The organism is Paraburkholderia sp. PREW-6R (assembly GCF_039621805.1).
GTDB lineage: Bacteria > Pseudomonadota > Gammaproteobacteria > Burkholderiales > Burkholderiaceae > Paraburkholderia.
Map to the genome: position 1 here is coordinate 2,299,273 of NZ_CP155073.1, position 114,710 is coordinate 2,413,982.

102 protein-coding genes, 6 tRNA genes and 2 pseudogenes (2 of these 110 only partly in view) are annotated in these 114,710 nt (G+C 62.7%); 39 read left to right on the forward strand and 71 right to left on the reverse strand.

Annotated features, from left to right (window positions below):
- The 4 genes and pseudogenes from iolC to iolB form a co-directional block, all read left to right on the forward strand.
- On the forward strand, positions 1-1,369 hold the 3' portion of the coding sequence (gene iolC / locus AAGS40_RS09895) for a 5-dehydro-2-deoxygluconokinase (RefSeq protein WP_345811090.1). 686 nt of this gene lie to the left of the window's left edge; 1,369 of the gene's 2,055 nt are visible here — the last part of the coding sequence; the start codon falls outside the window, past its left edge; the stop codon is at positions 1,367-1,369.
- Positions 1,366-3,450: a 3D-(3,5/4)-trihydroxycyclohexane-1,2-dione acylhydrolase (decyclizing) gene (iolD, locus tag AAGS40_RS09900; protein WP_345811091.1), complete on the forward strand. Its 2,085-nt coding sequence runs from the start codon at positions 1,366-1,368 to the stop codon at positions 3,448-3,450. The genes iolC and iolD overlap by 4 nt, the downstream gene beginning before the upstream one ends.
- Before the next feature lie 10 nt (positions 3,451-3,460).
- Positions 3,461-4,348, forward strand: a pseudogene (gene iolE, locus AAGS40_RS09905) (myo-inosose-2 dehydratase); the annotation flags it as partial.
- A gap of 122 nt (positions 4,349-4,470) precedes the next feature.
- Complete coding sequence (gene iolB, locus AAGS40_RS09910; protein ID WP_345811092.1) at positions 4,471-5,271, forward strand: 5-deoxy-glucuronate isomerase; 801 nt, start codon at positions 4,471-4,473, stop codon at positions 5,269-5,271.
- A gap of 224 nt (positions 5,272-5,495) precedes the next feature.
- Here the strand turns inward: iolB and AAGS40_RS09915 are convergent, their stop codons facing one another.
- The 8 genes and pseudogenes from AAGS40_RS09915 to AAGS40_RS09950 all read right to left on the reverse strand — a co-directional run bounded on the left by AAGS40_RS09915 (position 5,496) and on the right by AAGS40_RS09950 (position 12,919).
- The gene (locus AAGS40_RS09915) at positions 5,496-6,209 is read right to left on the reverse strand and encodes an ABC transporter ATP-binding protein (protein WP_345811093.1); all 714 of its coding nucleotides are present in this window, start codon (positions 6,207-6,209) and stop codon (positions 5,496-5,498) included.
- Positions 6,210-6,388: 179 nt separating this feature from the next.
- Positions 6,389-7,126 (reverse strand): annotated as a pseudogene (locus AAGS40_RS09920) (ABC transporter ATP-binding protein); the annotation flags it as partial.
- Complete coding sequence (locus AAGS40_RS09925) at positions 7,123-8,421, reverse strand: branched-chain amino acid ABC transporter permease (protein ID WP_345811094.1); 1,299 nt, start codon at positions 8,419-8,421, stop codon at positions 7,123-7,125. The gene AAGS40_RS09925 and the pseudogene AAGS40_RS09920, both read right to left, overlap by 4 nt.
- Positions 8,414-9,352, reverse strand: coding sequence for a branched-chain amino acid ABC transporter permease (locus tag AAGS40_RS09930; RefSeq protein ID WP_345811095.1), 939 nt, complete (start codon positions 9,350-9,352; stop codon positions 8,414-8,416). Before AAGS40_RS09930 ends, AAGS40_RS09925 begins: the two co-directional genes overlap by 8 nt.
- A gap of 12 nt (positions 9,353-9,364) precedes the next feature.
- Positions 9,365-9,814, reverse strand: coding sequence for a thioesterase family protein (locus AAGS40_RS09935; RefSeq protein ID WP_345811096.1), 450 nt, complete (start codon positions 9,812-9,814; stop codon positions 9,365-9,367).
- A 70-nt stretch (positions 9,815-9,884) separates the two neighbouring features.
- Positions 9,885-10,415, reverse strand: a complete 531-nt coding sequence (locus tag AAGS40_RS09940) for an NUDIX domain-containing protein (RefSeq protein WP_345811097.1) — start codon at positions 10,413-10,415, stop codon at positions 9,885-9,887.
- Between the two features lie 94 nt (positions 10,416-10,509).
- Positions 10,510-11,541, reverse strand: a complete 1,032-nt coding sequence (locus AAGS40_RS09945) for a low specificity L-threonine aldolase (RefSeq protein ID WP_345811098.1) — start codon at positions 11,539-11,541, stop codon at positions 10,510-10,512.
- Between the two features lie 91 nt (positions 11,542-11,632).
- Positions 11,633-12,919 carry a YbfB/YjiJ family MFS transporter gene (locus tag AAGS40_RS09950; protein ID WP_345811099.1) on the reverse strand — a complete coding sequence of 429 codons (1,287 nt, stop codon included), beginning with the start codon at positions 12,917-12,919 and terminating at the stop codon, positions 11,633-11,635.
- A 135-nt stretch (positions 12,920-13,054) separates the two neighbouring features.
- Here AAGS40_RS09950 and AAGS40_RS09955 point away from each other — a divergent pair, with 135 nt between their 5' ends.
- Positions 13,055-13,984 (forward strand): LysR substrate-binding domain-containing protein, encoded by a 930-nt coding sequence (locus AAGS40_RS09955; protein ID WP_345811100.1) that lies wholly within the window; start codon positions 13,055-13,057, stop codon positions 13,982-13,984.
- A 112-nt stretch (positions 13,985-14,096) separates the two neighbouring features.
- Here the strand turns inward: AAGS40_RS09955 and alaS are convergent, their stop codons facing one another.
- Positions 14,097-16,733 carry an alanine--tRNA ligase gene (alaS, locus tag AAGS40_RS09960; RefSeq protein WP_345811101.1) on the reverse strand — a complete coding sequence of 879 codons (2,637 nt, stop codon included), beginning with the start codon at positions 16,731-16,733 and terminating at the stop codon, positions 14,097-14,099.
- Positions 16,734-17,018: 285 nt separating this feature from the next.
- Here alaS and AAGS40_RS09965 point away from each other — a divergent pair, with 285 nt between their 5' ends.
- Complete coding sequence (locus AAGS40_RS09965) at positions 17,019-18,239, forward strand: CaiB/BaiF CoA-transferase family protein (RefSeq protein WP_345811102.1); 1,221 nt, start codon at positions 17,019-17,021, stop codon at positions 18,237-18,239.
- Positions 18,240-18,330: 91 nt separating this feature from the next.
- Here AAGS40_RS09965 and AAGS40_RS09970 read toward each other — a convergent pair whose 3' ends face one another.
- Together AAGS40_RS09970 and ggt are read right to left on the reverse strand one after the other, a co-directional pair.
- A complete protein-coding gene (locus tag AAGS40_RS09970) occupies positions 18,331-18,897 on the reverse strand; it encodes an alpha/beta hydrolase (RefSeq protein WP_345811103.1) in 567 nt (188 codons plus the stop codon).
- Between the two features lie 117 nt (positions 18,898-19,014).
- Complete coding sequence (gene ggt, locus AAGS40_RS09975; protein WP_345811104.1) at positions 19,015-20,766, reverse strand: gamma-glutamyltransferase; 1,752 nt, start codon at positions 20,764-20,766, stop codon at positions 19,015-19,017.
- Positions 20,767-21,203: 437 nt separating this feature from the next.
- Between ggt and AAGS40_RS09980 the strand changes: the two genes are divergently transcribed.
- Positions 21,204-22,913: a glutamine--tRNA ligase/YqeY domain fusion protein gene (locus AAGS40_RS09980; protein WP_345811105.1), complete on the forward strand. Its 1,710-nt coding sequence runs from the start codon at positions 21,204-21,206 to the stop codon at positions 22,911-22,913.
- 150 nt (positions 22,914-23,063) lie between these two features.
- The gene (locus tag AAGS40_RS09985) at positions 23,064-24,095 is read left to right on the forward strand and encodes a transporter substrate-binding domain-containing protein (protein ID WP_345811106.1); all 1,032 of its coding nucleotides are present in this window, start codon (positions 23,064-23,066) and stop codon (positions 24,093-24,095) included.
- A 93-nt stretch (positions 24,096-24,188) separates the two neighbouring features.
- Here AAGS40_RS09985 and AAGS40_RS09990 read toward each other — a convergent pair whose 3' ends face one another.
- Positions 24,189-24,638 (reverse strand): NUDIX domain-containing protein, encoded by a 450-nt coding sequence (locus AAGS40_RS09990; RefSeq protein WP_345811107.1) that lies wholly within the window; start codon positions 24,636-24,638, stop codon positions 24,189-24,191.
- A gap of 109 nt (positions 24,639-24,747) precedes the next feature.
- Positions 24,748-25,137: an RT0821/Lpp0805 family surface protein gene (locus AAGS40_RS09995; protein ID WP_345811108.1), complete on the reverse strand. Its 390-nt coding sequence runs from the start codon at positions 25,135-25,137 to the stop codon at positions 24,748-24,750.
- A gap of 266 nt (positions 25,138-25,403) precedes the next feature.
- On the opposite strand from AAGS40_RS09995, the gene AAGS40_RS10000 reads away from it, so the two are divergent.
- The gene (locus tag AAGS40_RS10000; protein WP_345811109.1) at positions 25,404-25,643 is read left to right on the forward strand and encodes a hypothetical protein; all 240 of its coding nucleotides are present in this window, start codon (positions 25,404-25,406) and stop codon (positions 25,641-25,643) included.
- 84 nt (positions 25,644-25,727) lie between these two features.
- Here the strand turns inward: AAGS40_RS10000 and AAGS40_RS10005 are convergent, their stop codons facing one another.
- Positions 25,728-27,080: a cytochrome c peroxidase gene (locus tag AAGS40_RS10005; RefSeq protein WP_345814354.1), complete on the reverse strand. Its 1,353-nt coding sequence runs from the start codon at positions 27,078-27,080 to the stop codon at positions 25,728-25,730.
- 312 nt (positions 27,081-27,392) lie between these two features.
- Between AAGS40_RS10005 and AAGS40_RS10010 the strand changes: the two genes are divergently transcribed.
- Together AAGS40_RS10010 and AAGS40_RS10015 are read left to right on the forward strand one after the other, a co-directional pair.
- Positions 27,393-28,973, forward strand: coding sequence for an acid phosphatase (locus AAGS40_RS10010; protein ID WP_345811110.1), 1,581 nt, complete (start codon positions 27,393-27,395; stop codon positions 28,971-28,973).
- A gap of 223 nt (positions 28,974-29,196) precedes the next feature.
- Complete coding sequence (locus AAGS40_RS10015; RefSeq protein WP_345811111.1) at positions 29,197-29,580, forward strand: DUF427 domain-containing protein; 384 nt, start codon at positions 29,197-29,199, stop codon at positions 29,578-29,580.
- An 84-nt stretch (positions 29,581-29,664) separates the two neighbouring features.
- Here AAGS40_RS10015 and AAGS40_RS10020 read toward each other — a convergent pair.
- Positions 29,665-29,738 (reverse strand) — tRNA-Arg (locus AAGS40_RS10020).
- A gap of 232 nt (positions 29,739-29,970) precedes the next feature.
- The gene (locus tag AAGS40_RS10025) at positions 29,971-30,801 is read right to left on the reverse strand and encodes an undecaprenyl-diphosphate phosphatase (RefSeq protein ID WP_345811112.1); all 831 of its coding nucleotides are present in this window, start codon (positions 30,799-30,801) and stop codon (positions 29,971-29,973) included.
- 613 nt (positions 30,802-31,414) lie between these two features.
- On the opposite strand from AAGS40_RS10025, the gene AAGS40_RS10030 reads away from it, so the two are divergent.
- The 3 genes from AAGS40_RS10030 (at position 31,415) to AAGS40_RS10040 (ending at position 33,684) form a co-directional block, all read left to right on the forward strand.
- Positions 31,415-32,323, forward strand: coding sequence for an aldose epimerase (locus AAGS40_RS10030; RefSeq protein WP_345811113.1), 909 nt, complete (start codon positions 31,415-31,417; stop codon positions 32,321-32,323).
- A gap of 184 nt (positions 32,324-32,507) precedes the next feature.
- Positions 32,508-33,215 (forward strand): peptidoglycan DD-metalloendopeptidase family protein, encoded by a 708-nt coding sequence (locus AAGS40_RS10035; RefSeq protein WP_345811114.1) that lies wholly within the window; start codon positions 32,508-32,510, stop codon positions 33,213-33,215.
- Between the two features lie 142 nt (positions 33,216-33,357).
- Positions 33,358-33,684 carry a hypothetical protein gene (locus AAGS40_RS10040; protein ID WP_345811115.1) on the forward strand — a complete coding sequence of 109 codons (327 nt, stop codon included), beginning with the start codon at positions 33,358-33,360 and terminating at the stop codon, positions 33,682-33,684.
- A gap of 873 nt (positions 33,685-34,557) precedes the next feature.
- On the opposite strand, the gene AAGS40_RS10045 is transcribed toward AAGS40_RS10040, so the two are convergent.
- Positions 34,558-35,310 (reverse strand): pentapeptide repeat-containing protein, encoded by a 753-nt coding sequence (locus AAGS40_RS10045; RefSeq protein WP_345811116.1) that lies wholly within the window; start codon positions 35,308-35,310, stop codon positions 34,558-34,560.
- Positions 35,311-35,416: 106 nt separating this feature from the next.
- On the opposite strand from AAGS40_RS10045, the gene AAGS40_RS10050 reads away from it, so the two are divergent.
- Positions 35,417-35,725: a DUF2288 domain-containing protein gene (locus AAGS40_RS10050; protein WP_345811117.1), complete on the forward strand. Its 309-nt coding sequence runs from the start codon at positions 35,417-35,419 to the stop codon at positions 35,723-35,725.
- Positions 35,722-37,092, forward strand: coding sequence for an MATE family efflux transporter (locus tag AAGS40_RS10055; protein WP_345811118.1), 1,371 nt, complete (start codon positions 35,722-35,724; stop codon positions 37,090-37,092). The genes AAGS40_RS10050 and AAGS40_RS10055 overlap by 4 nt, the downstream gene beginning before the upstream one ends.
- 185 nt (positions 37,093-37,277) lie before the next feature.
- On the opposite strand, the gene AAGS40_RS10060 is transcribed toward AAGS40_RS10055, so the two are convergent.
- Positions 37,278-37,448: a hypothetical protein gene (locus tag AAGS40_RS10060; protein WP_345811119.1), complete on the reverse strand. Its 171-nt coding sequence runs from the start codon at positions 37,446-37,448 to the stop codon at positions 37,278-37,280.
- Positions 37,449-37,667: 219 nt separating this feature from the next.
- Between AAGS40_RS10060 and AAGS40_RS10065 the strand changes: the two genes are divergently transcribed.
- The 5 genes from AAGS40_RS10065 (at position 37,668) to AAGS40_RS10085 (ending at position 40,193) form a co-directional block, all read left to right on the forward strand.
- Positions 37,668-37,847 (forward strand): hypothetical protein, encoded by a 180-nt coding sequence (locus tag AAGS40_RS10065; RefSeq protein WP_345811120.1) that lies wholly within the window; start codon positions 37,668-37,670, stop codon positions 37,845-37,847.
- Positions 37,848-38,213: 366 nt separating this feature from the next.
- On the forward strand, positions 38,214-38,372 hold the full coding sequence (locus AAGS40_RS10070; protein ID WP_345811121.1) for a DUF3309 family protein: 159 nt from the start codon (positions 38,214-38,216) through the stop codon (positions 38,370-38,372).
- Positions 38,373-38,457: 85 nt separating this feature from the next.
- A tRNA-Pro gene (locus tag AAGS40_RS10075) sits at positions 38,458-38,534 on the forward strand.
- A gap of 147 nt (positions 38,535-38,681) precedes the next feature.
- Positions 38,682-39,140, forward strand: a complete 459-nt coding sequence (locus tag AAGS40_RS10080) for a histidine phosphatase family protein (RefSeq protein ID WP_345811122.1) — start codon at positions 38,682-38,684, stop codon at positions 39,138-39,140.
- Between the two features lie 240 nt (positions 39,141-39,380).
- On the forward strand, positions 39,381-40,193 hold the full coding sequence (locus AAGS40_RS10085) for a GNAT family N-acyltransferase (protein WP_345811123.1): 813 nt from the start codon (positions 39,381-39,383) through the stop codon (positions 40,191-40,193).
- Between the two features lie 109 nt (positions 40,194-40,302).
- Here the strand turns inward: AAGS40_RS10085 and ppx are convergent, their stop codons facing one another.
- Positions 40,303-41,937 (reverse strand): exopolyphosphatase, encoded by a 1,635-nt coding sequence (gene ppx, locus AAGS40_RS10090; RefSeq protein ID WP_345811124.1) that lies wholly within the window; start codon positions 41,935-41,937, stop codon positions 40,303-40,305.
- A 197-nt stretch (positions 41,938-42,134) separates the two neighbouring features.
- Here ppx and ppk1 point away from each other — a divergent pair, with 197 nt between their 5' ends.
- Positions 42,135-44,198, forward strand: coding sequence for a polyphosphate kinase 1 (gene ppk1, locus AAGS40_RS10095; RefSeq protein ID WP_345811125.1), 2,064 nt, complete (start codon positions 42,135-42,137; stop codon positions 44,196-44,198).
- A 113-nt stretch (positions 44,199-44,311) separates the two neighbouring features.
- Here ppk1 and phoR read toward each other — a convergent pair whose 3' ends face one another.
- The 11 genes from phoR to AAGS40_RS10150 form a co-directional block, all read right to left on the reverse strand.
- Entirely contained in the window at positions 44,312-45,625 is a 1,314-nt protein-coding gene (phoR, locus tag AAGS40_RS10100) for a phosphate regulon sensor histidine kinase PhoR (RefSeq protein ID WP_345811126.1), read from the reverse strand.
- Positions 45,626-45,766: 141 nt separating this feature from the next.
- Positions 45,767-46,468, reverse strand: a complete 702-nt coding sequence (gene phoB, locus AAGS40_RS10105; protein WP_345811127.1) for a phosphate regulon transcriptional regulator PhoB — start codon at positions 46,466-46,468, stop codon at positions 45,767-45,769.
- 28 nt (positions 46,469-46,496) lie between these two features.
- Entirely contained in the window at positions 46,497-47,201 is a 705-nt protein-coding gene (gene phoU, locus AAGS40_RS10110) for a phosphate signaling complex protein PhoU (protein ID WP_345811128.1), read from the reverse strand.
- Positions 47,202-47,228: 27 nt separating this feature from the next.
- Positions 47,229-48,077, reverse strand: a complete 849-nt coding sequence (gene pstB / locus AAGS40_RS10115) for a phosphate ABC transporter ATP-binding protein PstB (RefSeq protein WP_345811129.1) — start codon at positions 48,075-48,077, stop codon at positions 47,229-47,231.
- A 17-nt stretch (positions 48,078-48,094) separates the two neighbouring features.
- Positions 48,095-48,991, reverse strand: coding sequence for a phosphate ABC transporter permease PstA (gene pstA / locus AAGS40_RS10120; RefSeq protein WP_345811130.1), 897 nt, complete (start codon positions 48,989-48,991; stop codon positions 48,095-48,097).
- On the reverse strand, positions 48,988-49,992 hold the full coding sequence (gene pstC, locus AAGS40_RS10125) for a phosphate ABC transporter permease PstC (protein WP_345811131.1): 1,005 nt from the start codon (positions 49,990-49,992) through the stop codon (positions 48,988-48,990). The genes pstA and pstC overlap by 4 nt, the downstream gene beginning before the upstream one ends.
- Before the next feature lie 243 nt (positions 49,993-50,235).
- A complete protein-coding gene (gene pstS, locus AAGS40_RS10130) occupies positions 50,236-51,267 on the reverse strand; it encodes a phosphate ABC transporter substrate-binding protein PstS (RefSeq protein WP_345811132.1) in 1,032 nt (343 codons plus the stop codon).
- Positions 51,268-51,741: 474 nt separating this feature from the next.
- Positions 51,742-53,100, reverse strand: a complete 1,359-nt coding sequence (gene glmM, locus AAGS40_RS10135; protein WP_345811133.1) for a phosphoglucosamine mutase — start codon at positions 53,098-53,100, stop codon at positions 51,742-51,744.
- Between the two features lie 28 nt (positions 53,101-53,128).
- A complete protein-coding gene (gene folP, locus AAGS40_RS10140; protein ID WP_345811134.1) occupies positions 53,129-54,028 on the reverse strand; it encodes a dihydropteroate synthase in 900 nt (299 codons plus the stop codon).
- Positions 54,029-54,110: 82 nt separating this feature from the next.
- A complete protein-coding gene (gene ftsH / locus AAGS40_RS10145; protein ID WP_345811135.1) occupies positions 54,111-56,000 on the reverse strand; it encodes an ATP-dependent zinc metalloprotease FtsH in 1,890 nt (629 codons plus the stop codon).
- A gap of 187 nt (positions 56,001-56,187) precedes the next feature.
- On the reverse strand, positions 56,188-56,850 hold the full coding sequence (locus tag AAGS40_RS10150) for an RlmE family RNA methyltransferase (RefSeq protein WP_345811136.1): 663 nt from the start codon (positions 56,848-56,850) through the stop codon (positions 56,188-56,190).
- Between the two features lie 190 nt (positions 56,851-57,040).
- Between AAGS40_RS10150 and AAGS40_RS10155 the strand changes: the two genes are divergently transcribed.
- The gene (locus AAGS40_RS10155) at positions 57,041-57,568 is read left to right on the forward strand and encodes a YhbY family RNA-binding protein (RefSeq protein ID WP_345811137.1); all 528 of its coding nucleotides are present in this window, start codon (positions 57,041-57,043) and stop codon (positions 57,566-57,568) included.
- Positions 57,569-57,758: 190 nt separating this feature from the next.
- Here AAGS40_RS10155 and AAGS40_RS10160 read toward each other — a convergent pair whose 3' ends face one another.
- The 7 genes from AAGS40_RS10160 to gloB all read right to left on the reverse strand — a co-directional run bounded on the left by AAGS40_RS10160 (position 57,759) and on the right by gloB (position 68,185).
- Positions 57,759-58,274 (reverse strand): DUF4149 domain-containing protein, encoded by a 516-nt coding sequence (locus AAGS40_RS10160; RefSeq protein ID WP_345811138.1) that lies wholly within the window; start codon positions 58,272-58,274, stop codon positions 57,759-57,761.
- 20 nt (positions 58,275-58,294) lie between these two features.
- On the reverse strand, positions 58,295-58,771 hold the full coding sequence (greA, locus tag AAGS40_RS10165; protein ID WP_345811139.1) for a transcription elongation factor GreA: 477 nt from the start codon (positions 58,769-58,771) through the stop codon (positions 58,295-58,297).
- A 230-nt stretch (positions 58,772-59,001) separates the two neighbouring features.
- A complete protein-coding gene (gene carB, locus AAGS40_RS10170) occupies positions 59,002-62,256 on the reverse strand; it encodes a carbamoyl-phosphate synthase large subunit (protein ID WP_345811140.1) in 3,255 nt (1,084 codons plus the stop codon).
- A gap of 205 nt (positions 62,257-62,461) precedes the next feature.
- Positions 62,462-63,616, reverse strand: a complete 1,155-nt coding sequence (gene carA, locus AAGS40_RS10175) for a glutamine-hydrolyzing carbamoyl-phosphate synthase small subunit (RefSeq protein ID WP_345811141.1) — start codon at positions 63,614-63,616, stop codon at positions 62,462-62,464.
- Between the two features lie 450 nt (positions 63,617-64,066).
- Positions 64,067-65,308, reverse strand: a complete 1,242-nt coding sequence (locus tag AAGS40_RS10180) for an MFS transporter (RefSeq protein ID WP_345811142.1) — start codon at positions 65,306-65,308, stop codon at positions 64,067-64,069.
- A 233-nt stretch (positions 65,309-65,541) separates the two neighbouring features.
- Positions 65,542-67,236 (reverse strand): transglycosylase SLT domain-containing protein, encoded by a 1,695-nt coding sequence (locus AAGS40_RS10185; RefSeq protein WP_345811143.1) that lies wholly within the window; start codon positions 67,234-67,236, stop codon positions 65,542-65,544.
- A gap of 160 nt (positions 67,237-67,396) precedes the next feature.
- Positions 67,397-68,185, reverse strand: a complete 789-nt coding sequence (gene gloB, locus AAGS40_RS10190) for a hydroxyacylglutathione hydrolase (protein WP_345811144.1) — start codon at positions 68,183-68,185, stop codon at positions 67,397-67,399.
- 19 nt (positions 68,186-68,204) lie between these two features.
- On the opposite strand from gloB, the gene AAGS40_RS10195 reads away from it, so the two are divergent.
- From AAGS40_RS10195 to AAGS40_RS10215, 5 genes are all read left to right on the forward strand, one after another.
- Positions 68,205-69,227, forward strand: a complete 1,023-nt coding sequence (locus AAGS40_RS10195; RefSeq protein WP_345811145.1) for a class I SAM-dependent methyltransferase — start codon at positions 68,205-68,207, stop codon at positions 69,225-69,227.
- The gene (rnhA, locus tag AAGS40_RS10200; protein ID WP_345811146.1) at positions 69,224-69,670 is read left to right on the forward strand and encodes a ribonuclease HI; all 447 of its coding nucleotides are present in this window, start codon (positions 69,224-69,226) and stop codon (positions 69,668-69,670) included. The genes AAGS40_RS10195 and rnhA overlap by 4 nt, the downstream gene beginning before the upstream one ends.
- 107 nt (positions 69,671-69,777) lie before the next feature.
- Positions 69,778-70,512 carry a DNA polymerase III subunit epsilon gene (gene dnaQ, locus AAGS40_RS10205; protein ID WP_345811147.1) on the forward strand — a complete coding sequence of 245 codons (735 nt, stop codon included), beginning with the start codon at positions 69,778-69,780 and terminating at the stop codon, positions 70,510-70,512.
- Between the two features lie 48 nt (positions 70,513-70,560).
- Positions 70,561-70,635: transfer RNA gene (locus AAGS40_RS10210), tRNA-Val, on the forward strand.
- A gap of 520 nt (positions 70,636-71,155) precedes the next feature.
- Positions 71,156-73,036 (forward strand): ABC transporter ATP-binding protein, encoded by a 1,881-nt coding sequence (locus AAGS40_RS10215; RefSeq protein ID WP_345811148.1) that lies wholly within the window; start codon positions 71,156-71,158, stop codon positions 73,034-73,036.
- A 74-nt stretch (positions 73,037-73,110) separates the two neighbouring features.
- Here AAGS40_RS10215 and AAGS40_RS10220 read toward each other — a convergent pair whose 3' ends face one another.
- The 3 genes from AAGS40_RS10220 to AAGS40_RS10230 all read right to left on the reverse strand — a co-directional run bounded on the left by AAGS40_RS10220 (position 73,111) and on the right by AAGS40_RS10230 (position 75,857).
- Positions 73,111-73,575 carry a DUF2214 family protein gene (locus AAGS40_RS10220; RefSeq protein ID WP_345811149.1) on the reverse strand — a complete coding sequence of 155 codons (465 nt, stop codon included), beginning with the start codon at positions 73,573-73,575 and terminating at the stop codon, positions 73,111-73,113.
- A 148-nt stretch (positions 73,576-73,723) separates the two neighbouring features.
- Positions 73,724-74,578 carry a hypothetical protein gene (locus AAGS40_RS10225; RefSeq protein ID WP_345811150.1) on the reverse strand — a complete coding sequence of 285 codons (855 nt, stop codon included), beginning with the start codon at positions 74,576-74,578 and terminating at the stop codon, positions 73,724-73,726.
- Positions 74,579-74,792: 214 nt separating this feature from the next.
- A complete protein-coding gene (locus AAGS40_RS10230; protein ID WP_345811151.1) occupies positions 74,793-75,857 on the reverse strand; it encodes a glycosyltransferase family 4 protein in 1,065 nt (354 codons plus the stop codon).
- 700 nt (positions 75,858-76,557) lie between these two features.
- Between AAGS40_RS10230 and AAGS40_RS10235 the strand changes: the two genes are divergently transcribed.
- Positions 76,558-78,393: an ABC transporter ATP-binding protein gene (locus AAGS40_RS10235; RefSeq protein WP_345811152.1), complete on the forward strand. Its 1,836-nt coding sequence runs from the start codon at positions 76,558-76,560 to the stop codon at positions 78,391-78,393.
- Between the two features lie 161 nt (positions 78,394-78,554).
- Here AAGS40_RS10235 and otsA read toward each other — a convergent pair whose 3' ends face one another.
- Positions 78,555-80,012 (reverse strand): alpha,alpha-trehalose-phosphate synthase (UDP-forming), encoded by a 1,458-nt coding sequence (gene otsA / locus AAGS40_RS10240; RefSeq protein ID WP_345811153.1) that lies wholly within the window; start codon positions 80,010-80,012, stop codon positions 78,555-78,557.
- 64 nt (positions 80,013-80,076) lie between these two features.
- The gene (otsB, locus tag AAGS40_RS10245; RefSeq protein WP_345811154.1) at positions 80,077-80,826 is read right to left on the reverse strand and encodes a trehalose-phosphatase; all 750 of its coding nucleotides are present in this window, start codon (positions 80,824-80,826) and stop codon (positions 80,077-80,079) included.
- Positions 80,827-81,315: 489 nt separating this feature from the next.
- Between otsB and AAGS40_RS10250 the strand changes: the two genes are divergently transcribed.
- Genes AAGS40_RS10250 through AAGS40_RS10260 form a run of 3 tightly spaced genes read left to right on the forward strand, consistent with a single transcriptional unit; the run spans position 81,316 to position 83,329 of the window.
- Positions 81,316-81,885, forward strand: a complete 570-nt coding sequence (locus tag AAGS40_RS10250; protein ID WP_345814355.1) for an SCO family protein — start codon at positions 81,316-81,318, stop codon at positions 81,883-81,885.
- 37 nt (positions 81,886-81,922) lie between these two features.
- Entirely contained in the window at positions 81,923-82,384 is a 462-nt protein-coding gene (locus AAGS40_RS10255; RefSeq protein ID WP_345814356.1) for a copper chaperone PCu(A)C, read from the forward strand.
- Between the two features lie 30 nt (positions 82,385-82,414).
- Positions 82,415-83,329, forward strand: a complete 915-nt coding sequence (locus AAGS40_RS10260; protein ID WP_345811155.1) for a cytochrome c oxidase assembly protein — start codon at positions 82,415-82,417, stop codon at positions 83,327-83,329.
- Here the strand turns inward: AAGS40_RS10260 and AAGS40_RS10265 are convergent.
- The 5 genes from AAGS40_RS10265 to AAGS40_RS10285 all read right to left on the reverse strand — a co-directional run bounded on the left by AAGS40_RS10265 (position 83,326) and on the right by AAGS40_RS10285 (position 86,832).
- The gene (locus tag AAGS40_RS10265; protein ID WP_345811156.1) at positions 83,326-83,820 is read right to left on the reverse strand and encodes a GNAT family N-acetyltransferase; all 495 of its coding nucleotides are present in this window, start codon (positions 83,818-83,820) and stop codon (positions 83,326-83,328) included. The genes AAGS40_RS10260 and AAGS40_RS10265 overlap by 4 nt on opposite strands.
- A complete protein-coding gene (locus AAGS40_RS10270; RefSeq protein ID WP_345811157.1) occupies positions 83,813-84,805 on the reverse strand; it encodes a sensor domain-containing diguanylate cyclase in 993 nt (330 codons plus the stop codon). The genes AAGS40_RS10265 and AAGS40_RS10270 overlap by 8 nt, the downstream gene beginning before the upstream one ends.
- A 130-nt stretch (positions 84,806-84,935) precedes the next feature.
- Entirely contained in the window at positions 84,936-85,712 is a 777-nt protein-coding gene (locus AAGS40_RS10275) for a TraB/GumN family protein (RefSeq protein WP_345811158.1), read from the reverse strand.
- 47 nt (positions 85,713-85,759) lie between these two features.
- Positions 85,760-86,164: a hypothetical protein gene (locus AAGS40_RS10280; protein ID WP_345811159.1), complete on the reverse strand. Its 405-nt coding sequence runs from the start codon at positions 86,162-86,164 to the stop codon at positions 85,760-85,762.
- 104 nt (positions 86,165-86,268) lie between these two features.
- Entirely contained in the window at positions 86,269-86,832 is a 564-nt protein-coding gene (locus tag AAGS40_RS10285) for a hypothetical protein (protein ID WP_345811160.1), read from the reverse strand.
- Between the two features lie 388 nt (positions 86,833-87,220).
- Here AAGS40_RS10285 and AAGS40_RS10290 point away from each other — a divergent pair, with 388 nt between their 5' ends.
- Positions 87,221-87,478, forward strand: a complete 258-nt coding sequence (locus AAGS40_RS10290; protein WP_345811161.1) for a hypothetical protein — start codon at positions 87,221-87,223, stop codon at positions 87,476-87,478.
- 15 nt (positions 87,479-87,493) lie between these two features.
- Positions 87,494-88,267 (forward strand): hypothetical protein, encoded by a 774-nt coding sequence (locus AAGS40_RS10295; RefSeq protein WP_345811162.1) that lies wholly within the window; start codon positions 87,494-87,496, stop codon positions 88,265-88,267.
- A 52-nt stretch (positions 88,268-88,319) separates the two neighbouring features.
- Here AAGS40_RS10295 and AAGS40_RS10300 read toward each other — a convergent pair.
- The 5 genes from AAGS40_RS10300 to uvrC all read right to left on the reverse strand — a co-directional run bounded on the left by AAGS40_RS10300 (position 88,320) and on the right by uvrC (position 92,175).
- Positions 88,320-88,393: transfer RNA gene (locus AAGS40_RS10300), tRNA-Cys, on the reverse strand.
- Positions 88,394-88,510: 117 nt separating this feature from the next.
- A tRNA-Gly gene (locus AAGS40_RS10305) sits at positions 88,511-88,586 on the reverse strand.
- A gap of 61 nt (positions 88,587-88,647) precedes the next feature.
- A tRNA-Gly gene (locus AAGS40_RS10310) sits at positions 88,648-88,723 on the reverse strand.
- 210 nt (positions 88,724-88,933) lie between these two features.
- Positions 88,934-89,527 (reverse strand): CDP-diacylglycerol--glycerol-3-phosphate 3-phosphatidyltransferase, encoded by a 594-nt coding sequence (gene pgsA, locus AAGS40_RS10315; protein WP_345811163.1) that lies wholly within the window; start codon positions 89,525-89,527, stop codon positions 88,934-88,936.
- Positions 89,528-89,751: 224 nt separating this feature from the next.
- Complete coding sequence (gene uvrC / locus AAGS40_RS10320; protein WP_345811164.1) at positions 89,752-92,175, reverse strand: excinuclease ABC subunit UvrC; 2,424 nt, start codon at positions 92,173-92,175, stop codon at positions 89,752-89,754.
- 237 nt (positions 92,176-92,412) lie between these two features.
- Here uvrC and earP point away from each other — a divergent pair, with 237 nt between their 5' ends.
- The 5 genes from earP to AAGS40_RS10345 all read left to right on the forward strand — a co-directional run bounded on the left by earP (position 92,413) and on the right by AAGS40_RS10345 (position 96,823).
- Complete coding sequence (gene earP / locus AAGS40_RS10325) at positions 92,413-93,606, forward strand: elongation factor P maturation arginine rhamnosyltransferase EarP (RefSeq protein WP_345811165.1); 1,194 nt, start codon at positions 92,413-92,415, stop codon at positions 93,604-93,606.
- 321 nt (positions 93,607-93,927) lie between these two features.
- Positions 93,928-94,485 (forward strand): elongation factor P, encoded by a 558-nt coding sequence (efp, locus tag AAGS40_RS10330; RefSeq protein ID WP_345811166.1) that lies wholly within the window; start codon positions 93,928-93,930, stop codon positions 94,483-94,485.
- A gap of 287 nt (positions 94,486-94,772) precedes the next feature.
- Positions 94,773-94,979: a CsbD family protein gene (locus AAGS40_RS10335; protein WP_345811167.1), complete on the forward strand. Its 207-nt coding sequence runs from the start codon at positions 94,773-94,775 to the stop codon at positions 94,977-94,979.
- A gap of 243 nt (positions 94,980-95,222) precedes the next feature.
- Positions 95,223-95,354 carry a hypothetical protein gene (locus AAGS40_RS10340; RefSeq protein WP_345811168.1) on the forward strand — a complete coding sequence of 44 codons (132 nt, stop codon included), beginning with the start codon at positions 95,223-95,225 and terminating at the stop codon, positions 95,352-95,354.
- Positions 95,355-95,440: 86 nt separating this feature from the next.
- Positions 95,441-96,823 carry a sigma-54 dependent transcriptional regulator gene (locus AAGS40_RS10345; protein ID WP_345811169.1) on the forward strand — a complete coding sequence of 461 codons (1,383 nt, stop codon included), beginning with the start codon at positions 95,441-95,443 and terminating at the stop codon, positions 96,821-96,823.
- Positions 96,824-96,934: 111 nt separating this feature from the next.
- On the opposite strand, the gene nagZ is transcribed toward AAGS40_RS10345, so the two are convergent.
- From nagZ to AAGS40_RS10440, 19 genes are all read right to left on the reverse strand, one after another.
- Positions 96,935-97,963 carry a beta-N-acetylhexosaminidase gene (nagZ, locus tag AAGS40_RS10350; protein WP_345811170.1) on the reverse strand — a complete coding sequence of 343 codons (1,029 nt, stop codon included), beginning with the start codon at positions 97,961-97,963 and terminating at the stop codon, positions 96,935-96,937.
- Between the two features lie 68 nt (positions 97,964-98,031).
- Positions 98,032-98,487 carry a holo-ACP synthase gene (acpS, locus tag AAGS40_RS10355; RefSeq protein WP_345811171.1) on the reverse strand — a complete coding sequence of 152 codons (456 nt, stop codon included), beginning with the start codon at positions 98,485-98,487 and terminating at the stop codon, positions 98,032-98,034.
- A 14-nt stretch (positions 98,488-98,501) separates the two neighbouring features.
- Positions 98,502-99,266 (reverse strand): pyridoxine 5'-phosphate synthase, encoded by a 765-nt coding sequence (gene pdxJ, locus AAGS40_RS10360; RefSeq protein ID WP_345811172.1) that lies wholly within the window; start codon positions 99,264-99,266, stop codon positions 98,502-98,504.
- The gene (gene recO, locus AAGS40_RS10365; protein WP_345811173.1) at positions 99,263-100,165 is read right to left on the reverse strand and encodes a DNA repair protein RecO; all 903 of its coding nucleotides are present in this window, start codon (positions 100,163-100,165) and stop codon (positions 99,263-99,265) included. Before recO ends, pdxJ begins: the two co-directional genes overlap by 4 nt.
- The gene (era, locus tag AAGS40_RS10370; protein ID WP_345811174.1) at positions 100,152-101,051 is read right to left on the reverse strand and encodes a GTPase Era; all 900 of its coding nucleotides are present in this window, start codon (positions 101,049-101,051) and stop codon (positions 100,152-100,154) included. Before era ends, recO begins: the two co-directional genes overlap by 14 nt.
- A 54-nt stretch (positions 101,052-101,105) precedes the next feature.
- Positions 101,106-102,410 carry a ribonuclease III gene (gene rnc, locus AAGS40_RS10375; RefSeq protein WP_345814358.1) on the reverse strand — a complete coding sequence of 435 codons (1,305 nt, stop codon included), beginning with the start codon at positions 102,408-102,410 and terminating at the stop codon, positions 101,106-101,108.
- Between the two features lie 195 nt (positions 102,411-102,605).
- Complete coding sequence (gene lepB, locus AAGS40_RS10380) at positions 102,606-103,499, reverse strand: signal peptidase I (protein ID WP_345811175.1); 894 nt, start codon at positions 103,497-103,499, stop codon at positions 102,606-102,608.
- An 18-nt stretch (positions 103,500-103,517) separates the two neighbouring features.
- The gene (gene lepA, locus AAGS40_RS10385; RefSeq protein ID WP_345811176.1) at positions 103,518-105,311 is read right to left on the reverse strand and encodes a translation elongation factor 4; all 1,794 of its coding nucleotides are present in this window, start codon (positions 105,309-105,311) and stop codon (positions 103,518-103,520) included.
- Between the two features lie 136 nt (positions 105,312-105,447).
- Positions 105,448-105,696, reverse strand: coding sequence for a glutaredoxin family protein (locus tag AAGS40_RS10390; RefSeq protein ID WP_345811177.1), 249 nt, complete (start codon positions 105,694-105,696; stop codon positions 105,448-105,450).
- A 2-nt stretch (positions 105,697-105,698) separates the two neighbouring features.
- Complete coding sequence (locus AAGS40_RS10395; protein ID WP_345811178.1) at positions 105,699-107,219, reverse strand: DegQ family serine endoprotease; 1,521 nt, start codon at positions 107,217-107,219, stop codon at positions 105,699-105,701.
- 35 nt (positions 107,220-107,254) lie between these two features.
- The gene (locus AAGS40_RS10400) at positions 107,255-108,301 is read right to left on the reverse strand and encodes a MucB/RseB C-terminal domain-containing protein (RefSeq protein WP_345811179.1); all 1,047 of its coding nucleotides are present in this window, start codon (positions 108,299-108,301) and stop codon (positions 107,255-107,257) included.
- Between the two features lie 4 nt (positions 108,302-108,305).
- Positions 108,306-108,926: an RseA family anti-sigma factor gene (locus AAGS40_RS10405; RefSeq protein WP_345811180.1), complete on the reverse strand. Its 621-nt coding sequence runs from the start codon at positions 108,924-108,926 to the stop codon at positions 108,306-108,308.
- An 83-nt stretch (positions 108,927-109,009) separates the two neighbouring features.
- The gene (rpoE, locus tag AAGS40_RS10410; protein ID WP_006051939.1) at positions 109,010-109,609 is read right to left on the reverse strand and encodes an RNA polymerase sigma factor RpoE; all 600 of its coding nucleotides are present in this window, start codon (positions 109,607-109,609) and stop codon (positions 109,010-109,012) included.
- Positions 109,610-109,710: 101 nt separating this feature from the next.
- Complete coding sequence (locus tag AAGS40_RS10415) at positions 109,711-110,094, reverse strand: hypothetical protein (protein ID WP_345811181.1); 384 nt, start codon at positions 110,092-110,094, stop codon at positions 109,711-109,713.
- Between the two features lie 117 nt (positions 110,095-110,211).
- Positions 110,212-111,450 carry a beta-ketoacyl-ACP synthase II gene (gene fabF / locus AAGS40_RS10420; protein ID WP_345811182.1) on the reverse strand — a complete coding sequence of 413 codons (1,239 nt, stop codon included), beginning with the start codon at positions 111,448-111,450 and terminating at the stop codon, positions 110,212-110,214.
- 232 nt (positions 111,451-111,682) lie between these two features.
- On the reverse strand, positions 111,683-111,922 hold the full coding sequence (gene acpP, locus AAGS40_RS10425; protein ID WP_004197638.1) for an acyl carrier protein: 240 nt from the start codon (positions 111,920-111,922) through the stop codon (positions 111,683-111,685).
- A 152-nt stretch (positions 111,923-112,074) separates the two neighbouring features.
- Positions 112,075-112,824 (reverse strand): 3-oxoacyl-ACP reductase FabG, encoded by a 750-nt coding sequence (gene fabG / locus AAGS40_RS10430; protein WP_345811183.1) that lies wholly within the window; start codon positions 112,822-112,824, stop codon positions 112,075-112,077.
- 130 nt (positions 112,825-112,954) lie between these two features.
- Positions 112,955-113,890: an ACP S-malonyltransferase gene (gene fabD / locus AAGS40_RS10435; protein ID WP_345811184.1), complete on the reverse strand. Its 936-nt coding sequence runs from the start codon at positions 113,888-113,890 to the stop codon at positions 112,955-112,957.
- Positions 113,891-114,025: 135 nt separating this feature from the next.
- Positions 114,026-114,710, reverse strand: partial view of a beta-ketoacyl-ACP synthase III gene (locus AAGS40_RS10440; RefSeq protein WP_345811185.1) — the 3' portion only. It continues 305 nt past the right edge of the window; the window shows 685 of its 990 coding nt (coding positions 306-990); its start codon lies beyond the right edge, outside the window — the gene reads right to left on this strand; the stop codon is at positions 114,026-114,028.

Sequence of the window (114,710 nt, forward strand, 5' to 3'; positions counted from 1 at the left end):
GTTCGATCTGGTGATCGGCACCGAGGAGGAGTTCCGCATTGCCGGCGGCAAGACCGAACTGGTCGATGCACTCACGATGGTGCGCGCCGTGACGCCCGCCACGCTCGTGCTGAAACGCGGGCCCATGGGCTGCCAGATCATCGACGGCCACGTGCCCGCCTCGCTCGACGATCTGCCCGTTCATGGCGGCGTGGAAGTCGAAGTCCTGAATGTGCTCGGCGCGGGCGACGCGTTCGCATCAGGCTTTCTCTCGGGATGGTTGCGCGATCAACCGCTCGAAGAATGCGCGCGCACGGCAAACGCGAGCGGCGCGCTCGTCGTCTCCCGGCACGGCTGCGCGCCCGCCATGCCGACGCCCGCTGAACTGGACTATTTTCTGCGCGAGGCGAAAGCCGACCCGCAGCGTATGCGCCGCCCGGATCGGGATGCGACGCTCGCACGTCTGCATCGCGTCTCTCCCGCACGCAGGCAATGGGAAGAAGTGCTCGGCTTCGCGTTCGACCACCGCAACCAGTTCTTCGAGCTGGCGCAGCAAACCGGCGCGGACGACGCACGCATTGCGTACCTGAAGGGTCTGTTCGTCACGGCCGTCGCGCAGACGGAAACAGCACTGGGTCTACAAGGCCGCATCGGCGTGCTGATCGACGACCGTTATGGTCAGGACGCGTTGAACGCGGCGACGGGCCGTGGCTGGTGGATCGGCCGGCCGGTCGAGTTGCCGGGTTCGCTGCCGCTCGTGTTCGACCACGGGCGCTCGATCGGCACGTCACTGATTGCGTGGCCGCAGAAGCATGTGGTGAAGTGCCTCGTGCAGTTTCATCCTGACGAGCCCGTCGAGCAGCGCCTCGAACAGGAAGCGCAACTGCGTGCGCTGTACGACGCGACGCAGGCAAGCGGCCATGAACTGTTGCTCGAAGTGATTCCGCCGAAGAACGCGACGCTGCCGCAAGCGCCCGACACCGTGTACCGCGCGTTAAAGCGGCTGTACAACATCGGCATCTATCCCGAGTGGTGGAAGCTCGAACCGATGAACGCCGCGCAATGGCAAGCGGTCGACGCGCTGATCGCCGAGCGCGATCCGTATTGCCGCGGCGTGGTGCTGCTCGGCTTGTCAGCGGCAGTCGAGCAGTTGAGTGACGGCTTTCGCGCGGCGGCCCAATCGGCTACGTGCCGCGGCTTTACCGTGGGCCGCACGATCTTTCACGAGCCCAGCCAAGCGTGGCTCGCCGGCGAGATTGGCGACGACGAACTGATCGCCCGCGTGCGCCGTACTTTCGAAACGCTGATCGCATCATGGCGCGCGACGCGCGGCACGCAAGCCACGCACGGGCACGCACCGGATCAGGTTCATCAGGAGCAGGCAGCATGAACCAGCGCGCTTTGCATCATCCTCACGATCCAGCAGCGGGCGCGGGCGCCCCGCATGCGGTGACCGGCAACACCATCCGGCTGACGACGGCTCAGGCGCTCGTGCGCTATCTCGCCGCCCAGCGCGTGTCGAGTCGCGACGGCGACGGCGGCGGCCCCGGCGCCGAGCCGCTCTTCGGCGGCGTGTTCGCGATCTTCGGGCATGGCAACGTGGCGGGCATGGGTGAAGCGTTGCATCAGCATCGCGACGAATTGCCCACGCTGCGCGCGCATAACGAACAGGCGATGGCACATAGCGCAATCGCGTATGCAAAGGCGCATTTCCGTCGCCGCATGATGGCAGTCACCACGTCGATCGGTCCCGGCGCCACGAACCTCGTGACCGCCGCTGCGCTTGCGCACGTGAACCGCTTGCCGGTGCTGCTGCTGCCCGGCGATATCTTCGTTTCGCGCGCGCCGGATCCCGTGCTGCAGCAGGTCGAGGATTTCCACGACGGCGGCGTGTCGGCCAACGATGCGCTCAGGCCCGTGTCGCGCTACTTCGACCGCATCATGCATCCCGCGCAACTGCTCAGCGCGCTGCCACGCGCACTGCGCGTGTTGACCGACGCCGCATTGTGCGGCCCTGTCACGCTCGCGTTGCCGCAAGACGTCCAGGCGCAGGCATGGGATTTCCCCGCGGACTTTTTTGCGCCGCGCGTCGTCACGTTTCATGCGCCCGCCCCGCACGCCGACGAGATCGACGCCGCAGTCGCGCGCTTGCGGAACGCGCAACGTCCGCTGATCGTGGCAGGCGGCGGCGTGCTCTATAGCGGCGCGACGCAGACGTTGCAGCGCTTTGCGACCGCGCACGGCATTCCCGTTGCCGAGACGCAGGCCGGCAAGGGTTCGCTCGCGTGGAACGATCCGCTGAACGCGGGCGCGCTGGGCGTGACCGGTTCACCGGCCGCCAACGCGCTCGCGAGCGACGCCGATTGCGTGCTCGCGATTGGCACGCGCTTGCAGGATTTCACGACGGGCTCAAATACGCTCTTCACGCAAGCCGCCGTGATCGCAATCAACGCCAATGCGTTCGACGGCCTCAAGCACCGCGCGCAAGTGATCGAAGCGGACGCGCGTCTTGCCCTCGACGCGCTCGCCGAACCGCTGCAGGACTGGCACGCCGACCGCGCATGGACCGCGCGGGCGCACCACCTCGCGGCGAGCTGGCGTGACACCGTCAGCACGCTCACGCATGCGCCTGAACGCGACGCCATGCTGCCTTATGAAGGCGACGTGATCGGCGCGGTGCAGCGCTCCAGCGCGCATTCGCCCACGGACGATATCGTCGTGTGCGCGGCCGGCACGCTGCCCGCCGAGTTGCACAAATTGTGGCGCGCGGGCAAGCCCGGCGCGTACCACGTCGAGTACGGCTATTCGTGCATGGGCTATGAAATCGCCGGCGGTCTGGGCGTGAAACTGGCGCAACCGTCGCGTGAAGTGATCGTGATGCTCGGCGACGGCAGCTATCTGATGATGAACAGCGAGATCGCGACCTCCGTGATGATCGGCGCGAAGCTGATCATCGTGGTGCTCGACAATCGCGGTTACGGCTGCATCAATCGGCTGCAGCAGGCATGCGGCGGTGCGCCGTTCAACAACCTGCTGCAGGACTGCCGGCAAGGGCCGCTCGGCGCGCCGCAGATCGATTTCGCGGCGCACGCGCGTGCGCTCGGCGCGCAGGCCGAACACGTCGCCAACGTCGCTGAACTCGAAACCGCGATGCAACGCGCACGCGCCGCCGATCGCACTTACGTAATCACGATCGACACCGATCCCGCCCGCACCACCGACGACGGCGGCTGGTGGTGGGAAGTGGCCGTGCCCGAAGTCTCGTCGCGCGAAACGGTGCGTGCCGCGCGTGCGCAATACGACGCGCAACTTGTGGCTCGCGCTGGTTCCATCCCTTTCCGCGAGAGCGGTTCCGCTGGTTCTACCGGTGCTGCCGCTTCAAGCGATTCAGGCGCTTCAGGCGCTTCAGGCGCTTCAGGCGATTTACGCGATTCCGCGAACGCCACAGGCCCCACCGCGAACAACGAATGAGGACGTCCGCATGACTGCTTTCGACGTACGTATCGGCATCAATCCGCTATCGTGGATGAACGACGATCTGCCCTCGCTAGGCGGCGAGACGCCGCTTGCCGTTGCGCTGACGGAGGGCCGCGAAATCGGCTATCAGGGCTTCGAGCTCGGCAACAAGTTTCCACGCGAGCCGCAGGCGCTAAGGACGCTCCTCGCTCAATACGATCTTGCGCTCGTTTCCGGCTGGTATTCGGGCCGTCTCGCGCGGCGCAGCGTGCAGGAAGAAATCGCGGAAGTCGGTCCGCATCTCGACTTGCTCGCGCAGAACCGCGCGACGGTGATGGTCTACGGAGAGGTCGCCGACTCGATTCAGGGCACGCCTGAACCGCTCTACCAGCGTCCGCGTTTTTTCAACGACGCGCAGTGGGCCGCCTATGCGGAGCGCGTCGACGAATTCGCGCGCTACACATTAAGCCGCGGCGTGCGGCTGGCTTACCATCACCATATGGGCGCATATGTCGAAACGGCGGCGGACGTCGATCAGCTGATGGCGCGCACCGGCGACGCGGTCGGCCTGCTGTTCGACGCTGGACACATCACATTCGCCGGCGGCGATCCGCTCGCGATGCTCGACAAACATATCGGCAGGGTGTGTCATGTGCATTGCAAGGACGTGCGCCCAGCCGTGGCGAAGCTCGCACGCAATCGCAACTGGAGTTTTCTCGATGCCGTCATGGCGGGCGCGTTCACCGTGCCAGGCGACGGCGCGGTCGATTTTCCGGCGATCATCGAGCGTCTGAAGCGGCACGGTTATCAGGGCTGGCTCGTGGTCGAAGCCGAGCAGGACCCGACCGTGGCGCCCTCGTTCGACTACGCCAGAAAGGGATTCGACACGTTGCGTGCGCTGGTCGACGCACCGTTCGGTGCTAGTGACGCAGCGACCCAGCGTACAGGTTCTGAAGCAAATTCAAGCGCAAAAGCAGACGTCATAGCGGACGCAATAGCGAACGCCAACACCGACGCAGATTCGCAGGAGGCAGCATGAGCTTACTGGTCAAGGCACAGCGCGAAGGCCAGACAATCGCGCGCGTCACGCCGGCGTCGGCCTGCTGGCGCTACGTGGGATTTGCCGCCTATCGCCTGGGCGAAAAGGAAGTGGTGCACGTGTTCGAAGCATCACGCGAAGTGTGTATCGTGGTGCTCACGGGCGCGGTGGACATTGAAACGGCGGACAATACGTGGAGTTCGCTGGGTTCGCGCGACAGCGTCTTCGAAGACGCCGCGCCGTATGCGCTGTATCTGCCACCCGGCGTGCGCGCCACGGTGCGTGCCCGGCGCAATGCCGAAATTGGCGTCGCGAGCGCGCCGGCCAAAGGCGAGTTCCCCGCGCGTCTGATCGAACCGGGTTCGATGAAGCGCTCGACGCGCGGCAAAGGGCTGAACACGCGCTACGTATGCGACATTCTTCCGCAGACCGAAGCGGCCGAGTCGCTACTGGTCGTCGAGGTGCGCACGCCCGGCGGTCATGCGTCGAGCTACCCGCCGCACAAGCACGATACCGATAACGTGCCGCACGAGAGCTCGCTCGAAGAGACGTACTACCATCGTCTCGACCCGCCGCAAGGATTTGCGTTCCAACGGGTGTACACGGATCTGCGCGACATCGACGAATCGCTCGCCGTCGAGAATCACGACGTGGTCATGGTGCCGCGCGGCTATCACCCGGTCGTGGTGCCGTATGGCTACGACTCGTACTATCTGAACGTGATGGCCGGCTCGCAGCGGGTCTGGCATTTCCGCAACGACCCCGCACACGAATGGATCATCAACAAGGACGCCTGAGTGTCGCCTGGCCATGCGTTGTCTGACTCGCATGGCCGTGGGAGAATTCACGTGCGCTCACTTGCGCGCAGCAAGGTCCACGCTCAGCGCGCCGTCCGGAGTGTGGGGCTAGCGGATTCAAACGCCAACGCGTGCGCTATCTCATGTCGAGCGGTCAACGCGATGGCCATGCAAGCCGGGGCGCCGCGCCTTATCGCAATCAGCTGCGCGGCCAACGCGTTGGCTCAACCTACGCCGAGCCATTCGCGCATCACGTCGGTACGCTGCGCGAAAACCGCGAGGTCGCCTTCGAATACGATCTCGCCGTGCCCCATGACCGCGACGCGGTTCGCGATGTCGCGCGCCATCACGAGGCGCTGTTCGATCAGCAGCATCGCAAGTCCTCGATCGCGCAGCGTGCGCAACGCTTGCGCGACCTGCATCATCACCATGCTTGCGAGGCCTTCGCCGGGTTCATCGATCACCAGCAGGTCAGGGTCGCCCAGCAATGCACGAGCGAGCGTCAGCATCTGCTGCTCGCCGCCCGATAACGCGCCTGCGCGCGTGCGCTTGCGTTCGTGCAGCACTGGAAAAAGCGTGTACGCGTCGTCGAAGGTGAAGCGCGGTGCACGGCCGCGAGCTTGCGGCGCGATGCCGAGCTGCAGATTTTCGTGGACGTTCAGCGTCGGAAAAACGTCGCGATGCTCCGGTACATAGCCTACGCCGAGGCGCGCGATTTCAAACGTGCGCAGGCCCGCAAGCGCTTGCCCGGCGAATCGCAGTTCGCCCTCGCTGCGCACGAGGCCCATGATCGCGCGCGCCAGAGTAGAACGACCCGAGCCGTTGCGGCCAACCAGCGCGAGCACTTCGCCGGACCGGATTTGCAATGTCACGCCGTGCAGCGCGTGGCTCGCGCCATACCACGCGTTCAGGCCGCGGATGTCGAGTAGCGTCGTCATGCGCCGAAGCCGTTGTTGGCGCTGTTGCTGGAGCTGTTGTTGGAGCTGTTGTTGGCGCTGTTGTGGGAGCCGTTGTGGGAGCCGTTGTTGAAGCCGTTTTTGAAGCCGTTTTGAGAGCCTTTGTTGAAGCCGTTTTGAGAGCCGTCGCCGCCCTTATCGCCATACTTATCGCCGAACTCGTCTCCGAGGTACACGGCGCGCACCGCGGCATCCGCGCGTATCGCCGCCGGCGTGCCTGACGCGATCACGCGCCCTTGCACCAGTACCGAGATGCGATCGGCAATCGCGAATACCGCGTCCATATCATGCTCGACCATCAGCAGCGTGCGGCCCGCCGTCGCTTCGCGAATCAGCTCGACCGCGCGCGCGGCCTCCGCGCGGTTCATGCCGGCGGTCGGTTCGTCGAGCAGCAAAGTATGTGCGCCGCTCGCGAGCGCGAGGCCCAGATCGAGCGCACGTTGCTCCGCATAGCTCAGCGTGCCGGCGGCCATATCGGCGCGCGCCGCGAGACCGACGGCTTCGAGCACCTCGGCGGCGCGCGCGTCGACGGTACGCGAACCGCTGAAGCGCTGCCACCAGCGCAGGCGGTCGCGCTCGGCGAGCAGCGCGGCACAGCGCAGGTTGTCGAACACGCTCAGCCGCGCGAATACGCTCGTGGTCTGGAAACTTCGCGCGAGACCTCGACGCGCGATCGCCGCAGGCGCAAGGCGCGTGATCTCGGTGCCGAACAGATCGATGCGCCCGGCGTGCGGCCGTGCGCCGCCCGCAATCAGATTGAACAGGGTGGACTTGCCCGCGCCGTTCGGGCCGATCAATGCGTGACGCTCGCCGGGTTCGACCGCGAGATCGACACCGCGCAAGATGCGGGTGGACCCGAAGCGTTTTTCAACGCCGTACAGCGCGAGCGCGGGGATCATGAACCCTCTCCCGCCGGTGCGCCGCTGTGCGCCACGCGTTTTTCGACGGGAGCCCGGGCGCGCGCCGCGCGGTGCGCCGTGAACGCGCCGAGCGCAGCGAGCATGCACACCGCGAAGCCCCGCCACCATGCCGACGATGCGCTGCCGCTGCCCCACAGCGCTCCGATTGCGCTGAACGCCGCACCGTCGTCTACGCCGAATTGCGCGGCGTATGCCCATTGCACGGCGAGCACGACGGCGAGCGTCCATGCCAGTACGGCGACGCCGCTCCACAGATACCGTGCCCGACACTGGCGCCAGCCGTGCAACACGACACGCGCAGCGTGACGCTGCATGAAGCCGGCGACGCCATCTGGCGACACGATCACGATCGTGATGAATAGCAGCCCGAGATAAAACAGCCACGCCCGCGTGACACTCGCGACCGCCACACTGAAGAGCGTCAGCACGATAGCGCCCAGCACCGGCCCAAAGAACGCGCCCGTGCCGCCGATGACCGTCGCGAGCAGCACCTCTCCCGAGCGGGCCATGCCGACGCTTTCAGTCGAAACCAGTTCGACGTTGATCAAGCCGAGCGTCCCGGCGATACCCGCGAAAAACGCCGAGCCGATCGCCACGCCGTAGCGGACGCGGCGCGGATAGCAGCCGATCGCGGCGGCCCGCGCCGGATTGTCGCGCACTGCATTGGCAAGCCGCATGAACGGCGTGCGCGATAACGCGAAAAGCGCGGCGCTCGCAATCAGGCACCACAGCGCGATCAGCGCGTACGCTTCGCGAGCCGGCCCGAAGCTCCAGCCCGCGACGAGCGGCCCGCTCGCACGGTCGATCGCGACACCCGCTTCGCCGCCGAACCAGTCGGGCAACGTCCAGGCCGCCGCCGCGACGAGCTCGCCGATTCCAAGCGTGATCATCGCGTAGGCCGTTCCGGCGCGACGCGTGGACACGAACCCGAGCAGCGCGCCGCACAGCGAACCGCCGATTCCGCCAACCAGCGGCAGCAGCACCAGTGGCACACCGACATGATTGAACACGTGCGCCGCGATCAATGCGCCGAGTCCGTAATACGCGGCATGCCCGAACGACAGCAGTCCTGTTTCGCCGAGCAGCAGGTTGTACGACAGCGCGAATACGATCAGCGTGGCGGTCTGCGCGAGATAGGCGAGCAGCCAGCTTTGCGTGCAGATAAATGGGGGCGCCGCGAGGAACCCCACCAGGGCAAGCCACGGCGCGGCGGTGCGCCACCTGCTTCGTCGCGCCGCGCTGGGCAACGTGGAGGATCGCGCACGCTCACGCATGGTCGTCGCGTCGTCCGAAAAGGCCTTGTGGGCGCAACACGAGCATCGCAATCAGCAGCACGTACGGAAGCAGCGGCGCGAGTTGCGCGAGCGTCAGGCTGTCCCACCGCGCCGGTAACGACGCCCCCAGTGGGGCCAGCACGTCGCCGAGTGCGACATTGCTCGCCACCGCCAGCGTCTGGGTGCAGCCAATCAGCAATGACGCCGCCAACGCACCGCTCAACGACCCCAGCCCGCCAATCACCACGACGACGAACACGATCGATCCCAACGACTGCGCCATGCCCGGTTCGATCACCGAAAGCGGCGCGCCGATGACGCCGGCGAGCGCGGCGAGCGCCGTGCCGGCGGCAAATACGCCGGTAAAGACGCGCGGCACGTTGTGGCCGAGCGCCTCGACGGCGCTGGCATGCGAAAGCGCCGCGCGCACGATCAGGCCAGCTTTCGACACGCGCAGCACCGCATACAGCAAGGCCAGCATCACCAGCGACACCGCCATCATGAACGCGCGATAACGTGTGAACACCGCGCCGTAAAGTGTGAAAAGCGGACCGTCGAGGACGACGGGCACGCTCGCGGCGAGCGGGTTCAACCCCCAGCCGAGCTTGACCAGTTCGCCGATCAGGTAGGCTGCGCCGAAGGTCAGTAGCAGTTCGGCGAGGTGGCCGTGCGGACGCACGCGGCGCAATAACCAACGCTCGACGAACGCGCCGATCATTCCAACGATCACGGGCGCGATCACGAGCGCGCTCCAGAACCCCGCGCGCGCCGCGACCGAAAAACCGACGTAAGCGCCCAGCATGTAAAAGCTGGCGTGCGCGAAATTGAGCACGCCGAGCATGCTGAAAATCAGTGTCAGTCCGGCCGACAGCATGAACAGCAGCAGGCCGTAACTGACGCCGTTCAGCAGATTGATGACGAACGACTGCACGGCGGGGCCCGCTTATTCCGACTGCATTTCGACGGCCAACGGCTCGAGCGCCGCCCGCAGATCGGCAGGCAGGTTCACCGGACGACGCGTGACGCGATCCACGTACACATGCACGAAGTGCCCTTGCGCAGCTGGCTGGTCTTCGCCTTCCCGGAAAAGTCCGACTTCATAGCGCACGCTCGACGTGCCCAGCCGCACCACGCGCAAGCCGGCCTCGATCCGCTCGGGGAACACCAGCGGCGCAAAGTAGTTGCAGTGCGTTTCGACCACGAGGCCGATCGTCGCGCCCTGCCCGATATCGAGCACGCCGGCGCGAATCAGATACTCGTTCACGACAGTGTCGAAGTAGCTGTAGTAGACGACGTTATTCACGTGGCCATAGACGTCGTTGTCCATCCAGCGGGTGGTAATCGGCAGGAAGTGCGGATACGAGGCGCGCGCGGCGGGAGCGGGTTTGTTCATCGTGGCGTGAAGGTATGTTTTCTGGGGTCGTGATCAGTGTGCGCGAACGTGGGAGACAAACTGCTGTACGTCACTGCCCGGGTCTTTCGACGAACTCGAACGGCAAGCCGCGCCGGCGCATCCAGTCGCCGAGCGCCTGGCCGGTGCCCGCACGCCACGGCCGCAATTTCGCGGGCTCGACGAGCCGGTATTCGAGCAGTTCCGGCGACAACGCTATCGTGCCATGCGCTTTGACGTGATACGCAATGATCAGCTCGTTTTTGCGGATGAACTCGTACACACCGACCAGCTCGACCGAGTCCGCCTGTAACGAGGTCTCCTCCAGCACTTCTCGCGCAATGCCCTCTTCCGGCGTCTCGCCGTTTTCGAGGAAGCCCGTGATCAGCGCGAACATGCCTTCCGGCCACGCGGCGTTGCGCGCCAGCAGAATCTTGCCCTCGTATTCGACGATCGCCGCGACCACCGGCAGCGGATTGTTCCAGTGGACGTAGCCACACTCCGTGTCAGGACAGGTGCGGCGAACGCGACCACCTTCGTGCAGCGCGTCGGCGCGTTCTGTCAATGGCGCCGCGCAGCGCGGACAGTATTGGTATTCGGTCATGGCGTGACGAATCTCTTTATCTTGTGTGTTCGCGGGGTGTTCGCAGGGTGTTCGCGGGCTGTTCGTAGCGTGTTGGTGATGGGTTGGCGCGCCTTCACGCCGCGCACAGCTCGCGCACTTCCGCCGCGAAACGTTCGACCGTTTCCGGCTGCGTGTCCCACGCGCACATCAGGCGGCAGCCGCCCGCGCCGATGAACTCATAGAACTTCCAGCCACGCGCCCGCATCGCCTTCGCTGCCTGGGTGGGCAACTGCGCGAAGACAGCGTTCGATTCGCTCGGAAACATGATGCTGACGCCAGGAATATCCTGCAACCGCGATTGCAGCAATTGCGCCATCGCGTTGGCGTGACGCGCATTGCGCAGCCACACGTCGTTGTCGAGCAAGCCGAGCCACGGCGCGGAGATGAAGCGCATCTTCGACGCGAGCTGGCCGGCCTGCTTCAGGCGATAAGCGAAATCGTCGGCCAGCGCGCGGTCGAAGAACACCACCGCTTCGCCGACCGGCAAGCCGTTTTTCGTACCGCCGAAACAGAGCACGTCGACGCCCGCACGCCACGTGATCTCCGACGGATGCACGTTGAGCGCGGCCACTGCATTCGCGAAACGCGCGCCGTCCATATGCACTTTCAGATGACGCCGTTTTGCGATCGCGGCGATCGCGCGCACTTCCTCGACGCTGTAGACGGTGCCGACTTCCGTCGACTGGGTGAGCGTGACGACTTTCGGCTTCGGGTAATGAATGTCGGCGCGGCGCGTGACGACTGCTTCGATCGCGTCCGGCGTGAGCTTGCCGCCGACGCCCGGCGCGGTCAGCAGCTTCGAGCCGCCCGAGAAGAACTCGGGGCCGCCGCACTCGTCCGTTTCGATGTGCGCGAGTTCGTGGCAGATCACCGAGTGATACGACTGGCAAAGCGACGCGAGCGCGAGCGAATTGGCGGCCGTGCCGTTGAAGACGAAGAACACTTCGCAGTCGGTCTGAAACAGGTCGCGCAGACGGTCGCAGACCTGGTGGGTCCATGAGTCGTCGCCGTAGGCCGGTTCATGACCGCTATTGTTGGCGGCAATCAGCGCGGCGAGCGCTTCGGGACAGATGCCGGCGTAGTTGTCGGACGCGAAATGTTGCATGGCTGGCGGCGCGCCCGGCAACAGGCGCGCTGGAAATGACGGAAAGCGGTCATTTTAGTGCGCCAATGCGTTGTGTGTTTCCGCGTGTGGTTCAACTGCAGCCGCAATCGGGCATGCGTGAACGCGCGCGCGGCTTGCGCGCCACGACGACGAGACCCGCCGCACCGAGCAGCAGCGCGCCCGCCGCAAGCCACAGCGCCGGAGAAAACGACCCGGTGCGCGCGGCGATCGGCGCGGCGACCAGCGGGCCGACAATCTGACCGATGCCGTAAGCCGCCGTCGCATAGCCCATCAAGCCGGCCGCGTGGTCGCCCCGCAGACGCCGCGCCTCACGCATGGCGAACAGCGTGATCGCAGTGAACGGCAAGCCGATCAGCATGCTGCCCAGCGAAAAACCGCCCGCCGTCGGCCAGATGATGCCGAGTGCGATCCCGGCCGCCTGCAGCACATAGGAACCGGCGAGCAACGTGCGGTTGTCCCAGTGCAGCGGCAGGCGCGCCGCCAGCAGCGCGCCGACGATCAGCGCCGCGCCGAACATCGGCCAGAACAGATCGGGCCACGGCGATCCCGGCAATGCGTGCCGCGCAATGACCGGCAAAAAGGTGGCCGTAATGATGTAGCCGAAGCCGGGGACGCCATACAGGAGCACGAGCCAGAATGCGTCGCCCTGCCTGCTTCTTTCGCTGGCGGCCCCGCTCGCAGCGGCGTGGCTGCGGCTTGCCTGTTGCGTCGCTGCGCTCAGGCCAATAGTTTGTCCAATCGGACGGTCCTCGCGCCGCCCGAATACCGGCCAGACAAGCGCGGCCAGCACCGCGCCGATCACGCCGAAGCCGATCCAGCCAGCCGTCGCGCCGTAGCCGCCCGCCGCGCTTACCAGCAGCCCGGTGCCGACGATGCCGACGCCCGGTCCGGTGTAGATTACGCCACTCCAGCCGTGCGCGCCGAGTTCGGCAAGCCGCCTCAGGCCCCACTGCGACGCGAACACGAAGGTCCACGCACTGACCGCGCCCGCGACGAGGCGCACCAGCGCCCAGACCCAGAACGCGTTGGTGACGCCCATCGCGAGCGTCAGCAGCGCCGTGCCGATCAGGCCGAGCCGCACCATCCGGCCGGGTTCGACACGCACCGCCGCGCAGCCCACCGCGCCGAGGAAATAGCCCGCATAGTTGAACGACGCGAGCCAGCCGCCGTGCTGGATGTCGATCTGCGGCTGGCCGAGCGCGGCGCCGTGAAGCATCAGCGGCAACAGCGGCGTGAACGCAAACCGGCCGATGCCGAGCGCGACTGCGAGCGTCACCATGCAGGCGAGGGCGGCCCGACGGGCAGCGTGGCGGTCGTTGGCGACCAGTTGGGCAGGCGAGGAAGCAAAATCGTTCATGGTCGTGATAGAGATCGATCCAAGGGCGGCAGGCGTTGGGCGGAAGTGTTTCCCATTCGACCATTGCATCTTAGCTTGACGTTTCAATCATGGAAAATGAATAATCTTGATGTTACCCATCGCCAGGAGAGATCAATGGATCTGGCCGCCCTGACCATTTTTCGCGCGGTCGTCCGTGAAAACGGTGTGACGCGCGCCGCTGCCAAGCTCAATCGCGTGCAGTCGAACGTGACGACGCGCATCAAGCAACTCGAAGAGCAGCTTGGCACCGACCTGTTTATCCGCGACGGCCGCCGGCTCGTGCTGACGCCCGCGGGTGAAACGCTGCTGCCGTATGCCGAGCGCCTGTTAGCGCTCGCAGACGAGGCGCGCCACGCGGTCCGCGAAGATCGTCCAAGCGGACGATTGCGCCTGGGCACCATGGAGAGCGTCGCGGCCACACGTTTACCCGGGCTGCTTGCCCGCTATCACCAGCAATGGCCGGACGTCGCGCTCGAACTGGAAACCGGCACGACCGGCAAGCTGATCGAGCGCGTGCGGGAGTTCGAAGTGGACGCTGCGCTGGTCGCCACACCGCTCGATTCCTCTGCGCTGGGCGAACTGTTCGAATCGGTGCCCGTGTTCACTGAGGAACTGGTCATGTTGACGCCGCGCGGGCATCGGCCGATTCGTGAGGTGCGGGATATCGCGTTATCGACGCTGGTAGCGTTCGAGCGCGGCTGTGCATACCGCAGCTATATCGAAAAGTGGTATCTGGAGCATGGCGTGCGGCCGGCGCGCGTGCTGGAGCTCGGCTCATATCACGCGATCGTCGCATGTGTTGCCGCCGGCGCGGGTGTGGCCGTCGCGCCGCGATCGGTGCTCGAACTGCAGGCCGACGCGAGCAATATCGCGGTTCATGAATTGCCCGAGATCGGCTCAATCGAAACCCTGCTGGTCTGGCGGCGTGGACACTTCTCGTCAGCGCTCAACGCGCTGCGGCGCACGCTCGTGTCAGCGGACGATGCGGGCGATTTGCCGGGCAACGTGGAAGCACTCGTCGCCGGGAATGTGGACGCCGTCTGAAAAGGCGGCGTGCGCGGTGAAGAGAAAATGACCGGTTGGTTTGCAACCGGTATTCGATGGGACAGGAAACGATGCGGGACACGCTCGACTCAAGCCCCACCCCGACTCAATCTTAAAGCTGCGTTTCGACCCAGCCTTTGACCCCTGCCAGCGCGCCGGGCAGGTTCGCAGGCTCGGTGCCGCCCGCTTGTGCCATGTCCGGGCGGCCACCGCCCTTGCCGCCCACCTGCTGCGCGACGAAGTTGACCAGCTCGCCGGCCTTGACCTTCTTGCTTGCGTCAGCGGTGACACCCGCGATCAGGCTTACCTTGCCGCCGTCGACCGAAGCCAGCACGATTGCCGCACTCTTGAGCTTGTCTTTCAGCTTGTCGACCGTTTCGCGCAACGTCTTGACGTCCGCGCCTTCGAGCGTGGCCGCCAGCACGTGCACGCCTGCGACTTCGATAGCCTGGCCCGCGAGTTCGTCGCCCTGGCTCGACGCCATCTTCGACTTCAGCGCGCTCAACTCTTTCTCGAGCGACCTGACCTGATCCTGAACCTGCACAATGCGCTGCGTGAGTTCCGACGGCTGTGCCTTCAGCACGGCAGCCGCCGCGTTGATGCGCGCGTCGAGATCCTGCACGAAACGCACCGCGTTGTCGCCCGTGATCGCTTCCACGCGACGAATACCCGCCGCTACGCCACCTTCCATCACGATCTTGAAGAGGCCGATGTCGCCGGTGCGCTGCACGTGTGTACCGCCGCACAGCTCACGCGAAAAACCGAGGTCGAGCACGCGCACTTCGTCGCCGTATTTTTCGCCGAAGAGGGCCATTGCGCCGCCCTTCACCGCTTCGTCGAACGACATCACGCGCACCACACCCGGCGCGTTGGCCAGCACTTGCGCGTTGACGATTTCTTCGACGCGACGGATCTGCTCGTCGGTCATGGGCGCGTTGTGCGCGAAGTCGAAACGGGTCTTCTCCGCGTCGACGAGCGAGCCCTTTTGCTGAACGTGCGAACCGAGCACTTCGCGCAGCGCCTTATGCATCAAATGCGTGGCCGAGTGATTGCGTGCTGTGCGGGCGCGGCGCACCGTGTCGATTTCCGCCTTGACGACGTCGCCCACCTTCAGCGTGCCCTGCTCCAGCGTGCCGTGGTGGCCGACCACGTCTGCCTGAACCTTCAGCGTGTCCGCCACCGCGAAACGGATGCTTGCGTTGGCCAGCACGCCCTGGTCGCCGACCTGACCGCCCGATTCCGCATAGAACGGCGTGTGATCCAGCACGACGACCGCCTGCTGGCCGTCCTTCACTTCCTGTACCGACGCGCCGTCCACATAGAGCGCGATCACCTTGGCGTCGTCGAAAACGATGTCGTTGTAGCCGTGGAACGTGGTCTTGGCGCCCGAGTATTCGAGACCCTGCGCCATCTTGAATTTGCCGGCTGCACGCGCCTGCTCGCGCTGACGCGCCATGGCTTCGTCGAAAGCGGCTTCGTCGACCGTGACTCCACGTTCGCGACACACGTCGGCGGTCAGATCCAGCGGGAAGCCATAGGTGTCGTGCAGTTTGAATGCAAGTTCGCCGTCGAGCGTCTTGACGCCGGTTTTGGCGCTTGCGGCTTCGAGGGCGGCCAGCGCGCTCTCCAGGATCGACATGCCGTGCTCGATCGTCTCGAAGAAGCGCTCTTCTTCCTGCCGCAGCACGTCCGTCACGCGTTGTTCGGCGTCCTTCAGTTCCGGATAAGCGCCGCCCATCTGCTCGACGAGGTCGGGCACCATGCGATGGAAGAACGAACCTTTCTTGCCCAGCTTGTAGCCGTGACGGATCGCGCGGCGCACGATCCGGCGCAGCACGTAGCCGCGGCCTTCGTTGCCGGGAATGACGCCGTCGACAATCAGGAACGAGCAGGCACGAATGTGGTCCGCAATCACCTTCAGCGAATTGTTGGTCAGATCGCTGACGCCGGTTTCACGCGCAGCCGCCTTGATGAGCGCCTGAAACAGGTCGATCTCGTAGTTGCTATGAACGTGTTGCAGTACCGCCGCGATTCGCTCGAGACCCATGCCGGTGTCGACGCACTGCTTGGGCAGCGGCGTCATGTTGCCTTGCGCGTCACGGTTGAACTGCATGAACACGAGATTCCAGATCTCGATGTAGCGGTCGCCGTCTTCTTCCGGCGATCCCGGAGGGCCGCCCCACACGTCCGGACCGTGGTCGTAGAAAATCTCCGAGCACGGACCGCACGGGCCGGTGTCGGCCATCTGCCAGAAGTTGTCCGACGCGTAGCGCGCACCCTTGTTGTCGCCGATCCGGATGATCCGCTCGACCGGCACGCCGACCTCTTTCGCCCAGATGTCGTGCGCCTCGTCGTCTTCGTGATAAACGGTCACCCACAGCTTGTCTTTGGGCAACTGGTACACGCCGGTCAGCAATTCCCACGCGTAGTGGATCGCGTCACGCTTGAAATAGTCGCCGAACGAGAAGTTGCCCAGCATTTCGAAGAACGTGTGGTGACGCGCGGTGTAGCCGACGTTCTCCAGATCGTTATGCTTGCCGCCCGCGCGCACGCTGCGCTGCGCAGTGGTTGCGCGCGAGTAGGGACGCGACTCCGCGCCGAGGAACACATCTTTGAACTGCACCATTCCCGAATTGGTGAAGAGCAGCGTCGGGTCGTTGCCGGGCACAAGGCTCGACGAGCGGACGATCGTATGGCCCTTCGATTCGAAGAACTTGAGGAATTTCTCGCGGATTTCGGCGGCTTTCATAGCGTGCGGGGGACGGTCCTGACTGTTTTCCGGCGGCATCGTGCGATGCGCCAACTAGTTGTTTCTTAAACGACTGATTATACGGGATCGGCGCCCGGGCGCGGCGGCGCGCACCGCCGCGTTGGCCGTCTGGCCGGGTTTCCTTCGGACGCGTGACGCATCGCAACGTGCATTGATCGTCCTATGACGTTTGGCTGAGTGCGCCGGCGCGCGGGAATCGCTTAAGATTGCCTCCATCCGCGGCGCGAGGCGCCTGCTCTGCAAATATAGGAGACTTCGACGAATATGGGCGCACTCAGTCATATCCGCGTGCTGGATCTCACCCGCGTGCTCGCCGGCCCCTGGTGCGCGCAAACGCTCGCCGATTTCGGCGCCGACGTGATCAAGATCGAACGTCCGGAGGTGGGCGACGACACGCGTCACTGGGGGCCGCCGTACCTGAGAACCCCTGAAGGCGATGACACGCGCGAAGCTGCCTACTACCTCGCGGCAAACCGCAACAAGCGCTCCGTCACCGTGGATATCGCTTCGCCCGAGGGTCAGCGGATCATCCGCGAACTGGCGGCGCAAAGCGACGTCGTGCTGGAGAACTACAAGGTCGGGCAGCTGAAAAAATACGGCCTCGACTATGCGTCGCTCAAGGAAGTGAAGCCCGACCTCATCTACTGCTCCGTTACCGGCTTCGGGCAGACCGGGCCGTATGCGCAGCGTGCCGGTTACGACTTCATCGTGCAAGGCATTGGCGGTTTCATGAGCATCACCGGCGAGCGCGACGGCCAGCCGGGCGGCGGTCCGCAAAAGGCCGGCGTCGCGATTGCCGATCTGATGACCGGCATGTATTCGACCATCGCGGTGCTCACCGCGCTTACGCATCGCGACCGAACCGGCGAGGGCCAGTACATCGACATGGCGCTCCTCGATGTCCAGGTGGCCATGCTCGCCAACATGAACTCGAACTATCTGGCAAGCGGCCAGCCGCCGGTGCGCTGGGGCAATGCACATCCGAACATCGTGCCCTACCAGACCTTCCAGACGAGCGACGGCTGGATCATCGTCGCCGTCGGCAACGACGGTCAGTTCCGCAAGTTCGTCGAAGTGGGCGGCCGTACGGAGCTGGCCGACGACGAGCGCTTTGCGAAAAACCCGTCGCGCGTGCGTCATCGTGACATTCTGGTGCCCATCCTCGCCGACATGGTCCGTTTGCAGGGCAAACAGCAATGGATTTCCGCACTCGAAGCGGCGGGCGTGCCGTGCGGGCCGATCAACGATCTCGGCGAGGTATTCGAGAACGAGCAGGTCGTCGCACGCGGCATGCAGGTCGACCTGGCGCATCCGTCGGGCGGCACGGTCAAGCTGGTGCGCAATCCGATCAACATGACCGTCACGCCGCCGCAAGCGCTCGCGCATCCGCCAACGCTCGGCGAACACACCGACGATGTTCTGCGCGACGTGCTCGGCTATGACGCCGCGCGCATCGCGGCACTGAGGGCGCAGTCGGTCATTTGACGTGATAGCGCCCGCGTGGGCTGGGCGCGTGGGCGTCAACGCGCGTTCGAGGCTTTTGCTCGGAGGTCTTCCAGCGCCCGTCGCGAAAGCGTCAGCGCGCCGGACCGCCCAGGGAGGCCAGCCAGCCGCGTCCTTCCTCCCACTCGCCGAGTCCGCTGTCGGCGTTGATGTGCCCGCGCGGACCCACGCCGATCCACTTGCTGCCCCACGCGTTGGCGCAGCGCTGGGAGAACGGCACGCCGCCGTAAGGGTCGTCGCTGCTCGCCACCACGATGCTCTCGAACGGCAGCCGCGTGTGCGGCACCGGTGCGAAACCGCGGATGTCGTCCCGTGGGAAATGCGCGCCGTCGGGGTCGGGCACGGCGACAAGCAACGCACCCGCGACCTTTGCCAGTTGCTCGGCGCTCGCATACTGCGATGCCCAGAAAGCCACCGTCAGACAACCCAGGCTATGCGCGGCGAACAGCACCGGCGCGCGTGCAGCGGCGACCGCGGCATCGAGCGTACGGCACCATGCGTCGCGCACCGGGTGGTCCCAGTCAGGCATCTGGACGCGGGACAACGCGGGGCTTTGCGCTTCCCAAAGTGTCTGCCAATGCCCGTCGCCGGAGTTCATGTAGCCCGGCAGCACGAGTACCGCCGGTGTGGGTTCGCTCATCGTGGTTTCCGTCCGAATTCGAGTAGCTGCTGCTGTATTGACGCCGCCATGTCGATGCGCGTCCGTGCGCTGATTCGCGTGGCCTGTCGGCGTTTTGACTCACGCGAGCTTACCGCATCAACGAATCACACGGCCCACGCCCGCGCCGCGCGGGTCTGCCGCCGGTTCGGGCGTCGTGCCCTCGACGCGGATCATCTGCACGTCGCCATTGAACGACTGCCCTTCCACCGCATAGCCGCGTGCTTTCAACTGATCGGCCAACTCGCCGGTGATCGGGTGATACGGCTCGAAGTAGATGGTCTTCTGCGGCAGCAACTGGTGGTGGAAACGCATTGCGGCCAGCGCATCGCCCGGCGGCATGTTGAAGTCGTACAGGTCGGTGATCACCTGGAAAATCGTCGTCAGGATGCGCGAGCCGCCCGGCGTGCCAATGACGAGCGCCACCTTGTTGTCCTTGAGCAGCAACGTCGGCGTCATCGACGAAAGCGGGCGACGGCCAGGTGCCACCGTGTTGACTTCGTCGCTGCTGCCGGGTTGCCCTGCGTTTTCGGGCCGGGTGACGAAGTTGTCCATCGCATCGTTGAGGAGGAAACCGGCGTTATCCACCACCACACCCGAGCCGAAATCGCCGTTTAGCGTGTAGGTATTCGAGACGGCATTGCCCCATTTGTCGACCACCGAGAAATGCGTGGTCTGCGCTTTTTCCGGTGCGACGTCGCCCAGACCCGGCTTTACCGGCGCGGCGCCCGGCACTTCGTCGGGTTTCACCTCGTCGGCGCGCTGCGCAAGGTAGGCATCGTCGAGCAGCCTGGCGGTGGGCACCTTGTAAGCGTCAGGGTCGCCAAGGTATTGCTGACGGTCCGCGAACACGCGGTCCTCGATCTGCGCGATCAGGTGCATATAGGGTTCCGAGTTGAGGTCGAGGCCGTCGAACGCCTGCTTCAGATCGGCCTTCATCTTGAGCATCTGGATCAGCCCGACACCACCCGAACTCGGCGGCGGCGCGGTGATCACCTGATAGCCGTTCCAGTCGGCGGCAAGCGGCTGGCGCCACACCGCCCTGTACTGAATCAGGTCCTGTTTCGTCACGAGACCGTGGCCGTACATCTGTTGCGCGATCATGTCCGCGGTGCGGCCTTCGTAGAACTCGCGGCCGCCGTCGCCGGCAATACGCGACAGGGTCTGCGCGAGTTCGGGCTGGCGGTAGGTCGTGCCTGCCTTCAAGGTCGAGAAATAGGCGTCGAAATTGGTCTTGCCGGCAAAGTTCTTCGCCGCTGCATCGCGACGCTGCTGCAGCCAGGGCTCGACCTGAAAACCTTCGGTTGCGTAGCGGATCGCGGGCGCGAGCACCTGCTTCCACTTGAGCTTGCCAAAGCGCTGCTGCGCTTCCCACATGCCGTCGACCGTGCCCGGCACGCCGACCGCCCGATGACCGACCGTGCTCATGCCCGGCACCGGATTGCCCTTGTCGTCGAGATACATGTCGCGGGTCGCCTGTTGGGGCGCGCGCTCGCGGTAGTCGAGGAAGTACGGTTTGCCGTCCATGAATACCGTCATAAAGCCGCCTCCGCCGAGGTTGCCGGCGTCGGGACGCGTCACGGCAAGCGTGAACGCAATCGCGACGGCCGCGTCCACTGCATTGCCGCCGGCCGCGAATATCTGTTGCGCGGCGTCGGCGCTGTAGCGATCCGGCGTGGCGACCGCAGACGCGTCCAGCACGGGCTTGGGCGGCGCAGTTTTGGCAAGCGCGGGGAGCGGCGCGACGAGGCTGCCTGTCAGCGAGACGAACAGTGTTGCAGCGCTTAGCACGCGTGCAGCAGTAAGTGAGGCGAAAGGCGTGCGGGATGCACTGTGCATCGGGATAGACATCCGAAAAACTCCGGGAAGCTGGGGCGCCATGGTGCATGAAGGACCCGCGTTCATGCAAGACGACCTGAAAAGCGACGGTGGGCGATGCCTCGTGCGCGTACCGCCGCAGCGCTTTGCGCCCGATCACGCAAAGACGCACCAAGCGATAGCGTGCAGACCACGAACACGGCATCACCGTGCAAGGCCGGCTGGCCTCGCGCCGCTCGCATCCTAAAACTGGCGCGCTCGTGTGAACAAACCGTTTTACCTCCTGTTACAGCACGACTTGCGTGCCGCGAGCACATTCAGGCTCGCGGCGCGCGATGCGACACGACGGCCGAGAAACCGCCCAACCGTTGGCACGACGCCGCACTCGCCTGTCGCAAAGGGAGTCGTCAGGTAGAATTGTCGGATAAGAGGACGCATTGCGCGCCCCCGACCGACTTTCACCTTCACGCATGAATACCGAACGCAACGACGCGCCAGCGGCATCCAATTTCATCCGCAACATCATTGACGAAGACAACCGCAGCGGCAAATGGGGCCAGCGGGTGGAAACGCGTTTCCCGCCGGAACCGAATGGCTATCTGCACATTGGCCATGCCAAGAGCATCTGCCTGAACTTCGGCGTGGCGCGCAGCTACGGCGGCGTGTGCCATTTGCGCTTTGACGACACCAATCCGGAAAAGGAAAGTGTCGAATACGTCGACTCGATCATCGACGCCGTGCGCTGGCTCGGCTTCGAATGGAAAAAAGACGGCAAGGAAGAGCTTTACTACGCAAGCGACTACTACGACAAGCTATACGAATTCGCCGAACTGCTGATCGAGCGCGGCAAGGCTTATGTAGACAGCCAGTCGGCCGAAGAAATGCGCGCCAATCGCGGCTCGGCGACCGAGGTCGGCACGCCGTCGCCATTCCGCGAGCGTTCGGTGCAGGAAAACCTCGATCTGTTCCGCCGCATGAAAGCCGGCGAATTCAAGGAAGGCGAGCATGTGTTGCGCGCGAAGATCGACATGTCGTCGCCGAACTTCAACATGCGCGACCCGGTGATCTACCGGATTCGTTTCGCCCATCACTACCGTACCGGCGACAAGTGGTGCGTGTACCCGATGTACGACTACACGCACTGCATTTCGGACGCGCTTGAGAACATCACGCATTCGCTGTGCACCCTCGAATTCGAAGACCACCGCCCGCTGTACGACTGGATCCTGAACGAGCTGGCTGAAGCGGGCGTCTTCACGCGTCCGCTGCCGCAACAGATTGAATTCTCACGTCTGAACCTGACCTACGCGATCACCAGCAAGCGCAAGCTGTTGCAACTGGTCAACGAAGGCCACGTGGAAGGCTGGGACGATCCGCGCATGCCGACCATCGTCGGCGTGCGTCGCCGCGGTTTCACGCCGGAAGCCATCCAGCTGTTCTGCGAGCGTATCGGCGTGACCAAGGTCGATTCCTGGATCGACATGAGCGTGTTCGAAGGCGCGCTGCGCGACGATCTGGACGAAAAGGCGCCGCGTATCGCCGCGGTGCTCGACCCGGTCAAGCTGATCATCGACAACTTTCCGGAAGGCGTGAGCGAGCCGTGCAGCGCGCCGGTTCATCCGCATCATCCGGAAATGGGCCTGCGCGAATTCCCGATTTCGCGCGAACTCTGGATCGAACGCGACGACTACACCGAAACGCCGCCGAAGGGCTATTTCCGCCTGTTCCCGGGCAACAAGGTGCGCCTGCGCTATGGCTTCGTGATCGAATGCACGGGCGCGCAGAAGGACGAAAACGGCAACGTCGTCGCCGTTCATTGCAACTACTTCCCGGACAGCAAGTCGGGCACGGAAGGCGCGAACAATTACAAGGTCAAGGGCAATATTCACTGGGTCAGCGCGGCCGCCGCCTGCCCGGCCGAAGTGCGTATTTACGACCGCCTGTTCCGGGAGCCGCAACCGGACGCCGGCGGCCGCGACTTCCTCGAAGCGCTGAACCCCGATTCGAAGCGCGTGGTCAATGCCTACCTCGAACCGGGTGCACGCGACGCGCTGCCGGAACAGCGCTATCAGTTCGAGCGCCACGGCTACTTTGTCGCCGACCGCGTCGACTCGCAGCCGGGCAAACCCGTCTTCAACCGGATCGTGAGTTTGCGCGACAGTTGGGGCAAGCCGGCGTAAGCTCGACTGATTGCACACCCACCATCGTTGCAGCGTGCCTGAAGTTGACCACGGCGTGCCTCTTGCTCGCGAGATGCATGCCGTCGTATCACACAATGTTCCATCGACAGTGAGAGCGCGGCAACTGCACGCGCCGGTCCGGGAGGTTCGATGAAAGTGGCAAGCCGCCGCGGGGTGGCTATTCAGGGCACCGGGAGCACGGCTGAACGCCCAGGCGCGAGGCTTGCCATGCGGGCTGCGCAGACACGCCGCAGCGAACGGGCACCGGCTCTTGCCACCTGCCTGCACCGCGCACGCTTCGCGGTCATCGCAGCCGCCTTCGGCGTCGCGTCGCTCACCTGCCCCGCGAACGCGGACGAATTAACGGGCACGCTGAAAAAAATCCACGACGACGGCGTGGTCGTGCTCGGTGTGCGCGAAGCCTCGATTCCGTTTTCCTATTTCGACGGCAAGAACACCGTCGGCTATTCGCAGGCCATCGCGCTGCAGATTGTCGACGAGATCAAGAAAACGCTTGGCATGCCGCAACTGAAGGTTCACGAAGTCACCGTCACTTCGTCGAACCGCACGCCCATGCTGCTCAACAATCAGATCGACCTGGAATGCGGCTCGACTACCCATACGGCTGAGCGCGAAAGCGTCGCCGCGTTTTCGGACAGCATCTTCCAGTACGCGGTGCGGATGATCACGCGCAGGAGCAGCGGCATCAACGACTTCGCGGATCTGGCGGGCAAGACGGTCGTGACGACGGCGGGCACTTCGGACGAACGTTTGCTGCGGCGGCTTAATACCGACAAGCATCTGAACATGCGCATCACGGCTGCGCGCGATCATCCGGAAGCATTCAGCGCGGTCAAGGAAGACCGCGCCGCTGCCTTCGTCATGGACGAGCCGATCGTGTACGGCTTCAAGTCGACCGATCCGCGCCCGGATGACTTCATCGTCACCGGCACGCCGCTTGGCTACGAGGTCTACGCCTGCATGTTCCGCAAGGGCGACGAGCCGCTGCGCAACCTGGTGAATCGCGTGATTGCTCGCGGCCAGACGTCGGGCGACGCCGAGCGTCTCTATAAACAGTGGTTCACCCAGCCCATCCCGCCGCATGGCATCAATCTGAACTTTCCGATGTCGGATCAGAACCGCGCCCTGTTTGCGCATCCGAACGACCGCGCGTTGGACTGAAACGTCCGGGCAACGAAGGGCGAGCGGGTCGGCACGCGAATGCGAGCCATCCGGGGCGGCGAGCCTGCGGAGTGTCAGTTCCGGCGCTGCCCGCTACAGCGAACGGTGCAGGTCTTCGAGCGAAAGCGTTGTCTGAAAAAGCTTCGTGAGGCTACGGCTCGCGAATTTTTCGACTTCGTGCGGCGCGGTCCAGCGGTAGGCGTCCATCTCGGGAATCATCGTGCCGTCGGAGCGGCGCGGAAACATCGACGTGCAGGTGCACACGCTCAGATCGAGCTCGTCCGCGTTTGCGCGCGCGGCGAACAGATGCAGATCCTTGTCCCGCCGATACACAAAAAGCCCCAGGTCTTTCAGCCGCTCGGGTTCGATCGAAATGCCGGTTTCCTCGACCAGTTCGCGCAACGCCGTCACATGCGGCGCCTCGCCCTCTTCGCCGTGACCTTTTGGAATGTCCCAGTGCGACGTTTCAGTGGCATGCGCGAGCAATACCCGCCCGCCCGGATCGAGCAGTACGACGCCGCAGGAAGTCACGCGGGCGCTCATCAGGTTGACGTGCGTCGCGAGGCATGAAACGCCGCGTGGACGCCGCATAGGAAGCCGGCAACCGGCGGCGTCGACTCGAAGGCGCGCGGCGCAATGGCCGTGCACACGATCAACGCTTCTTCTGCAGTTGCCAGTTGCCGTTGCCCTGCTTGCAGAATTGCGGGCGCAGGTTCATGGATTGCCCTTTTGCATTGAGCACGACACCCACGTCGCGGCAGGTGCGCTCGCCCTCTTTCGCTGTGCCGGCGACGGTGATGTTTGCGTCGATCTTCACGCTGTTGCCGGTTCCTTCGTTGAGCCACGTCGTGCTTTCACCGTCCTGCTTGTCGTTTAACGCCGCGAACACCGCTTTCTTGATCGAGTCGACATCGCGCTGCTTCATGTAGCTGATCGGGGTGTCGTTCAGAAAACCAAGATTCGCCGCTTGCGCGCCGAACGCGGCGCCGAGTAGCACAGCGCCGGCAGCGAGGTGAAACTGCACACGGGTTCGCATCGACATGAAGGGTTCTCCAAGTTTGAGTTCGGACGATCACGGTTGCATCACGGTTGCATACGCGTCATGCAACGATCTGGACCTCAAAAGCATAGCATGGCGCCCTTGCCGCGACAGGGCGACGCGCGCTGGAGACGATCTGGCTCAAACACGGCGCGGCGCGGATGGACGCATTTTTAGGACATGTCTCATCCATCCCGAGGCGACCCTTCCTTAAGCTAATCCGATTGCGTCCAGGCGCTCAACCCAGTCGGCGACATCGCCCGTCACTCATGAATGTGTCTCTTGCTCTTCAAACTTTTGCCGTCGCGCTTGCGCTGCTGTGCGTGGCGTTCGTGCCCGTCACGATCCGGCGTGATCTCGGCCTCTCGCGGCGCATTGTCCGCATCGACACGTTGCCGCGCATGCGCTGGCCTTTTCTGCTGACGCGTATCGGCGCGGCCTGTCTGCTGGTCTCCTTCGCGCTGCTCGTGTTCGCCTGCTTATACATTCTGACTGCTCACGCCCATTGAGCGTCGCCGCGCGGCCCTGAGCATCCGATAACCACCACCGGCGGCGGCGTTCGTCCGGCCAACCGGCATTCAAGCGATGGCCGGCTAGTTCGCCGCAGCAGTCTTCAACGCGCCGGCCACCGGCTTGTAGCCATCGGTGAGCGTGCCAAGAAACGCGACCACGTCTCTGATTTCCGACTCGTCGAGCGCCGGCTTGTCGCCCGGTTTGCGGTCGAAAGGCGGATCGGTGTTCAGATTGGCCCAATAGCGCTTCGGCAGATCGTCGAATTTCTGCACCTTGCCCTTTGACACGGGATAGAACTTCTCGGGATTCGTGTCGCGCTCGACATAAAAACGGACCACCTGGTCGAGCGAATGATAGATCCCGTTGTGAAAGAAGCTCTTTTTCAGCGCGACGTTGCGCAAGGTCGGCGTGCGGAAAATGCCGCAAAACTCGTCGCGACCCTTGAGGTCGGTCCGCTCCGGACCGCACGCGCCCAGATCGAAAAAATGCGGATCGCGATTGACCGCCAGCGCGCGATTGCGCGGGACGCCGATCGCGATCAGGCCGAAGTCGCTGAATTGAGGCGGCGCGCCGTCCTTCGTGCGCTGGCTGATGTGGCAGCTTGCGCAGTTGCCTTTTTTCTCATCGTTGAAAAGCTGCAGGCCGTGCAGTTCGGCTTGCGTGAGTTGCGCCTTTCCGGCCAGATAAGCGTCGTATTTGCTGCTGTAGGGGTAGAACGTTTCCGGGGTCTGCTCGAATGTTTCGAGCGCCTCGAGGACGGCCTTGAAGGCGGCGTCGTCGCTATCGAAAACATGGGCGCCGAATGCCTCGCGGAATGCGCCGGCATAGGGCGCGGCCTTGACCGCGGCCGCAACCCTGGCGGGCGAACTGCCCATTTCGAACGACGACAACAACGGTATGCGCGCCTGTTCTGAACCACGGTCCACGCGTCCGTCCCACGTGAGCCCGCCGGTCGGACCGGCGTCGACACTTTCGTCGCCCTCGTCGTCGGACTCGTGATAGTGCTCGGCGAACGCCGGCACCGACTGCAGGTATTTGAGCGTGGGCGCGGCGCGCATGCCGGTACGATGCATGTCGCTGCCGCCCAGTTGCACGGACAGCTTGTTGGCGGGCGAGAAGCCGTGGTCCGGACTATGGCAGGACGCGCACGCCAGCTTGCCGGAGCCCGATAACGACGCGTCGAAAAAGAGCTGTTTGCCGAGCGCCGTCTTCTGGCGAACCGATTCGAAAACCTGCGCGCGCGTCTGGCCGCCACCTGCGCTGACGTTGATGACCGCGCCCTTGCTGGCGGCCGCCGCGCGACGCATATCGCTGCCGCCGGATGGGGCACCCGCGGCGCTGCTGCTTAGGCTAGCATCGGCGCCCGCCGATCCGCCGGTTCCGCCATCACACCCCGTCAGGCTTGCCGTCAGCGCAATAACGCTGGCCACCAGCGAGAGTGCCCGTAGCGCTGCGCCAGGCTTCCAGCCCGCATGCCGCCGCGCTTCTGTATCAACTGTGATTCTTTGTCTTCCCGTCAAACCGAGCCGCATAAGAGTGATGTGAGGTCGTATGTGTCGATGCCGGGAGCGTATTTCATTGCCATGTCGTTTAAATGACATAAAGCCGACGAAATTTGTCATAGCAAAGGAATTCGTAATTAATTACATCTTTCTGTCAAATTCCGTTGCCAAACTTTCGCTCGCGACGAGTCGTGTAAGGAATGCGGCTCGCCCGTCCCCAACGCGAGAGAGAAATCACACCATATGAACAAGAAACTGATCTGCGCGACGCCGATCGCGATCGCAGCAGCGCTGACCCTGTATGCGTGCGGCGGCGGTGACAAAGTCAACGAGCCGGATATCACGTCGATCAAGAACGTCGTGGTGATTTACGCGGAAAACCGCAGCTTCGACAACCTGTACGGCAACTTCCCGGGCGCGAACGGCTTTCAGAACGTGACGGCCGCCAACTCCACCCAGGTGGATCGCAACGGCACGACGCTCGCGACGCTGCCACAGGTATGGAACGGCCTCACGCAAACCGGCGTGACGCCGGTGATCACGCAGGCGATGACGGCGAACCTGCCGAACAGCCCGTTCGCGATCGACGACCCGAAGGGTTTCAATACACCGATCACCGCGACGACGCGCGACCTGTATCACCGTTTTTACGAGAACCAGATGCAGATCGACGGCGGCAAGAACGACAAGTTCGCCGCATGGGCGGATTCCGGCGGCCTCGTGATGGGCCATTACAACCTCAATGCCGACAAGCTGCCGCTGTGGAAAGTCGCGCAGCAATACACGCTTGCCGACAACTTCTTCATGGGTGCGTTCGGCGGTTCGTTCCTGAACCACCAATGGCTCATCTGCGCGTGTACACCGACGTATCCGAATGCGGACAAGAGCCCGGCGGCGGGCTCGATCTCGTCGGTGGAAAGCGACGGCGTCACGCTGAAAGTCGCGGCCAACTCGCCGGCTTCGGCGCTCAGCGGTCCGCCCAAGTACGTGAACTCGGGCAACCTCACGCCTGACTTTTACGCGATCAACACGATGCAGCCGCCGTACCAGCCGAGCGGCAACAAGGCGGCATCGGGCGGTGACGCGACGCTCGCGGACCCGTCTCAGGCCACCACGCTGCCGGCGCAGACCCAGCAGCACATCGGCGATCTGCTGAACAACGCGAACGTGTCGTGGGCATGGTATGGCGGTGCGTGGGGCGCGGCGGTTTCGGCAGCGCAGACGGGCGCGACCAACGTGATCTACGGTGCCAATCTGACAGCGCCGAACTTCCAGCCGCATCACCAGCCGTTCAACTATTTCGCCGACCTCGCACCGGGCACCACGAACCGTGCGCAGCATCTGCTCGACGGCGGTCTGGCCGGTTCCGAGTTCATCAAGGCGATCGACTCGGGCACGCTGCCGCAAGTGTCGTTCTACAAGCCGCAAGGCAACCTGAACGAACACGCGGGATACACCGACGTCGCGTCGGGCGATCAGCACATTGCCGATGTCATCTCACATCTGCAGAAGAGCCCGCAGTGGAACAACATGCTGGTGGTCGTGACCTACGACGAGAACGGTGGCTTCTGGGATCACGTATCGCCGCCGAAGGCTGACCGCTGGGGTCCGGGCACGCGTGTTCCGGCGCTGATCATTTCGCCGTTCGCGAAGAAGGGCTACGTGGACCACACGCAATACGACACCACGTCGATCCTGCGCTTCATCACGCACCGCTACTCGCTGCCGACGCTGCCGGGCATCGCGACACGTGACGCGGCGCTCAAGGCCAACGGCGGCAAGCCGATGGGCGATCTGACGGCCGCGCTCAACATCAAACAGTAAGCGACAGTCCGCTTGACGGCGTGACTTTGACAGGGCGGCTTCGGCCGCCCTTTTTTATCTGGCGCGCGCGTATCGGCAAGCTGAACGGCATGGAGAGACGAGCGCAACGCGTTTTTCGTGAGCGGCGTATGCTTCGAGCGAGGTGCGGACAATTCAGTCAATCGACACTCGAAGTTCTCCCAACGCATTGCACGCTTGCTCACTCATTCAGGAGCTCGACAGCATGACAGGCAAAACCATCAAGGTCCCGGGTCCCGACCATCCGATCACGGTCGAGCCGGCCAACGCGCGCGTGACCGTGACCGTCGCCGGCAAGGTGATCGCGAGTACGGAAAAAGCACTCGTGCTTCGCGAAGCAGCGTATCCACCGGTCTATTACCTGCCGCGCAACGACGTCGAAATGACGCTCCTCGAACGCACCGATCATTCGACTTACTGCCCGTATAAGGGCGAGTGCGCTTACTACAGCATCGCGTTGGGCGGCGAAAAGACGGCCAATTCGGTGTGGACGTATGAATCGCCCTACGCGGCCGTGAAGGAGATTGCGCAGCATCTGGCGTTTTACCCGGACCGCGTCGATTCAGTCGACGTGCAACCGTTGGCCTGATCAGCAGGATGCAGCAGACAGCGCCGGGACCGCCGCACACGATGTGACGCGCGGCGCGCTTGGGCGGCATGTGCGGTATTGAAGTACGGCAGGAGGGACTCGAACCCCCCACCCTCGGCTTAGAAGGCCGATGCTCTATCCAGCTGAGCTACTGCCGTAATGAGGAGAAGCGATGCGCTCGTACACGGAGCGCACCGCTCGTAATGAAGACCCGCTTCCGGGCTTTGCACCAGTGCGCCAACTGTGCGCACCGCTCGTTGAATTCCGGAATTTTAACTGACCGGACTGCGGACCGGAAACCCCGTTCGCAGCCGGGCCCGGATTATAACCGATCGACCTTCGCGCGGCGGCTCGTGGCAGCGAGCGCTGGTGCGCATTGCACGCGCTCGATCAGACCGGTTGCGGGTGCAGCACGAACCAGCCGAGAAATACGATCCCAGCAATCACGCAATACACGCCGAACGACGCAAGACGCCCGCGACCTTCGAAATAGCGCATCAGGAAACGCACGCTCAGGTAAGCCGCGATCGCCGTGAGGACGCCGCCGAGCAGCGCGTCCGCAAGCTGGCCCGACGCGTGGAACAGTTTGGGCAATTCCAGAATGCCGGCAGCGAAGATGATCGGCGTGCCGAGCAGAAATGAAAATTCCGCGGATTTTTCAGCGGTGAGGCCGGCTGCATTGCCCGCGATCATCGTCAGGCCGCTGCGTGAAAAGCCTGGAATCAACGCGCCGACCTGCGCGAGTCCCACGAAAAATGCCTGACCGAACGTGAGCTTTTCCGGGCCGTGATGCACGCGCGTGCGCTGCAGGCGGTCGCCGAACCACAACAGCACGCCGTTGACGATCAACGCGATCGCGACAATGCGCAGATCGTGGAAAATCCGCTCGAGACGCTTTTCGAGGATCAGCCCGACGAGGCCGGCCGGAATCGTGCCGATGATCAGCGCCCACATCATGTGCGCATCGTCATTGCGGCGGCCGCCGAACGATGCGACGAAGCCGCGCACGAGCGCCACCCAGCGCTTGCGGAAATACCACAGCAGAGCCAGCGCTGTGCCGAGATGCAGTGCGACCAGGAATGGCAGCAGTTGCGGCGCGTGTTTGTCGATGTGCATGCCGAACAGCGCAGGCACCAGTAGCGTATGGCCGAGGCTGCTTACCGGAAACAGTTCGGTGACACCCTGCAGCACGCTCAGGAAGATCAGAAACGACAGGTTCACGCGGCGTCCTTGTAAGGAAAATGTCGGAGACAGCGCCGCAAACAGAAAACGGCGCGTTTGAAAGCGCACCGATTATGCCTGGCTGGAAAGACAGCGCCAAGCGTTAACCCCACATAACGGACAAATTTGACGCTATAGGTTACACGTCGACACGGTTGTTACGCCGTGGAGAGAATGAGCCGCACGAACGGCGGCTCGGGTGCTGCTGCTGGGTGTCCGGGCGATCAGGCTGGCGGCCTGGGGCACAGCAACCGGGGTAAGCGATAAGCGGAGCAGAGAATCCGTCTGCGCGGATTAGCGGTCGAGCTTGCGGAAAAAATAAACGGTGCTTGCCGTGAACATGCCGAACAACGCCACACCCATTGCCATTGCGAGATCCATACACCCTCCTGAGCCTGCGGCCCCATCGTCGGAATTACCGGGCCGTCGGGGAGATTATCGGCAACAATGGCCTGCGCTGGACACCCGCAATTTCCCGAGAAGGGTTTCCCCGTAGCACAAAGCGGCGCAAAATCGTCGTTCGCGAGACGGCCGTGGCCTCCGACAACAATCGCTCGCCTTCCACGGCCGCGCTAACCTTGACTTTCTCCTTCTCCCCTCTGCCCTTTCGACCATGCCTCTTACTCCGCAACAGGACATTCTCGAGATTGCCCACGACTCATCCGTGCTCCGCTTCGCGCCGCAGGCCGGTGGCCGCCTGATGTCGTGGACCGTCGACGGTGAACCGGTGATCCATTGGCCCGAACACGCCGACTGGAGCCAGCCCGCGCGCATCCGCGGCGGCAATCCACTGCTGTTCCCGTTCCTCGGGCGACATCGCGTGGACGGCAAGATCGGCTTCTGGCGCGATGCCGCGGGCACGGTCCGCGCATTACCGATGCACGGCTTTGCGCGCGATCTGCCGTTCGTGCCTCATGCCGACGTACACGGCGCCGGTCTGCGTCTCGTGCTGACCGATAGCGACGCCACTCGCGCCGGCTATCCGTTCGGCTTCCGGTTCCAGGCGGAATACGTGCTCGCGGACGCGCATACCCTCGACGTCACGCTCACGACGACCAACACCGGCGACACGCGTTTGCCCTATTACGCCGGCCACCACTTTTATTTCACGCTGCCGCACACGCAACGCGGCGAGACGACGATCGAGCTGCCGCCCACGGAAACACGCTTCCAGAAGGAGGACGGTTCGATTAGCGCCGCCGAGCCCGGCGAGCCGCGCTATACGCTCGACGACGCCAGCATTGTCGACCGCTTCCACTGCCTGAAGGGCACGCCGGATCAGGCGGTGCGCGTCGTCGCGCCGGGTCTCGACCGGATCGTCACGATCGACCTGCAACGCCCGGGCTCGGTGCCCTGGTACGCGGTGACGACATGGACCGAAACGCCCGAGTCCGATTTCTACTGCGTCGAACCGTGGCTCGGGCTGCCGGATGCGATTCACAACGGCATGGGCTTGCGCTGGCTGGAACCGGGCCAGACCGAAGCTGCGGCGCTGCGCATCACGGTGTCGAAGCTGCGTTGATCGGCGCAATCGATCTTTCATCAAGCGGCGTCTGAGGCCTGGCCTCGCGCTGCTTCAGATAGCGCGTGTGTCCCTGCCTGCCGTCCTTTTGGGAGGCTGTCGCGCGAAACCGTTAGAATCGGACGCTTTGCACCCACCTGCCGCGTGATCAGGATCGGCGCGCGGCGGCGCTTTGCGAGGTCCAATGCTGGGAACAACAAGAATGATGAAACGACTCGCCTGCGCGTCGTTGCTGGCTCTGCTCGCCGCGTGCGGGTCAGCGCCGGTGGGGCCAGGCTTCTACCGGGTCGAACGGGGCGATACGCTGTCCAGAATCGCACGCGCTAACCGGCAGTCGGTGCAAAGCATCGTCCGCTGGAACAATCTGACCAACGCGGACAACATCGACGTCGGCCAGGTGTTGCGTGTCGCGCCGCCGGCCGGGTCGGCATCGGGAAGCGGAGCCGTGCGCAGCAGCAGCGGCGCGAGCGTCTCGGCGCCACGTCCCGCGCCGCAGGAGAGCGCACCGACGGCACCGCCTGCCGCATCGATCTCGCTCGTGTGGCCTACCGACGGCACTGTGATCCGGCGCTTCGACGGCAACAATTCCAAGGGCATCGACATTGCCGCGGCGGCCGGCACGCCGGTCATTGCCGCAGCGCCCGGCACGGTCGTCTATGCGGGCAACGGCTTGCGTGGTTACGGCAATCTGCTGATCCTCAAGCACAACTCGGAGTACCTGACCGCGTATGCGCACAACCGCGTGCTGCTGGTGAAAGAGGGTCAGTCGGTCGCACAAGGCCAGAAGATCGCCGAGATGGGCGACACCGACACCGATCGCGTCATGCTGCATTTCGAGCTGCGCTATCAGGGCCGCTCGATCGACCCCTCGCGCGCGCTGCCGCCACGCTAGCCGGCACACGCGTAGCGCACGGGCGGCCGGGCACGCGCCCTGCAAGCGCGACCCGTTACCGGGGTGTGATAAAAGGCTCACTCAGTCATAAGACGAACGCGCGCGGCCTTCGTCTTCCATCGACATCTATAAGGAATCTGCAATGAAGCGTGCATTGGCATCCGTCGCGACGGCGGCAGTGGTCAGCATCGGAGTGCTGACGCTCGGCAGTCTCACTGGCTGCTCGAGCACCACCACCATGACCTACCTGCCAAGCGGCGACACTGGCTTTGCGATCAACTGCAGCGGCAGCGACGCGAGTTCGAGCTGGGCCGAATGCTACAAGCGCGCGGGCGAAGTCTGCGGCAATTACGGATACGACGTGGTGTCGAAAGACGTGGACAACGGCGCGACCTCGGGCGGCACCGTGGCGGGGATTTTCGGTGCGAATGTGAAGAATCGCTCGATGGTGGTTCGCTGCAAGCAGTAAGGCGGTATTGACGCTGCGCGGTGGCGAGGCGTGCGCCTACGCGCGCTGCTTCGCTTGCGGACGGTCAGCGCTGCCGCGCGCGTCCGGAATACGGATCGATGTGTGCGGCGAACACCAGTAACAGGCTCAACGCCAATGGCCAGATGCCGAAAAAAATGAATAACCAGGTCATCACCGGCACGCAAAAAATCTGATTGCCTATGATGGGCCGAATGTATGAACCAGCAATGACGCTTTTCGAAAGATCAGAAAAAAAGCCCGGCGCGAGGCCGGGCTAACGGGGGTTCGGCGCATATCGGCAAAGGACCGGTTCACCATGCGCCAGAACGAAATCTAACAACCCGCCATTACATGCGCAATCGATTAATTGCGAACTCAATGTGCTACGGCGTACCGAATGGCCAATAGGCAGACGTTAATTGTCGGAAATAAACCGGCAATAAACGCCGCGCAATTCGCAATGCAACGCTTTAAATATCGTGAAGCGTGCGTGCCACACCGGCCGCCTGCCCGCGCACGGCAACGCTCTCGCGCGGCAGCGCGTTCATGCCTATAGCAAAAGGTCTGGCTGATTTCTACTAGGCATGCTCAGCACGTTGACGATGCTTCCGCCCAGATATCGCTTTTGTGCGCCAGCGCACCATGCGGCACGAATATCGGCGATGAACGGCTTTTGAATAGCCAAAGCCATTCTTCACAACAAAATTCGCAAATAGCGGAAATTGAGCTTTATCGAATCCACTGACGAATTAATAAGTAAGAATTCGTAAGCGCCAATTCATTCGACGATTAAGATAATAGGCACTCGCGCCAATTGATTCAAGTTGGCGAATCGGCTGTATTCGGCCAGTTGTTCCGCCATCGGCCGCGCAGTCAGATCACGCGCAAACCGAGTTCGGTCACGAGCACCGCAGCCTGCTGATGCGAGATGGTCGCGCCCCTGAACAACGCCGCGTCGACGAGGCGCACGCCGCTCAGATCGGCGTCGCGCAGATCGGCGCCGTCAAAGCGGGCGCCTTTCAGATTGGCGTCCTTCAGACTGCCGCCTGCAAACACCGCTTCGCGAAAATCCACGCCGGCGAGATCCGCGTCGGAGAAATCGAGTTGGTCGAGCGTGGCTTTGCGAAACGACAGCCCGCGCAGTTGCGCACCCACCAGTAAGGTTTCGACGAAGCTCAAGCCGAGCGACGTACACGCCTCGAAATTTGCGCCAGTGAGCTTGCAGCTACGGAACGACGCGGACGCGAGCCTCGCGCGTCGCCAGCTCGTGTTGTTCAGATCGCACGACTGAAACGCCGCGTCGACCAGTTCGGCCGACGCGAAATCCGCTTGCCGCCCGCGGCATCGCACCCAGCGCGTGTGCGACAACGCCGCGCTGAAGAACGACGTCTCGGCGATCGCGCAACGGTGAAACTCCGCGCCACACAGATCGAGACGTGACAGATCGGCACCTTCGAAATCGCAGTCGACAAAGTGCAGTGGCTCGCGCAGGCCCACCGGGTTGGCGGCGATCAGACCTTCGACATCGGCGCGCGAGAGCGTCGCATCGCTCACGGCGTGTACAGATGCATGAGTGGGTGCTTGAGACGGTGCCTGGGGAGCCGGCGTCGTTGAATCCGGTGACATGAAGGTTCAGAATAATTCGCAAAACCCCAAGCCTACCGGAACGCGGGCCGCCCTGGCGCCTCGGCGCGATGGTTTATAGTGACGGCCTCTGCAAGATCCGCTTACGATGACTTCCCACGACGCCCCTCAAAGCCCGCTCTACGCGAAGCTTCTCTCCGAAACCGCCAAAATCGGCTGGACCGAACTCGAACGTTTTTTTGCGCGCGGCATGCTGTTGCGCGTTGCGCGCGACCTCGATCTGGTGAGCGTCGCCGAAGCCGTCGCCGGCGACAATACCGAGCAGGTCACGCAATGGCTGTCTGCGGGGCTCGTTGAACGCATGCAGGCAGAAACGGCCGCCGACTTCGCGGCACGCGACCCGGAGCTGTGGGCGGTCGTCGTCTCGCCGTGGGTGTGTGTGCAGGAGCGCAGTTGAGCGACGGCGTGCATTCACCCGACGGCGTCATCGCGCCGGCGGTTCCCGTGCATTGGCATCGCCGCGTGTTGACGCTGGCATTTCCCATCGTTCTTGCCAATCTCACCCAGCCGATCCTCAGCGCGGTCGATACAGCCGTCGCGGGCCATCTGAGCGGCGCATCGTATCTCGGCGGCGTGGCGCTCGGCGGGCTGTTCTTCAACTTCGTTTTCTGGAGCTTCGGCTTCCTGCGCATGGGGACGACGGGCCTCGTCGCGCAGGCGCACGGTGCGGGAAATCACGCGGTGTTGCGCAACGACGTGGTGCGCGCCCTGGGGCTCGCGGCCGCGATCGGCGCGATCATCCTCGTACTGCAAGTCCCTCTGATCGACTACGCGCTGCGGCTGATCGGCGGCAGCGACGCGGTGCAGGCTCAGGCGCGCCTCTATTGCCACGCGCGGATCTGGGCCGCGCCGCTCGCGCTCGGCAATTACGTCGTGCTCGGCTGGCTGCTCGGCACACAGCGTGTGCGGCTCGCGCTGCTGTCGCAGGTGTTCATCAATAGCGTCAACATCGTCGCCGTGCTCGCCTATGTGTACGTATTCAACTGGGGCGTGGCGGGCATAGGCGCCGCCACCGCCACGGCCGACGCGCTGGGCTGCATGCTTGGAGCGGCGCTGCTGTGGCTTGGCCGGCCGCGCGGTTTGCCCGCGCTGAATCGCGCCGCATTGTTCGATGCGGCGGCGCTCAGGCGTCTGATCGTGTTGAACCGCGATATCTTCGTTCGCACGTTATGTCTGCTCTGTTCGTTTGGCTGGTTCGCACATCTGGGCGCGAAACAGGGTGACGCGACACTCGCCGCCAACGCGCTGCTGCTCAATTTCCAGACCTTCATGGCTTATGGCCTCGACGGTTTCGCGCACGCCGCCGAAGCGCTCGTCGGCGCAGCAGTCGGCGCGCGCGACAGGCACGCCTTCGCGCAGGCAATCAAGGTCACCGCGCTATGGTCCGCGCTAGGCGCGCTGGGTTTCACGCTCGTCTACTGGGGCGCGGGTTCATGGATCATCGAACGCCTGACGGATCAGGCCGCCGTGCGTGCTACGGCGGAAAGCTACCTTCCATGGGCTGCGTTGCTGCCGCTCGTGTCGGTTGGCGGCTTTCTGCTTGATGGGGTGTTCATTGGGGCCACCCGCACCCGTGAACTGATGGTGTCGATGGCGACATCTTTCGCCGTGTTCATGCTGCTGTCGTGGACGCTGACGATGCAGCACGGCAATCACGGCCTGTGGGCTGCGATGCTGATTTTCATGGCTACGCGCGGCGTCACGTTGGCGCGCTACCTGCCGCGAATGATGCGCCAAGTGGGCGCGGCGACGGTTACGCCTTGAAACAAGCGCATACATTTCGCATCAAACCGGCGACCTAGAATCGCCCTTAGCCCGCGCTCTCCGCGCGAACAGTCTGCGCGGGTCAGAAGCGCCGGCGTGCCCGCGTCGGTGCTTCGCCTTTCTCCGTCGCGGCGCTCGCGCGCTTTTCACATTCTCATACTGCGGCGCAATCCGTCAGACGACGCTCACGGCGCAACGGGCGCCGGCACCATCATGGGCGGACGATTGTCCGTCGGCACACCATGATAGTCAGCAGGGTCTTGCGGCGGCGGTCCGCCGTGATGGCCGGACGGGCCGTCTGCGCAACCCGCTAACAAGGTGGCGAGCAGTAGCGCGATCAATGGGGCGCGAATCATGGAAGTTTCGTCTCTCGAAATGAGAAGGAATAGGCGTCTCGGCAACGCCGGTCAGCGGACGATGCCAACCGTGCAGACCGTTGGGCCTACAGCGTGGAAGACAGGCGCCGCAGTCTACCTGCAATGCGCGTCGTGCGATATCGCAGGTGGCCGCCAGCCGCTTTTGCAGAACACATGACCTACAATAAAAGTCTCTACTGCATCTGACAGGAGACCGCCATGGACGCTGATACGATCGCGGGCTTGATCGGCCTTGCCATAGGGTTACTGGTGCTGTTCATTCTGTCTTTCTACGAAGCGCGAACCTACCGGCGCGAGCACGACGGCGAGGGCATGCTGCACCACTGGCTCACTCATCGGCACGTGCATATACCGCTCTGGAAACGCCGCAGGCATTGAACGGGGCATGGTCTAGAGCCTGACACCTGTTCGACGCAGCCTCTTTCGTCGTGTAGCAAATGGCGCGGCGGCGAGTGCGGCCTGTCACTTGTGGCGTGCCGCTTGCCGCTGCTCACTATCGCTTGCACCTGCCGCCTTGTGGCTGCCGCCTTTTGTCTGCCGCTTTTTGCTTGCCGCACATATCCTGCGCGCAGGTCAGGCCGCGCCTTACTCCTCCTCTCCCAAACCTCATGGGCACATGTCTTGCTGATCGTGATTTTGCAAGCAGCGCGCACAATGCGCGTCGATTGTCCCGGTGCAGGCGCACCGAACCAACCAGACTAATTGCGGCCCGAGCTGCGCGACGGCCGGACAGGGAGAACTCAAATGACTATCGGAACCATACTGCTGATCGTGCTGATCCTGCTCCTGATCGGCGCTTTGCCGAGCTGGCCGTACAGCAGCGGCTGGGGCTACCGTCCGACCGGGGTGGTCGGCGTCATACTGATCATCGTGATCGTCTTGCTGCTGATGGGACGCATATAACGTCGCGCTTTTCTGATCCGTTTTGCGCCCGACGCAATTCGTGATTGACTCTGGCAGCCAATGCCACGTAGAATCTCGGATTCGTCGGAGCGTAGCGCAGCCTGGTAGCGCATCTGATTTGGGATCAGAGGGTCGAAGGTTCGAATCCTTTCGCTCCGACCACGAAAAGCAGTACGGAACCCGCGTCGCCATCGGCTTCGCGGGTTTTTTGCTTTTTGGCTCCGCCCTTTCGCGGATGCCACGGCCGCGTCGCTTCGCGCCGCCGCTGAACAGCTTGACTATCCGACTGAAAGACTGAAGGAGACTCGCATGGATCTCATTCTCTGGCGTCATGCCGAAGCCGAGGAGCTGGCCAGCAGCGATCTCGCCCGCGCGCTGACCACGCGTGGCCGCAAGCAGGCACAAAGCGTCGCCAAATGGCTGCGCATACGTCTGCCGGACGACGCGGTTGTCCTTGCAAGTCCCGCCGTGCGGACCATTCAGACCGCCGAAACCTTGAGCGACCAGTATCGTGTCGTGCGCGAACTGGCGCCCAACGCTCGTGCGGACGACGTGCTCGTTGCAGCCGGCTGGCCCAACGGCATCGCGCAGACGGTGGTGATCGTCGGTCATCAGCCGACGCTCGGTCACGTCGCCGCCAGACTGCTCGCCAACAGCAGCGCGAGCTGGCCGCTGAAAAAAGCCGGCGTCTGGTGGATCGCGAGCCGTGAGCGCGATGGCGACGACCAGGCCGTACTGCGCGCGGCCATCACGCCCGATCTGGTTTAGCTCGGCTTGAAGCGTGCGGGGCTCGCCTCGCGGCAGCGCCCTGCACGGCACGCCTCACTCCCCGCCGCGCCGAAAAATTCCACCGCACGACCCTCACCGCGCGATGACGGCGACATTACAGGCCGCACCTTTGCGCCTTACGTCGAGTCATCCAATCGTCATCGCATTGCCATGCGAGCGTCACCAGGCATTACTACATTGGCGAAAAAAGAAATCCCCTTCTTTCGACCAGGACGCCCCATGCGAGAACTGCCGACGCCTACCCTGCCCCTCGCTTCGCTCTTCGAGTCGCGTCGTCTGCCGCGCCCCGAGGAAACCGTCACCGCGCAGCACCGGCTGCAAGTGACGTGGGCACGCAGCGACGAAGAGCTGCGCGAAGCGCAGCGTCTGCGCTATCGCGTGTTCGCCGATGAGATGGGCGCGCGTCTCTCGGGGCCCGCTGGGCTGGACGTCGATTCATTCGATTCGTACTGCGATCATCTTCTCGTGCGTGATCTTGACTCGTTAAAAGTGGTCGGCACCTATCGCGCATTGCCGCCGCATCAGGCGGCGCGCATCGGCCGCCTGTATGCCGAGGGCGAGTTCGACGTGTCGCGTCTCACGCATTTGCGGGCCAAGATGGTGGAAGTGGGACGCTCATGCGTGCACCCCGACTATCGCAGCGGTTCGGTGATCATGTCGCTGTGGGCCGGCCTTGCGGCGTACATGAAACATAACGGCTACGAGACGATGCTCGGTTGCGCGAGCGTCGCGATGGCCGACGGCGGTCACTATGCGGCGAACCTGTACTGCGCGTTGCGCGACAGCGCACTCACCGCGCCGGAGTACCGGGCATTCGCGCACACGCCGCTGCCGGTCGACGAATTGCAAACCGGCACCGACGTCACCCCGCCGCCGCTCGTCAAAGGTTATCTGCGTCTGGGCGCGAAGATTTGCGGCGCACCGGCCTGGGACCCCGACTTCAACACGGCGGATTTTCTGACGCTGTTCCGTTTGTCGGATATCAATGCGCGCTATGCGCGGCACTTCCTCGGCGACACAGTGCCGCGATAGGACGACGCATGCCGCCACGCGCTGAACAACGCGCGTCCCATGCCGCGTCAAAGAAAAAGCCCGGTGCAAAGCGCCGGGCTTTTTCTCATTCACGATGCATGCGCGTCGCTCACTCGTCTGTGTAAACCACGCGGTATGGAATCCCAACCTTTTCCCATTCCGCCGCTTCCTGGATCAGGCTGTAATCGGTGAGCGGATTGTTGGCGACCCATTCGTTTGGCAATCGCACTTCGTAGCCGCCATTCACTTGCGCGACCGAAATGCCCGGCAACCCCACGTCCGCACGACGACGGCACAGCAACGACGCGAGGCGCAGACAGAACAGCAGCGGCCACTCCACTTCGCGCGTTTGTGAGAGCTTGCCGAGTTTGCCGGCGTGACCGAGCACGAGTGCTGCAAGGCGCGCCTGGTCCGTACGCGAGAAGCCCGGCATGTCCGCGTTGCTGGCGATATACGCGGAATGCTTGTGATATGCGCTATGCGAAATCGACAGACCTATCTCGTGCAAAGCCGCCGCCCAGCCGAGAAACATGCGATTTTCCGCGCGGCGCTCAGCGTCCGGCTCTTCGAACTGGTTGTAGAAGCTGACAGCCAGGTCGCCGATACGGGTTGCTTGCGCGCGATCCACCCCATAGCGGCGCATGAACCCTTCCACCGTGACCGTGCGCATGTCTTCGTGCTGCGAACGGCCTAGCAGGTCGTACAGCACGCCGAGGCGCAGCGCGCCATCTGTAGTGTCCACATAATCGACGCCCAGTTCGTCGAACACCGCGATCATGATCGACAAACCGCCGGCCAGCACCGGAATGCGGTCGCCTTTTAACGCGACAAGTTTCAGACGATTGACGTTTTCCGCCTTGATCAGCGCACGCTTCAGGCGCTCCAGGCCGCCGCGCGAAATGCCGTGCGTGACGCCGGGATCGTTGAAACCGTTCGCCTCGACGAGTTCAGCGAGCGCGCGCGCGGTGCCCGACGAGCCGATCGCCTGCTCCCAGCCAGTTTGTCGGTACTCGGCGGAAATAATCTGGATTTCGCGCCGCGCCGCGAGTTCGGCCTGACGCATCGTGTATTCGTCGACATTGCCGGCGGGAAAGAATGCGCGGCTATGGCTCACGCAGCCGATATACAGGCTCTCCATCTTGATCGGCGTGTAATGCGAGCCGATGATGAACTCGGTCGAACCGCCGCCAATATCGACCACCAGCCGCTTGCCCGCGCTTGCCGGCACCGAGTGGGCGGCGCCCGCGTAGATCAGGCGCGCTTCTTCGCGCCCCGCGATCACTTCGATCGGAAACCCGAGCGCCGCTTGCGCCTCGCCGAGAAACTCGCCCGCATTCTTCGCAATACGCAGCGTGTTGGTGGCGACCGCACGCACGTGGTCCGGATGGAAGTCGCGCAGCCGTTCGCCAAAGCGCTTGAGCGCGTCCCAGCCGCGTACCTGCGACGCCCGGTCGAGCATTTTGTCGCGCGACAAACCGGCGGCGAGCCGCACCGCTTCGCGCAACGCGTCGACCTGATAGATCTGACTGCCCGCGTCGGTTTCCTCGACCCGGCCCACGATCAGACGGAAGCTGTTCGAGCCGAGATCGACGGCGGCGAGGAGTTGGGGGGTATTGACCATCGGGTAAGCGGACTCCATGCGCGCAAGCGCGGCAGCGTTGGATGCGGCGGGCGCGGGGTATCCCTTCAGTGCCCGCGGTGCTTTGGGCGCCTTGTGGCGGGCCGCGCCATTCAAAGACGTCATTCTAAGCGTAGCGGGCTTCACGATGTCACCTCGCTGGAGTGCGGGCGTTCATCATCCCATACGCATTGCGTCATATCGACGACACACGCTGATAAGAGCGTAGAATAATTTTCAATTTGTCATAACAACGTCATCATACTGTGAGAATTTCCGAGCGTCTTTCCGCCTCTCTTTCCGAAATTCCATTCTCGCTGCCGATGTCCATCCGCTACCCCTTATTGAATCGCGAGCTGGGCATACTGGGTTTCAACGAGCGCGTGCTGGCGCAAGCCACCGACCCCGCCGTCCCTTTGCTCGAACGCCTGCGGTTCATCTGTATTACCAGTAGCAATCTCGATGAATTCTTCGAAGTCCGCATGGCCGGCCTGCAGGAACAGATGCGCGACAACCCCGGCGCATTGTCACCGGACGGCATGTCACTGCAACATGTGTACGACCTCGTGGTTGAACGCGCACAGAAGCTCGTGCATCGTCAGTACACGATGCTGCATGAAATCGTGCTGCCCGCGCTCGAAGGCGAAGGCATCTATTTCCACGGCACCGAAGCGGCAAGCGAAGCGCAGACCGAATGGGCGCGCAATTATTTTTTCGACGAGTTGCTGCCGGTGCTCACGCCGATCGGCCTCGACCCAGCCCATCCCTTTCCACGCGTGCTCAACAAGAGCCTGAACTTCGTGGTCGAACTCGAAGGGAAAGACGCATTCGGCCGCCAGGCGATGATGGGCATCGTGCAGGCGCCGCGCGCGCTGCCGCGGCTCGTGCGCATGCCGCAGAGTCTGTCGGGCTATCCGCACGGCTTCGTCCTGCTGAGTTCGCTGTTGCAACGCTTCGTGGGCGAACTGTTTCCGAATCTCGTGGTGCGTAGCTGCAACCAGTTCCGTATCACGCGCAATAGCGAACTGTTCGTCGACGAAGATGAAATTACCAATCTGCGCGTCGCATTGCAGGGCGAGTTGCCGGCACGCCACCTGGGCAACGCGGTACGGCTCGAAGTGTCGGCGGAAACGCCCGCGCATGTCGTGCGGCGTCTGCTCGACGAAAGCGGGCTGTCCAACAAGGACTGCTACTACGCCGACGGTCCTGTGAATCTGGTCCGGCTGATGCAGTTGCCGGAAATGGTGGACCGACCCGATCTGAAATTCGTGCCGCACATTCCGGCCATTCCCGCGCAGATCGCGAACAGCACCAACATGTTCGACGTGATCGACCAGGGCGACGTGCTGCTGCATCACCCCTACGAGAGCTTTCAGCCGGTGCTCGAACTGCTGCTGCAGGCGGCGAAAGATCCGAACGTCGTCGCAATCAAGCAGACGATTTATCGAACCGGCACCGACTCGCCGCTGATGGACGCGCTCATGCAAGCCGCGCGCAACGGCAAGGAAGTAACCGTGGTGGTGGAACTGCTGGCGCGTTTCGACGAAGAGACCAACATCAACTGGGCGTCGCAGCTCGAAGCAGTAGGCGCGCACGTGGTGTACGGCGTCGTGGGCCACAAGTGCCACGCAAAGATGATGCTGATCGTGCGGCGAGTGTCGTCGGGCGGCAAGACCACGCTCAAGCGTTACGTGCACCTGGGCACCGGCAACTACCACCCGCGCACCGCACGTCTTTATACGGACTTCGGCTTGATGACCGCCGACCAGAAAATCTGCGAAGACGTGCATCACGTGTTCCAGCAACTGACCGGCATAGGCGGCGAACTGAGGCTGCATGAACTGTGGCAGTCGCCGTTCACGCTGCACCCGAAACTCGTCGAAGCGATTCGTGCGGAAGCCGACCATGCGCGTGCGGGCCGGAAAGCGCGCATCGTCGCGAAGATGAACGCGCTGCTCGAACCCACTGTGATCGCCGAACTGTACGAAGCGTCGCAGGCGGGCGTGAAGATCGATCTGATCGTGCGCGGCGTGTGCTCGCTGCAGCCTGGCGTGCCGGGGCTGTCGGAGAACATCACCGTGCGCTCGATTGTCGGGCGTTTTCTCGAACACCATCGCATCTTTTATTTCTACGATGGCGGCAAGGAACAGGTTTATCTGTCGAGCGCCGACTGGATGGACCGCAACTTCTTCCGTCGTGTCGAGGTCGCGTTTCCGGTGAATAACCGCCGCCTGAAACGGCGCGTGATCGCCGAGGGCCTGTCCGCATTCCTCGGGGACAACCAGTCCGCGTGGCTGATGCAAAGCGACGGCCACTACCGGCGGCGGCGTCCAGGCAAATCGTCGCGCAACGCGCAGATAAGCTTGCTGACGAAGTTCTGCTCGTAAGCCTGTCGCATAAGAAAGCCCGCCTTGCTCAAGTCACAAGGCGGGCTTTTTTCCTGCAAGCGAGCCGTGACGCAGGCCGTGCGGCGGACGACGCAGTCGGTCCGCACGCATCCTCAAGCCGGCGCGGGCTGCCGGCGTGCCGTGCGATACGCCGGAAAGCGCACCGTGAACGTACTGCCGCGCCCTTCTTCGCTTTTGACGTCGAGCTGCGCATCGTGCCGTTGCAGCACATGCTTGACGATCGCAAGGCCGAGTCCGGTGCCGCCCGTGTCGCGCGAACGGCTACGGTCCACACGGTAAAAGCGCTCGGTCAGACGCGGAATGTCCGCGGCGGGAATGCCCAGTCCGCTATCCGTCACTGAAAAGACCGCCTGGCCGGCGTGTGCGTGCCAGCTGACCTTGATCGCGCCGCCGTCCGGTGTATAGCGGATCGCGTTGGTCACGAGGTTGCCCAACGCACTCAGCACTTCCGTCTCGACGCCCGTGACCGTCAGCCCTTCGTCGGTATCGAACACGATTCGGTGATGGTGACTGGAGAGGCTCTCCGCGTCGTCCTGCAAGTGGCGCAGCACCGCGCGCATGTCGATCATCTGATCGCTTGGCGGCTTGTTGTCCCCTTCGAGTTTCGCGAGCACGAGCAGATCGCTGACGATATGCCGCATGCGCGACGCCTGCTGCTCCATCAGTTCGAGATAACGGGAGCGCTCCGCGTCGCTCAGCGGCAACTCGCGCATGGTCTCGAGAAAGCCCGATAGCACGGTCAACGGCGTTTTCAGTTCGTGCGACACGTTGGCGACGAAATCGCGTCGCATGGCGTCCGTGCGCTCCAGTTCGGTGATGTCCTGCGAAAGCACCAGCTTGCGATTCTCGCCATACGGAAACACTTGCACGGAGAGCACGTTCTGACGCTTCTCGCCCATGCCGCGCATGATCAGCATCTGCTCGTAGTGGCTCGAATTCAGATAGCGGATGAAATCCGGCTGACGCACCAGATGCGTGATGTGCTGACGCAGATCGCGCTTCGCGTCGAGGCCAAAATGAATTTCTGAAATTGCGTTGCACCACTCGATCTGGTCATGATCGTCGAGCATGGCCACGCCGTTCGGCGATGCCTGAATCGCCTGAATGAAACGCGAGTGCTGTTGCTCGACCTGGCGCACCTGCGCATGCCAGCGCTTCGCGAGCTTATGCAGACGGTAATAGATTTCGCCCCAGATGCCAGGCGCGCTCGGCACTTCGCCGTATACCGGCGCATCGAGCAGATGCCACAGCCGCTGTTTATGGAAAGTACTGAATGTGCTTTGCGCGAGCAGCAGGACAATCGCGAGAACGAGTCCTGCCTTGACGTTCACGAGCGCGCCGACCGCCGCGCACAGAACAGCCAGCAGCACGACCGACACGATGGAGCGCGCCCAGATGATGTTCATGGTCTTGCGATCGAAGAGAAAGACATGCGCGCGGATCGGGTTACCGCGGCGCTTTCATGACGGGTTCTACTTATGTGGCAAGGCGCCGGCACTATGAGTGCGCCGCTTTATAGCAGATCGGCGCGGGCTCGACTTCTACACTCAAGCACTCTTTGCGAGACGATAACCGCTACCCCGCACCGTTTCAATCATAGCATCGCACCCGGCCGGTTTCAGTGCCGCACGAAGACGCTTGATGTGAACGTCCACCGTGCGCTCTTCGACGAACACATGGTCGCCCCACACCTGATCGAGCAGTTGCGTACGGCTATGCACACGCTCCGGATGCGTCATGAAAAAATGCAGCAGACGGAATTCGGTCGGCCCGAGATCGAGCTTGATCTCGCTGCCTTCGGCGTGCGCGGCCACGCGATGCGTCGCCGGATCGAGCTTGAGGCCGTTGATCGCGACCACGTCTTCCGTGAGCTGGGGCGCGCGGCGGCGCAGTACCGCCTTGATACGCGCCATCAGTTCCTTAGGCGAAAACGGCTTCGTGACGTAGTCGTCCGCGCCGATTTCGAGGCCGAGCACCTTGTCCTGTTCATCGCCACGCGCGGTCAGCATGATGATCGGAATGTGTTTGGTGCGCTCGTTGTTGCGCAAATCACGCGCAAATGCAATGCCGGATTTGCCCGGTAACATCCAGTCGAGCAGAACGAGGTCGGGCAGGACGTCACTGATCAGGTTCTGCGCCTGTTCGGCGTTATACGCACGAATCGGGCAGTGGCCGGCGTGCTGAAGATTGATCGAGATCAGTTCGGAAATGGCGGGCTCGTCTTCAATGACGAGAATGCTGCTGGGCATCGGCACCTCTTGACCTTTCTGCTTGGGGTTAACTGAGCGCTTCGCGTTCGAGCGCGTCGCGCGACTTGTGCCGCACGTCCGTACCCTTCACGATGTAAATGATGAACTCCGCGATGTTCTTCGCGTGGTCGCCGATCCGCTCGATCGCTTTCGCGATGAACAGAAAATCGAGGCCCACGGAGATGGAACGCGGATCTTCGGTCATATACGAGATCAGCTTGCGCACGAATGCGCGGAATTCCTCGTCGATCGCCTTGTCGTCGCGCACGATCTGCGCGGCGGCCACCGTGTCGAGACGCGCGAACGCGTCGAGCGCACGGCGCAGGATGGACACGGCCATGTCGCCCGACAGCTTGATCTCGGCGATGTTGATGGTGCGCGACGCACCGTCTTCCATCAGACGCTTGGTGCGCTTGGCGATTTTTTCGGCTTCGTCGCCCGCGCGTTCGAGGTTCGTGATGGTCTTCGAAATCGCGATCAGAAGGCGCAGGTCTCGCGCGGCCGGCTGACGGCGCGCGATGATGTTGCTGCATTCCTCGTCGATTTCCACTTCCATCTTGTTCAGACGGTCTTCGGCGGTGATCACCTGTTCGGCGAGATCCAGGTCGAATTCGTTGAGCGCCTGCATCGCCTTGACGATCTGCGACTCGACGAGGCCACCCATTTCGAGAACTTTCGACGAAACCAGATTCAGGTCGGCGTCGAACTGGCTGGACAAGTGTTTATCGGACATGTCGTACTCCCTGGTTTGCTCGTCGGCTTAGCCGAAACGGCCGGTGATGTAATCCTCGGTTTCCTTGCGGACCGGCTTGATGAAGATCTTTTCGGTGTCGCCGAATTCGATCAATTCGCCGAGGTACATATAGGCAGTGTAGTCCGAACAGCGCGCCGCCTGTTGCATGTTGTGGGTCACGATCACCACCGTGTAATCGCTCTTCAACTCGGCGATCAGTTCTTCGATACGGCCGGTGGAAATCGGATCGAGCGCGGAGCACGGCTCGTCGAGCAGCAGCACTTCAGGGCGGATCGCGATACCGCGCGCAATACACAGACGCTGTTGCTGACCGCCCGACAAACCGTAGCCGGACTGGCCGAGCTTGTCTTTCACCTCGTTCCACAGCGCGGCCTTGGTGAGCGCCCATTCCACGCGGTCGTCCATTTCCGAGCGCGGCAGCGTTTCGAACATCTTCACGCCGAACGCGATGTTGTCGTAGATCGACATCGGGAACGGCGTCGGCTTCTGGAACACCATGCCGATCCGCGCGCGCAGCAGCGAGATGTCACGCTTCGACGTCAGCAGGTTCTCACCGTCCATCAGGATCTCGCCTTCCGCGCGCTGCTCCGGGTAGAGCGCATACATCTTGTTCAGCGTGCGCAGCAGCGTCGACTTGCCGCAACCCGACGGGCCGATGAATGCGGTCACCTTGCCTTCGGGAATCTGGAGGTTGATGTTCTTCAGTGCGTGATACTTGCCGTAGAAGAAGTTCAGGTCGTTGATCTCGATCTTCGGACGCGACGGTGCTTGCGCGAGGCCGCTTTGGGCGGGATCGAAACTGGCCGGCGCCGTAGCGCGTGCGGTCGTATTCAGTTGAGTTTCTGCCATATTCATCGGATTACACTCCGCCCTTACTTGTTCGAGAAGACCGTGCGCGCGAGGACGTTCAGTCCGAGCACTGCGAGCGTGATCAGGAAGACGCCGGCCCATGCGAGCGATTGCCACTGTGCAAACGGGCTCATCGCAAACTTGTAGATCGTGACTGGCAGGTTTGCGACCGGCTGGTCCATGTTCACCGAGAAGAACTGGTTCGACAGCGCGGTGAACAGCAGCGGCGCGGTTTCGCCGGCGATCCGTGCGACGCCGAGCAGCACGCCGGTGACGATACCTGAGATCGACGCCTTGAGCGTGATCGACAGCACCATCTTCCATTTCGGCGTGCCGAGGGCGAAGGCGGCTTCGCGCAGCGCGTTCGGGACCAGTTTCAGCATGTTCTCCGTGGTGCGGATCACGATAGGGATCTGCAGCAGCGCGAGCGCAAACACACCGGCCCAGCCGCTGAAGTGGCCCATCTTCGCGACGACCAGCGCATACACGAACAGACCCACGACGATCGACGGCGCCGACAGCAGAATGTCGTTGATGAAGCGCGTGACGCTCGCGAGCCAGCCTTTCTGACCGTACTCAGCGAGATAGACGCCCGCCAGGATACCGATCGGCGTACCGATGAACGTGGCGAGCGCGACCAGCATCAGGCTGCCGACGATCGCGTTGGCGAGACCGCCGCCATCGGTATTCGGCGGCGGCGTGGACTGCGTGAAGAGCTCGACCGACAGACCGCCGACGCCGAGCCGCAGCGTCGTGTAGAGAATCCACACGAGCCAGACGAGGCCAAACGCCATCGCGGCGAGCGAGCACGTCAGCGCAATCGCGTTCTTCACGCGGCGGCGTCCTTGCAGACGCACGCGCATCGCTTCGAGCGTGACCGGATCGTGCGAGCCCGGCATGTTCAACGCGGACCGGCTCATTTCGCGCCCTCCCCTTTCTCGAGGCGAAGCAGCATGATCTTCGAGATGGCGAGCACGATAAACGTGATCACAAACAGGATGAGGCCGAGTTCCATCAACGCCGACGTATGGAGTCCGGGATCCGCTTCGGCGAATTCGTTGGCGAGCGCCGACGTGATACTGTTGCCCGGCGAAAACAGCGACACGTTATCGAGCAGATTCGTATTGCCGATCACGAACGTGACCGCCATCGTCTCCCCGAGCGCGCGGCCCAGTCCCAGCATGACGCCGCCGATCACGCCGCTCTTCGTAAAGGGCAGCACGATCTTCCACATCACTTCCCACGTCGTGCAGCCGATCCCGTATGCCGACTCCTTCAGCAGGACCGGCGTGACTTCGAATACGTCGCGCATCACGGACGCGATGTACGGAATGATCATGATTGCGAGAATCACGCCCGCGCACAAAATGCCGATACCGATCGGCGGCCCCTGAAACAGTGCGCCGACGAAAGGAACGCTACCGAGCACGACGCCGAGCGGCTTCTCGAAGTACTGGGCAAAAATGGGCGCAAACACCAGCAGACCCCACATGCCGTAGACGATCGACGGAATCGCGGCGAGCAGCTCGATCGCGACGCCAAGCGGCCGGCGCAGCCAGGCGGGCGAGAGCTCAGTCAGGAACAGCGCGATACCGAAGCTGACCGGCACCGCGATAATCAGCGCAATGATCGACGTGGCGATCGTGCCGTAGATCGGCACCAGCGCGCCGAACTGCTTGCTGGGTGGATCCCAGTCCGCAGTCCACAGAAAGCTGAAACCGAACTGTCTGATCGACGGCAGCGAGGCCACGATCAGCGAAACGATGATGCCGCCGAGCAGCAGCAACGTGATGATGGCCGCGAGCCGCGCGAGACCGCCGAACACGACGTCTCCAGCGCGGCTGGGCGCCTTTTGCTGGGATGCACTGCCGCCCGGAGGTGTCGACCTCGCCGCGCCAGATGCGAATTGGATATCGGACATGAGAGCCTGATGGACCTGTTTCCAGTTGCCGCAGGACAGATGTCGTGCAGCGGGTCATGCAAGAATGTTGCCGGGTGGTTCCTTGTGGTTCCTTGTTCTTCCTGGCCTTTCCTGGCCTTTCCTGGCCTTTCCTGGCCTTTCCTGGTCTTGCCTGGTGATGCTGGGTAACGACGGGCTCAAGCGCCCTGGCCGTCCTCACCGGAGGACGGCCAGCGTCTTGCCAACGTCGAGCGATGCTGATGCTTAGTCGGCGATCGGCTTGCCCGAAGCGTCCTTCACTTTCGACTTCCACTGCGTGCGGATTTCAGCCGTCACCGATTCCGGCAGCGAGATGTAGTCCAGATCGTTTGCAGCCTGGGTGCCGTTCTTGAACGCCCAGTCGAAGAACTTCAGCGTTTCCGTGCCCTGCGCCGGCTTGTCCTGCGCCGTATGCAGCAGCACGAACGTTGCGCCGACGATCGGCCATGCGTCCTTGCCCGGCTCGTTCGTCAGGATCTGGTAGAACGACTTCGACCAGTCCGCGCCCGCTGCCGCTGCCTTGAACGTTTCCGTCTTCGGCTCGACCACGGCGCCAGAGGAGTTCTTCATGCCGATGTACGTCATGTGGTTCTGCTTCGCGTACGCCCATTCCACGTAGCCGATTGCGCCCGGCAGACGCTGCACGAAGGCCGCGACGCCGTCGTTGCCCTTGCCGCCCGTGCCCGTCGGCCATGCGACCGTTGCGCCTTCACCCACCTTCGACTTCCAGTCGGCATTGACCTTCGACAGATAGTTCGTCCAGATGAAGCTCGTGCCCGAACCGTCAGCGCGGCGCACCACCGCGATGTCCGTGTCCGGCAGCTTGACCTTCGGATTCAGCGCGGCGATTGCCGGATCGTTCCACTTTTTGATCTTGCCCAGATAAATGTCGCCGAGCACTTCGCCCGACAGCGTCAGATCACCCGCCTTCACGCCCGGAATATTGACCACCGGCACCACACCGCCGACGACCGTCGGAAACTGGAACAGACCCGCCTTTGCGAGTTCGTCGTCTTTCAGCGGCGCGTCCGAGCCGGCGAAGTCGACCGTCTTCGCTTCGATCTGCTTGATACCGCCCGACGAGCCGATACCTTGATAGTTCACCTTGCCGCCACCCGACTTCTGGTAGGCGTCGGCCCACTTCGTGTAAATCGGTGCCGCAAAGGTGCTGCCCGCGCCGGTGATGTCTGCGGCTTGCGCGGCAATCGCGAAAAGCGCGCCAGCGACGCCAGCGAACACGGTTTGCATCAATTTCATGAGACCTCCAAGGTGTGAGCGGTGTGAGTGGATAACAGAACACCGCGAAGCTTAGGATCTCTTTATGACAGTAACGTGACTAACCGTGAAACACGTGTGACAGTAGCATTACTGATATGAAAGCCGTGACGAGCGTATGAAAGCTCTTTGCAACAGCTAGATTTTGGCGCCGTCGACGTCGGTTACAGCTTAGGCGAAAAAGGCAGCGCGCGAACGTTTGCGCGTGCACGGCGAGGCTTGTTGCGGGAGATTGGCTCCGGACGGCGGTGGTGCGCCGTGCCGGGAATTTTCAGGCGGCTGCGACCGGTCGTCGCGGGCTAGCGGGTCTGGTTAATTTGATGCCGGTCGCGGTCAGGCTGGAGCGAGTTGCGGGTGTTGCGGGTGTTGCGGGTGTTGCGGGTGTTGCGGCCGGCCGCGGTCGGTGCGCCCAGCTGCCGCCCGGCGCAGCCGGTTTGCGGCAGCCCAGCACGGAGCTTATGCCGTTGCTTCCGTCACCGCTTTGGCAATCGATTCGGCATGATCCAGCGCATCGCCTGCGTTTTCCGCCTCGACCATCACGCGTAGCACCGGTTCTGTACCCGACGCGCGAATCAGCACGCGGCCGCGACCTTTGAGCGCTTGCTCTGCGTGGCTGATGGCGCGGCGGATCAGATCGCTGCTCTTCCAGTCGGCGCCGGGTTTCATTCGCACGTTGATCAGCTTCTGCGGGAACAGCGTGACGCCGTCGAGCAGCTCGGCCAGTGTTTTCTCGCTGCGCTTCATCGCTGCCAGCACCAGCAGCGCCGACACGATTCCGTCGCCGGTCGAATGGCGGTCGAGCGACAGAATGTGGCCGGAGCCCTCCGCGCCGAGTTGCCAGCCGTGTTCGCGCAACTGCTCCAGCACATAGCGGTCACCTACCGCGGCGCGCACGAACTGCACGCCCGCCTCCTGAAGCGCGACTTCGACGGCCATGTTCGTCATCAGTGTGCCGACTGCGCCGTCCACTTTGCCGTCGGTTGCAACACGGTCCTTGACGAGCACGTACAACAGTTCATCGCCGTTATAAAGACGACCGGCTGCGTCCACGACCTGCAGACGGTCGGCGTCGCCATCCAGCGCGATGCCGAGGTCGGCGTGGTTCGCACGCACGGCGCGCACGAGCGCATCGGGCGCGGTGGCGCCGACGCCGTCGTTGATATTGAAGCCGTTCGGCGCGACGCCGATCGGGATCACGTCCGCGCCGAGTTCGTGGAAGACGTGCGGCGCAACGTCGTACGCCGCGCCGTGCGCGCAGTCGATCACGAGCTTCAGCCCGCGAAGATCGAACGCAGCCGGAAACGTGCTCTTGCAGAATTCGATGTAGCGGCCGGCGGCGTCGTCCAGACGCCGGGCCTTGCCCAGTTGCTCGGACGCGGCGCACGCGAGCGGCAGGTCGAGCTGCTCCTCGATCTGCAATTCCACTTCGTCGGGCAGCTTGTTGCCGTCGGCGGAAAAGAACTTGATGCCGTTGTCGTAGTACGGGTTATGCGAAGCGCTAATCACGACGCCCGCAGCGAGTCGCAGTGCGCGTGTGAGATACGCGATGCCGGGTGTCGGCATCGGCCCAGCCAGCATCACGTCGACGCCTGCAGCGGAAAAGCCCGATTCGAGCGCTGCCTCGAGCATATAGCCGGAGACTCGCGTGTCCTTGCCGATCAGTACAGTCGGCCGCGTGCCCGTCTTTGCCCACCGATCGGCGCCCGCGAGCACCTTGCCGGCCGCATAGCCGAGCCGCAATACAAACTCCGGCGTGATGGGACTTTCGCCGACTTTACCCCGAATGCCGTCCGTTCCAAAATAACGACGTGCCATGTTTTATATTCCTCCTTGGCTGTTGGGTTCAGTCATGCGCGCGACTTTGGATGGTCGCTTCGCGCATGGCTGCCCAGACTTTCAATGCATCTATTGTTTGCGCGACGTCGTGAACGCGCACAATTGCCGCACCCCGCTCCGCCGCGCACACCGCCGCAGCGATGCTTCCCGCAACGCGCTCCGGGGCCGGGCGCCCGACCACTGCGCCGATCATCGACTTGCGCGACATCCCGGCAAGAATCGGAAACGGCGGCTCGGCTTGCGGGGCCGTTTCTGACAGCCGCGCAAGCAGCGCGTAATTATGCTCGACGACGGCCTTGCCGAAACCGAAACCGGGGTCCACGCTGATACGCTCACGCGCGATGCCCGCCTGCTTCATCGCCTCGACCCGGCCTTCGAGAAAGTGCCGAACGTCGCTTATCACATCATCATAGGCGGGCTCAGCAATTTGCATAGTCTGCGGCTCCCCATACATATGCATTACGCATAAGCCGCACGCGCTTTCGCGCACCGCCTCGATGGCGCCGGGCATGCGAAAGCCCCAGATATCGTTAATCAGGTCGGCGCCCGCGGCTAGTGCGCGCCGCATGACTTCGGGTTTGTAGGTGTCGACGGAAAGGGGGACGTTCGCGCCGTGCAGTTGCTCGATCAGCGGAATCACACGCTGCAGTTCTTCGTCGAGCGGCACCGGCGGCGCACCGGGCCGCGTCGATTCGCCGCCTATGTCGATGATGTCCGCGCCGTCGAGCATCATGCGTTCGGCCTGACGCAACGCGTCGCCGTACATGGCGTACTTGCCGCCGTCCGAAAACGAATCAGGGGTGATGTTCAGAATGCCCATGACCAGCGGGCGCTCGAAAGTCAGCTTGAAGCGGCCGCACTGCAGCGGCGCGGGTACGGGAAACAAAGGCAATTCGGCTTTCGACACTGAGTATTGCTTCTTGTAAAACGGTAAATGCAAAACGGGCCGGTGTGAATCACACCGGCCCGCACTTTCTACTTGAGATCTATCAGGCAGGCGCTGTCGCGCTACCCGGCTTGACTTCGGTGCCGGGACTGCCACCCGACGACGCGTCGCTTGCCGACGGCGGCGAACTCTTTGGCGAACGCGGCGGACGGCCTGCCATGATGTCGTTGATCTGATCGGCGTCGATCGTCTCCCACTCCATCAGCGCGGCGGTCATGGCTTCGACCTTGTCGCGATTTTCGTCCAGCAGGCGCTTTGCGAGCGTGTACTGCTCGTCGAGCACACGGCGGATTTCCGCGTCGACCTTCTGCTGCGTGGCTTCCGAAATGGTGCGGGTGAAACCGCGACCGAACGGCGTAGCATCGTTCTCGTCGTCCACGTAGACCATCGGTCCCAGGGCGTCCGTCATGCCGAAGCGAGCGACCATGGCGCGCGCGGTTTGCGTGGCCTTGTTGAAGTCGTCCGATGCCCCCGTGCTGATCAGGTTCAGGAACAACTCCTCCGCGACACGGCCACCAAACAGAATCGCCAGACGATCCAGCAGGTAGTCCTTCGAATACGTTTCGTTGTCATGCTCCGGCAACTGCCACGTGACGCCCAGTGCGCGGCCACGCGGAATGATCGTGACCTTGTGCACCGGATCGGCCTTCGGCAACAACTTGGCGATGACCGCGTGACCCGACTCGTGATACGCGGTGGCACGCTTCGATTCTTCGCGGATCACGGCCGACTTGCGCTCCGGGCCCATGAAGATCTTGTCTTTCGCGTCTTCGAAATCATTCATTTCGACGATGCGCTTGCCGCGGCGCGCTGCGAACAGCGCGGCTTCATTCACGAGATTCGCCAGATCGGCGCCCGAGAACCCGGGCGTACCGCGTGCGATCACGGCCGCGTCGACGTCGTTCGAGATCGGCACCTTGCGCAGGTGAACCTTCATGATGTGCTCGCGGCCACGGATATCCGGCAGACCGACGTACACCTGACGGTCGAAACGGCCCGGACGCAGCAGTGCCTTATCGAGCACGTCGGAGCGGTTGGTTGCAGCGATCACGATCACACCCGAGTTCGCCTCGAAGCCGTCCATCTCGACGAGCATCTGATTCAGCGTCTGTTCGCGCTCGTCGTTGCCGCCGCCCATGCCGGCGCCGCGATGGCGACCCACCGCGTCGATTTCGTCGATGAACACGATACACGGCGCATGCTTCTTCGCCTGTTCGAACATGTCGCGCACACGAGCCGCACCGACACCGACGAACATTTCGACGAAGTCCGAGCCCGAAATGCTGAAGAACGGCACCTTGGCCTCGCCGGCAATTGCGCGCGCCAGCAGCGTCTTACCCGTTCCCGGAGGACCGACCAGCAGCACGCCGCGAGGAATGCGGCCGCCGAGCTTCTGGAACTTCTGCGGGTCGCGCAGGAAGTCCACCAGTTCGGAGACTTCCTCCTTTGCTTCGTCACAGCCGGCGACGTCGGTGAAGTTGATTGCGTTGTTGTTTTCGTCGATCAGACGCGCCCGCGACTTGCCGAACGAGAAGGCACCGCCTTTGCCGCCTCCCTGCATCTGCCGCATCATGTAGAACCAGAAGCCGATGATCAGGATCGTTGGCCCAAGGTAGTACAGCGCCGAGACCAGTGCGTTTGGTTCGTCGTCAGCCTTGCCGCTTACCTGAACGCCGTACTTCATCAGATCGCCGACCATCCAGATGTCGCCAGGCGACACGATCTGGTACTTCTGGCCGTCTGCTGGAGTGACCGTGAGGTTCCGCCCCTGGACAATGACGTTCTTGACTTTGCCGTTCTTCGCGTCGTCCATGAACTGCGAATAGGAAACGCCTTCCTGGACACGGGGCTTGTCGAACTGCTTGAACACCGTAAACAGCACCAGTGCGATAACCAGCCACACTGCTGCTTTCGAAAACATATTGTTGTTCAAAGCACCACTCCTTCACTTAGACGGGCGCCTACATTTGCCTTGCGGCACCACGAAAGCATTCTAATCCAGTCCGCAGACCCCTGCCATAAGCTTTCGCTACCACAGAAATAGTGTAGCGAGTCACAGATGCGCCAATATCTGACGCCCAAGTGCATTATCGGCAGATGCGGATCCGTCCTGCAGCGTCCTACGAGGAACGCTTAAGATGCTTACCCAAAATAAATGTCTCTGACGACTTGTCCCGCGAAGCTTTCGGCTTGCGGGCCGCCACCACCTTAAACTGATGCTTGAACTTTTCGACAATCTGGCTGTAACCGCTGCCGTGAAAGCATTTGACTAAAAGGGCACCATCCGGTTTCAAGTGATTCTGCGAGAATTCCAGCGCGAGATCGCACAGGTGTTCGATCCGCGCGGCATCCGCCACCGCCACTCCAGACAGGTTGGGTGCCATATCTGAAATTACAAGATCAACCTGGCGTTCTCCCACCAATTCTTCCAGCTGGGCGAGAACCGAGTCTTCGCGAAAGTCGCCCTGAATGAAATGCACGTCGGCGACCGGCTCCATTGGCAGGATATCGAGCGCAATGATCGTACCGTCGATTCCACCTTCCCGTTCCGCGTCGCGCTGCGCACCCCGCGCGAGTTTATTGCGCGCGTACTGGCTCCAGCTGCCCGGCGTGGAACCAAGGTCGACGATCACCTGGCCCGGGCGGATCAGCTTGTCCTGCTCATCGATTTCTTTCAGCTTGTAGGCGGCGCGAGCGCGATAGCCCTCCCGCTGTGCCATCTTCACGTAGGGATCGTTGATGTGGTCGTGCAGCCACGCGGTATTGAACTTGTTTTTTGCCATTAAACGTTGAACTCTTGCTGCGTCGTGTCGCGCTTTAGCGGATAATACGCGGTTAATTCGCGCGGCCACCGCCAGATCTACCGGCAGTCATCCGCGATTCTGTAGTCCTGACGCGCCACCTGCCCATTCCAGCCGATCAACCATGACCGGACTGCAGGTGCCGCCATTTTAGTCGAGTCTCCCACTTTTCATGACAGCCCTCAAAGTCTCCTCCGACCAACGCGCCGAGTTGCGCTCACAGGCACATGCGCTCAAACCGGTCGTGCTCATCGGCGCCGAAGGCTTGACCGACGCTGTGCTGTCCGAAATCCAGGTTCACCTCGACGCCCACCAGCTCATCAAGATCCGCGTGTTCGGCGACGAACGCGAAGCTCGCCTCGCGATCTACGAAGAAATCTGCGACAAGCTGGATGCAGCGCCCATCCAGCATATCGGCAAGCTGCTGGTGATCTGGAAACCGGAGCACGCGCAACCGGCGGTCAAGGCGAAGCGCGGCGCGCTGCCGAGCGCTCGTGAGGCCGCCATCGAACCCAAGCCGGGTAAAGGCCGCGCACCGCGCGTCGTGAAAGTGGTGAAGCCCAGTGAAATTCCTATGCGCAAGCCGAAGGCCAAGGCGGTGGTAGTGCGTGGCAACGAGCGCGTCACGCAAGGCGGCAACATCAAACGCGCGAAGAAGCGTCAAAGCAGCGCGAAGCGCGCGCATCAGTCGTCGAAATAAACGGGTAAGGGGTGCGGGCTACGGGTTACGCCCTTGGTTTGCGCCCTTCAGTTCACACCCTGCAGCAAACGCGGCATTTGATCGAAGTTCGCACCGTTGGCCATTCAGCAAGGCCACCAGCGGGTTACGCGAGCCGGCCACGTTGATTAGAAGCGCAACGCGTCAGGCCTCACGCTCCGGCCTCACGCTTTTAACCCGCCACCTTCCGCGCATCACGGCGCGCGCCCTGCTCTGTCTCCGCCAACACCACGCCAGCGCCAGCCGGCAGCTTCCACACCAGCGCCACGCCCAGCAGACTCTCGATCAGATAAAACAGACTCGACACGCCGTGCAAGATGCCGAAACGCGTCGCATAAGCAGAGTGGCCCACGTCGGTGCCTGCCTCGAGCGCGGCCATGCGTATTGCGTTCATGAACGGCTGCAACGCGAAATAGCCGACCAGCACGCAGACCAGCATCCCGGCAATCAACCAGCGCAGGCGCCGGTAAGCGTCCGCGCCGCGCCGAACCAGTACATTGGCAAGCCCTAGCAGCAAGATGCCGCAGACTGCGCCCAGCAGGCCTTCAATACGAAATAACTGCGCGGCGACCGCGCCCGCCGCCATGCGATCCAGCGACGTGAACAGCACGGGCGCAACGGCATAGCCGATAGTCAGCAGACTTCCGACCCATACCACCGTCAGCAGACGGAAGAAACGATGCGGCATCAAAGACACCGTCGCCGCCTTCACACGTAACTGACTGCGATGATTTCGTACTCGCGCACGCCGCCCGGTGCCTGCACCGACGCCACGTCGCCTTCCGACTTGCCGATCAGTGCGCGCGCAATCGGCGAGCTGATGGAGATGAGACCGTGGTCGATATCCGCTTCGTCGTCGCCGACGATCTGATATTTAACCGACGCACCCGAGTCCAGATCTTCCAGCTCGACCGTGGCGCCGAACACTACACGGCCGTCGGCCTCCACTGCGGCCGGATCGATCACCTGCGCGCCGGCCAGCTTCGACTCGATCTCGGCAATGCGGCCTTCGATAAAGCCCTGCTTTTCTTTCGCGGCGTCGTATTCCGCGTTTTCCGACAGATCGCCCTGCGCGCGCGCTTCCGCAATCGAGTTGATCACGGACGGACGCTCAACCGATTTCAGGCGCTGCAACTCATCGCGCAACATGTCTGCGCCGCGCTTAGTCAAAGGAATAGTGCTCATAAACAACTCTCGAGAAAACGCCGGGCCGCCCTGAGTGTCCCGCGGCGCTGCAGGAAGCCTGACTACAGGCGGCAGGTCCACAAGCGCATTGAACAAAAAGCGGCCGTAAAAAAAATCACCGCGGTTAAGTGCATTCTGCGGGAGCCGGCGACCCGCGCAAAACCCGGGCCCAGCACCAACGGAACGCCGCTTAACCGCGGCACTTACATCTCGGACAGGTATTCGAAGCCTTAGTTTAGGCGAGCATGCAGCCCTTGTAAATCATAGACTTCGAGGTTCTTCAGATAGCGCAAACCTTCGACGGCCGCGCGCGCGCCGGACATTGTCGTGTAGTACGTGACCTTGTTTGCCTGGGCGCTCATGCGGATGGAGCGCGAGTCCGCAATGGCCGCACGCGTTTCGTCGACGGTCGTGATGACCAGCGCGATCTCACCGTTCTTGATCATGTCGACAATGTGCGGACGGCCGTCCTTCACCTTGTTGACGACCTTGACCGGTACGCCCGCGGCTTCTATCGCGGCAGCGGTGCCCTTGGTGGCCACGATGGGATAGCCGAGTTCATGCAGCATGCGCGCGACTTCGACGGCCTTTGGCTTGTCGGCGTCCATCACGGTCAGCAGCACCGTGCCCGACTCCGGCAAACGCGAACCCGCGGCGAGCTGCGACTTGAACAGCGCTTCGCCGAAGGTCTTACCCACGCCCATCACCTCACCGGTCGAGCGCATTTCCGGTCCGAGCACCGGATCGACTGCCGGGAATTTCACGAACGGGAACACCGCTTCTTTCACGCTGAAGTACGGCGGGTCGATTTCCTTCGTCACGCCCTGGGCCGCGAGCTTCTGGCCGACCATGGCGCGCGCCGCGATCTTCGCGAGCGGCAGGCTGGTCGCCTTCGACACGTACGGCACCGTGCGCGACGCACGCGGATTGACTTCGAGCACGTAGATGATGTCCTCTTTCGAGCCATCTGCCTGCGGCACTTGCTGGATTGCGAACTGCACGTTCATCAGGCCGACCACGTTCAGCGCCTTCGCCATGGCGCCCGTTTGACGCTTCAGTTCGGCAACCGTCTCCTTCGACAGCGAGTACGGCGGCAACGAGCAGGCCGAGTCGCCCGAATGCACGCCTGCCTGTTCGATGTGCTCCATCACGCCGCCGATGAACACCGCTTCGCCATCCGAAATGCAATCCACGTCGCATTCGATCGCGTCGTTCAGGAAGCGGTCGAGCAGCACCGGCGAGTCGTTCGACACCTTGACCGCCTCGCGCATGTAGCGTTCGAGGTCGCGCGGCTCGTGAACGATTTCCATCGCACGGCCACCCAGCACGTACGACGGACGCACCACCAGCGGGTAGCCGATTTCATCGGCGAGCTTGAGCGCTTCGTCTTCCGCGCGCGCGGTGCGGTTCGGCGGCTGACGCAAACCGAGATCCTGCAGCAGCTTCTGAAAACGCTCGCGGTCTTCGGCGGCATCGATCATGTCCGGCGACGTGCCGATGATCGGCACGCCGTTCGCTTCGAGGTCGAGCGCGAGCTTCAGCGGCGTCTGGCCGCCGTATTGCACGATCACGCCGACCGGTTTTTCCTTGTCGACGATTTCGAGCACGTCTTCGAGCGTCAGCGATTCGAAGTACAGGCGATCGGACGTGTCGTAGTCGGTCGACACGGTCTCAGGGTTGCAGTTGACCATGATCGTTTCGTAGCCGTCTTCGCGCATCGCGAGCGCGGCGTGCACGCAGCAGTAGTCGAACTCGATGCCCTGGCCGATCCGGTTCGGACCGCCGCCCAGCACCATGATCTTTTTGTTGTTCGTCGGGTTGGCTTCGCACTCTTCCTCGTAGGTCGAGTACATGTACGCGGTTTTCGTGGCGAACTCGGCGGCGCACGTGTCCACCCGCTTGTACACCGGACGCACGTTCAGCTCGATACGGCGCGCGCGCACGTCGGCCGGCTTCGCGCCAAGCAGCTTCGCCAGACGACGGTCCGAGAAACCACTTTGCTTCAGATACTTGAGCTCTTCCTTCGACAGGCTGGCGAGCGTACGGCCGGCCAGCGCCTTTTCCTTCAGGATGATCTGTTCGATCTGCGCGAGGAACCACGGGTCGATCGACGTTTCTTCGAAAATCTCTTCGGCCGTCATGCCGACACGGAAGGCGTCGCCCACGTACCAGATACGGTCCGGGCCTGCTTCGCCGATTTCGCGAATGATTTCGTCGCGGTTGTCGGTCGTTTCATCCAGACCGTCGACGCCGACTTCCAGACCGCGAAGCGCCTTCTGGAAAGATTCCTGGAAAGTGCGGCCAATCGCCATCACCTCGCCGACCGACTTCATCTGCGTGGTGAGGCGCGAATCGGCTTCGCGGAATTTCTCGAACGCGAAACGCGGAATCTTCGTGACGACGTAATCGATCGTGGGTTCGAACGACGCCGGTGTCTGGCCGCCGGTGATTTCGTTTTTCAACTCGTCGAGCGTGTAGCCGACGGCGAGCTTCGCAGCGACCTTGGCGATCGGAAAACCGGTGGCTTTCGAAGCCAGCGCCGACGAGCGTGACACACGCGGATTCATTTCGATCACGATCATCCGGCCGTCTTTCGGATTGATCGAAAACTGCACGTTCGAGCCGCCGGTATCCACGCCAATTTCGCGCAGCACCGCGAGCGACGCATTACGCAGCACCTGGTATTCCTTGTCGGTGAGCGTTTGCGCCGGCGCGACGGTGATCGAGTCGCCGGTGTGAATACCCATCGGGTCCAGATTTTCGATCGAGCAGACGATGATGCAGTTGTCCTTCCTGTCGCGGACCACTTCCATCTCGTACTCTTTCCAGCCAAGCAGCGATTCTTCGATCAGCAGTTCGCGCGTGGGCGACAGGTCGAGACCGCGCTTGCAGATTTCCTCGAATTCGTCACGGTTATACGCGATACCGCCGCCCGAACCGCCTAGCGTGAACGACGGACGGATCACGACCGGATAACCGCCGCTGCCCGTTTGCGCAGCGATATCGGCCTGCACCTGCAGCGCTTCTTCCATGGAGTGCGCGGTGCCCGACTTGGCCGAACCGAGACCGATTCTGGTCATCGCGTCCTTGAACTTCTGGCGGTCTTCCGCCTTGTCGATCGCTTCCGGCGACGCGCCGATCAGCTCGACCTTGTATTTCTCCAGCACGCCGTGCGCGTGCAGATCCAGCGCGCAGTTCAGCGCGGTCTGGCCGCCCATTGTCGGCAGGATCGCGTCGGGGCGCTCCTTGGCAATGATGCGTTCCACCACTTCCCAGGTGATCGGCTCGATGTAGGTGACGTCGGCCGTGTTCGGGTCGGTCATGATCGTCGCCGGATTGCTGTTGACGAGAATGACCTTGTAGCCTTCCTCTCGCAGCGCCTTGCAGGCCTGCGCGCCCGAATAGTCGAACTCGCACGCCTGGCCGATGATGATCGGACCCGCGCCGATAATGAGGATGCTCTTGATGTCTGTCCGCTTCGGCATAACGCTCTCGCTAATGTATTCCTGTGTTCTTTCCGTTGGCGCGCGTCAGTGCGACGTTGCGCGCGCTCTGCTGTATGCGCTCTGCTGCGTGCGCTCGGTCGACTGCGGCCTGCTTCGCGTCGAGCGCACTCGCGTTGGCTGAGTGCGTCGCGCTGCGAACCGCGCGCCAACTGCGCGCATCACATGCTGTGCAGTGCCGGCCGCCTCAGGCCGCTGCGCTCTTGCCGGCTTTACTCGCGTCCATCAACGCCGTGAAGCGGTCGAACAGATAGGCGATGTCGTGCGGACCGGGCGACGCTTCCGGGTGACCCTGAAAGCAGAACGCCGGCTTGTCGGTCAGCGCGAAGCCTTGCAGCGTGCCGTCGAACAGCGAAACGTGCGTGACTTTTGCGTTGGCGGGCAGCGTGTTCGCGTCGACCGCGAACCCATGATTCTGCGACGTGATAACGACGCGGCCGTCGTCCATATCCTTGACCGGATGGTTCGCGCCGTGGTGGCCGGTTTTCATCTTCACGGTTTTCGCGCCGACCGCAAGACCCATGATCTGATGGCCGAGGCAGATGCCGAACGTGGGAATGCCGCGCTCGATCAACTCTTTCGTAGCCGAGATGGCGTAATCGCACGGCTCGGGATCGCCTGGACCGTTCGACAGGAACACGCCGTCTGGGTTGAGCGCAAGCGCGTCGGCGGCGCTGGCTTGCGCCGGCAGCACCGTGACCTGGCAGCCGCGCTCGGCCAGCATGCGCAAAATGTTGTACTTGACGCCGTAATCGAATGCGACCACCCGGTATTTCGGCGCGGTTTGCGTGCCGTAGCCTTCGCCCAGACGCCACTCAGTCTGCGTCCATTCGTACCGGTCTTTCGTGGACACGACTTTCGCGAGGTCCATGCCGGACAGGCCCGGGAACGAGCGCGCAAGTTCGATTGCGCGGGCTTCGTCGTCGGAACCGGCGAGGATCGCGCCATTCTGCGCGCCCTTGTCACGCAGCACGCGCGTGAGCATGCGGGTGTCGAGACCGGCAATGGCCACTACGCCTTCGTCCTTCAGGTATTGCGGGAGCGTGCGCTCCATGCGGAAATTCGACGCGAGAACCGGCAGATCGCGAATGATCAGGCCAGCGGCATGGACTTTCGTCGCCTCGACATCTTCGGCGTTCACGCCGACGTTGCCGATATGCGGATACGTGAGGGTCACGATCTGGCGCGCGTAGCTCGGGTCTGTCAGGATTTCCTGATAGCCGGTGATAGCGGTGTTGAACACGACTTCGCCGATGGTATGCCCGGGGGCGCCGATCGAGTAACCACGAAAGACCGTGCCGTCGGCGAGCGCGAGCAGAGCGGGAGAAAATGACGGCAACACGGGAAACTCCTTGAGGAACACCCTGTTGCCGACCTGCCTATCCGGTTTGCGAGCCGCAGCGGCATGCATCAGACGATGTGCGCGCAGACTCGCTCGCGTGCAGCCTTGGTGTTGCAAGGGGCGGTTGCCGGGGCGCGATGAGTCCATTGTGTGGACGGATCGGCTGGGTGCAGGGCCCTGCTTGCGACGCAAATGGCGCGCGGCGGATGAACGGTATGGGAGAGGTAGGCGCTAGGGTGCGGGTTGATAAGCTCAAACCTTCAAATTATAGCGTGAAACTACCCTTCCCTCAAATCCGAGATGACAGGCCGGCGCTGGAACGGACCCCGCCTGAACGGCGCAAGCGCTGCCGGTCGGGGCGTTCGGCGAGGCCCTTCATGTTCACGTGGCGCGAATTCGGGATAGCTCAGGGAACACACACATCTGCCCCTATTCTTCCCCGCCTGCCGCTCAGACCTGCTGCCCGGCGCCTGCCTGCTCAGGTTGAGCCAGCACGCGACCCGGCAGCACGTACCAGATCGCGCTCAGCACTTGCAGCACGAGGAGAATGGTCCACGCGGCGCGATGCGCGGCCGCCGGATAGTGGCCGCCGCTCGCCGGCCAGTGCGAAAGCACCGCGCCCACGCCAATCTGGAAGCCGAAGATCAACAGGAAAATGATGAGCGTCAGCGTCGTGTTCACGCGGCCGATCATCTGCGCCGGGAAGTGCCGTGCCATGACCGCATAACTCAGAATGCCCGTGCCGCCGAACACGCCGTATGCGGCCCAGAGCAGCCCTGCCGGCAGCGGCGCGTTGAACATGATCAGCAACTGCGTCACGACATACAGCGCCATGCCGACACCACAAAACGCATACAGCGAGATGCCGCGCCGCTCCAGGCTGCGCGCCGCCGCGCCGAAGCCGACGCAGCCCGCCATCATCGCGAAGCCGAGAATCGACACGAGCGCGGCCGCCTCACGCGGCTCGAAGCCCTGCACGTCGCGCAACCACGCGCCCACCCACAGCGATTGCATCGCGTAAAAGACGCCCTGCGTCACCACCGAGAATGAGGCGATTTTCCAGAAGGCGCCACTCCCGAGGATATGCAACGTGCCTTTGAACTGCGTGCCGATGCTCGCCCGTTGATGCGTGTCGTTGCTATCCGGCGCGAGCGTCCACTGCGCGAGCGCAACCAGCACGGTCAGCAGTCCCAGTCCGACGCACACAGACCGCCAGCTTGCGAAACCCAGCACCCACGTCAACGGCGAGCCGACCATCACCCCGCCGAAGCCGCCGATCGCCATCACGAGACCATTCATCAGCGGAAGACGCGCGGACGCGAAGTGCTGCGCGAGCGCCTTGAATGCCGCACCCAAACACACGGACACGCCGATGCCGATCAGCAGCCGCCCGATCATCATCACGCCCAGACTGTGCGCAGCGCCGAACACCCCGATACCGAGCGCCGCGAACAGCAACGTGCCCGCCGTCACACGCCGCGCGCCAAAATGGTCGAGCAGCACGCCCGCCGGAATCTGCGCGCCGGCAAAACCCAGAAAATAAAGACTCGTCAGCAGACCCAGATCCGCCGCCGACAAACCGAGGTCGCGCGTGATGAAAGGCGCGAAGCCCAGATTGACGCCACGAAACACGTAGGAAACAAAATATCCCGCGGAAAACAGCAGGAAGACACGCCATTGGGTCGACGACATAGAGTTCAAGGATGGAAGCCGCACCGGCCAGAGCCCAAACGATAAAGGAAATGCGCCGGTTCGGCGCGCGTGACCCCATGACAGACAGGGCCGCAATGAAAAACGCCGTCACGGCGAGTGACGGCGTTAAAACCACGGTGCGTGCGATCAGAGCGACGTTCGCGTGCCGCGCCTACAGTGCATGACGTCAGGACCGTGGGAGCCGCGTGTGTGGCGTATGTGGTGTAAGTGGCCTACTTGCCCTTCTTCGCGTTGGCCGCGGTTTTCGAGCGGCCCTCGGCGGCTGACTTCGACGATTTGCCCGCCGTGGAAGCCGACACTTTGGTCACCTTGCCATTGCTGGCGCTCGACGCTGTCGGCTTGCTAACCTTGCCCACCGGCTCCGACACTCTCACGACCGGCGAGTGGCCACGACCTTTTTTCCTGTCGTTGCGCGATTCGCTTCTCGTGTCCGCGACGTGGGTGCCGATCTTCTGCACGCCACCGCCCTGCACGTCTGCCGCGATGCGTTCCGGACCCGGCTCGGTGGGCATGGGTTTGCCGACGGGAACGTGCAGCACGACTACCTGGCCGCGCGACACCTGATCGCGGTGCGTGTGATTCCACGCCTTCACCTGACCGACCGACACGCCGTAGCGCAAAGCAATTGCCGCGACCGACTGGTTACGGCGCACGCGAATCAGCATCTTGCGCGTGTCGGGGACATCCGGCTCCATCGCCAGCACCGCACTTTCGGCGACGTCGGCGCTGATATCTTCGTCGTCGTCCGAACCGCGCGGCACGACGATCGTCGAGCCCGGCTTCAGACGCATGCCGGCCGGAATCTTGTTCACTTCCATCAGCGTGTCGGTGTCCACACCGATCTTCTGGGCGATCGCCGACGGCGCCGCACGCTCGGTCACGGTGTACGTCGTCCACGACGACAGCGAGCCGGAATACGTCTTCAGATTGCGCTCGAACGCGCTGGCATTGTCGAACGGCAGCAGGATCTGCGGCTGCGTGGCGCCGAGAATCACCGGCTTGCGAAACGACGGGTTCAGCGAACGGAATTCGTCCGTGGAGAGATTGGCGAGCCTGGCAGCCATGTCCACGTCGATATCGTGCGACGTGGTGACCGTGACGAAATACGGGTGATTGGGAATGGAAGGCAGCGTGAGCCCGTACATTTGCGGGTTCATCACGATGTTCTTGACTGCCTGCAGCTTCGGCACGTAATTGCGCGTCTCGTTCGGCATGCGCAGGCTGAGATAGTCGGTGGGCAGCCCCGCCGCCTCGTTGCGCGCAATAGCGCGTTGCACATTGCCCTCGCCCCAGTTGTATGCGGCGAGCGCGAGCTGCCAGTCGCCGAACATGTCGTGCAGGCGTGAGAGGTAGTCGAGCGCGGCGCTGGTGGAGGCCAGCACGTCGCGGCGTTCGTCCTGCCACATGTTCTGCTTGAGGTTGTACGTGCGGCCCGTGCCCGGCATGAACTGCCACATGCCCGCCGCCTTCGCGACCGACAACGCCTGCGGGCTATACGCCGATTCGATGAACGGCAGCAGCGCAAGCTCGGTCGGCATATGGCGCGCCTCGAGCTCCTCGACGATGTGATACAGGTACTTCTGCGAACGCTCGGTCATGCGCTGCACGTAGTCGGGACGCTGCGCATACCAGTTCACCTGCATGTCGACGAGGTCGGTTTGCAGGTCGGGCATCTGGAACCCACGGCGAATACGACCCCACAGGTCGGCGTCGGCGCTGGTCAGTTGCGTGACCGAACCTTGGTCGACGTTGATCGTTTCTTTTGCGGCGGAAGTCTTGCGAAGGGCGTCAGCGACTGCTTGCTGAGTGGCGGGATTGGTTGCGGTGGTAGAGCTATTCGTTGTCGGTCCCTGGCTTGCGCAAGCAGCGAGCGTAAGGACCAGCAACGCACTTAAGATAAATCTCATGAACGTCTCGGCTTCCACAAAGGGCTGGAATTTGCAGCCGATAGTACGAAACGGCAACGTTTACGTCAATCGGAAAGTTATGAAAAAATCAAGCAAATCTTGGGCTTGGCGAATTTTTCCGATTTAATTCATGAGCAATGTCCTAATTCGCATCCTGTCATCAGAAGCGATTTTTCCATTCGCGCATCAGCGTAAAAGCCGTTAATCGATCCGGCACCGATTCATGCAACTGCTCCCGCAAGGTAGCCTGCAACGTCGCGTGGTCGGCGCGCAGGAACGGGTTCACTGCGCGTTCGTGAGCGATGGTGGTGGGCAGCGTCGGCAGGTTGCGGGCACGCAGTCCGGTTGCCTTGTCGCGCCACGCCTGAAGTTCGGCGTTATCTGGCTCGCACGCGAGCGCAAAGCGGATGTTCGACAGCGTGTACTCATGCGCGCAATGCACCTCCGTGTTGCCGGGCAGCGCGGCGAGCGCGTCCAGCGAGGCCAGCATCTGCCGCGGCGTGCCTTCGAACAGCCGGCCGCAGCCGCACGCGAACAACGTGTCGCCGCAAAACACGTGCGGCGTGCCCTGCGGATCGGCCGCCTGAAAATAGGCGATGTGGCCGCTCGTGTGGCCGGGCACGTCGAGCACGCCCAATTCGAGCGCGGGTGCCGCAATCGACACGCGATCGCCGTTTTCGAGACGGTGCGTGAGATGCTCGATCGCTTCACCAGCGGGGCCGTAGACGGGCACGGCCTGGCCATTCAGCAGATCGGCCACCCCACCGACGTGGTCTTGATGGTGGTGCGTGAGTAAAATAGCGCTCAGCCTCCACCCCCGCTTCGCGAGATACGCCCGCACGGGGGCGGCTTCACCCGGATCGACGACGACCGCATGGCGTCCGTCGGAAACGACCCAGATGTAATTGTCATCAAACGCCGGGACCGGTACGTACTCGAGCGCATTCATAGGCGACGCATTCTCTGATATGACTGACCGAGCGATTATAGACTGGCCCGCCTGGACCGACTCGCCACCCGGGCGCTACGTGCTCGACTGGGAGCAGACCCAGCTCGACCGCGTGGTGTCGGACGTGTTCGGCTACCACGCGCTGCAACTCGGGCTGCCGCAACTCGACGCGCTGCGCGAAAACCGTATGCCTTGCCGCGGCCTCGTGCTCGACGCGGCGAGCGGCGCAAGCGCGCCCTACACCTTTCCGCGTGGCAGCGGCCACGGCCGTGGTGCCGGCTTCGCAGCCAATCCGCCTGACAGCGGCTTGCATGCCGGCATGATCGGCGACGTGCCCCGCGGCACCCGCAGCGGCGCTCACAACGGTGCGGGCGATGGCACGGCTGGCGGCGCTGGCGCTGGCGTGGATGTCGGCGTCGGAAGCACGGCTGGCGCAGTCAACAGCGGCGCGGGCAACGGTGCCACCTACGGCTTGCCGCATACGCTATCGGCGCCCTCCGGCCGTAGCGCCGTATGGTGCGACCTGCTCGACCTGCCCTTCGAAGCGCAGAGCGTGGACCTGATCGTGATGCCGCACACGCTGGAATTTACGAGCGATCCGCACCGTCTGCTGCGTGAAGCGGAGCGCGTGCTGATGCCGGAAGGTCAGCTGATCATTCTTGGCTTCAATTCGTTATCGCTGTGGGGCGCGCGGCAGTCGGTCGGCAAGATGACCGGCCGGCCTTTCGTGCCGTCCGCAGTCGATCTGATCGCTTTCACGCGGTTGAAGGACTGGATCAAGCTGCTCGGCTTCGACCTTGAACGCGGGCGCTTCGGCTGCTATCGTCCGCCGCTTGGCAGCGATCAATGGCTGTCGCGCTACGCGTTCATGGAAGCCGCCGGCGATCGCTGGTGGCCCATTTTTGGCGCCACCTACATGATCAAGGCGATCAAGCGCGTGCGCGGCATGCGCCTCGTTGGGCCGCTGAAAGTGAAAAAACCCGTTCTCGCCGCGGGCCTTGCGGCCGCCGCGACCCCGAATACACGCAACCCCACTCAATGACTGCCAACACGATCGACATTTATACCGACGGCGCCTGCAAGGGCAACCCCGGCCCTGGCGGCTGGGGCGCGCTGCTGCGCTTCGGCGACCAGGAAAAGGAATTGTTCGGCGGCGAAGCCAACACCACCAACAATCGGATGGAGCTGATGGGGGTAATCGCCGCGCTCGAAGCATTGAAGCGCCCGTGCAAAGCGGTCGTGCACACCGACTCGCAATACGTGCAAAAAGGCATCAGCGAATGGATTCACGGCTGGAAGAAGAAAGGCTGGATCACGGCCGCGAAGCAGCCGGTGAAAAACGCCGACCTGTGGAAACGGCTCGACGCGCTCGTCGCGCAGCACGAGATCGAGTGGCGCTGGGTGCGCGGCCACAACGGTCATCCGGAAAACGAGCGGGCCGACCAGTTGGCCAATCGTGGCGTCGCATCGCTCACGCAGATGTGAAGCAACGCATCACTGGCGATCGCCCATAACGATCCACATCAACGTGTAAGTGTCAGCGCCAGCCTCGCGAGGGCGTGGCGCACATTTTTGAAGCAGGCTACTCCGACATGCGTCAACTCATTCTCGACACCGAAACCACCGGCCTGAACGCGCGCACAGGCGACCGGATTCTCGAACTCGGCTGCGTGGAACTGGTGAATCGCCGCTTGACCGGCAACAACCTGCACTTCTACATCAACCCGGAGCGCGACAGCGATCCGGGCGCGCTCGCCGTGCACGGCCTGACCACCGAATTTCTCAGCGACAAGCCGAAGTTCGCCGAGATCGCCGACCAGTTCCGCGACTTCATCCAGGGCGCGGACCTGATCATTCACAACGCGCCGTTCGACATCGGCTTTCTCGACGCCGAATTCTCGCTGCTTGGCTTGCCGCCGGTGAGCACCTACTGCGGCGAGATCATCGACACGCTCGCGCGCGCCAAGCAGATGTTCCCGGGCAAGCGCAATTCGCTCGACGCGCTGTGCGACCGCTTCGGCATCAGCAATGCACACCGCACGCTGCACGGCGCACTGCTCGACTCGGAACTGCTCGCCGAGGTTTATCTGGCAATGACGCGCGGCCAGGAAAGTCTTGTCATCGACATGCTCGGCGAGTCGCATGGCGCGGGTGATGCGAACGCGCCGCGCGTCGCGATTGCGTCGCTCGATCTGATCGTGATTGCCGCCAGCGACGATGAACTCGCCGCCCATCAGGCCGTGCTCGATGGCCTCGATAAAGCGATCAAGGGTACGAGCGTCTGGCGTGTCGAGCCGACCCTCGCTACGCATGAGCAAACCGCTTAAAAAGTGCTGGACGAGCCTGAGAATCCCTGACATAATTCGGCTCTCTTCGGGTGGTTAGCTCAGCGGTAGAGCACTGCCTTCACACGGCAGGGGTCACTGGTTCGATCCCAGTACTACCCACCAGAATTTTGGTGTGTCGATCACCGAAGAAAAAAGGGCTTACTCAGGAATGCGTAAGCCCTTTTCCGTTTTGGGTTTCCAGTTTCGTTTGCTGTGCGAAGAATCCCTTTCTGATGGTTGAGTGCCCAAGCTGCGCATAGTGGGCAATCAACAACGAAACTTCGTACGATTGCGACGTCTCAATGCCGCTGATATAGTTGGCGTTCGGGCCTTCGCCCCGTCCACTTTCCAACCTTTCCGGCTATAGGGAGGCGTCACATGATCACCGTGTTCTTCGCTTACCCTGACATGGTCGCGCGATCGTGCTCACTGCATTGACGTTGCAACACTCACGTTAATCGCTGCCGCCGCGAATTCGGCGTGCGGTCGAGTCATCGCTCAAGCGGTTTCGCCCATTAGCGTTCCGCACATACTCTCAGACAGTCTCCCGTCTTACTGCTGGCGCGTCCATTGCGCCGACTGTCTGCTCCTTTCGCTTCTGACTGGAAACTCGGCGCGCTCACGCGTCGCCGGGTCGCGGCATATGACCAGAAAAAAACTCGACTTTCGCGGGCAAGCCTTCAAGGACGTCCTTGGCTTTACCTTCCTGCACTGGGGGCGGCAACCCTGGCGCGTCGTCGTCATTGCCATGCTGGCGCTGCTCTCGGCGCTCGCGGACGTACTCACGCCGCTGTTCGCCGGCCGCCTCGTCGACGCCATTGCATCCGGTTCGGCGAGCAATGCGCTCGCATGGCGCGCGGCGCTCACCGCCTTCGCCGCGCTCGCCGCGCTTGGCATCGGTGCAACGCTGCTGCGGCAAGGCGTGTACTTCAACATCATCCGGCTCACGCTGAAGATGATGAGCGAGATCGCGGCCAACGCATTCCATCGCGTGCAGCGTTTTTCGACCGACTGGCACGCCAACAGCTTCGCCGGATCGACGGTGCGCAAAATCACGCGCGGCATGTGGGCGCTCGACCTGCTCAACGACACGCTGCTGATCGCGCTGCTGCCGTCACTGGTCATGCTGATCGGTTCCGCGGGCCTGCTCGGCTGGCGCTGGCCGTTGATGGGCGTGGTGGTCGGAATCGGCTCGATCGTGTATATCGTCGCGACGGTCGCGCTGTCGCTCGGCTTCGTCGCGCCCGCCGCACGTCTTGCAAATGCGTGGGACACGCGCATGGGCGGCGCACTCGCCGACGCGGTCAGTTGCAACGGCGTGGTCAAGGCGTTCGGCGCGGAGGAGCGCGAAGAACGGCTGCTTGCGCGCGTGATCGACAAGTGGCGCCACCGCACGCGCCGCACCTGGGTACGCGGCACGATCAACGGCGGCGTTCAGGGCGGCATGCTGGTCGCGATCCAGGCGGCGATTCTCGGCGTCGCGCTGCTCATGTGGGCGCACGGCAAAGCGGGCGTCGGCGACATCACGTTCGCGCTCACCACGTTTTTCATGCTGCAAGGCTATCTGCGCGACGTGGGCATGCACATCCGCAATCTGCAACGCTCGGTCAATGACATGGAAGAACTGGTGTCGCTGGAAAGCCAGCCTTCCGGCATCGAGGATCGTCCGGGCGCGCGGCCGATCGTCATCAGCAAAGGTGAAATCCGCTTCGAGCAGGTGACTTTTCACTACGGCGCGAACGCCACGCCGCTGTACGACGACTTCTCGGTGCACATCGCGCCGGGTGAACGTATCGGCCTGGTCGGGCATTCCGGCTCCGGCAAAACGACCTTCATCAAGCTGATCCAGCGGCTATATGACGTGACCGGCGGTCGCATCACGATCGACGGTCAGGATATCGCTCAGGTGCGGCAAGCGTCGTTGCGCAGCCAGATTGCGATCGTGCAGCAGGAGCCGGTGCTATTTCACCGCTCGCTCGCCGAAAACATCGCGTATGCACGTCCCGACGCAAGCCGCGCCGACATCGAGCGGGCCGCGAAGCTGGCAAGCGCGCACGACTTCATCACCGCACTGCCAAACGGCTACGACACACTGGTCGGAGAACGCGGCGTGAAGTTGTCGGGCGGCGAGCGTCAACGCGTGGCGATCGCGCGCGCATTTCTCGCCGATGCCCCCATCCTGATTCTCGACGAAGCAACGTCGAGTCTCGACAGCGAGAGCGAAGTGCTGATCCAGCAGGCGATGGAGCGGCTGATGACGGGCCGCACGACGCTGGTGGTCGCGCATCGTCTGTCGACGGTGCGTGCGCTGGACCGGTTGCTGGTGCTGGACAAAGGCAGCGTGATTGAAGAAGGCAGTCACGAAGCGCTGATCAGGCGCGAAAACGGTCTGTACCGGCGGCTCTTCGAGCGCCAGGCATTGGAGTTGATCAAAGGTCTGGGAGAGCCGGAAGTGCTCGACGCTAAAGCCAGCGCTGCACGCACGAGCCGCAACGACGACGCGAGTCTGCTGGTCAGCAAGTAGATCGAAGCATCAAATGAAACGGAGCCGCACGCTCGCACGTGCGGCTCCGTTTTTCTATGGACGCAATCCGACGCCTACGCCGCGCCGGCTGACAGTCCGACACCGAGGGCCATGCCTGTTGCGGCGAACACCATCAGCACGAGCAGCACTGTCTGAATGACACTGAGACGCGCGTATGAACGCGCCTTGCGCAAGTCCGGCGCGGTGCGCGCGCTCAACGACGCGCGCCAGCGCATCAACGCAAGCATGGAAGGCACTTCCAGCACGATGATGGCCACGAGCAGGGCCATCTTCACGTGAAAAAGCGGTTCATGCAGGTAGTAATCGGCGCCCTTTTCATAACTGCCGAAAGCCCGTATCAAACCCGTGACGATCAGCACCAGCGCAGACACACCCCAGCCGGTGTCGGCCCGAAACACCGAGCGCAAGGCGGCCGGCACTGTCGCGCGGCGCAACGCCCAGGTGCGTCGCAGGATCGACGCAAGCGCAAAACCATACGCAAGCAGATGAAGAGCGGCAAGTAACCAGCGAACCAGCATGGCGACTCCTGCAAACGACCCGATAAAACGCGTACCCGGCACGCCGGCCTCGAAACGAAGCACGGCACGACTTGACTTTGTGCGACCGCTCATTCAACCACGAGCGCGTGCACCACTATATCTGGTTGACCCTCATCAAGCTTTCGTGTCAGACCTGCTGCAAGGACGTGTCGAGCGCACGCGCGGCGACGCGGTCATTCTCAGTGGTGAGCGCGGCGCGAAACACCGTTTGCCGATTGTGACCTGCCGCAGCCGGCGAGTCCCACAACAATTCAATTTTCGGACGACGCCCGAATGCGCCGCGCGCGAGCGTGGGCGCACCTGCGGTGGCGGGCCGCGAAGCCAGCGTTCCGGATTCGCCGCCTGCCGCGCTGAACGCAACGGCGGCAGGCGCAGGCGTCGCGGGCGCGCCCTGCCCTGACGGCCAGCGCACGGACAATTCGCGCGCGTCGTATTGGCCAACCTTGCGACGCTCCGCCCACACGATCACGGTGCGCGTGGCGGGATCCAGTGCAATCGCGTAACGGCCAATCGCAAACCGGCGCGCCGCGATATTGGTCCGCCACAACGCGCGCGGCCGGCAGATCCACATGACGGCCGCGTACAGCGCGGGCGCGGCGAGCAGCCAGCCGTTGGTGGCCGCCACCGCTTGCGCCGCGCGCCGCCAGCCGGCGCTTGCCACAAACGCGCCGACGGACCAGACCGCGAACAGAAAACCGAGGAAAGCAAACAGACGCACCGCCTGCCGCAGCCATTGCGGCAGCGGATGAAACGGACGCTCCGCGACAGCGCGCGCGCCCGGCAGAAAAATCAGCAGGAACAGGAAGACGAGGTTGATGCACGCCCACGGCGACGACGCCATCGCCGACAACGACGCGCCCAGATCCATCTGCGCCATGGAAAAGAGCCAGCGGGCCAGCAGTACGAGACCGATGGCGCGCAGCGCGAAAATCATTCCGGCGCCGGGCGCCGCGTTCGCACGCGTCTCTTTCGTTCTCGCCAAAGCATCCTCCTGTCGTCGGCGGCACCGCATTGGGATTCGCGGCAGGGCCATTATAGGGATATTACGAAAGGCGTCCTGTTATCCGCGCCATGAAAGCGCCGTTTTCAGACGTCGACAGAAAAAAACGCGGCGCGCATGCAACAACGCCCCGCAGGCCGGTGGCATGCGGGGCGTTGCAAGAAGCGGCGGAGCGCACGAGCGCCCGATGCGAACCTTAGCTGGCGTTGACTTCGCGCAGCACCGTGCGGTGCTTTTGGCGCAGCAGTTCTTCGTAAGTGGCGACATAGTTCTGCGCCATCACCTTGGACGAGAAGCGTGCCTCGAAAGCCTCGCGCACCTTCGCGCGCGGCAGCGTGCTCAGGCGATTCACTGCGGCAACTGCGCTGATTTCGTCTTCGACGACAAAACCCGACACGCCGTTCTCGATCACTTCCGGCACCGAACCACGGTTGAACGCGATCACCGGCGTACCGCACGCCATGGCCTCGATCATCACGAGGCCGAAGGGCTCCGGCCAGTCGATCGGGAACAGCAGCGCATGAGCGTTACCGAGAAACTCGGTCTTTTCCGATTCGCTGATTTCGCCGATGTACTCGACGTGCGGCAGCGCCATCAGCGGCTTGATGACTTCTTCGTAGTATGCGCGGTCAGCCTTGTCCAGCTTGGCGGCGACCTTGATCTTCATGCCGACCTGTTCGGCGATGCGGATCGCGCGGTCCAGACGCTTTTCCGGCGAAATGCGGCCGAGGAACGCCAGATAGTCCGGTTGCACGTCCTTGATCGGCGTGAGCAGGTTTTCCGGCAGGCCGTGATACACCGTTTGCAGCCAGTTTGCCTGTTGCAGCGGCAGACGCTGGTTGTCCGAGATCGACACCACCGGCACGTCCTTGAACGTGTTGAAAATCGGCTGCAGTTCCGGCAGATCCAGACGACCGTGCAGCGTGGTCAGGAACGGCACCGGCTGACGCTCGAAGAGGGAGAACGGGTAGTAGTCGATGTGGAAATGCAGCACGTCGAATTCGTCCGCGCGGCGGCGCACTTCTTCGAGCAACAGCATGTGCGGCGCCATCACGTCGCGGATCGTCGGGTCGAGGCGCAGCGCCTGCGGCCAGAAAGCCTCGAGTTTCGCCGAGGTCTGCGAATCGCCGCTCGCAAAGAGCGTGACGTCGTGGCCCTGCTCGACCAGCGCTTCGGTCAGATAGGACACCACGCGTTCCGTACCACCGTACAGCTTGGGGGGAACCGCCTCGTGCAGCGGAGCGATTTGAGCGATTCGCATAATGGAAAACTCCTCGTAAAAAATCAGGCAAAAATACTGCGTTTGTTAAAAGCGACTCGCTTGCTCGCCAGGGTGGTCTGCCCGGCAACACCGGCGCGGGCCTGATTCTTTCGAGAAATCCTGCAATGAATCGCTTGAGTTGAAGCCCGGACTGGTTGGTCCGCGCCGGGCATGTGCAATTAAACGCGCACATCACACCTGCGTTGACAAACTGTCAGAAATTTCGATGGGCTCGCAGACGATGCATTATCGATGCCGAGCTTCACGCTGCACCACAACATTTCAAAGACTTTACGTTGTTACAAGCGCGAAACACATTGCAAACCCTTGTTTTATAAGCCAGTTCTACAGTAACAACTGGCGTGCGGCGAGCTTCGCAAAACGGCAACGAGCGGCGCTAGCGCCAACTTTGCCGGTATGCGTTGAAAAAATGCCGCACCGCAATTGAATGCAATTTGTAATTGTATCCCAATTTTTCTTGCCTTCTGGATGGGTCGTCGCCCCAACCTGCCGGTGCTTATGTGACCTGCACAGGCTCGTCGCAAAATCAGTCGCGTCAGGCCCGGATACAGAGGGCGCAAACGCTTTTGCATGTTTACAATGCGAGCGTCGGCTTCGCGGTGAATCCTCCCGGAGAATCCTTTTTCTTGTGGCCCACACTTTGCATGCACAGCCCGAAACCCATCGAACCCACGATCAATTGGAACACTTAACCATCGCCCAGCGTAACGCCCAGAACGCACAGCTCGCGAGCTATGCGCACCGGCCGCTTGCGTTTCTCTTCCGCTTTATTCGCCGCCACCCGCTCGCGCACGCGATCGTGTTGTGCAGCGTGTTCGCGGCCGTGGGCTGTGCGCTCGCCTCGCAGTACGCGATCAAGCACCTGATCGACGTGCTCGGCGAAGGCCGCCATCATCCCGGGCCGCTTTGGGGCGCGTTCGCCATCCTGGTCGGTCTGATCGCCGCGGACAATATGCTTTGGCGGGTCGGCGGATGGGTCGCCGCGCATACGTTCGTCGCGGTAACGGGTGATTTGCGGCGCGATCTGTTCCAGTATCTGACGGGTCACTCACCCACTTACTATTCCGAGAAGCAGCCCGGCATGCTGGCGAGCCGGATCACGGCCACGTCGAACGCCGTCTACACCGCCGAAAACACGACCGCGTGGAACGTGCTGCCGCCGTGCATCGCGGTGCTCGGCGCGATCGTGATGATCATCGCGGTGAATCCGTTGATGGCCGCCGGTTTGATGCTGTGCTCTGCAATTTTGTCCGTCGTCCTTTACAAACTTGCTGGCCGCGGCTCGGCGCGGCACCATCATTTCGCGACCAAGGCGGCGTCGGTGGACGGCGAACTCGTCGACGTGATCAGCAACATGGGGCTCGTGCGCGCTTTCGGCATGACGTTTCGCGAACAGCAACGCTTCGGCGCCACCGTCAAGGCGGAAATGGATGCGCGCCAGCAGAGCCTGCTGTACCTCGAAAAGCTGCGCCTGCTGCATGCGGTCATCACCGCGCTGCTGTCAGCGGGGCTGCTCGGCTGGGCGCTGTGGCTGTGGGACCAGGGCAAGGCCACGTCCGGTGACATCGTGCTGGTCAGCTCGCTAGGCTTCACGATCCTGCACGGCACCCGCGATCTGGCCGTGGCGCTCGTTGACGTGACCCAGCACGTGGCGCGTCTGGCGGAAGCCGTGCGCACGCTGCTGGAGCCGCACGGCATGCCCGATCGCGACGGCGCCACCGAACTCGTGCCGCAAGGCGGCCGCGTCGATTTCGAAGGCGTGACATTCGCCTATCCGCGCCGCCGTCCGATTCTCGATCACTTCGATCTGCATATCGAGCCCGGCCAGCGGGTTGGTCTGATCGGCAAGTCGGGCGCCGGCAAGTCGACTGTGCTCGCGCTGTTGCAGCGCTTCTATGAGACGCAGGGCGGCGCGATCAAAATCGACGGTCAGGACATCGCCACGATCACGCAGGACAGCTTGCGCCACGCGCTTGCGCTGGTGCCGCAGGACATTTCGCTGTTCCATCGCACGGTCTACGAGAACATCGCGTATGGCCGCCCTGAGGCCAGCCGCGAAGAAGTGCTCGCGGCCGCGCGGGAAGCGCGCTGCACGGATTTCATCGAGGCAATGCCGGAAGGTTTCGACACGATCGTCGGTGACCGCGGTGTGAAGCTGTCCGGCGGACAGCGTCAACGTATTGCGATTGCGCGGGCCATCCTGAAAAATGCGCCGATTCTGCTGCTCGACGAAGCGACGTCGGCCCTCGACAGCGCGTCGGAAGAAGCAATCCAGAAGGCGCTCGACCGTCTGATGGTCGGTCGCACGGTGATTGCCATTGCGCACCGCTTGTCCACGTTGAACAACTTCGACCGGATCATCGTGATGAGCGCCGGCAAGGTCATCGACGACGGCAGCCCCGAAGAGTTGCGTCAGCGTCCGGGCCTTTATCGCGATCTGCTGTCCAAGCAATACGGCAAAGGCGCGACGTTGCACGTGGGCGGTAAGAAGGTGGACGAACAGCACGTCGTCTGAGCGCGTGTGCGCGGTGCTGTGCCGGAAGACAAAAAAGCCGCTCGAAGCGGCTTTTTTGTTGCGTGTCGCGCTTGCGTATCGCGCTTACGTCTCGCAGTTGCGTGACGCGGCCTCGCCATTAGATCGACACTCCCCGCCAAGCCGCCACCTCGCAGCGCTCCTCAGGCCGACACTGCGCGCCGCCCCTTGCCGGCCGCCGCACGTGGTTTTTCGTTACCCGAACGCTTTGCGCCGCCGGTGTCCTGCAGGTCGCGCATGAAATTATCTCGCCACACCGAAACGTTGTTCTCGCGCAGCTGCGCCATCATGTCCGCGTGACGCGCCTGGCGCTCGGCGAGCGGCATGTCGAGCGCCTTCGCGAGCGCCTCGGCCATTCCGTCGATGTCGACCGGATTGACGATCAGCGCGCCGTCGAGCTCCTGCGCCGCGCCGGCGAACCGCGACAACACGAGCACACCGGGATTGCCCGGATCCTGCGCCGACACATACTCCTTCGCGACGAGGTTCATGCCGTCCCGTAAAGGCGTCACGTAGCCGACGTGCGCGGTTCGGAACAGCGCGGCGAGCACCGAGCGCTCGTACTGCTTGTGGATGTAGAGAATCGGCGTCCAGTCCAGTTCGGCGAATCGCCCGTTGATGCGCCCTGATTCGCCTTCCAGTTGCAGGCGAATGTCCTGATACGCGTGCAGGTCGGCGCGAGTGGGCGGCGCGATCTGCAGGAACGACACCTTGTTGCGATGCGCCGTCGCGTGTTCCAGCAAGCGCTCGAACGCGCGAAAACGCTCGACCAGTCCCTTCGAATAATCGAGCCGGTCCACGCTCATGATGAGCTTGCGCGAATGCAGCGTCGCCTTCATGGTGCGCACCGGTTTGCCGCGCTCGCCGGCTTTGGCAAGTTCGGCGATTTCGTCCGGATACACGCCGATCGGATAGGCCGACGCGCGCAGCGTGCGGCCGAATGCGTGCAGCGTCAATGGACCGGCTTGTGGCGAAGCGTCCACCGTGCCATTCGCCTCGTTGACGACGTAATCGCAGAATGCACGCAGATCCGGCGCCGTCTGAAAGCCGAGCAGATCGAACGAACACAACGCTTCGACCAGTTCGCGATGCGGCGGCACTGCAAGCAACACCTGCGAGGCCGGAAACGGGATATGCAGGAAGAAGCCGATCCGATTTTTTACGCCGGCGGCGCGCAACGCCTGCGCGAACGGGATCAGGTGGTAGTCGTGAACCCAGATGACGTCGTCGTCACGCAAGAGCGGCACGAGTTGCTGGGCGAGCCACGCGTTCACACGCCAATAACCTTCGAAATCGTGGCGGTCGTACTGCACGAGATCCGCACGATAGTGGAACGCCGGCCACAACGTGGCGTTCGAGAAACCACGATAGTACTGATCGTAATCACGGCGCATCAACGCGATGGTCGCAAAAGTCACCGGGCCGCGCTCTTCGAGCTTGATCTGCGGCTGGCCGGAACTGAGCACATCGCCGCTCCAGCCGAACCACATGCCGCCGGTTTCCTTCAGCGCGTCGTACACGCCCACCGCCAGACCGCCCGCCGCCGGGCCGCCTTCGGAGATCGGCGCCACCCGGTTCGATACGATGATCAGTCGACTCATGAAGCGCAATTCCCGGAACGAGAGTGTGAAAGCGTGACGGACGACGGGAAACCCGGCGCGGCGCTCATGCAGTGCGCGCCGCCGCGACGATCGATTCGAGCCAGTCGAGCAAGGCGGACACCGAATCGACGCGCAAGCGCGCGGTCGTATCCCCCGCGCCGACCTTGATCGACACGCCGCCGCGTTCGTTGACGACCGCAAAGCCTTTCTCGTCGGTGAGGTCGTCGCCGGCGAACACCGGGCGACGGCCGACGAACGGCGGCTCATCGAGGAACGCCCGCATTGCACGGCCCTTGTCCACGTCTTTCGGTTTGATTTCGTAGACCATCTTGCCCGGCTGCAGCACATACGCGCCGGGATAGTCGGCGACGAGCTGTTCGGTTGCATGGCGCGCGGCGGGTTCGCGCTCCGGTGCGTTGCGATAGTGCAGCGCGAGCGCCGCGCCCTTGATTTCGAGCAGCATGCCCGGGTTCTCGTTGACCACCTGCGCGAGTACCTGCTCCATGCGCAGCAGGCGCTCGTCGTTAAAACCTATCCGCTGCGTGTCGCCGTTCGCGTCGCGCCGCTCGGCGCCGTGCAAGCCGGCAATCGGCAGATCCGGCATGCCGAGAAATCCGTCGATGCTGTCGATCCCGCGGCCCGACACCACCGCGACCGCGCCATTCGTCAGGCGCCGCAATTCGCTCAGCAGGTCGATCACGCGCGGCTCGACCCGCACGCCGTCTGGCGTGGACGCGAGTTCGACGAGCGTGCCGTCGAAGTCGAAGAAAAATGCCGTCTCGCTCGGAGACAGAACAGCTGGAAGTGCTTGCATCGGTTAGTTTGCCTTTCAGCCTCGTGCGGCCGGAAAAGTGAGCGCATCTTACCGCGCATCGGTCCAATTTTCGAGAAAGTAAGCCAGCACCCAGGCGTGGCGGCGGCTCGCGAGCGAAACCGGACTCACGTGCGTACAAAACGAAAACAATCTGATTTCGTCGAGCTTTCAGCGCACTGCGTCATATTGCCTCGCAACCCGCGCACGTCAAGGCGCCGCGCGACGTGTTCCGACGATTTGCGTTACAGTCGCAGCCGAACAGACTATTGCTTTAACGGCCAGTTTTGCACACTGTGACTGCGCGTGCCGTGCGCGCAACCCGCTGCGCCAGTCGTGCGCGGCAAAGCGCGCCGCTTCTGAATCGAGTCATCGAGCCCTGCTTTGTTCCCATTCATCCCGTCCTGTCCGCCGCAGTCGAACGACGTACCAGCAACGCGAACGACCGCGTTTCGCCCGGCGAGGCTCGTGCGCCGGCTGGCGCTGATCTCGATGTTCGGCTCGGCAGCCGTGCTGACCGGCTGCACGCATCCCGCCGAGCCCTGGCAACTGACCAACGTCACTGGCCACCTGCCGGATCTCGATTTCAAACTGACCGGCGACGATGGCCGCCCCGTGAACGGCGATTCATTCAAAGGCCGCACGTCGCTCGTCTATTTCGGCTACACGCATTGCCCCGACGTCTGCCCGGAAACCATGGGACGCCTGATGCAGGTGCTCGGCAAACTCGGCCCCGACGCCCAGAAGGTGCGTATTCTCTTTATAACTGTCGACCCGGCGCGCGACACGCCGAAAGCACTGCATGATTACGTCGGCGCGTTCGACGCGCAGCATGCCGAAGGGCTGACCGGCACTGACTGGCAAATCGAATCGCTTGCCAAGCGCTACCGGGTTGCCTATCAGATGGAAAAACGCGACCCGAGCGGCAACTATGAAGTCACCCATAGTTCGGCAGTCTATGTGTTCGACCCGCAAGGCCACGCACGCCTGCTGGCCACCGACCACGACACGCCCGACGCGATCGCGCAGGACCTGCGCCGCGTCATCGACGATCACTCCTGACCTTCACTCGCCTCTTTCCAGGTTTTCATTCATGTCGATCAAGATCAAAATCAGAACGCTCGCCACCCTCACCTGCGCGCTCGCGCTTGCATCCGGTCTCGTGACAGCCGCGCAGGCCGCAGGCGCGCAGGCCATCAGCGTACAGAACGCCTGGGTGCGCTGGCTGCCGAACAACCTGCCCGCCGCCGGCTACCTGACGCTGGTGAACGCGAGCGACAAAGCCGTGGACCTGGTCGACATTTCGAGCGACGACTACGGCGATGCGATGCTGCATCAGACGGTGTCGAACGGGTCGTCGCAGAAAATGGTGATGGTCGACAAGCTGACGGTGCCCGCGCACGGCCAGGTCGCGATTGCGCCGGGTGGCTACCACGTGATGCTCGAAGATGCGAAGCACAAGGTCGCGCCCGGCGACACGGTTCATCTGACGCTGAAGTTTTCGGACGGTGAAACGCTGAATGCCCCGTTCGCCGTCAAGTCGCCGGCGCAAACCAAGTAACGCATCCGGCACACCGACCAGCCCCGCGCGATGAACCTGCTCTACTGGCTCGATCCCTGGGAATTTTCGCCGACCGTCATCATTGCGTTGCTGTTGCCGGCGATCCTGTTCGTGCGCGGCGCGCGCAAGGCGAAGGTGACGTTCGCGCGCCGGCTGTCGTTCTGGTTCGGGCTCACGGCGCTCTATGTGGCGCTGCATACGCGGCTCGATTATTTTTTCGAGCACGAGTTCTTCATGCACCGCGCGCAGCATCTCGTGCTGCATCATCTTGGGCCGTTTTTCATCGCGCTGTCGTATCCGGGCGCCGCACTGCGCGCCGGCATTCCGTTCGGCTGGCGGCAACGTTTCGTGCGCCCCGCGCTCGCCACGCCCGTCGTGCGCACTTTGCTCGACGTGGTGATGCACCCGGTCGTCGCGGTCACGCTGTTCGTAGGGCTGATCTACTTCTGGCTCGTGTCGCCGATTCATTTTGTGGCGATGCTCGACTGGCGGCTGTACCGCGTGATGAACTGGAGCATGGTGATCGACGGCCTGCTGTTCTGGTGGCTGGTGCTCGACCCGCGCCCCGCGCCGCCGGCGCGTCTGTCGCCTGGCAAACGCGTGCTGGTGGTGATCGCGGCGATTCCGCCGCAGATCCTGCTCGGCGCGTTCATCTTCTTCACGCCGCGTGAGTTGTACCCGATCTATTCGATCTGCGGTCGCGCGTTCACGTGGCTGAGCCCCATGCGCGATCAGCAGATTGGCGGTCTGCTGCTGTGGATTCCCGGTTCGATGATGAGCGTGATCGGCGCCCTGCTCGCGCTGCGCCACTGGATGCGGCTGTCGGCGCGCGGACGGGTGCGTGGCGAACGTCGCGCGAATGCGGCGCGAGGGCTGGGACAGCGCGCGCCGCTGCAGTCGGAGGCGGCTACGCTGCCCTCACCAAAAACGCACCGACAGACTTAGACCGAGCGCATCCACACGTGCGGTATGCCGTCTTCGTCGTGTATGTCCGAGACGGGCGCAAATCCGAATGCGCCGTAAAAGCGCTGCAGATGCGCCTGCGCATGCAGCCGGACCGGCGCGTCTGGCCACTGTTCGCGGATATGCGTCAACGCCCGCTCGAGCATCGCATTGCCGAGCCCTATTCCACGAAACGGCTGGGTGGTGAGAACGCGGCCAATCCGGATATCGGCGTCGCCGGCATCCGGCAACAGCACGCGCAGGTAGCCGGCCAGCGCCGCGGTGCGGCCGCCGGGTCCGTATGCCAACAGGTGCCACGCGTCGAAATCCAGCCCGTCGATGTCGCCGTAGACGCAGTTCTGTTCGACCACGAACACCGCGCTGCGCGCGGCCAGCATCGCGTAGACCTCACTCGTCGTGAGGTCGTCGAAACGCTTCCAGCGCCATTCGAGTTCGGCGAGCCGCGTGGCGGCCGTGTGCTGCATTTCAGTCATGTGCATGCTTTGAGGAAAGGCGCGCCTTCGACGCCTGTTTGTGGCTATACATCGCGGCATCGGCGGCCGCAAGCAGTTCGGCGACATGCGTGTGCCGCTTCGCATCGTACTCGACCTGGCCCACGCTGAAACGGATTGCGTAGCCCCGTTTTGCGTCGACGGTGTTGGCTTCCAGCGCGTGAGCGAGCCGCTGCGTGACTTCGCGCGTTTGCGCGCTGTTCGAATCGGTGAGCAGCGCAACGAACTCATCGCCGCCCAACCGGCCGATAACGTCGCTCTCGCGCAGTTCGGTGCGCAAGGTTTCGGCGAAAGTCTTCAACGCAAGGTCGCCTTCGGCGTGACCGTACGTGTCGTTGATCTGTTTGAAATCGTTGAGGTCGAAGAACAGCAGCGACGCGGGCTTTTCCATCCGCTTGCACACATTCAGCGCGTGTTGCGCGAGCGCCTCGAAGCCGCGCCGGTTCGACAGCAGCGTCAGGTCGTCGAGCGTCGCCAGTTGAACCGCAACCAGTTCCTGCTCCGCCATGCGCGCCAGATCGCGCAACAGTTCGCGCTCTTCGTCATCGAGACCGCCACGCGGCTTGACGTCGAGCAGGCACAACGTGCCGAGCTTGCTGCCATTGGGCACCGTGAGCGGACACCCTGCGTAAAAACGGATGTTGGGATTGTCGGTAACGAGCGGATTGTCGAAAAAGCGCTCGTCGCTGAGGGTGTCGGGCACCATCAGGATGTCGTCGCCGAGAATGGCGTGCGCGCAGAAAGAGACATCGCGCGACGTCTCGCTGGTTGACAGGCCGACGCATGACTTGAACCACTGCCGGTTCGCATCGACCAGACTGACGAGCGCGATGGGCACGCCGAAAAGGCGCTTCGCGAGACGGGTCAGGCGATCGAAGCGCTCTTCGGGCGACGTGTCGAGAATATGCAGCGCACGGAGCGTGTCGAGACGGGTGCTTTCGTTACTGGGCGTCGTTGGGACGTGCATGTCGTTCTTCCTAAGGCCGTTGAAATGACCACAGTCGTAGGCGTCTAGTGTAAAGCCGCATGTCGTCGTGCCGCACGTATTACCCTGGAATCGGATGTGTCACGCAGAGCTTCTGCCGGTCCCGCCATCGCTACGGGTGTGCGCCAAAGCTCACGGGCTCGACCGGGCGGCCAAGACATTCGATCAGATTGCCCGGCCCGCTCAGGTGCAGCGCGCCGACCACTACGAGCGTGCGTTCCGCGCGGCCGAGCAACGCGGTCAGACGCGCGGCCCATGCGCGATTGCGCGCGTCGAGAATCGCCTCGCGAATGCCCGGCAGATTGAACATCGGCGACTCGGTCGCGATACGCTGCACACATGCGGTATCTCCGTCCAGCCATGCGCCGTGCATGGACTCGAGCGTGCGCTGCGGTTCGTCGACGTCGGTCATCAGCAAGGCCAGTGCGGCGCCGATCGCTTCGAGCGGAATGGTTTCGAGCGACGCCGCCACATCCTGCGCGGTCTCGAGAAACTGGTACGGTTTGCGTTGCGCGATCGCGGAGCGCAGCATGCGCGGCTCGACGCCTTCGACCACGTGCTGGAACAGCGTCGGCGCGATGATCAGTGCGGCCCACGGGCGCAGGTCGGCGAACGGCGCGAGCGGGCCGTCGACGGGCCACGCCGCTTGCAGACGGTTCCACGCATCGCTCGACAGCAACGGCTCGAGATGTGACGCGTCGGGTTGGGCTCCGGCGTGCGGGCTTGATCTGAGCAACGGCAAGATGGCCGGCGGACTGGACTCGAGAACCAACGTCTCGGCCCAATCATAGGCTTCGCCGATCCAGGGCGGCATACGGCGGCTCGTTGCGGGGAAGAGATGCATCGAGCCAAGCAGGCGCACATGCGTGCCGGTAATCTGAAAGTACATGCACCCTCGATAAAGCAGCTATGCCGATGAAGAAGTCGTAGCCGGCATCACGTGGTTCCTCGACACTCGCCACGCCGGCGCGGCGCGCGTTGCCACGCGAAGCGCACCGTGGCTACCACGAACAGCAGAAAAGCGATTTGCGACAGATACAGCTCGAGCCGGATCGGATGACTGAGCGCGAACCACGAATTGTGCGCCACATCCGTCACGATGACAGCAACTGAAAGTGCCAGTCCGGTTCGCGGCGCGGCCAGCAGAAGCAATGCAACGAGCGGATCGATGAAGAGCAACGACGTCCAGTAGAGTCGCGTGACGGGTGCGACGCCGCCGTAATCCCAATTCAAACCGTGAAGGAGTGCGACGTGAAGATGCGTGCAGAAGGCGCCGCAAAAACACGCCGCGTAAATCATACGCAGACCTTGCGCGTGGCGCGCCATTTGGGAGATAAGCATATCCGGCAATGTCCAGGCTTGAGTGCGCATATGAAAGCCTCGGCGATATGGCTTTTCACTTCACATCAATTCAATTTCATTCGACTGGCCAGACTGAATATCAATTACTGGGCGCTTCGCTTGAACGATTCGAGTTCGCCGGTATAACGCTCATTGCGCACGCCATTGCTCCCGTAATACTCTTCCACCGACTTGACCCATCTGCCGATTTCCGGCACATACCAGAAAGCCTTGTAGGTGCGTCCCGTCACCTTGACCGGGCCAACTTGCTGCGCATGGGTCATTAACGCCGTGTTGCCTTGCTGGATCTGCGCGGCCTGGGTGACGGTCTTCGTTGGTTCGAGTTGGCCGCTCCAGTCGCCTTCTGCTTCGATTTTGATTGCCTCGAACGTGCCCGCGGGAACCGTCACCGACTCCGTGCCGACGACGCGATATTGCGTCGTCCACTTCTGCATCGCGAAGCTCCTGTTCGGGTGCGATTCCGTATAGTCGAGCTCCCACGTTTTTCCGGTCGTCAAAGGAAAAACAAGTGGCCTGTTCACCACGGTATCGGTGCCGTCGACGTTGCGCTCGCGGCTCCAATCCGCGCCGGCGATGGCTTCGCTGGGCGCCTGAGTCGAGCCGGGTTGCGCGCTTGCGTAATAGATATGAGACGGAGTGACGCGCAAGACCGTGACTTCGTTTCGCGTTTGACGCCACACGGAAGGCGCTTTTTCAAACGTATTCAAGTAGGTCCACGAGTCCCCGCTTTTTATTGTGGGCGCCGGCACCGATGGCGTGATCGCAATGGCCGGCGAACCGATAAGCATCAATGTGGCTGCAATGAAGGATATTTTCATCTGGTCTTATTTTTTCGTTATAACTGGTTTTTTTGTGCCTCGACAGTCCAACGTCAACTGCAAATAAAAAGGCATTTAACGTTGCAAACCCAACTCACCCGCGTGCATGACGGCGTGAGATACTTTACACGCATGGCGTTAAAACGCTAATGCTCGACCATTCCTTCAGAGTGCGAAAGGGCACTCAAATACATTAACGAAAGAAAAAATAAAGAAAATGAAAGAAAATAAAAGGCGACCAGTAAATTACTCAGTACTTGCCACGGGAATCGCATTGCTTTTATCGGCTTGCGGAGGCGGTTCATCAGGTGACTCGGCGGGAGCGGCGCCTGCCGCCACGCTCAGCGACAATCAGAAGAATTATGAAAGCGCGGCGCTTGCCGCCAATGGAGGTTTGCATTATCTGACCGGCAATCTCGCACTTGCCACCGCGTCGAACGGCGCGGTGACCGTCGGCTCGAACAGCGTCTTTTAAGCCGACAACTCGAGCGTGGCTCAGAGTCCAGCGCAAGGGCCGCAGCCGGTGACCGTCACGTACACATCCGTTTCAACGGCATTGAAGGTGCCGACGCTGGCTCCGACTCGGCTGGTCGTGAACGGCGCCGTGTTGAGCACCTCGTCGTCGCCGCGGGTCAGTTACACCGGCTCGAACGTACAGGAAGACTATCTGGCCGCCGACGGCACGACCGTTGTACGCACGCTGCTCGGCACGAGCTATACCGTCGTGCCGCTGACCGGCCTGATTTCCGCGTCCCCCGCCGAACTGTTTTCAGACAGTGCACTGGGAATCATCACGAATACGGTGAACGGACAACCCTTGTACAACACGCAAGCCAACTGGCAAACAGGCGCGGCATACGTCAAGGTCGTGCGCCACACAATAGGCGACGAACTGTACACCTACGATTGTGCTGCCCCGGCCACGACAGGCGCGACGCCGACACCCTGCTCGACCAGCGTATCGACGCTTGAAGGATTTTTCCCGTACGCGAGCACGACTGATTCGAAAACCTATCAGATCGGCGACGGTCAGATCGTGACCGTGGCCGGCGTGCGCGCCTGGGTAGCCAATGCGCCGCTCGGCGCTCAAACGACCGACTATCGCGTCTACTACCAAACCAGCGGCGGCATCTCAGCGGGCTATCTGATCAAGGACGGCACGACATTGCAGATCGCGCCAATCGGTGGCGGCACACCGCAAGAGAACTATCTGTTCCTCAACGGCGCGGCATTGCAGTCCATTACCACGGCGATCAGGTTCTAAGCCGAAAAAAGAAAAGCCCCGACAGGTCGGGGCTTTTCTCTACATCAACTACTGGAGGCGCGAGCCGGAGTCGAACCGGCCTAAACGGCTTTGCAGGCCGCTGCATAACCGCTTTGCTATCGCGCCGCAAGCGGACTGGAATCTAGCTGCAGATTCGCAGATATGTTTGATCGACGATCGAATCGGCAAACAGAATCGACCAGCCTATCAAACAAAAAGGGAAGCGTTGCTTCCCCTTAAGTTTGGAGCGGGAGACGAGGCTCGAACTCGCGACCTCAACCTTGGCAAGGTTGCGCTCTACCAACTGAGCTACTCCCGCATTGCACTGCTTCACAACGCGCTGCCTTTTTCTTCGCCAAACAACGCACTGCTTCAAAATCTGGAGCGGGAGACGAGGCTCGAACTCGCGACCTCAACCTTGGCAAGGTTGCGCTCTACCAACTGAGCTACTCCCGCATGGTGCTGCTAATTGCCGTACTACGACTGCCTTGTTACTGCTCACGCTGTGCAATTAACTTCAGCGTTTTTCCGACATTCAGAACTGCGTGCATCGGAGAAACGAGATTATGGAGAAACGACTGAAACGTGTCAACCCCCTTTCGCGTATCTCTTTACTCATCAGAACGCGCTTTATAACGACACGTTTCCCGACACATGCACTCCCGCTTACATCGCGCCGCCCCGCTCGCGAATCTGCGGCCACGCCAGTTTCATGTAGTACAGCATCGACCAGATCGTCAGGAAGGCGGCGAGGTAAATGAGCCACAGACCCCACACACGGGTATCGACTACCACGCTGCCGCCGAGCGGCAGCGGCCCATAAAACAGCAGCATGGGAATCGCGACCATCTGGCAGACGGTCTTGAATTTGCCAAGCGAATTGACGGCCACGCTCTTCGACGCGCCGATCTGCGCCATCCATTCGCGTAGCGCCGAAATGGCAATCTCTCGGCCGACGATCACCAGCGCAATCGCCGAATCGATCCGCGTGAGTTGCACCAGCACGAGCAACGCAGCGGTGACCATCAGCTTGTCGGCGACGGGATCGAGAAACGCGCCGAATGCCGAGGTCTGATTCCATTTGCGCGCCAGAAAGCCGTCGAACCAGTCTGTGAGCGCCGCCAGAATGAAGATCGTCGCGGCGGCCAGATTGCGGTGCGCGGGGCTCATCATCATGTCGGGCAAGTAAAACACGCCGACGACGAGCGGGATCAGCACGATTCGCAGCCAAGTCAGGAAAATCGGGAAATTAAACGGCATGGGCAGGCGCAGCGTCTGACAAGGGAGATGCAATTGTGCCGTGTCGTCGGGCCTGCCACAAGCAAAGGGCGGCAAAGCGGGCCGCCGGGCCAGACCAGGCGGCCGCTTCCGGGACGACTGCGCGTCGCATTCGGCTGCGCGCTATGGCCCCGTAATCGTGAAGCCAGTACGTGAGCCCTTCTGCTCTTTCACGGCGCCTGGACCACTGAGTTGTCTGAGGCCGCTCAGTGAAGCTGGCGATAAATCTGCTCAGCCAACGCCTGTGAAATGCCTTCGACGCTCGCCAGATCCTCGACGCTCGCAGCCACCACGCCACGCAATCCGCCGAAGCGCGCGAGCAGCCGCTGGCGCCGTTTCGCGCCCACGCCTTCGAGTTCTTCGAGTCGCGATGTCTGGCGTGTCTTGCCCCGTTTCGCACGCATGCCGGTGATCGCAAAGCGGTGCGCCTCGTCGCGAATCTGTGCGACCAGCATGAGCGCGGCGCTTTCCTTGCCGAGTTCGAGCGGCGCGCGGCCATCGGCGAAAATCAGTGTTTCGAGGCCGACCTTGCGCCCTTCGCCCTTCGCGACGCCGACCAGCATGCCCGTGTCGAGACCCAGTTCCGTGAACACCTGCCGGGCGATTTCCACCTGACCCTTGCCGCCGTCGATCAACACGATCGTCGGCAGTATGCCGCCGGTTGCAGGCGCCTCCGTCGGCTCCACGGAGTTAGGCGCACGCGTAGCGTCTGCGGCGGGGTCGGCGACGAGGTCGTCGGCTTCGCGGCCAGTTTCGATCGGCGTTTCCGCGGCTTCGGCGGTCGCTTCGATCGACGTATCCGTGGATTCTTCGGCGACAGCTTCGTTCGGCGTACCTGCGGTTTCGTCGACAGTATTGTCGGCAATCCCGTCGGCAGCGTTCGCAATGGCCTCGTCGATCGCTTCGCCGACGACGTCCCCGTCTTCGGCTGCCGCAATCGCGGCGGCTTGCGCGACCATCTTTTCGTAGCGCCGCGTGAGCACCTGGCGCATTGCGGCGTAGTCGTCGCCTGGTGTGATGCCGGTAATGTTGTAGCGGCGATATTCCGACGACTGCATCTTGTGATGGTGATACACGACGCAGGACGCCTGCGTCGCCTCGCCCATCGTATGGCTGATGTCGAAGCACTCGATCCGCAGATGCGCGAGGTCATCGCACTCCATGCCGAGCGTATCGGCAAGCGCGCGCGTGCGCGCCTGCTGCGAGCCCTGCTCGGACAACAGGCGCGCAAGCGCCAGCCGCGCGTTCTGCTCGGCCATCGCAAGCCATGCGCGGCGCTGCCCTTGGGGTTGACGCAGCAGCGAGACCTTGTGACCAGCCTGTTCCGTCAACACGTCGACCAGTTCGCGCGTGGCGGGCGCGTGACTGACGACGAGCACTGGCGGCACCCGGTTGCCAAGATAATGCTGCGCGATGAACGCTTCGAGGACTTCCGATTCGATCCCGCCGGCCGCGCGGCGTTTGCGCGAGCCCGATGCTTCCGCGGCGGCCTCGTCGTCGCTCCCGATTTCGGCGTCACCTTCCGCTTCGGCCTCGAGCGCCGATGCCATGTCTTCGTTTTCGTTTTCGTCTTCGTCTTCAGCTTCGGCATCGCCCGCATCTTCCTCGAGCATGGCTTCCGCGATCGCAAGCGCATCCGCCTGACCCGATGCCGTCGGCGGCGACTCGTCCGGCGCGGCATCGGCGGCAGCCGACAGCACTTCACTCTCGCCTCCGTCTTCGAGGCCGCCCTCGTCCGCCGTCAGTGCGCTTTCCACGTGCGCGGGGAAATACGCCTTGTCGCCGAGATGGCGGCCGCCGCGCACCATCGCGAGATTCACGCACACCCGGCCGCCTAGCGCAACCACGGCGAGAATATCGACGTCGCTGTCGCTGCCGACCTCGATCGCCTGCTGATGCAGCACCGTGGACAGCGAGCTCATCTGGTTACGCACGGCTGCGGCCTGCTCGAACTTCAGCTCGCTCGCAAACGCGTGCATCTTCTGTTCGAGTTCCTTCATCACCTCGCCCTGGCGGCCGAGCAGGAAGCGCGACGCATTGGCGACGTCGCGCGCGTAATCCTCTTCGCTGATCGCGCCTACGCACGGCGCCGTGCAGCGGCTGATCTGATGCAACAGGCACGGACGGGTGCGGTTGTTGAACACGGAGTCTTCGCACGTGCGTAACTGGAATACGCGCTGCAGGATCTGAATGCTTTCGCGCACTGCCCACGCGCTCGGAAACGGACCGAAGTACTGATTCCTGCGATCCACCGAGCCCCGGTAATACGCCATGCGTGGGAACGTGTGCCCGGTGAGCTTGAGGTACGGATAGGATTTGTCGTCGCGAAACAGGATGTTGTAACGCGGCGCCAGCGCCTTGATCAGATTGTTCTCGAGCAGCAGCGCCTCGGCCTCCGAACGCGTGACGGTGGTCTCGATACGCGCGATGCGCGTGACCATCATCGCAATACGGGGCGACAACTGGGTCTTGGTAAAGTAGCTCGACACGCGCTTTTTCAGATCGCGCGCCTTGCCCACGTAAAGCACCGCGCCATGCGTATCGTAATAGCGATAGACGCCAGGCAGATGGGGCAGTTGGGCGAGCACTTTTTTGGGCTCGAAAGCGTCGGTTGCTTCGGGTGAAGTCATGCAGGATCGATTGGGTGGGACAGTCTCGTGCAGCCTTTTTACCTGTGTCGCGAGGCCGGGCGAACCGGCGGCAAAACCCGCGCGCGGCACGGTAGCGACGGGTGAACAGCGCACTGAGCAGATAGATCGGCAGGTGCTTTAGAATCGCCAGTTTAGAACATTCCGCGCCCATTCGACCGTGCTGCCCCAAACGCGCGGCGCGCTTTCCCACCCGCATCATTCCTCGCCTGCGCCACCATGCCCGTTGAGCTCGCCGCTTCCGATACGTCGTCCGTGACGCCCGCACGGATTGCCTGCGACATCTTCTGCGCCGTGATCGACAACTTTGGCGACATCGGCGTGTGCTGGCGTCTTGCGCGGCAGCTTGCGAGCGAACACGGCTGGCAGGTGCGCCTGTTCGTCGACGATCTGCACGCGTTCCAAAAACTCCTGCCGGCGCTCGCGCTCGATCAGGCGCGGCAGACGGTCGACGGCATCGTCATCGAACATTGGCATGAGCCGGCGCATGCCGGCGACACACTGGAAGTCGCCGACGTCGTGATCGAGGCATTTGCCTGCGAACTCCCGTCAGTCTACGTCGCAGCCATGGCACGGCGCGAGCGCGCGCCGGCGTGGCTGAATCTCGAATATCTGAGTGCCGAGGACTGGGTCGCGGATTTTCATTTGCGGCCCTCACCCCACCCACGCTATCCGCTCACCAAGACGTTCTTTTTCCCGGGGCTCGGTCCCGGCACCGGCGGCGTCCTGAAGGAAAGCGATCTGGACGCCACGCGCAGCGCATTCGAGGCGTCCGCGTCCGCGCGAGATGCCTGGTGGAGCAAGACCACCGGCGACGCGCCGCCGCCTGCCGCGGCGACCGTCATCTCGCTTTTCGCGTACGAGAATCCGGCCGTCGACAGCCTGCTCGAACAATGGCGCGATGACGGCGGCTCTGTCGTGCTGCTGGTGCCGGAGGGTCGGATCTCGGGTGCGCTCGCGCGTTTCTTCGGCCTGCCCGCGTTCGCCGCGGGCACACGCGCGCAGCGCGGCAACCTTACCGCCCATGCGCTCGCTTTCACCGAGCAGCGCGCGTACGACAGGCTGCTGTGGACCAGCGACATCAATTTCGTGCGCGGCGAAGACTCGTTCGTCCGCGCCCAATGGGCCGTCAAACCGTTTGTCTGGCAGATCTACCCACAGGCCGACGACGCCCACCTGCCGAAGCTGGACGCCGCACTCGCCCACTATGCCCGCACGCTGCCCGACGGCGTGCGCGTGGCACTAACCCGCTTCTGGCACGGGTGGAATGGCGCCGGCCACCCCGACTGGCCGGAATTACAGCGCCACCTGCCCGCGCTCAGACAGCGCGCGGCCGCATGGGCCGCTGAACTGGCGCAAGTCGGCGACCTCGCCGGAAATCTGGCCTTGTTCGCAAAAACTCAGTTAAAATAAGCGGTTATCCAACGGCCGACGACGCAAGCGCGGCCCGATCGCGGTAGCAGATTGAAGCCCACCGCTGATTGGCGTCCCTCGTGTACACGCCCGCATCGGGTAAAAGAGCAGGTAACGGATTGAGCCATGAGGGTGTGTTCTGTGCCGCCTCGGCGCGGGTTTTCCCGCTGCAGGCTGGACACGCTTCACACTGCGCCCCGCCAGCCGTGTCACGCGGCGGCATGAGGTACGTGAAGTGAAGCACATGAAGCACTGGCATCGCTTGCGCCGTATGCCGTTGAGCAAAAAGTTGAAGCTACTTATTTCGTACAGGACAGTTTTATGAAGACCGCACAGGAACTCCGCACCGGTAACGTCGTGATGATCGGCGCAGACGCAATGGTTGTGCAAAAGGCCGAATACAACAAATCGGGCCGCAACTCCGCTGTCGTCAAGATGAAGTTCAAGAACCTGCTGACTGGCGCAGGCATGGAAAGCGTGTACAAGGCCGACGACAAGTTCGACGTCGTCGTGCTGGAGCGCAAGGAAGTCACCTACTCGTACTTCGCTGACCCGATGTACGTGTTCATGGACGCCGACTACAACCAGTACGAAGTCGAAGCGGAAATGATGGGCGACGCAATGAACTACCTCGAAGACGGCATGGCTTGCGAGGTCGTCTTCTACAACGAAAAGGCCATCTCCGTCGAACTGCCGACCACCTTGGTCCGTGAAATCATCTACACGGAACCTGCTGTGAAGGGCGATACGTCGTCGGGCAAGGTACTGAAGAACGCCAAGCTGACCACCGGCTTCGAGTTGCAAGTGCCGCTCTTCTGCAACATCGGCGACAAGATCGAAATCGACACGCGCACGCACGAATACCGCAGCCGCGCCTAAAGCGTCTGCCGGCCGAATGGCCGCCGGTGCAATGCCGGTTGCAGCCAAAAACGCCGCACTGAAAAGCGCCCTTCGGGGCGCTTTTTCTTTTTTGCGACAGCGTGTATGTTTGAGGAAATCTTTACCGGCGCGCTGTTCAAATTTGCCAATAGAACAGGCCGACACTTCTCGACATTTCTCTAACAAAGCCTTGATAAATTTAAGTAAATAAAGTTGGCATAATCCATGCTTTATTCGGATTGCAAGCCAGTCTCTGGCTGATTTTTCCTTAACTCTGAGGATGCAACATGAATAACGACATCGCTGAAGGCAAGTGGAAACAGATCGTCGGCAAGGCTAAAACGGCGTGGGGCGAGTTAACGGATGATGAATTGACGAAGGCCGAAGGCCGTGCCGACAAACTTGCCGGCCTGATCCAGGAACGTTACGGCAAGACGCGTGAAGAAGCTGAACTCGAAGTGCGGCGCTTTTTCGACAGCAACCGGGATTTCTGACAGACGCAGTGAAGGAAGTACAGGCATACATGGGCTGCAGTCAAACCCGGAGTAGCGAATGACCCTACGAGCGGCGCCGCGAGGGTCGGCGCCGCCAATGCGGGCCTCTTGACAGGCGTGCACGGCGCAATGGCTGGGCAATCCCGGAATCAGGTAATTAAAACGGCAATACCAGGCAATAACACAGTAATAGAAGCAATACAAAGCAACAGGCAACACAGAGGCACCACGGACCAGAACTACATGAGTCGTTACGCCGCCGTTCCCGCCGCCCGTCGCTGCGCGCCGGGCATCGCGTCCATGCCAGTTGGCCAGTCGCTTGCGCGCCGCCAGGGCTTGCGCGAGCGCCTCGCCACAGCAATCGACCTGCAGTAACGGCCAGCTACCGCGCTTCGTGATGCGCGCCGGAATGAAGGCGTCGCTTTCGAGGTATGTCATCCATCTAATAAATTGCGCTCGCCATGCCACACGCCCTGATTGTTGAAGACGATCCTAATAGCCTGTCAGGCCTGTCCGCCATCCTCGCCGCCGACGGCTTTTCCGTCGACACGGCGACCACGATCGCGGAGGCGCGTGCAGCATTGACGCGCTTTATACCCGACGTCGTTCTCGTCGACCTGAATCTGCCGGACGGCAGCGGGCTCGACGTGCTGCAGCACCTGCCCGCCCACCCTCCCGGAGGCGCATTGCCCGTGATCGTGATGACGGGAAATGCGACGGTCGAAAGCGCCATTGAAGGCTTGCGCCACGGTATCTGGGATTACCTGCTCAAGCCGGTCAACATTCCACGCCTGCGCAGCCTGCTCGCGCGTATTCCGCGCCCCTACGAACTGACAGAGGAAGTTCAGACCTTGCGCGCTTCGCTGCGCCAGCTCGGCCGTTTCGGGTCGATGATCGGCCGCAGCGGCGCGATCCAGCATGTGTACGACACGATCGAACAGGTCGCGCCGACCGAAGCCGCGGTGCTGATCTGCGGCGAAGTGGGCACCGGCAAACAGGTGGCCGCGCACACACTGCACGAGATGAGCCGGCGTCGCAAAGGTCCATTCGTGACATTCGATTGCCGAACCGCAGCGACACTGGCCGCGAACCGCACGCTCGACAGCGTGCTGTTTGGACACGAGCGCGGCGCGTTGAGCGGCGCGGACCAGCGCGAACCGGGACTGTTCGAACAGGCAAGCGGCGGTACGCTTTTCATCGACGAAATCGCGGAGTTGCCGCGTCCGCAGCAGGAAGCACTGCTGCGTGCGCTCGACTCGCAGACTTTCATGCGTGTCGGCGGCACGAATCAGGTTGTCACGGACTTCCGCCTGATCGCGTCCACGCGCAAGTCGCCGCGCGCGGCTGTCGCGGACGGCTCGATGCATGAAGACCTGGCATCGCGTCTCGAAGCGTCCGCCGTCACGCTGCCACCACTGCGCGAGCGCGGAGAAGACTCGACGCTGATTGCGCAGGCGATCGTCGATGACCTGAATCACGAGGCGGCCTCACGCGGCACATCGGAGGTCGCCAAGCAGATCGGCCCGAACTTCCTGCGCGAATGCCTCGCGTACGATTGGCCGGGCAACGTGCGTGAACTGCAGGATCGCGTGCGCCGCGCCTACCACGCGTCGGGCGACGTGCTGGAATCGCTGCGCGCCGACGAAGCCGGTTCAGGCAACGGCCGCGATCTGAACGGCAGCCGCGTGCAGGTGACGGTCGGCACGCCGCTCGCGGACGTGGAGGAAATGCTGATCCGCGCCACGCTGGACGCCGTCGGCGGAACCCGGCACCGGGCAGCGTCGCTGCTTGGCATCAGCCCGAAGACGCTCTACAACAAGCTGCAGCGCATGCGCTTGAACTGACACCCACACCGGCGAACTCCGGTTCGCCTCGAAGTACCCATGCAAAACGGCGCCTCGATCATCTCGAAGCGCCGTTTTTTCATGACGACGACTGCCGCGCGAACGAACCGCTCAGGAGAACGTGCTCCGCAACAAAGCCTTGGCTTGAAGATAGCGCGGCTCGGCGACCAGCTTGCTCCACTTCAAGGCGTCCCCGGTTGGCCGCATGCGCTTGATGCGCCGCTGCGACTCCTTCGACGGCGTGAAGCGCAGTGCGTCGAGCACCTTCTCCGCTTCTTCCGGCTGGTTGCAGATCAGCACCATGTCGCAGCCGGCGCGCAAGGCAGCGCTTGCGCCTTCGGTCAGCGTGCCGCCCTGGCGCGCCGCTTCCATCGAGAGATCGTCGCTGAAGATCGCGCCTTCGAAGCGGAGCTTGCTGCGCAGAATGTCCTGCAGCCAGACGCGCGAAAAACCCGCCGGTTTCGAGTCGACCTTCGGGTACACGACATGGGCCGGAAGCACCGCGTTCAACGACAGGCCAAGCCAGTCATACGGCGCGATATCGTCGCGCATGATGTCGTCGAGCGAACGATCGTCGACCGGCATCGCAACGTGCGAGTCCGCGTGCGCAAAGCCGTGCCCTGGAAAGTGTTTGCCGCAGTTGCTCATGCCCGCGAGCGCGAGGCCATGATTCAGGCTCTTGGCCAGCAGCGTTACCACGCGCGGGTCACGATGGAACGCGCGATCGCCGATCACCTGCGACTGTCCGTAGTTCAGATCCAGCACCGGCGTAAAGCTCATGTCGATATCGCACGCCCGAAGCTCGGACGCGAGAATGTAGCCGACCGCGGTCGTCACCTTGGTCGCATGCAGCACGTCTTGGTTCCAAAGGGTACCGAGCGCGCCCATCGACGGCAGCACGGTGAAGCCGTCGGTTTTGAAGCGCTGCACCCGGCCGCCTTCGTGATCCACCGCAATCAGCAGGTCCTTGCGAATCGCGCGGATAGCGTGGGTCAATGCGATCAGTTGTTCACGGCTTTCGTAGTGGCGCGCGAACAGAATCACGCCGCCGGTCATCGGATGGGCAAGGCGGCGTTTGTCGTCGTGGTTCAGCGTTTTGCCGACCACGTCGAGCATCACCGGTCCGGGATTGGTTTTCATCGAATTCCGCAGGAAATGAGCTTGACGCAAGGAGAGACACGGTCCACCTGCGCCGCGTTCAGTAGGTATTATTCGTCGCTGGCGGGCGCGTGCGGAGAAGCCGCCACGGAAACCGCGTTAGCGGCCGCGTCGCCCGTTTCGGCAATCACGAACGACACCGCATAGTCGCGCTCATCGCTGATGGTGACACGCGCCGTGATACCGCGCGCGTCGAGCCATTCGGCCAGCTCGCCCGAAGCAACGACCATTGGCTCGCCGCTCTGTTTGTTGAGCGTTTGCAATGCGCGCCAGGTCATCGGCCAGCGCATGCCGAGCCCGATCGCTTTGGAAAAGGCTTCCTTCGCCGAAAAACGCGTGGCGAGAAACGCGAGACCGCGCGCCGCAGAGCGCGCGTGACGCGCATGATAGACACGCAGTTCTTCGGGCCCGAGCACCTTCTCGGCGAAGCGGCCGTGGGTGCGCGTCATCACCGCGTCCACGCGGCTGATCTGCACGATATCCGTACCGATTCCGTAGATTGCCATGTGACGTCGCCGGATCAGGAACGTGCGCCGAGACGCGCGGCGACCATGATCGCCTTCATCTCGCGCACCGCGTTGTCCCAGCCGGCAAAGATCGCATGCGCGACGATTGCGTGGCCGATATTCAGCTCGACGATGCCGTCGATCGCCGCGATCTGCTGAACGTTCGTGTAATGCAGACCGTGCCCTGCGTTGACCTTGATGCCGAGCGTCGCACCGAACTCCACCGCGCGCACTACTCTCTCGTACTCGCGCTGCTGTTCGGCAGGGTCATGGGCTTCGGCGTAACGGCCGGTGTGCAATTCGATCACCGGCGCGCCCGCTTCGTGCGCCGCACGAATCTGCGTTTCGTCGGGATCGATGAACAGGGACACACGCGAATGCGCGTCGGCGAGTTGCCTGCATGCGGCGCGCACGGACTCGAACTGGCCGGCGACATCGAGGCCGCCTTCCGTTGTCAGTTCCGCGCGTTTTTCCGGCACGAGACACACGTCGTGCGGCGCGACATCACACGCGATATCGAGCATCTCCTGCGTCACCGCGCATTCCAGGTTCATGCGTGTTTTCAGCAACGGACGCAGCTTGCGCACGTCTTCATCGACGATATGACGGCGGTCTTCACGCAGGTGCAGCGTAATCGCGTCGGCGCCCGCTTCTTCGGCCATCAGCGCAGCGCGGATCGGATCGGGGTACGACGTGCCGCGCGCATTACGCAGCGTGGCAACGTGGTCGATGTTCACGCCAAGGTCAATCACGGTCGGCGACGTTAGAAAGAAGCTCATAGATTCTGCAAGTCGATCAGGATCTGGCGGGTCGCGAGCGGCGTGCCGCCAAGATAGGTGTTGAGCAGGAAGCGCATCAGCGTTTTGCTTTGCGCGACGGTCAGCGCTCGATGGTAATCGTCCTGTTCCATATCGAGCAAGGTCTGCCCCGCGATCACGGGCCACTGCGCGGGCAGATCGTCGGACGCCTCGCGCACACCGCGCTCGGGATCGAACACGTAGCGCCCTTCGGCCAGCACGGCCTTGCGCGCGACGGTGCGATTCAACGCCATTGCATAACCGGTTTCGCGCAGCAGCACGCGCTCGAACGAGCGCAGCACCTGCACGGGCGGCTCGTCGTGCGCGAGACGCGTCATGGTGACGACGTAGTGATGGAAAAGTTGCGGATGCGGATCTTCGCGCGCACAGAACTTCACCAGCAGTTCATTGACGTAGAAGCCGCAGAGCAACGCGTCGCCTTTCAAAGGCAACATGCCGCCGACCCATTCCGCGCCGGTCAGCGTGCGCACCTCCGATTTGCCCGACCACGACAGCGCAAGCGGCTGGAATGTCTGCAGCACGCCGCGCAGCGCTGAGTGCGGACGTTTCGCGCCTTTGGCGACGAGCGCGAGCCGGCCGTGATCGCGTGACAGCACGTCGATGATCAGACTGGTTTCGCTATATGGGTAGCTATGGAGAACGAACGCCGGCTGCTCGGCGATCCGGTGGTCGGAAGCGGACGTGCGCGGCGCGCGGCGTGTGGGCGTTTTAGCTTCGGCGCCTTCCGCGCTGCGGGCTTTCGGTGAAGACTTTCGATTAGTGCGAGCGGGTTTCGACGGCTCGCGCGCCGGTTCGGCCGGCGCCGGGCCGTCCGGGTCAGCGTCGGAATTCAGCGTCATCCACGCGTCATTCGTACCCATACGCGCGGAGTCCGGCTTCGTTATCCGCCCAGCCGCTCTTTACCTTGATAAAGGTTTCCAGATACACCGGGCCGTCGAACAGCTTTTCCATGTCGAGGCGCGCATCCGTGCTGATCTGTTTCAGCTTCGCGCCCTTCTGGCCGATGATCATGGCCTTGTGCGTGTCGCGGTCCACCATGATGGTCGCGAAAATGCGGCGCAAGCGGCCTTCGGTTTCAAACTTGTCGATAAGCACCGTGCTCGTGTACGGCAACTCGTCGCCGGTCCAGCGGAACACTTTTTCGCGCAGAATTTCGGCCGCGAGGAAACGTTCACTGCGATCGGTCAGGTCGTCTTCACCGTAAATCGGCGCGCCTTCCGGCAGGAACGGCTTGATCGTGGCAAGCAGTCGCTTGATGTCGTCGGGATTCTTCGCCGACAGCGGCACGATCTCGTTGAACTCGCGCAGCGCGCTGACCTGCTGCATGAACGGGAACAGCGAATCCTTATCCGCCACGCGATCGAGCTTGTTCGCGATCAGCAACGTGGGCACCGTCGGCGGGATCAGGTTGAGCACTTTCTGATCGTCCGGACCGAAACGGCCGGCTTCAATGACGAACAGGATCGCGTCGACGGCGGTTAGCGTGGACGTGACCGCGCGATTGAGCGACCGGTTCAGCGCGCTGCTGTGCTTGGTCTGAAAGCCAGGCGTGTCGACGAAGATGTACTGTGCGTCCTCGAGCGTATGAATGCCGGTGATGCGGTGGCGCGTGGTCTGCGCCTTGCGCGACGTGATACTGACCTTCTGGCCAACCAGCGCGTTCATCAGCGTGGACTTGCCGACGTTCGGGCGGCCGACGATCGCGACCATGCCGCAGCGAAAGTCAGGGGGAGTGGGAGCGTTCATATTCGGGCTACGGCAGGTTCAAACCGGCGCACGACGTACGCGCGCCGGAGGCAATCAATGGCCTGCGTCGGCGACGCGTGTTTGCACCGCGTCGGCTACGCCGGATTCGTGTTCGGTTGCGGCGGGTGTTGCGCCGGGTGCTGCGGCCGCGGCAGCCGGGCTCTCGCGATTGCGATGCTTTTCGATGCTGCGGGCGGCGGTGGCTTCGGGTTTCGGCTCTGCGGATTTCGCTTCTATCGGCTTTTCTGCTGCAGGCTTTTCTGCTGCGGATCTGTCTGCCCCGACTTTGTCCGCTGTGGCCTTGTCAGCCGGCTTATCGCCCGTGTGGGCGTGAGCGGCTGCCTTTTCCGCCTTGTCGGGCCTGTCGGATTTTTCAGTGCGCTCAGGCTTGTCCTGGGCACTGTACTCCACATGCGCGGCACGAATAACGGCCAGCGGCGCGGCGTTCGTCGCCTGTGCAGCCCGCTCGGCCGCCTGCTCCGCGCTGGCGGCGGCGACCGCAGCGGCCACCGTGGCCGCCGTGGCGGCACGAGGCTCGCTGCGCCCAGCCCCGCGTTCGCCCTTACGGTCAGGGCTACGCAGATCCAGCGCGGCCTGCACGCCGGTCACTCCAGGAACGATTTCGAGTTCGGCATGCTTGGCCGCGCGCGCGGCCTTCGAGCGCTTCGGCTTGGCGACGACAGCAGGCGCTGCCGCCATCACCTCATCGAGCGCCTTCTTGGCCGCTGCCTGCTCGGCCGCGCGACGGCTCGCACCAGAACCCGAGACCTTGACCTCAAGCTTAGGTACTGTGCACTCGACTTCAAACTGCTGATTGTGCGCCGCACCATGCGTAGCGACCACGGTGTAGGTGGGCAGCGCAATCTTGTGGCCCTGCAAATACTCCTGCAGCAGCGTTTTCGCGTCTTTGCCCAACGTGCGAGGATCGATGTGATCGAGAATGGGCACGTAAAGACGCTTGATGACCGTCTGGGCGGCGTCGAAGCCGCCGTCGAGGAATACTGCACCGAGCACCGCTTCGAGCGTATCGGCGAGAATCGACGGCCTCCGGAAGCCGCCGCTGCGCAATTCGCCCTCGCCCAGGCGAAGACCTTCAGAAATATTCAGGGCCTGAGCAATTTCGTAAAGCGACTGCTGTTTGACCAGGTTGGCGCGTACACGCGACAGATCGCCTTCATCCAGCTTGCCAAAACGTTGGAACAAAAGCGCAGCCACCGCGCAGTTGAGAACAGAATCGCCGAGAAACTCGAGCCGTTCGTTATGCGTGGAACTATGACTACGGTGCGTTAAAGCCTGGCGCAGCAATTCCGCATTGCGAAATTCGTAGCGCAGACGGCTTTCCAACGGAGATAAGGGCATGGGCAGAGTATAACGCGGGCGCCAGACCGGGCGGAAACGCCGGACGGCGCGCGAACAAGCGTGGTGGTGTGACGTTACCGCGGGTTCTTGAAGTAGCGTGACAACACGCCGCGACTGTTGTGAGCCATTCGGCTCACGGCGCGGCGCGTGACGCAATCATGCGCTCAGACTTGTTACAACAAGTGGACGATTGACTCAGTGAAATGAGCCGATGCGTTTGAGATCGCTGAAATTCATCCAGATGAAGAACGCGCGGCCGACGACATTCTTGTCCGGCGCGAAACCCCAATAACGGCTGTCCGCACTGTTGTCGCGGTTGTCGCCCATCATGAAGTAATTGCCCGGCGGCACTTTGCAGATCACGCCGCGCGCGTTGTACGTGCAGTTGTCACGATATGGATAATCTTCAGCGCCCACGATGAACGGCGGCACCGCCGGATTATTTAGAATCGCGTTCTTGCGGCCGTCGAGATCTTCCTCGAACTGCTTCGCATAGCCCATGCGTTCGTCGTCCAGGTAATCCGGCAGCGGCGTTTCCGGCACCGGCTTGCCGTTGATCGTGAGCTGCTTGTCCTGGTACGCGACCGTGTCGCCCGGCAGGCCAATCACGCGCTTGATGTAGTCGACCGATTCGTCTTTCGGATAGCGGAACACGACCACGTCGCCGCGCTGCAACGGACGGCCTTCGGTAATCTTCGCGTTGGTGATCGGCAGACGGATGCCGTATTCGAATTTGTTGACGAGGATGAAGTCGCCCACCAGCAGCGTAGGCACCATCGAGCCCGACGGAATCTTGAATGGTTCGACCACGAACGAGCGCACCACGAACACCACGAGGATCACCGGGAAAAAGCTCGCCGAATATTCGAGCCACCACGGTTGACGCAGCTTGTCGTCACGAAGACGGGCGCGCGTCTGTGCGGCGTTTTCGTCGGCGAAACGCTCGCCAATACGTGCCTGCTGACGGTCAAACTCGGCGACTGCCTCTTGCGCCGCGCGGCGCCGTTGCGGCATGAAAACCAGTTTGTCTGCAACCCATGCGACGCCCGTCAAGATGACGAGCACAAAAAGAATCAGCGCAAAATTCATAGAGTTCCGTTGTTCGTCTTATTTGTCTTCGACACGCAGAATGGCGAGGAAAGCCTCTTGTGGAATCTCGACAGATCCCACCTGCTTCATTCGCTTCTTGCCTGCCTTCTGCTTTTCGAGCAGCTTCTTTTTACGTGAAATGTCGCCGCCATAGCATTTTGCCAGCACGTTCTTACGCAACGCTTTAATGTTTTCGCGCGCGATGATGTTCGAACCGATGGTGGCCTGAATGGCGACGTCGTACATCTGGCGCGGAATCAGTTCGCGCATTTTCGCCGCCACTTCGCGGCCGCGATACTGGCTTTGCGAGCGGTGCACGATCACGGACAATGCGTCGACCTTGTCGCCGTTGATCAGCATGTCGACTTTCACCACATCTGATGCGCGATATTCCTTGAACTCGTAATCCATCGACGCATAGCCGCGCGAGATCGACTTCAGCCGATCGAAGAAATCAAGCACGACTTCGCCCATCGGGATTTCGTACGTCAACTGCACCTGGCGGCCGTGATACTGCATGTTGATCTGCGTGCCGCGCTTTTGCGTACACAGCGTGATGACCGAGCCAACATAGTCTTGCGGCATGTACAGATTGACGGTGACGATCGGCTCGCGTACTTCTTCGATCTTCGAGGGCTCCGGCATCTTGGCCGGGTTCTCGACCATCACGACCGTGCCGTCGCGCTGCAGGACTTCGTACACCACCGTCGGCGCCGTGGTGATCAGGTCCATGTCGAACTCACGCTCAAGACGTTCCTGCACGATTTCCATGTGCAACAGACCCAGAAAACCACAGCGGAAACCAAAGCCGAGCGCCTGCGAAACTTCCGGCTCGTATTGCAGCGACGCGTCGTTCAGCTTCAGCTTTTCCAGCGAGTCGCGCAGCGCGTCGTACTGGTTGGCTTCAACCGGATACAGGCCCGCAAACACCTGCGGCTTCACTTCCTTGAAGCCGGGCAGAGGCTCGGCAGCGGGACGGTTGACGAGCGTGACAGTGTCACCCACCTTCGCCGCGGCCAACTCCTTGATGCCGGCGATGATGAAACCCACCTGCCCCGCCGACAACGACTCGAGATTCTTCGATTTCGGCGTGAACACACCGATATGCTCGACCGGATATTGCGCGCCGGTGGCCATCATGCGGATCTTGTCTTTCGGACGCAGCGTGCCGTTGACAATGCGCACGAGCATCACGACGCCCACGTAGTTGTCGAACCACGAGTCGATGATCAGCGCCTGCAGCGGCGCTTCCGGATCGCCCTTTGGTGGCGGCACCTTGGCGACCAGCGCTTCGAGCACGTCGTCCACGCCGAGGCCGGTTTTCGCGCTGCAACGCGTGGCGTCGGTCGCGTCGATGCCGATCACGTCTTCGATTTCACTGATCGCGTTTTCGGGGTTCGCAGCCGGCAGGTCGATCTTGTTGAGGACCGGGATCACGTCGACGCCGAGTTCGATTGCCGTGTAGCAGTTGGCGACGGTCTGCGCCTCGACGCCCTGGCTCGCGTCCACGACGAGCAGGGCGCCCTCGCAGGCTGACAGCGAGCGGCTGACTTCGTACGAAAAGTCGACGTGGCCGGGCGTGTCGATCATGTTCAGGTTGTACACCTGACCGTCACGTGCCTTGTAGGTCAGTGCGGCGGTTTGTGCCTTGATGGTGATGCCGCGCTCGCGCTCGAGATCCATCGAGTCGAGCACTTGGGCTTCCATTTCGCGATCGGACAAGCCGCCGCAAATCTGGATGATGCGATCGGCGAGCGTCGACTTGCCATGGTCGATGTGCGCAATGATCGAGAAGTTACGAATATGATCCATTCAGTACCGATCAAGCGAAAAAGGCGCGCTCGGACAATAGCGGAGCACGCCTTGTAAGTAGGTGAAAAACCTATCTATTTTAGCCGAAAAGCCCGTCGCCCGGCGCATTCTGGACGGCCGGGGCGGAAAAGAGGGCTCAGGAGACGCGCGCCGCGAGAGCAGTGCGCACCCGTTGCGCGTCGAGGTGATAGTGACAAAGTTCGACGCCGTCACATACCAGAACGGGCACCCATTCGTTGTAACGGGCTTCCAGCGCCGGATCGGCGTCGATGTCGATTATCTCGATCTGCGCGCCGAATTCCGCGAGCAGCGGTTCGAGCGCGGCGCGCATCTCATCGCAAAGGTGGCACCACGCGCGCCCATAAAGCGTGAGCGGCGCGGCCATAGTTACTTTTGCGCGCTGCGCGGGCGAAGCGGCACGAACTGCGTGTTGTCACCCCGGCGAACCAGCAGCGCGACCATCTTCTGCGGGTCGAGATGCGAAGTGACTTCGTCGAACTGCTTGGCGCTCGTGATATCCGTGTCGCCCACTCGTAGAATGATGTCGCCCTTTTGCAGACCCGCGCGCGCTGCCGGCCCGTCCGCGGTGTCGATCTGCACGCCGCTGCGCAGCTTCAGATCTTTCAACTGGTCGGGCGGGATATCGCTGACCGCGACGCCCAGCGCGTTGGTGGCGCGCTGCTTCTGTACCGGCGGCTTCTTCGTATCGGCCTTGGCGGTCTTGTCCGGCTGCATTTCTGCAATCGTGACCGGCAAGTCCCGAGTCTGACCCTTGCGCCAAACGGTAATCGTCGCTTTCGTGCCCGGCTTCATCTCGCCGACCATGCGCGGCAGGTCCGTTGCGGTATCGACCGAGTGCCCGTTGAATTTAAGAATGATATCGCCCGGCTGCACACCGGCTTTGTCCGCCGGACCGCCCGGCTCGACGCTGCTGACGAGCGCGCCTTGCGCCTTCGGCAGACCGAGCGAATCCGCTACGTCTTTGGTCACTTCGCCAATTGCCACGGCAATGCGGCCGCGTGTCACTTTGCCCGTCGTTTTCAGCTGGTCAGCCACACGCATGGCTTCGTCGATCGGGATCGCGAACGAAATGCCCATGAAACCGCCGGTGCGGCTATAGATCTGCGAATTGATGCCGATCACTTCGCCTTGCATATTGATCAGCGGACCGCCCGAATTGCCCGGATTCACTGCGACGTCCGTCTGAATGAACGGCAGGTAGTCACCGGTATCACGCCCCTTCGCACTGACGATGCCGGCGGTGACCGTATTCTCCAGTCCAAACGGCGAGCCGATGGCCACCACCCATTCGCCGACGCGAACCTTGTTCGAGTCGCCGATCGTGATGGTGGGCAAATTGGCGGCGCTGATCTTGACGACCGCCACGTCCGTGCGGTCATCCACGCCGATCAGCTTGGCCTTGAACTCGCGCTTGTCGGTGAGCGTGACGTAGATGGTGTCCGCGTCGTCTACGACGTGCGCGTTGGTCATCACGTAGCCATCCGCGGACAGGATGAAGCCTGAACCCACACCGCTATTCGTTTCCGGATCACTGTTGTCCGGCGAATCCTGATTGCCGCCGCTGCCGCTCCCGCTACCACCGTTATCGCCGCCGTGCGGTGAGCCGGGCGACTGCGGCGACTGAGGCAACGGAATGCCGAAAAAGCGACGGAAGAACTCCGACATGTCGCCGTCGTCCATACCGGGCGGCAGGCCACCGCGCGCGCCACTGTTCGACACGCGCGTGGTGGTGCGAATGTTGACGACGGCGGGCCCGACCTTGTCGACGAGGTCTGTGAAGTCAGGCAGATTGGCTGCCGGAGCCGCTGATGCCGTGTGCGGTACGAGCGGCAAACACGCCGCTACTACCACGGCGGCGAGGAATTTGCGCACCGAGAAAGTCGTCATATCGTAGCAAGCCGAGGGATTCAGGATTCGGAGGATTACTTATTCGGAGCTTTGTATTCTATGGCAGACGCAAATTGCTGCAACGTGGTCTGAGGCACCTCACCTAGCAGAGTAATCCAGAAGTCGCCGCGTCGCTTGACCAGCACATGCGTCGCCCCACTGCTGCCCGAGCCTTCCTTACGCGTGTTGTTCTCCACAGGCTCGACAAACACGGAAATCGCCGCAAGACCGTCGGAAAAGACCGCCTGGTCGACCGGAATGGTAGGCTGCCCCGGATCGCGCGCAGCCATTGGGCGGCGCAACTCACGAATCATATGAAAGCCGGGCACGGTTGGCGTGATCTGCCAGCCCTGCGCGGCCATGTCGACCGGTTCCACCGGCGGTCGCACCACTGTCCAGCCCTGCGTATTACGAATGCCGTTTGCAATGGCGGCCTTGTCCACCGGCACGCCGATACGAATCTGCGAAAACGACAGCTGTTCAAGCACCTGGCCGCTTGGGTCGAGCGTTTGCGCGCGCAGAAGCAGGCCCGTCTTCTTGTCGGCCCACAGCTTGTAGGCGAAACGAAATGCATCTTTCGGATCGAGTTCGATCACCTGGCTGTCGACACCTGCAACGCGATCGTCGCCGAGCAGCTTCGGCTCGTACACCGCGAGCACCTGGTCGCCGCTGACGGCCAGCAGTGCCGGGAACGAGTCCTTGTTCTGACGTTTCTCGACTACGCACAAATGCCGTTCCGGCACGAACGTGTAAAGCTCGTCATTGTGACGCAGCATCTTGCGCGGCTTGCCGTCCAGACTTTCGAGCTGCTCGAACTCGCCTTCCGTCCGGGTTGCGTAGTGCGCAATGCGTGAGGTTTGAACGAAGTTACCGCGCTGATAGACGAACGCGCCTTCGTAATTTTGCTGCTGCGCGGCCTGATGAATGCGATCGAGCAGATCCGCGGCCGTGCGATGGGCGACGAGCGGATCGTCGGTTTGTGCAAAGACCCGCGGTGTAGCGGACAACAATACGGCTGCACAGAACAGGAATGCCGGCAGCCGCCCCCAGATAGTCGTTTTATTCAACCGCGGAGTCTGCATCAAACTATTGGCCTTGCGAGGAAACAGCGGCAGCGCGAATCAGCGGCATGGAACCTGGCATGACCGGCTGCTGCGCGAATTGCTGGTGGGCTTCCAGATACTGGTCGAGACTTGCGTCGCGAATAATGTTGGCGTCTTGCGCGACCGGCTGCGCCGTTGCCGTGGGCACTGACGCAACGGCCACGCGCTGCAACGCGTCACCATGCTGGACCGAAGCGACTTGGGAGCCGCCCGGCACGCCTTGCAGTTGCGGCACGACGATCCAGGTCAGCGTGGCAGCCGCAGCGGCGACGGCGAACGCCGGCACCACCCGACGGCGCAATGCCAGCAACCTGGCCGCCACCGGCTGTGCGGCAGGCGCGAGCACATGCGGTTCGCTTTCAAAACGCGCCGCGAACCCGTTCAGAAACGCGCTGCTCGCTGCCGGGCTGACTGCCAGTTCATCGGAACGCAGCGCGTCGCCGATCAAGTGGTAGCTCGACCAGGCGGCGCGATCGTCGCCGTCCAGATCGGAAATAAATTTGTCCAGATTCAGATGCTCTTCGCCGAACAGCTCACCGTCGACAAAAGCAGACAGACGCTCGCCGCGCGAGCTGGCATACGATTGCACCGAGACCGACCCCATGATGCTCCCCATCTTACGAATACCCCGTAGTGACACCACTAATCCAGATATTGCACCCGCGCCCTTCGAGACAGACTGGTGGTTTACCAGCGCTTACCCTCAGGTGTGTCAAGCAACGGACGCAATTTTGCCGCAATGGCTTCGCGAGCGCGGAAAATTCGTGATCGGACGGTGCCGATTGGGCAACCCATCATCTCAGCGATTTCCTCGTAGCTCAAACCTTCAATTTCACGAAGAGTAATGGCGGTGCGCAGCTCTTCCGGTAAAACCGCCATCGCAGCATTGACCGTCTCGGCGATCTGCTTGCTCATCAACATCGACTCAGGCGTGTTGATATCCCTTAGTTGGTCGGCGTCGGAGAAAGTTTCAGCTTCTTCAGCATCTGCTTCGGTCGATGTGGGTGCGCGCCGCCCCTGGGTGGCAAGGTAGTTCTTCGCGGTGTTGACGGCAATCCGGTACAACCACGTATAAAATGCCGACTCCCCGCGAAATTGCGGCAGCGCGCGATACGCCTTGATAAAGGCGTCTTGCGCCACGTCTTCCACTTCTGCGGGGTCGCGCACGAGTCGCGAGATCAGCCTGAGAATCTTGCGGTGGTATTTGGAGACCAGAAGCTCGAACGCGGCCTTGTCGCCCTTCTGGACGCGCTCGACCAGCACCTGATCAATTTCTTTTTCGCTCACCTGATAAATCCGTTAACTATAGGGCGCATGGCGGGGCACCATTGTAGCGTCCCCATCATCTGGGCACGTTACACAGGTAACACCGGTTACAGTCGTTACAGTCAAGCGCCCGCGGCGCGTCGGCCGAGCACCGCCAGTTTCCGGAACGCAGAGTGAGTGAGCGTATCGGCCGGCACCAACAAGGTGTGCAAGCGGCCGTGTTCCGGCATCAAGGCCAGAACCAGCAGACAATCGCTCCATTGCGCGCAACCTGTGACCTGCCCTTTTACCAGCAATCGCCCAGCCCGGTCCCACGCGGTCAGTCCGTCAACGCCCATTTTTAGCGCGACAGGCCGTGACCGCTCATGTCGCTGCATGCACCACACGAGGCACGCGCCAACCGCGAACACGAGTGGCAACGCATGCCAGGCGCCCAGATGCGACGCCAGACAACGATAAACGGCTAACGTCGCGGCAAGGACGAATATTGCCTGCGCGGCAAGCATGACGCCGGAGCGCCGCAAAGCCAAAGTTTGCGGTGCTCCGACTAACTGTGCCGAATCAGGAGAAAACGCCGGCGAGCCCGGCGTACAGGACTGACGTGCCACTAATCGACCAGGCGATCAGGCGCGCTTGAAAACCAGCGTGCCGTTGGTGCCGCCGAACCCGAACGAGTTCTTCAGCGCCACGTCGATCTTCATCTCACGTGCGGTGTTCGCACAATAATCGAGATCGCACTCCGGATCCTGGTTGAAGATGTTGATCGTCGGCGGCGAAATCTGATGATGCACGGCCAGCACGGTGAACACAGACTCGAGTCCGCCCGCGCCGCCCAGCAAGTGGCCCGTCATCGACTTGGTCGAATTCACGACCATGTCTTTCGCGTGGTCACCGAAAGCGCGTTTGATGCCGGTGGTTTCCGCCAGGTCGCCCAGCGGCGTGGAGGTGCCGTGCGCGTTCAGATAGTTGACCTGATCGGCATTCACCCGAGCGTTCTTCATGGCCGCGATCATGCAGCGGCGCGCGCCGTCGCCGTCTTCGAGCGGCGCGGTCATGTGGTAGGCGTCACCGCTCATCCCGTACCCGCTGACTTCCGCGTAAATCTTCGCGCCGCGCGCCTTGGCGTGCTCGTACTCTTCGAGCACCATCACGCCTGCGCCCTCGCCCAGCACGAAACCGTCGCGGTCTTTATCCCACGGGCGGCTCGCCGTGGCCGGGTCATCATTGCGTTGCGACAGTGCGCGCGCTGCCGCAAAGCCGCCGATACCGAGCGGCGACACCGTGGATTCCGCGCCGCCGGCGATCATGACGTCGGCGTCGCCGTATTCGATCAGGCGCGACGCCTCTCCGATACAGTGCAGACCGGTCGTACACGCGGTGACGATCGCCAGATTCGGACCCTTGATGCCGAATTTGATCGACAGATGCCCCGAAATCATGTTGATGATCGACGCCGGCACGAAGAACGGCGAGATGCGGCGCGGGCCGCGATTGAGCAACTCGGTTTGCGTGACTTCGATCATCGGCAGACCGCCGATGCCCGAGCCAACCACCACGCCGATGCGCTCCGAATTCTCGTCGGTGACTTCGAGACCGCTGTCCTGCATCGCCTGGATGCCTGCAGCCACGCCGTAATGGATGAACGTATCCATGTGGCGCGCTTCCTTGCCGGGAATGTAGTCCTCGATATTGAAGCCCTTCACCTCGCCAGCGAAACGAGTGGAGAAGTTCGACGCGTCGAACTTCGTGATATTGGCAATACCCGACTTGCCGGCGACCAGATTGGCCCAGCCGTCGGCAACATTATTGCCAACAGGCGAAATCAGCCCCAGGCCTGTAACAACAACACGACGGCGGCTCACGGTAACCCCTTTTTCATAGATGACAAAAACAAAAGCCACAGCGGCCACAGGAAACCGGCCTGTGTGCCCTGTGGCTGTTTATCCCGGCAATCGCGCGGAAAAATGCGCAGTCGACATCGCTTGCTCCTGCATGGCAGACGGCGCGGCAAAAAGCGCCAGCCCTGCTGGCGCCGATGACCGGCACGACAGGGCGTCATACGCCGCCGACGCAGAAACGCAGGCGCGAATGACCTTAGGCCTTGACGTTCGCGCGAGCGTAGTCGATCGCTTGCTGAACGGTGGTGATCTTCTCGGCTTCTTCATCCGGAATTTCCATGCCGAATTCGTCTTCGAGGGCCATCACGAGCTCAACGGTGTCGAGCGAGTCGGCGCCGAGGTCGTTGACGAACGAAGCTTCGTTCTTGATCTCAGCTTCTGCCACGCCCAACTGTTCTGCGACGATCTTCTTGACGCGCTGTTCGATATTGTCCATTACCCCTCCAAGGGAAAAAGAAGTTCAAAAATACAGGTGCGCGCATTTTATCAGGTTTGCCCCGGCAAAAAAGCGGCGCATCCGGTTGCTGTCAAGGCATGCGCCTGACGCATTTGCAAACGCATCAAGGCGCGGATAGTAACCGAAAACGGTTACGACATGTACATTCCGCCGTTCACATGCAAAGTGGTGCCGGTGATATAGCCTGCCTGCGGCGACGCGAGGAACGCGACAGCATGTGCGATGTCGTCAGGCGTGCCGAGCCGACCAAGTGGAATCTGCGTTTTCAACGCGGTTTGCTGCTCTTCCGGCAGCGTCTTCGTCATATCCGTATCGATGAAACCCGGCGCCACGCAATTGACCGTGATGCCGCGGCTGCCGATCTCGCGTGCCAACGCGCGCGTCATCCCTGCGACGCCCGCTTTCGCGGCAGCATAGTTGATCTGACCAGGATTGCCCGCCGAGCCGACTACCGACGTGATGTTGATGATGCGACCGCCGCGCGCCTTCATCATGGGGCGCAGCACTGCGCGCGACAGACGGAACACCGACTTGAGATTGGTGTCGACCACCGCGTCCCAATCGTCGTCCTTCATGCGCATGGCCAGTTGATCCTGCGTGATGCCCGCGTTGTTCACGAGCACGTGCAGCGCGCCGAATTCCTTTACGGTGCCGTCGATCAGCGCTTCGGCTGCGGCGGCGTCGTTCACGTTCAGCACCGCACCGCGACCGCTCACGCCGGCAGCGTTGAACGCCTCGCTGATCGCGGCCGCGCCGCTTTCGCTGGTCGCCGTGCCAATCACCGTTGCGCCCTGGCGAGCCAGTTCCATGGCGATCGCCCGGCCGATGCCGCGCGAAGCGCCCGTTACGATCGCGATCTGCTTGTCGAGAGTCTTTTCCATCTGTCAGTCCGAATGCCCTTCGCAGGGCTGATTGATTCCTGGTGCAATGCGAGATACAGCGTCACAGGCAGCGCATCACGAGCAGCGCGTCACAAGTAGTCCGTCGATCCCGGCATGCGACGCGCGAGAGTCAGCTCGCCGTGACGAGCTTGAGCGTTTCTTCGAGCGATGCGGGATCGAACACCGACGCGCCGGTCAGATTGCCGTCGATACGTTTGGTCAGACCCGCAAGCACCTTGCCCGGCCCGCATTCGATCACGTGCGTGACGCCCTGCGCGGCGATGGCCTGAACGCATTCCACCCAACGCACCGGACCGGCCGCCTGGCGCACCAGTGCGTCCTTGATCCCGACGGGTTCATTGACAATGGCAACGTCCACGTTATTGACGACGGGAATCGACGGCACCTCGATATTCACGCTCGCGAGGTATTCGCGCAGCTGGTCCGAAGCCGGCTTGAGCAGCGACGAATGGAACGGCGCCGAGACAGGCAACGGCAACGCGCGCTTGGCGCCCTTCGCTTTCGCGACTTCGCACGCCTTGTCGACCGCGGCCTTGTTGCCCGCGATCACGACTTGCGCCGGCGCATTGAAATTGACCGCCTCGACCACGCCGGCGACCGACGCCTCGACGCATACCGCGCGCACGGTGTCGTCGTCGAGACCGAGAATGGCGGCCATGCCGCCTTCACCGACCGGTACCGCCGTTTGCATGGCCTGCGCACGAAAACGCACGAGCGGCACCGCATCGCGGAACGCGAGCGCGCCGGCGGCGACGAGCGCGGTGTATTCGCCGAGGCTATGGCCTGCAAGGATGGCAGGTGCCGGCCCGCCCGCCGCCTGCCACGCGCGATCGATCGCGTACGCGGCTGTCAGCATGACCGGCTGGGTGTTGGTGGTGAGATTCAGATCTTCGGCCGGGCCTTCGGCGATCAGCTTGCCGAGGTCCTGATTGAGCGCGTCTGACGCTTCCTGAACCGTTTCACGCACGACCGCGTGGTCGGCGAACGCGTTGAGCATGCCGACCGATTGCGAACCCTGCCCAGGAAAAACGAACGCAAATTTCATAACGTCCCCAAACTCGATGTTGTCAGATATGGGTGGCGCGCCGTCGCGCATTGCACGAGCACCGCACGAGCGCCGCGCGAGCACAAGCACGCGCAGGCACCGGAAAAACGATTGCCTTTGGGCTCGCCGCCGCGATCAATAGCGGATGACCGACGCGCCCCACGTGAAGCCGCCACCGACGCCTTCGATCAACACGTTCTGGCCGCGCTTGATGCGGCCGTCGCGCACTGCGACATCGAAAGCGAGCGGAATGGACGCAGCCGACGTGTTGCCGTGCTCGCCCACCGTGACGACCATGCGCTCCTGCGGCAGGCCGAGCTTGCGGCAGGTGCTTTGCATGATGCGGATATTGGCCTGGTGAGGAATCAGCCAGTCGACCTGGTCAGCGGAGAGACCGGCTTTGGCCAGCGCTTCGACCGCTACCTTCTCGAGCACGTTGACGGCGAGCTTGAAGACCGCCTGCCCATCCATGTGCAGGAACGCGCTGCCGGACACGATGCCGCCGTTCACATTGCCCGGCGTGCAGAGAATGCCGGAGTGGCTGCCGTCGGCGTGCAACGCGCTGGCCAGCACGCCCGGCTCTTCCGATGCCTGCAGGATGACCGCGCCGGCGCCGTCGCCGAACAGCACGCAGGTGGTGCGGTCGTTGAAATCGAGAATGCGGGAGAATGTTTCCGCGCCGATCACGAGCGCCGTGCGATGCTGACCGCTGCGAATGAAGCTGTCCGCAGTGGCCACCGCATACGCAAAGCCGGAACAGACAGCCTGTACGTCGAATGCCGCGCCGTTGTTCCTGATGCCAAGCTTGTTCTGCAACAGA

Bases quoted from the DNA above. Each gene is read 5' to 3' on its own strand.
- iolD (WP_345811091.1), top strand. From the start codon at position 1,366: ATGAACCAGCGCGCTTTGCATCATCCTCACGATCCAGCAGCGGGCGCG.
- iolB (WP_345811092.1), top strand. From the start codon at position 4,471: ATGAGCTTACTGGTCAAGGCACAGCGCGAAGGCCAGACAATCGCGCGC.
- AAGS40_RS09915 (WP_345811093.1), bottom strand. From the start codon at position 6,209: ATGACGACGCTACTCGACATCCGCGGCCTGAACGCGTGGTATGGCGCG.
- AAGS40_RS09925 (WP_345811094.1), bottom strand. From the start codon at position 8,421: ATGCGTGAGCGTGCGCGATCCTCCACGTTGCCCAGCGCGGCGCGACGA.
- AAGS40_RS09935 (WP_345811096.1), bottom strand. From the start codon at position 9,814: ATGAACAAACCCGCTCCCGCCGCGCGCGCCTCGTATCCGCACTTCCTG.
- AAGS40_RS09940 (WP_345811097.1), bottom strand. From the start codon at position 10,415: ATGACCGAATACCAATACTGTCCGCGCTGCGCGGCGCCATTGACAGAA.
- AAGS40_RS09945 (WP_345811098.1), bottom strand. From the start codon at position 11,541: ATGCAACATTTCGCGTCCGACAACTACGCCGGCATCTGTCCCGAAGCG.
- AAGS40_RS09950 (WP_345811099.1), bottom strand. From the start codon at position 12,919: ATGAACGATTTTGCTTCCTCGCCTGCCCAACTGGTCGCCAACGACCGC.
- AAGS40_RS09955 (WP_345811100.1), top strand. From the start codon at position 13,055: ATGGATCTGGCCGCCCTGACCATTTTTCGCGCGGTCGTCCGTGAAAAC.
- alaS (WP_345811101.1), bottom strand. From the start codon at position 16,733: ATGAAAGCCGCCGAAATCCGCGAGAAATTCCTCAAGTTCTTCGAATCG.
- AAGS40_RS09965 (WP_345811102.1), top strand. From the start codon at position 17,019: ATGGGCGCACTCAGTCATATCCGCGTGCTGGATCTCACCCGCGTGCTC.
- AAGS40_RS09970 (WP_345811103.1), bottom strand. From the start codon at position 18,897: ATGAGCGAACCCACACCGGCGGTACTCGTGCTGCCGGGCTACATGAAC.
- ggt (WP_345811104.1), bottom strand. From the start codon at position 20,766: ATGTCTATCCCGATGCACAGTGCATCCCGCACGCCTTTCGCCTCACTT.
- AAGS40_RS09980 (WP_345811105.1), top strand. From the start codon at position 21,204: ATGAATACCGAACGCAACGACGCGCCAGCGGCATCCAATTTCATCCGC.
- AAGS40_RS09985 (WP_345811106.1), top strand. From the start codon at position 23,064: ATGAAAGTGGCAAGCCGCCGCGGGGTGGCTATTCAGGGCACCGGGAGC.
- AAGS40_RS09990 (WP_345811107.1), bottom strand. From the start codon at position 24,638: ATGAGCGCCCGCGTGACTTCCTGCGGCGTCGTACTGCTCGATCCGGGC.
- AAGS40_RS09995 (WP_345811108.1), bottom strand. From the start codon at position 25,137: ATGTCGATGCGAACCCGTGTGCAGTTTCACCTCGCTGCCGGCGCTGTG.
- AAGS40_RS10000 (WP_345811109.1), top strand. From the start codon at position 25,404: ATGAATGTGTCTCTTGCTCTTCAAACTTTTGCCGTCGCGCTTGCGCTG.
- AAGS40_RS10010 (WP_345811110.1), top strand. From the start codon at position 27,393: ATGAACAAGAAACTGATCTGCGCGACGCCGATCGCGATCGCAGCAGCG.
- AAGS40_RS10015 (WP_345811111.1), top strand. From the start codon at position 29,197: ATGACAGGCAAAACCATCAAGGTCCCGGGTCCCGACCATCCGATCACG.
- AAGS40_RS10030 (WP_345811113.1), top strand. From the start codon at position 31,415: ATGCCTCTTACTCCGCAACAGGACATTCTCGAGATTGCCCACGACTCA.
- AAGS40_RS10035 (WP_345811114.1), top strand. From the start codon at position 32,508: ATGCTGGGAACAACAAGAATGATGAAACGACTCGCCTGCGCGTCGTTG.
- AAGS40_RS10040 (WP_345811115.1), top strand. From the start codon at position 33,358: ATGAAGCGTGCATTGGCATCCGTCGCGACGGCGGCAGTGGTCAGCATC.
- AAGS40_RS10045 (WP_345811116.1), bottom strand. From the start codon at position 35,310: ATGTCACCGGATTCAACGACGCCGGCTCCCCAGGCACCGTCTCAAGCA.
- AAGS40_RS10050 (WP_345811117.1), top strand. From the start codon at position 35,417: ATGACTTCCCACGACGCCCCTCAAAGCCCGCTCTACGCGAAGCTTCTC.
- AAGS40_RS10060 (WP_345811119.1), bottom strand. From the start codon at position 37,448: ATGATTCGCGCCCCATTGATCGCGCTACTGCTCGCCACCTTGTTAGCG.
- AAGS40_RS10065 (WP_345811120.1), top strand. From the start codon at position 37,668: ATGGACGCTGATACGATCGCGGGCTTGATCGGCCTTGCCATAGGGTTA.
- AAGS40_RS10070 (WP_345811121.1), top strand. From the start codon at position 38,214: ATGACTATCGGAACCATACTGCTGATCGTGCTGATCCTGCTCCTGATC.
- AAGS40_RS10080 (WP_345811122.1), top strand. From the start codon at position 38,682: ATGGATCTCATTCTCTGGCGTCATGCCGAAGCCGAGGAGCTGGCCAGC.
- AAGS40_RS10085 (WP_345811123.1), top strand. From the start codon at position 39,381: ATGCGAGAACTGCCGACGCCTACCCTGCCCCTCGCTTCGCTCTTCGAG.
- ppx (WP_345811124.1), bottom strand. From the start codon at position 41,937: ATGACGTCTTTGAATGGCGCGGCCCGCCACAAGGCGCCCAAAGCACCG.
- ppk1 (WP_345811125.1), top strand. From the start codon at position 42,135: ATGTCCATCCGCTACCCCTTATTGAATCGCGAGCTGGGCATACTGGGT.
- phoR (WP_345811126.1), bottom strand. From the start codon at position 45,625: ATGAACATCATCTGGGCGCGCTCCATCGTGTCGGTCGTGCTGCTGGCT.
- phoB (WP_345811127.1), bottom strand. From the start codon at position 46,468: ATGCCCAGCAGCATTCTCGTCATTGAAGACGAGCCCGCCATTTCCGAA.
- phoU (WP_345811128.1), bottom strand. From the start codon at position 47,201: ATGTCCGATAAACACTTGTCCAGCCAGTTCGACGCCGACCTGAATCTG.
- pstB (WP_345811129.1), bottom strand. From the start codon at position 48,077: ATGAATATGGCAGAAACTCAACTGAATACGACCGCACGCGCTACGGCG.
- pstA (WP_345811130.1), bottom strand. From the start codon at position 48,991: ATGAGCCGGTCCGCGTTGAACATGCCGGGCTCGCACGATCCGGTCACG.
- pstC (WP_345811131.1), bottom strand. From the start codon at position 49,992: ATGTCCGATATCCAATTCGCATCTGGCGCGGCGAGGTCGACACCTCCG.
- pstS (WP_345811132.1), bottom strand. From the start codon at position 51,267: ATGAAATTGATGCAAACCGTGTTCGCTGGCGTCGCTGGCGCGCTTTTC.
- glmM (WP_345811133.1), bottom strand. From the start codon at position 53,100: ATGGCACGTCGTTATTTTGGAACGGACGGCATTCGGGGTAAAGTCGGC.
- AAGS40_RS10150 (WP_345811136.1), bottom strand. From the start codon at position 56,850: ATGGCAAAAAACAAGTTCAATACCGCGTGGCTGCACGACCACATCAAC.
- AAGS40_RS10155 (WP_345811137.1), top strand. From the start codon at position 57,041: ATGACAGCCCTCAAAGTCTCCTCCGACCAACGCGCCGAGTTGCGCTCA.
- AAGS40_RS10160 (WP_345811138.1), bottom strand. From the start codon at position 58,274: ATGCCGCATCGTTTCTTCCGTCTGCTGACGGTGGTATGGGTCGGAAGT.
- greA (WP_345811139.1), bottom strand. From the start codon at position 58,771: ATGAGCACTATTCCTTTGACTAAGCGCGGCGCAGACATGTTGCGCGAT.
- carB (WP_345811140.1), bottom strand. From the start codon at position 62,256: ATGCCGAAGCGGACAGACATCAAGAGCATCCTCATTATCGGCGCGGGT.
- AAGS40_RS10180 (WP_345811142.1), bottom strand. From the start codon at position 65,308: ATGTCGTCGACCCAATGGCGTGTCTTCCTGCTGTTTTCCGCGGGATAT.
- AAGS40_RS10185 (WP_345811143.1), bottom strand. From the start codon at position 67,236: ATGAGATTTATCTTAAGTGCGTTGCTGGTCCTTACGCTCGCTGCTTGC.
- gloB (WP_345811144.1), bottom strand. From the start codon at position 68,185: ATGAATGCGCTCGAGTACGTACCGGTCCCGGCGTTTGATGACAATTAC.
- AAGS40_RS10195 (WP_345811145.1), top strand. From the start codon at position 68,205: ATGACTGACCGAGCGATTATAGACTGGCCCGCCTGGACCGACTCGCCA.
- rnhA (WP_345811146.1), top strand. From the start codon at position 69,224: ATGACTGCCAACACGATCGACATTTATACCGACGGCGCCTGCAAGGGC.
- dnaQ (WP_345811147.1), top strand. From the start codon at position 69,778: ATGCGTCAACTCATTCTCGACACCGAAACCACCGGCCTGAACGCGCGC.
- AAGS40_RS10215 (WP_345811148.1), top strand. From the start codon at position 71,156: ATGACCAGAAAAAAACTCGACTTTCGCGGGCAAGCCTTCAAGGACGTC.
- AAGS40_RS10220 (WP_345811149.1), bottom strand. From the start codon at position 73,575: ATGCTGGTTCGCTGGTTACTTGCCGCTCTTCATCTGCTTGCGTATGGT.
- AAGS40_RS10230 (WP_345811151.1), bottom strand. From the start codon at position 75,857: ATGCGAATCGCTCAAATCGCTCCGCTGCACGAGGCGGTTCCCCCCAAG.
- otsA (WP_345811153.1), bottom strand. From the start codon at position 80,012: ATGAGTCGACTGATCATCGTATCGAACCGGGTGGCGCCGATCTCCGAA.
- otsB (WP_345811154.1), bottom strand. From the start codon at position 80,826: ATGCAAGCACTTCCAGCTGTTCTGTCTCCGAGCGAGACGGCATTTTTC.
- AAGS40_RS10250 (WP_345814355.1), top strand. From the start codon at position 81,316: ATGTTCGGCTCGGCAGCCGTGCTGACCGGCTGCACGCATCCCGCCGAG.
- AAGS40_RS10260 (WP_345811155.1), top strand. From the start codon at position 82,415: ATGAACCTGCTCTACTGGCTCGATCCCTGGGAATTTTCGCCGACCGTC.
- AAGS40_RS10265 (WP_345811156.1), bottom strand. From the start codon at position 83,820: ATGACTGAAATGCAGCACACGGCCGCCACGCGGCTCGCCGAACTCGAA.
- AAGS40_RS10270 (WP_345811157.1), bottom strand. From the start codon at position 84,805: ATGCACGTCCCAACGACGCCCAGTAACGAAAGCACCCGTCTCGACACG.
- AAGS40_RS10275 (WP_345811158.1), bottom strand. From the start codon at position 85,712: ATGTACTTTCAGATTACCGGCACGCATGTGCGCCTGCTTGGCTCGATG.
- AAGS40_RS10280 (WP_345811159.1), bottom strand. From the start codon at position 86,164: ATGCTTATCTCCCAAATGGCGCGCCACGCGCAAGGTCTGCGTATGATT.
- AAGS40_RS10290 (WP_345811161.1), top strand. From the start codon at position 87,221: ATGAAAGAAAATAAAAGGCGACCAGTAAATTACTCAGTACTTGCCACG.
- pgsA (WP_345811163.1), bottom strand. From the start codon at position 89,527: ATGCCGTTTAATTTCCCGATTTTCCTGACTTGGCTGCGAATCGTGCTG.
- uvrC (WP_345811164.1), bottom strand. From the start codon at position 92,175: ATGACTTCACCCGAAGCAACCGACGCTTTCGAGCCCAAAAAAGTGCTC.
- earP (WP_345811165.1), top strand. From the start codon at position 92,413: ATGCCCGTTGAGCTCGCCGCTTCCGATACGTCGTCCGTGACGCCCGCA.
- efp (WP_345811166.1), top strand. From the start codon at position 93,928: ATGAAGACCGCACAGGAACTCCGCACCGGTAACGTCGTGATGATCGGC.
- AAGS40_RS10335 (WP_345811167.1), top strand. From the start codon at position 94,773: ATGAATAACGACATCGCTGAAGGCAAGTGGAAACAGATCGTCGGCAAG.
- AAGS40_RS10340 (WP_345811168.1), top strand. From the start codon at position 95,223: ATGAGTCGTTACGCCGCCGTTCCCGCCGCCCGTCGCTGCGCGCCGGGC.
- AAGS40_RS10345 (WP_345811169.1), top strand. From the start codon at position 95,441: ATGCCACACGCCCTGATTGTTGAAGACGATCCTAATAGCCTGTCAGGC.
- nagZ (WP_345811170.1), bottom strand. From the start codon at position 97,963: ATGAAAACCAATCCCGGACCGGTGATGCTCGACGTGGTCGGCAAAACG.
- acpS (WP_345811171.1), bottom strand. From the start codon at position 98,487: ATGGCAATCTACGGAATCGGTACGGATATCGTGCAGATCAGCCGCGTG.
- pdxJ (WP_345811172.1), bottom strand. From the start codon at position 99,266: ATGAGCTTCTTTCTAACGTCGCCGACCGTGATTGACCTTGGCGTGAAC.
- recO (WP_345811173.1), bottom strand. From the start codon at position 100,165: ATGGGTACGAATGACGCGTGGATGACGCTGAATTCCGACGCTGACCCG.
- era (WP_345811174.1), bottom strand. From the start codon at position 101,051: ATGAACGCTCCCACTCCCCCTGACTTTCGCTGCGGCATGGTCGCGATC.
- rnc (WP_345814358.1), bottom strand. From the start codon at position 102,410: ATGCCCTTATCTCCGTTGGAAAGCCGTCTGCGCTACGAATTTCGCAAT.
- lepB (WP_345811175.1), bottom strand. From the start codon at position 103,499: ATGAATTTTGCGCTGATTCTTTTTGTGCTCGTCATCTTGACGGGCGTC.
- lepA (WP_345811176.1), bottom strand. From the start codon at position 105,311: ATGGATCATATTCGTAACTTCTCGATCATTGCGCACATCGACCATGGC.
- AAGS40_RS10390 (WP_345811177.1), bottom strand. From the start codon at position 105,696: ATGGCCGCGCCGCTCACGCTTTATGGGCGCGCGTGGTGCCACCTTTGC.
- AAGS40_RS10395 (WP_345811178.1), bottom strand. From the start codon at position 107,219: ATGACGACTTTCTCGGTGCGCAAATTCCTCGCCGCCGTGGTAGTAGCG.
- AAGS40_RS10400 (WP_345811179.1), bottom strand. From the start codon at position 108,301: ATGCAGACTCCGCGGTTGAATAAAACGACTATCTGGGGGCGGCTGCCG.
- AAGS40_RS10405 (WP_345811180.1), bottom strand. From the start codon at position 108,926: ATGGGGTCGGTCTCGGTGCAATCGTATGCCAGCTCGCGCGGCGAGCGT.
- AAGS40_RS10415 (WP_345811181.1), bottom strand. From the start codon at position 110,094: ATGCTTGCCGCGCAGGCAATATTCGTCCTTGCCGCGACGTTAGCCGTT.
- acpP (WP_004197638.1), bottom strand. From the start codon at position 111,922: ATGGACAATATCGAACAGCGCGTCAAGAAGATCGTCGCAGAACAGTTG.
- fabG (WP_345811183.1), bottom strand. From the start codon at position 112,824: ATGGAAAAGACTCTCGACAAGCAGATCGCGATCGTAACGGGCGCTTCG.
- fabD (WP_345811184.1), bottom strand. From the start codon at position 113,890: ATGAAATTTGCGTTCGTTTTTCCTGGGCAGGGTTCGCAATCGGTCGGC.